The sequence below is a fragment of the Klebsiella sp. LY genome (assembly GCF_004010915.1).
In the GTDB taxonomy this organism is placed as follows: domain Bacteria; phylum Pseudomonadota; class Gammaproteobacteria; order Enterobacterales; family Enterobacteriaceae; genus Klebsiella; species Klebsiella quasipneumoniae.
The window spans coordinates 4,839,905-4,952,663 of record NZ_CP022444.1 but is presented as its reverse complement, the minus strand read 5'-3'; the positions used below and the strand labels follow the sequence as shown (position 1 = coordinate 4,952,663).

108 protein-coding genes and 5 pseudogenes (2 of these 113 cut by a window edge) are annotated in these 112,759 nt (G+C 60.1%); 48 read left to right on the top strand and 65 right to left on the bottom strand.

Features of this window, described 5'->3' with window-relative positions:
- On the top strand, positions 1-351 hold the final stretch of the coding sequence (locus CE636_RS27325; protein WP_017898707.1) for a MalY/PatB family protein. It extends 822 nt beyond the left edge of the window; the window shows 351 of its 1,173 coding nt (coding positions 823-1,173); its start codon lies off the left edge, out of view; its stop codon occupies positions 349-351.
- A gap of 13 nt (positions 352-364) precedes the next feature.
- Here CE636_RS27325 and CE636_RS27320 read toward each other — a convergent pair whose 3' ends face one another.
- Positions 365-1,393, bottom strand: coding sequence for a CorA family divalent cation transporter (locus tag CE636_RS27320; RefSeq protein WP_017898708.1), 1,029 nt, complete (start codon positions 1,391-1,393; stop codon positions 365-367).
- Between the two features lie 308 nt (positions 1,394-1,701).
- Between CE636_RS27320 and ydfZ the strand changes: the two genes are divergently transcribed.
- A complete protein-coding gene (gene ydfZ / locus CE636_RS27315) occupies positions 1,702-1,905 on the top strand; it encodes a putative selenium delivery protein YdfZ (RefSeq protein ID WP_017898709.1) in 204 nt (67 codons plus the stop codon).
- Between the two features lie 70 nt (positions 1,906-1,975).
- Here the strand turns inward: ydfZ and CE636_RS27310 are convergent, their stop codons facing one another.
- Positions 1,976-2,455: a hypothetical protein gene (locus tag CE636_RS27310; protein WP_075201775.1), complete on the bottom strand. Its 480-nt coding sequence runs from the start codon at positions 2,453-2,455 to the stop codon at positions 1,976-1,978.
- Positions 2,456-2,694: 239 nt separating this feature from the next.
- Here CE636_RS27310 and CE636_RS27305 point away from each other — a divergent pair, with 239 nt between their 5' ends.
- The 4 genes from CE636_RS27305 to CE636_RS27290 all read left to right on the top strand — a co-directional run bounded on the left by CE636_RS27305 (position 2,695) and on the right by CE636_RS27290 (position 5,231).
- Positions 2,695-3,048, top strand: coding sequence for a DUF1304 domain-containing protein (locus tag CE636_RS27305; RefSeq protein ID WP_017898710.1), 354 nt, complete (start codon positions 2,695-2,697; stop codon positions 3,046-3,048).
- A gap of 103 nt (positions 3,049-3,151) precedes the next feature.
- Entirely contained in the window at positions 3,152-4,363 is a 1,212-nt protein-coding gene (gene yedE, locus CE636_RS27300) for a selenium metabolism membrane protein YedE/FdhT (RefSeq protein WP_004204094.1), read from the top strand.
- Entirely contained in the window at positions 4,360-4,593 is a 234-nt protein-coding gene (gene yedF / locus CE636_RS27295; RefSeq protein ID WP_004204092.1) for a sulfurtransferase-like selenium metabolism protein YedF, read from the top strand. The genes yedE and yedF overlap by 4 nt, the downstream gene beginning before the upstream one ends.
- A 245-nt stretch (positions 4,594-4,838) precedes the next feature.
- Positions 4,839-5,231, top strand: coding sequence for a DUF1398 domain-containing protein (locus CE636_RS27290; protein WP_017898711.1), 393 nt, complete (start codon positions 4,839-4,841; stop codon positions 5,229-5,231).
- A 39-nt stretch (positions 5,232-5,270) separates the two neighbouring features.
- Here CE636_RS27290 and CE636_RS27285 read toward each other — a convergent pair whose 3' ends face one another.
- The gene (locus CE636_RS27285; protein WP_002903230.1) at positions 5,271-5,429 is read right to left on the bottom strand and encodes a YqaE/Pmp3 family membrane protein; all 159 of its coding nucleotides are present in this window, start codon (positions 5,427-5,429) and stop codon (positions 5,271-5,273) included.
- A gap of 282 nt (positions 5,430-5,711) precedes the next feature.
- On the opposite strand from CE636_RS27285, the gene gap reads away from it, so the two are divergent.
- Positions 5,712-6,710, top strand: a complete 999-nt coding sequence (gene gap, locus CE636_RS27280; protein WP_016160929.1) for a type I glyceraldehyde-3-phosphate dehydrogenase — start codon at positions 5,712-5,714, stop codon at positions 6,708-6,710.
- Positions 6,711-6,758: 48 nt separating this feature from the next.
- Here the strand turns inward: gap and aldA are convergent, their stop codons facing one another.
- Positions 6,759-8,198, bottom strand: coding sequence for an aldehyde dehydrogenase (gene aldA / locus CE636_RS27275; protein WP_004204088.1), 1,440 nt, complete (start codon positions 8,196-8,198; stop codon positions 6,759-6,761).
- On the opposite strand from aldA, the gene CE636_RS29090 reads away from it, so the two are divergent.
- Positions 8,197-8,334, top strand: a complete 138-nt coding sequence (locus CE636_RS29090) for a hypothetical protein (RefSeq protein ID WP_032425978.1) — start codon at positions 8,197-8,199, stop codon at positions 8,332-8,334. The genes aldA and CE636_RS29090 overlap by 2 nt on opposite strands.
- Before the next feature lie 61 nt (positions 8,335-8,395).
- Here CE636_RS29090 and CE636_RS27270 read toward each other — a convergent pair whose 3' ends face one another.
- Positions 8,396-9,196 (bottom strand): YdcF family protein, encoded by an 801-nt coding sequence (locus CE636_RS27270; protein WP_004204086.1) that lies wholly within the window; start codon positions 9,194-9,196, stop codon positions 8,396-8,398.
- Positions 9,197-9,577: 381 nt separating this feature from the next.
- Between CE636_RS27270 and CE636_RS27265 the strand changes: the two genes are divergently transcribed.
- Positions 9,578-10,903 carry an MFS transporter gene (locus CE636_RS27265; protein WP_004204084.1) on the top strand — a complete coding sequence of 442 codons (1,326 nt, stop codon included), beginning with the start codon at positions 9,578-9,580 and terminating at the stop codon, positions 10,901-10,903.
- Positions 10,904-11,122: 219 nt separating this feature from the next.
- Here the strand turns inward: CE636_RS27265 and CE636_RS27260 are convergent, their stop codons facing one another.
- Genes CE636_RS27260 through CE636_RS27235 form a run of 6 tightly spaced genes read right to left on the bottom strand, consistent with a single transcriptional unit; the run spans position 11,123 to position 18,634 of the window.
- The gene (locus tag CE636_RS27260) at positions 11,123-12,553 is read right to left on the bottom strand and encodes an amino acid permease (RefSeq protein WP_017898712.1); all 1,431 of its coding nucleotides are present in this window, start codon (positions 12,551-12,553) and stop codon (positions 11,123-11,125) included.
- Between the two features lie 9 nt (positions 12,554-12,562).
- Entirely contained in the window at positions 12,563-13,558 is a 996-nt protein-coding gene (gene astE, locus CE636_RS27255) for a succinylglutamate desuccinylase (protein WP_017898713.1), read from the bottom strand.
- 10 nt (positions 13,559-13,568) lie between these two features.
- Complete coding sequence (gene astB, locus CE636_RS27250) at positions 13,569-14,909, bottom strand: N-succinylarginine dihydrolase (RefSeq protein ID WP_017898714.1); 1,341 nt, start codon at positions 14,907-14,909, stop codon at positions 13,569-13,571.
- A 21-nt stretch (positions 14,910-14,930) separates the two neighbouring features.
- Positions 14,931-16,397, bottom strand: a complete 1,467-nt coding sequence (gene astD, locus CE636_RS27245) for a succinylglutamate-semialdehyde dehydrogenase (RefSeq protein WP_017898715.1) — start codon at positions 16,395-16,397, stop codon at positions 14,931-14,933.
- Entirely contained in the window at positions 16,388-17,410 is a 1,023-nt protein-coding gene (astA, locus tag CE636_RS27240; protein WP_017898716.1) for an arginine N-succinyltransferase, read from the bottom strand. Before astA ends, astD begins: the two co-directional genes overlap by 10 nt.
- Positions 17,411-17,428: 18 nt before the next feature.
- A complete protein-coding gene (locus CE636_RS27235) occupies positions 17,429-18,634 on the bottom strand; it encodes a bifunctional succinylornithine transaminase/acetylornithine transaminase (RefSeq protein ID WP_004204075.1) in 1,206 nt (401 codons plus the stop codon).
- 169 nt (positions 18,635-18,803) lie between these two features.
- Between CE636_RS27235 and CE636_RS29085 the strand changes: the two are divergent.
- Both CE636_RS29085 and CE636_RS27230 read left to right on the top strand, forming a co-directional pair.
- A pseudogene (locus CE636_RS29085) lies at positions 18,804-18,950 on the top strand (hypothetical protein).
- A 212-nt stretch (positions 18,951-19,162) separates the two neighbouring features.
- Positions 19,163-20,437: a Glu/Leu/Phe/Val family dehydrogenase gene (locus CE636_RS27230; protein ID WP_004204074.1), complete on the top strand. Its 1,275-nt coding sequence runs from the start codon at positions 19,163-19,165 to the stop codon at positions 20,435-20,437.
- Between the two features lie 63 nt (positions 20,438-20,500).
- On the opposite strand, the gene CE636_RS27225 is transcribed toward CE636_RS27230, so the two are convergent.
- Genes CE636_RS27225 through CE636_RS27195 form a run of 7 tightly spaced genes read right to left on the bottom strand, consistent with a single transcriptional unit; the run spans position 20,501 to position 27,983 of the window.
- Entirely contained in the window at positions 20,501-21,154 is a 654-nt protein-coding gene (locus tag CE636_RS27225; RefSeq protein ID WP_017898717.1) for an HAD family hydrolase, read from the bottom strand.
- On the bottom strand, positions 21,135-21,920 hold the full coding sequence (locus CE636_RS27220) for an AfsA-related hotdog domain-containing protein (RefSeq protein WP_004204071.1): 786 nt from the start codon (positions 21,918-21,920) through the stop codon (positions 21,135-21,137). The genes CE636_RS27225 and CE636_RS27220 overlap by 20 nt, the downstream gene beginning before the upstream one ends.
- 13 nt (positions 21,921-21,933) lie before the next feature.
- Positions 21,934-23,139 (bottom strand): acetyl-CoA C-acyltransferase, encoded by a 1,206-nt coding sequence (locus CE636_RS27215; RefSeq protein ID WP_017898718.1) that lies wholly within the window; start codon positions 23,137-23,139, stop codon positions 21,934-21,936.
- Between the two features lie 2 nt (positions 23,140-23,141).
- Positions 23,142-24,626, bottom strand: a complete 1,485-nt coding sequence (locus CE636_RS27210) for an FAD-dependent oxidoreductase (protein ID WP_017898719.1) — start codon at positions 24,624-24,626, stop codon at positions 23,142-23,144.
- A gap of 60 nt (positions 24,627-24,686) precedes the next feature.
- On the bottom strand, positions 24,687-25,751 hold the full coding sequence (locus CE636_RS27205) for an aldo/keto reductase (protein WP_017898720.1): 1,065 nt from the start codon (positions 25,749-25,751) through the stop codon (positions 24,687-24,689).
- On the bottom strand, positions 25,748-26,935 hold the full coding sequence (locus CE636_RS27200; RefSeq protein WP_017898721.1) for an MFS transporter: 1,188 nt from the start codon (positions 26,933-26,935) through the stop codon (positions 25,748-25,750). The genes CE636_RS27205 and CE636_RS27200 overlap by 4 nt, the downstream gene beginning before the upstream one ends.
- 49 nt (positions 26,936-26,984) lie before the next feature.
- Entirely contained in the window at positions 26,985-27,983 is a 999-nt protein-coding gene (locus tag CE636_RS27195; protein ID WP_017898722.1) for an aldo/keto reductase, read from the bottom strand.
- A 100-nt stretch (positions 27,984-28,083) separates the two neighbouring features.
- Here CE636_RS27195 and CE636_RS27190 point away from each other — a divergent pair, with 100 nt between their 5' ends.
- From CE636_RS27190 to CE636_RS27165, 6 genes are all read left to right on the top strand, one after another.
- On the top strand, positions 28,084-28,998 hold the full coding sequence (locus CE636_RS27190) for a LysR family transcriptional regulator (RefSeq protein WP_017898723.1): 915 nt from the start codon (positions 28,084-28,086) through the stop codon (positions 28,996-28,998).
- Between the two features lie 135 nt (positions 28,999-29,133).
- Positions 29,134-29,565, top strand: a complete 432-nt coding sequence (locus CE636_RS27185; RefSeq protein ID WP_004204063.1) for a MarR family winged helix-turn-helix transcriptional regulator — start codon at positions 29,134-29,136, stop codon at positions 29,563-29,565.
- Positions 29,565-31,217, top strand: coding sequence for an MFS transporter (locus CE636_RS27180; protein WP_017898724.1), 1,653 nt, complete (start codon positions 29,565-29,567; stop codon positions 31,215-31,217). The genes CE636_RS27185 and CE636_RS27180 overlap by 1 nt, the downstream gene beginning before the upstream one ends.
- A gap of 28 nt (positions 31,218-31,245) precedes the next feature.
- Positions 31,246-32,331 carry an HlyD family secretion protein gene (locus CE636_RS27175; protein WP_004204059.1) on the top strand — a complete coding sequence of 362 codons (1,086 nt, stop codon included), beginning with the start codon at positions 31,246-31,248 and terminating at the stop codon, positions 32,329-32,331.
- Positions 32,328-33,698, top strand: coding sequence for an efflux transporter outer membrane subunit (locus CE636_RS27170; protein WP_004204058.1), 1,371 nt, complete (start codon positions 32,328-32,330; stop codon positions 33,696-33,698). The genes CE636_RS27175 and CE636_RS27170 overlap by 4 nt, the downstream gene beginning before the upstream one ends.
- A 105-nt stretch (positions 33,699-33,803) precedes the next feature.
- Entirely contained in the window at positions 33,804-34,463 is a 660-nt protein-coding gene (locus CE636_RS27165) for an O-methyltransferase (RefSeq protein ID WP_017898725.1), read from the top strand.
- 133 nt (positions 34,464-34,596) lie between these two features.
- On the opposite strand, the gene CE636_RS27160 is transcribed toward CE636_RS27165, so the two are convergent.
- Complete coding sequence (locus CE636_RS27160; protein WP_017898726.1) at positions 34,597-35,472, bottom strand: hypothetical protein; 876 nt, start codon at positions 35,470-35,472, stop codon at positions 34,597-34,599.
- Positions 35,473-35,627: 155 nt separating this feature from the next.
- Positions 35,628-39,530, bottom strand: coding sequence for an ATP-dependent RNA helicase HrpA (gene hrpA / locus CE636_RS27155; protein WP_017898727.1), 3,903 nt, complete (start codon positions 39,528-39,530; stop codon positions 35,628-35,630).
- Positions 39,531-39,733: 203 nt separating this feature from the next.
- Here hrpA and azoR point away from each other — a divergent pair, with 203 nt between their 5' ends.
- The gene (azoR, locus tag CE636_RS27150; RefSeq protein ID WP_002902889.1) at positions 39,734-40,339 is read left to right on the top strand and encodes an FMN-dependent NADH-azoreductase; all 606 of its coding nucleotides are present in this window, start codon (positions 39,734-39,736) and stop codon (positions 40,337-40,339) included.
- Positions 40,340-40,342: 3 nt separating this feature from the next.
- On the opposite strand, the gene CE636_RS27145 is transcribed toward azoR, so the two are convergent.
- The 14 genes from CE636_RS27145 to paaA form a co-directional block, all read right to left on the bottom strand.
- Positions 40,343-40,786, bottom strand: a complete 444-nt coding sequence (locus CE636_RS27145) for a GFA family protein (RefSeq protein ID WP_025999094.1) — start codon at positions 40,784-40,786, stop codon at positions 40,343-40,345.
- Positions 40,787-40,795: 9 nt separating this feature from the next.
- A complete protein-coding gene (paaY, locus tag CE636_RS27140; RefSeq protein ID WP_004204049.1) occupies positions 40,796-41,392 on the bottom strand; it encodes a phenylacetic acid degradation protein PaaY in 597 nt (198 codons plus the stop codon).
- Positions 41,393-41,401: 9 nt separating this feature from the next.
- Positions 41,402-42,328, bottom strand: coding sequence for a phenylacetic acid degradation operon negative regulatory protein PaaX (gene paaX / locus CE636_RS27135; protein ID WP_025999095.1), 927 nt, complete (start codon positions 42,326-42,328; stop codon positions 41,402-41,404).
- Between the two features lie 129 nt (positions 42,329-42,457).
- Positions 42,458-43,774, bottom strand: a complete 1,317-nt coding sequence (paaK, locus tag CE636_RS27130; RefSeq protein WP_004204046.1) for a phenylacetate--CoA ligase PaaK — start codon at positions 43,772-43,774, stop codon at positions 42,458-42,460.
- A gap of 26 nt (positions 43,775-43,800) precedes the next feature.
- Positions 43,801-45,006, bottom strand: coding sequence for a 3-oxoadipyl-CoA thiolase (gene pcaF / locus CE636_RS27125; RefSeq protein WP_017898728.1), 1,206 nt, complete (start codon positions 45,004-45,006; stop codon positions 43,801-43,803).
- Complete coding sequence (gene paaI / locus CE636_RS27120) at positions 45,006-45,428, bottom strand: hydroxyphenylacetyl-CoA thioesterase PaaI (RefSeq protein WP_004204043.1); 423 nt, start codon at positions 45,426-45,428, stop codon at positions 45,006-45,008. The genes pcaF and paaI overlap by 1 nt, the downstream gene beginning before the upstream one ends.
- Positions 45,418-46,842: a 3-hydroxyacyl-CoA dehydrogenase gene (locus CE636_RS27115; protein ID WP_017898729.1), complete on the bottom strand. Its 1,425-nt coding sequence runs from the start codon at positions 46,840-46,842 to the stop codon at positions 45,418-45,420. Before CE636_RS27115 ends, paaI begins: the two co-directional genes overlap by 11 nt.
- Positions 46,843-47,631, bottom strand: a complete 789-nt coding sequence (paaG, locus tag CE636_RS27110) for a 2-(1,2-epoxy-1,2-dihydrophenyl)acetyl-CoA isomerase PaaG (protein ID WP_004204040.1) — start codon at positions 47,629-47,631, stop codon at positions 46,843-46,845. It lies immediately after the preceding gene.
- Between the two features lie 2 nt (positions 47,632-47,633).
- Complete coding sequence (paaF, locus tag CE636_RS27105) at positions 47,634-48,401, bottom strand: 2,3-dehydroadipyl-CoA hydratase PaaF (protein WP_017898730.1); 768 nt, start codon at positions 48,399-48,401, stop codon at positions 47,634-47,636.
- Complete coding sequence (gene paaE / locus CE636_RS27100) at positions 48,398-49,468, bottom strand: 1,2-phenylacetyl-CoA epoxidase subunit PaaE (protein ID WP_017898731.1); 1,071 nt, start codon at positions 49,466-49,468, stop codon at positions 48,398-48,400. Before paaE ends, paaF begins: the two co-directional genes overlap by 4 nt.
- Positions 49,469-49,475: 7 nt before the next feature.
- Positions 49,476-49,973 carry a 1,2-phenylacetyl-CoA epoxidase subunit PaaD gene (gene paaD / locus CE636_RS27095; protein WP_004204037.1) on the bottom strand — a complete coding sequence of 166 codons (498 nt, stop codon included), beginning with the start codon at positions 49,971-49,973 and terminating at the stop codon, positions 49,476-49,478.
- An 11-nt stretch (positions 49,974-49,984) separates the two neighbouring features.
- Positions 49,985-50,740, bottom strand: coding sequence for a 1,2-phenylacetyl-CoA epoxidase subunit PaaC (paaC, locus tag CE636_RS27090; protein ID WP_017898732.1), 756 nt, complete (start codon positions 50,738-50,740; stop codon positions 49,985-49,987).
- A gap of 7 nt (positions 50,741-50,747) precedes the next feature.
- Positions 50,748-51,035 carry a 1,2-phenylacetyl-CoA epoxidase subunit PaaB gene (gene paaB, locus CE636_RS27085; RefSeq protein WP_004224492.1) on the bottom strand — a complete coding sequence of 96 codons (288 nt, stop codon included), beginning with the start codon at positions 51,033-51,035 and terminating at the stop codon, positions 50,748-50,750.
- An 11-nt stretch (positions 51,036-51,046) separates the two neighbouring features.
- Positions 51,047-51,976: a 1,2-phenylacetyl-CoA epoxidase subunit PaaA gene (gene paaA / locus CE636_RS27080; protein ID WP_017898733.1), complete on the bottom strand. Its 930-nt coding sequence runs from the start codon at positions 51,974-51,976 to the stop codon at positions 51,047-51,049.
- Positions 51,977-52,262: 286 nt separating this feature from the next.
- Between paaA and paaZ the strand changes: the two genes are divergently transcribed.
- Entirely contained in the window at positions 52,263-54,308 is a 2,046-nt protein-coding gene (gene paaZ / locus CE636_RS27075) for a phenylacetic acid degradation bifunctional protein PaaZ (RefSeq protein WP_017898734.1), read from the top strand.
- 591 nt (positions 54,309-54,899) lie between these two features.
- On the top strand, positions 54,900-57,167 hold the full coding sequence (gene tynA, locus CE636_RS27070; protein ID WP_017898735.1) for a primary-amine oxidase: 2,268 nt from the start codon (positions 54,900-54,902) through the stop codon (positions 57,165-57,167).
- A gap of 2 nt (positions 57,168-57,169) precedes the next feature.
- Here the strand turns inward: tynA and CE636_RS27065 are convergent, their stop codons facing one another.
- The 7 genes from CE636_RS27065 to CE636_RS27035 all read right to left on the bottom strand — a co-directional run bounded on the left by CE636_RS27065 (position 57,170) and on the right by CE636_RS27035 (position 63,653).
- Positions 57,170-58,153 carry a zinc-dependent alcohol dehydrogenase family protein gene (locus CE636_RS27065; protein WP_025999096.1) on the bottom strand — a complete coding sequence of 328 codons (984 nt, stop codon included), beginning with the start codon at positions 58,151-58,153 and terminating at the stop codon, positions 57,170-57,172.
- Positions 58,154-58,175: 22 nt separating this feature from the next.
- Positions 58,176-58,994, bottom strand: coding sequence for a phytanoyl-CoA dioxygenase family protein (locus CE636_RS27060; protein ID WP_017898737.1), 819 nt, complete (start codon positions 58,992-58,994; stop codon positions 58,176-58,178).
- A 24-nt stretch (positions 58,995-59,018) separates the two neighbouring features.
- Positions 59,019-60,188 carry an acetylornithine deacetylase gene (gene argE, locus CE636_RS27055; protein ID WP_025999097.1) on the bottom strand — a complete coding sequence of 390 codons (1,170 nt, stop codon included), beginning with the start codon at positions 60,186-60,188 and terminating at the stop codon, positions 59,019-59,021.
- Positions 60,181-60,855, bottom strand: a complete 675-nt coding sequence (locus tag CE636_RS27050) for a DUF1028 domain-containing protein (RefSeq protein WP_017898739.1) — start codon at positions 60,853-60,855, stop codon at positions 60,181-60,183. The genes argE and CE636_RS27050 overlap by 8 nt, the downstream gene beginning before the upstream one ends.
- Complete coding sequence (locus CE636_RS27045; RefSeq protein WP_004190423.1) at positions 60,852-61,286, bottom strand: RidA family protein; 435 nt, start codon at positions 61,284-61,286, stop codon at positions 60,852-60,854. The genes CE636_RS27050 and CE636_RS27045 overlap by 4 nt, the downstream gene beginning before the upstream one ends.
- A gap of 26 nt (positions 61,287-61,312) precedes the next feature.
- The gene (locus tag CE636_RS27040; RefSeq protein ID WP_004204027.1) at positions 61,313-62,569 is read right to left on the bottom strand and encodes a flavin-containing monooxygenase; all 1,257 of its coding nucleotides are present in this window, start codon (positions 62,567-62,569) and stop codon (positions 61,313-61,315) included.
- Positions 62,570-62,738: 169 nt separating this feature from the next.
- The gene (locus CE636_RS27035; protein WP_004204026.1) at positions 62,739-63,653 is read right to left on the bottom strand and encodes a LysR substrate-binding domain-containing protein; all 915 of its coding nucleotides are present in this window, start codon (positions 63,651-63,653) and stop codon (positions 62,739-62,741) included.
- Positions 63,654-64,141: 488 nt separating this feature from the next.
- Here CE636_RS27035 and CE636_RS27030 point away from each other — a divergent pair, with 488 nt between their 5' ends.
- Genes CE636_RS27030 through CE636_RS27015 form a run of 4 tightly spaced genes read left to right on the top strand, consistent with a single transcriptional unit; the run spans position 64,142 to position 68,152 of the window.
- The gene (locus tag CE636_RS27030) at positions 64,142-65,662 is read left to right on the top strand and encodes an amino acid ABC transporter permease/ATP-binding protein (RefSeq protein WP_004204025.1); all 1,521 of its coding nucleotides are present in this window, start codon (positions 64,142-64,144) and stop codon (positions 65,660-65,662) included.
- Positions 65,663-65,688: 26 nt separating this feature from the next.
- Positions 65,689-66,561: a phytanoyl-CoA dioxygenase family protein gene (locus CE636_RS27025; protein WP_017898740.1), complete on the top strand. Its 873-nt coding sequence runs from the start codon at positions 65,689-65,691 to the stop codon at positions 66,559-66,561.
- Between the two features lie 23 nt (positions 66,562-66,584).
- Positions 66,585-67,415, top strand: coding sequence for an ABC transporter substrate-binding protein (locus CE636_RS27020; RefSeq protein WP_017898741.1), 831 nt, complete (start codon positions 66,585-66,587; stop codon positions 67,413-67,415).
- 5 nt (positions 67,416-67,420) lie between these two features.
- The gene (locus CE636_RS27015) at positions 67,421-68,152 is read left to right on the top strand and encodes a class II aldolase and adducin N-terminal domain-containing protein (RefSeq protein ID WP_017898742.1); all 732 of its coding nucleotides are present in this window, start codon (positions 67,421-67,423) and stop codon (positions 68,150-68,152) included.
- A gap of 17 nt (positions 68,153-68,169) precedes the next feature.
- Here the strand turns inward: CE636_RS27015 and CE636_RS27010 are convergent, their stop codons facing one another.
- Together CE636_RS27010 and CE636_RS27005 are read right to left on the bottom strand one after the other, a co-directional pair.
- A complete protein-coding gene (locus CE636_RS27010) occupies positions 68,170-69,060 on the bottom strand; it encodes an oxidoreductase (RefSeq protein WP_017898743.1) in 891 nt (296 codons plus the stop codon).
- Between the two features lie 124 nt (positions 69,061-69,184).
- The gene (locus tag CE636_RS27005) at positions 69,185-70,684 is read right to left on the bottom strand and encodes an aldehyde dehydrogenase family protein (RefSeq protein WP_004204020.1); all 1,500 of its coding nucleotides are present in this window, start codon (positions 70,682-70,684) and stop codon (positions 69,185-69,187) included.
- A gap of 235 nt (positions 70,685-70,919) precedes the next feature.
- Between CE636_RS27005 and feaR the strand changes: the two genes are divergently transcribed.
- The gene (feaR, locus tag CE636_RS27000; protein ID WP_017898744.1) at positions 70,920-71,822 is read left to right on the top strand and encodes a transcriptional regulator FeaR; all 903 of its coding nucleotides are present in this window, start codon (positions 70,920-70,922) and stop codon (positions 71,820-71,822) included.
- Here the strand turns inward: feaR and CE636_RS26995 are convergent, their stop codons facing one another.
- From CE636_RS26995 to CE636_RS26985, 3 genes are read right to left on the bottom strand one after another with little or no spacing between them, the layout of a single operon-like run.
- Positions 71,823-72,146, bottom strand: a complete 324-nt coding sequence (locus CE636_RS26995; RefSeq protein ID WP_004204018.1) for a YdbL family protein — start codon at positions 72,144-72,146, stop codon at positions 71,823-71,825. It abuts the gene before it with no gap.
- Between the two features lie 7 nt (positions 72,147-72,153).
- Positions 72,154-72,339 carry a YnbE family lipoprotein gene (locus CE636_RS26990; protein WP_004204017.1) on the bottom strand — a complete coding sequence of 62 codons (186 nt, stop codon included), beginning with the start codon at positions 72,337-72,339 and terminating at the stop codon, positions 72,154-72,156.
- On the bottom strand, positions 72,336-74,948 hold the full coding sequence (locus tag CE636_RS26985) for a YdbH family protein (protein ID WP_017898745.1): 2,613 nt from the start codon (positions 74,946-74,948) through the stop codon (positions 72,336-72,338). Before CE636_RS26985 ends, CE636_RS26990 begins: the two co-directional genes overlap by 4 nt.
- Before the next feature lie 206 nt (positions 74,949-75,154).
- Between CE636_RS26985 and CE636_RS26975 the strand changes: the two genes are divergently transcribed.
- The 3 genes from CE636_RS26975 (at position 75,155) to hslJ (ending at position 77,356) form a co-directional block, all read left to right on the top strand.
- Positions 75,155-75,655, top strand: coding sequence for a DedA family protein (locus tag CE636_RS26975; RefSeq protein WP_004204015.1), 501 nt, complete (start codon positions 75,155-75,157; stop codon positions 75,653-75,655).
- 147 nt (positions 75,656-75,802) lie between these two features.
- The gene (locus CE636_RS26970) at positions 75,803-76,792 is read left to right on the top strand and encodes a 2-hydroxyacid dehydrogenase (RefSeq protein ID WP_004204014.1); all 990 of its coding nucleotides are present in this window, start codon (positions 75,803-75,805) and stop codon (positions 76,790-76,792) included.
- 123 nt (positions 76,793-76,915) lie between these two features.
- Positions 76,916-77,356, top strand: coding sequence for a heat shock protein HslJ (hslJ, locus tag CE636_RS26965; RefSeq protein WP_004204013.1), 441 nt, complete (start codon positions 76,916-76,918; stop codon positions 77,354-77,356).
- Positions 77,357-77,387: 31 nt separating this feature from the next.
- Here the strand turns inward: hslJ and CE636_RS26960 are convergent, their stop codons facing one another.
- A complete protein-coding gene (locus CE636_RS26960; protein WP_004140155.1) occupies positions 77,388-77,651 on the bottom strand; it encodes a DUF333 domain-containing protein in 264 nt (87 codons plus the stop codon).
- A gap of 361 nt (positions 77,652-78,012) precedes the next feature.
- Here CE636_RS26960 and nifJ point away from each other — a divergent pair, with 361 nt between their 5' ends.
- From nifJ to CE636_RS29475, 5 genes and pseudogenes are all read left to right on the top strand, one after another.
- The gene (gene nifJ, locus CE636_RS26950; protein WP_017898746.1) at positions 78,013-81,540 is read left to right on the top strand and encodes a pyruvate:ferredoxin (flavodoxin) oxidoreductase; all 3,528 of its coding nucleotides are present in this window, start codon (positions 78,013-78,015) and stop codon (positions 81,538-81,540) included.
- A 357-nt stretch (positions 81,541-81,897) separates the two neighbouring features.
- Positions 81,898-83,022 (top strand): porin OmpK37, encoded by a 1,125-nt coding sequence (ompK37, locus tag CE636_RS26945; RefSeq protein WP_017898747.1) that lies wholly within the window; start codon positions 81,898-81,900, stop codon positions 83,020-83,022.
- A 142-nt stretch (positions 83,023-83,164) separates the two neighbouring features.
- The gene (locus tag CE636_RS26940; RefSeq protein ID WP_004203998.1) at positions 83,165-83,377 is read left to right on the top strand and encodes a KTSC domain-containing protein; all 213 of its coding nucleotides are present in this window, start codon (positions 83,165-83,167) and stop codon (positions 83,375-83,377) included.
- Positions 83,378-83,458: 81 nt separating this feature from the next.
- The gene (gene uspF, locus CE636_RS26935) at positions 83,459-83,893 is read left to right on the top strand and encodes a universal stress protein UspF (RefSeq protein ID WP_017898748.1); all 435 of its coding nucleotides are present in this window, start codon (positions 83,459-83,461) and stop codon (positions 83,891-83,893) included.
- Between the two features lie 338 nt (positions 83,894-84,231).
- Positions 84,232-84,399, top strand: a pseudogene (locus CE636_RS29475) (SOS response-associated peptidase); the annotation flags it as partial.
- A 291-nt stretch (positions 84,400-84,690) separates the two neighbouring features.
- Here the strand turns inward: CE636_RS29475 and CE636_RS26925 are convergent.
- The 3 genes and pseudogenes from CE636_RS26925 to CE636_RS26920 all read right to left on the bottom strand — a co-directional run bounded on the left by CE636_RS26925 (position 84,691) and on the right by CE636_RS26920 (position 85,766).
- Positions 84,691-84,951, bottom strand: a complete 261-nt coding sequence (locus CE636_RS26925) for a bacteriocin immunity protein (protein WP_004203992.1) — start codon at positions 84,949-84,951, stop codon at positions 84,691-84,693.
- A gap of 205 nt (positions 84,952-85,156) precedes the next feature.
- A pseudogene (locus CE636_RS29715) lies at positions 85,157-85,273 on the bottom strand (hypothetical protein); the annotation flags it as partial.
- A 172-nt stretch (positions 85,274-85,445) separates the two neighbouring features.
- The gene (locus CE636_RS26920; RefSeq protein WP_071600372.1) at positions 85,446-85,766 is read right to left on the bottom strand and encodes a TonB family protein; all 321 of its coding nucleotides are present in this window, start codon (positions 85,764-85,766) and stop codon (positions 85,446-85,448) included.
- Between the two features lie 446 nt (positions 85,767-86,212).
- On the opposite strand from CE636_RS26920, the pseudogene CE636_RS26915 reads away from it, so the two are divergent.
- Together CE636_RS26915 and ttcA are read left to right on the top strand one after the other, a co-directional pair.
- Positions 86,213-86,647: pseudogene (locus CE636_RS26915) on the top strand (tyrosine-type recombinase/integrase); the annotation flags it as partial.
- Between the two features lie 48 nt (positions 86,648-86,695).
- Positions 86,696-87,631 carry a tRNA 2-thiocytidine(32) synthetase TtcA gene (gene ttcA, locus CE636_RS26910; RefSeq protein ID WP_017898750.1) on the top strand — a complete coding sequence of 312 codons (936 nt, stop codon included), beginning with the start codon at positions 86,696-86,698 and terminating at the stop codon, positions 87,629-87,631.
- 45 nt (positions 87,632-87,676) lie between these two features.
- Here the strand turns inward: ttcA and dbpA are convergent, their stop codons facing one another.
- From dbpA to zntB, 3 genes are all read right to left on the bottom strand, one after another.
- A complete protein-coding gene (gene dbpA / locus CE636_RS26905) occupies positions 87,677-89,050 on the bottom strand; it encodes an ATP-dependent RNA helicase DbpA (RefSeq protein WP_017898751.1) in 1,374 nt (457 codons plus the stop codon).
- Between the two features lie 14 nt (positions 89,051-89,064).
- Positions 89,065-89,241 (bottom strand): hypothetical protein, encoded by a 177-nt coding sequence (locus CE636_RS29595; protein WP_369707506.1) that lies wholly within the window; start codon positions 89,239-89,241, stop codon positions 89,065-89,067.
- A gap of 335 nt (positions 89,242-89,576) precedes the next feature.
- The gene (zntB, locus tag CE636_RS26895; protein ID WP_004203984.1) at positions 89,577-90,560 is read right to left on the bottom strand and encodes a zinc transporter ZntB; all 984 of its coding nucleotides are present in this window, start codon (positions 90,558-90,560) and stop codon (positions 89,577-89,579) included.
- Positions 90,561-90,838: 278 nt separating this feature from the next.
- Between zntB and CE636_RS26890 the strand changes: the two genes are divergently transcribed.
- From CE636_RS26890 to CE636_RS26880, 3 genes are all read left to right on the top strand, one after another.
- Positions 90,839-91,582, top strand: a complete 744-nt coding sequence (locus tag CE636_RS26890; RefSeq protein WP_004203983.1) for a DeoR/GlpR family DNA-binding transcription regulator — start codon at positions 90,839-90,841, stop codon at positions 91,580-91,582.
- Positions 91,545-92,663 carry an oxidoreductase gene (locus CE636_RS26885; RefSeq protein WP_025999100.1) on the top strand — a complete coding sequence of 373 codons (1,119 nt, stop codon included), beginning with the start codon at positions 91,545-91,547 and terminating at the stop codon, positions 92,661-92,663. The genes CE636_RS26890 and CE636_RS26885 overlap by 38 nt, the downstream gene beginning before the upstream one ends.
- A gap of 236 nt (positions 92,664-92,899) precedes the next feature.
- Positions 92,900-93,094, top strand: a complete 195-nt coding sequence (locus tag CE636_RS26880) for a hypothetical protein (protein ID WP_004203980.1) — start codon at positions 92,900-92,902, stop codon at positions 93,092-93,094.
- A gap of 112 nt (positions 93,095-93,206) precedes the next feature.
- Here CE636_RS26880 and CE636_RS26875 read toward each other — a convergent pair whose 3' ends face one another.
- Positions 93,207-93,956 (bottom strand): hypothetical protein, encoded by a 750-nt coding sequence (locus tag CE636_RS26875; RefSeq protein WP_017898753.1) that lies wholly within the window; start codon positions 93,954-93,956, stop codon positions 93,207-93,209.
- A gap of 250 nt (positions 93,957-94,206) precedes the next feature.
- Complete coding sequence (locus CE636_RS26870; protein WP_017898754.1) at positions 94,207-95,580, bottom strand: amino acid permease; 1,374 nt, start codon at positions 95,578-95,580, stop codon at positions 94,207-94,209.
- Positions 95,581-95,914: 334 nt separating this feature from the next.
- On the opposite strand from CE636_RS26870, the gene CE636_RS26865 reads away from it, so the two are divergent.
- From CE636_RS26865 to CE636_RS26855, 3 genes are all read left to right on the top strand, one after another.
- A complete protein-coding gene (locus CE636_RS26865; RefSeq protein ID WP_002902405.1) occupies positions 95,915-96,394 on the top strand; it encodes an Lrp/AsnC family transcriptional regulator in 480 nt (159 codons plus the stop codon).
- A 251-nt stretch (positions 96,395-96,645) separates the two neighbouring features.
- Entirely contained in the window at positions 96,646-97,260 is a 615-nt protein-coding gene (locus CE636_RS26860; RefSeq protein ID WP_004176405.1) for a YitT family protein, read from the top strand.
- Positions 97,261-97,298: 38 nt separating this feature from the next.
- The gene (locus CE636_RS26855; protein ID WP_017898755.1) at positions 97,299-98,498 is read left to right on the top strand and encodes an amino acid aminotransferase; all 1,200 of its coding nucleotides are present in this window, start codon (positions 97,299-97,301) and stop codon (positions 98,496-98,498) included.
- Between the two features lie 28 nt (positions 98,499-98,526).
- Here the strand turns inward: CE636_RS26855 and CE636_RS26850 are convergent, their stop codons facing one another.
- Genes CE636_RS26850 through CE636_RS26840 form a run of 3 tightly spaced genes read right to left on the bottom strand, consistent with a single transcriptional unit; the run spans position 98,527 to position 101,013 of the window.
- A complete protein-coding gene (locus tag CE636_RS26850) occupies positions 98,527-99,195 on the bottom strand; it encodes a methionine ABC transporter permease (RefSeq protein WP_004203975.1) in 669 nt (222 codons plus the stop codon).
- Positions 99,188-100,201, bottom strand: coding sequence for a methionine ABC transporter ATP-binding protein (locus tag CE636_RS26845; RefSeq protein WP_004203973.1), 1,014 nt, complete (start codon positions 100,199-100,201; stop codon positions 99,188-99,190). The genes CE636_RS26850 and CE636_RS26845 overlap by 8 nt, the downstream gene beginning before the upstream one ends.
- An 8-nt stretch (positions 100,202-100,209) precedes the next feature.
- Positions 100,210-101,013 (bottom strand): MetQ/NlpA family ABC transporter substrate-binding protein, encoded by an 804-nt coding sequence (locus CE636_RS26840; RefSeq protein WP_017898757.1) that lies wholly within the window; start codon positions 101,011-101,013, stop codon positions 100,210-100,212.
- A gap of 220 nt (positions 101,014-101,233) precedes the next feature.
- On the opposite strand from CE636_RS26840, the gene CE636_RS26835 reads away from it, so the two are divergent.
- Entirely contained in the window at positions 101,234-102,409 is a 1,176-nt protein-coding gene (locus tag CE636_RS26835) for an aminotransferase class I/II-fold pyridoxal phosphate-dependent enzyme (protein WP_017898758.1), read from the top strand.
- A 19-nt stretch (positions 102,410-102,428) separates the two neighbouring features.
- On the opposite strand, the gene CE636_RS26830 is transcribed toward CE636_RS26835, so the two are convergent.
- The 3 genes from CE636_RS26830 to CE636_RS26820 form a co-directional block, all read right to left on the bottom strand.
- Positions 102,429-102,788, bottom strand: coding sequence for a hypothetical protein (locus tag CE636_RS26830; protein WP_017898759.1), 360 nt, complete (start codon positions 102,786-102,788; stop codon positions 102,429-102,431).
- Between the two features lie 206 nt (positions 102,789-102,994).
- Positions 102,995-103,906, bottom strand: coding sequence for an NmrA/HSCARG family protein (locus CE636_RS26825; protein ID WP_017898760.1), 912 nt, complete (start codon positions 103,904-103,906; stop codon positions 102,995-102,997).
- Entirely contained in the window at positions 103,906-104,769 is an 864-nt protein-coding gene (locus CE636_RS26820) for an MBL fold metallo-hydrolase (RefSeq protein WP_164852377.1), read from the bottom strand. The genes CE636_RS26825 and CE636_RS26820 overlap by 1 nt, the downstream gene beginning before the upstream one ends.
- An 87-nt stretch (positions 104,770-104,856) precedes the next feature.
- Here CE636_RS26820 and CE636_RS26815 point away from each other — a divergent pair, with 87 nt between their 5' ends.
- Positions 104,857-105,780, top strand: coding sequence for a LysR family transcriptional regulator (locus tag CE636_RS26815; RefSeq protein WP_017898762.1), 924 nt, complete (start codon positions 104,857-104,859; stop codon positions 105,778-105,780).
- Positions 105,781-105,801: 21 nt separating this feature from the next.
- Here CE636_RS26815 and CE636_RS26810 read toward each other — a convergent pair whose 3' ends face one another.
- The gene (locus tag CE636_RS26810; RefSeq protein ID WP_017898763.1) at positions 105,802-106,707 is read right to left on the bottom strand and encodes a LysR family transcriptional regulator; all 906 of its coding nucleotides are present in this window, start codon (positions 106,705-106,707) and stop codon (positions 105,802-105,804) included.
- Positions 106,708-106,845: 138 nt separating this feature from the next.
- Between CE636_RS26810 and CE636_RS26805 the strand changes: the two genes are divergently transcribed.
- Together CE636_RS26805 and CE636_RS26800 are read left to right on the top strand one after the other, a co-directional pair.
- Positions 106,846-107,775 carry an aromatic alcohol reductase gene (locus CE636_RS26805; RefSeq protein ID WP_017898764.1) on the top strand — a complete coding sequence of 310 codons (930 nt, stop codon included), beginning with the start codon at positions 106,846-106,848 and terminating at the stop codon, positions 107,773-107,775.
- A 25-nt stretch (positions 107,776-107,800) separates the two neighbouring features.
- On the top strand, positions 107,801-108,007 hold the full coding sequence (locus CE636_RS26800) for a DUF1471 domain-containing protein (protein WP_017898765.1): 207 nt from the start codon (positions 107,801-107,803) through the stop codon (positions 108,005-108,007).
- Positions 108,008-108,057: 50 nt separating this feature from the next.
- Here CE636_RS26800 and CE636_RS26795 read toward each other — a convergent pair whose 3' ends face one another.
- Positions 108,058-108,936: an AraC family transcriptional regulator gene (locus CE636_RS26795; RefSeq protein ID WP_017898766.1), complete on the bottom strand. Its 879-nt coding sequence runs from the start codon at positions 108,934-108,936 to the stop codon at positions 108,058-108,060.
- A 159-nt stretch (positions 108,937-109,095) separates the two neighbouring features.
- On the opposite strand from CE636_RS26795, the gene CE636_RS26790 reads away from it, so the two are divergent.
- The gene (locus CE636_RS26790) at positions 109,096-109,851 is read left to right on the top strand and encodes an SDR family NAD(P)-dependent oxidoreductase (RefSeq protein WP_017898767.1); all 756 of its coding nucleotides are present in this window, start codon (positions 109,096-109,098) and stop codon (positions 109,849-109,851) included.
- Between the two features lie 4 nt (positions 109,852-109,855).
- On the opposite strand, the gene CE636_RS26785 is transcribed toward CE636_RS26790, so the two are convergent.
- Entirely contained in the window at positions 109,856-110,449 is a 594-nt protein-coding gene (locus tag CE636_RS26785; protein ID WP_004203957.1) for a TetR/AcrR family transcriptional regulator, read from the bottom strand.
- A 73-nt stretch (positions 110,450-110,522) separates the two neighbouring features.
- On the opposite strand from CE636_RS26785, the gene bdcA reads away from it, so the two are divergent.
- Positions 110,523-111,245: an SDR family oxidoreductase gene (gene bdcA / locus CE636_RS26780; RefSeq protein WP_017898768.1), complete on the top strand. Its 723-nt coding sequence runs from the start codon at positions 110,523-110,525 to the stop codon at positions 111,243-111,245.
- Between the two features lie 493 nt (positions 111,246-111,738).
- Positions 111,739-112,305, top strand: coding sequence for a DJ-1/PfpI family protein (locus CE636_RS26770; RefSeq protein WP_032446983.1), 567 nt, complete (start codon positions 111,739-111,741; stop codon positions 112,303-112,305).
- A gap of 141 nt (positions 112,306-112,446) precedes the next feature.
- On the opposite strand, the pseudogene CE636_RS26765 reads toward CE636_RS26770, so the two are convergent.
- Positions 112,447-112,759 (bottom strand): annotated as a pseudogene (locus CE636_RS26765) (SDR family NAD(P)-dependent oxidoreductase) (its annotated part continues 311 nt past the right edge of the window); the annotation flags it as partial.

Genomic DNA, 112,759 nt, shown 5'->3' with positions numbered 1-112,759 from the left:
CTGGCTCATATCGCCGCCTACCGCGACGGGGCGCCCTGGCTCGACGCCCTGCGCGACTACCTGCAGGAGAACCTGCGCTATGTGGCTGATACGCTCAATCGCGCCTTCCCTGCGCTGCGCTGGCAGCCGCCAGAGGCCACCTACCTGGCGTGGATCGACCTGCGCCCCCTCAACATTGACGACCGCGCACTGCAGCAGGCGCTGATCGCCGGGCAGAAGGTGGCGATTATGCCGGGATATACCTATGGTCCTGAAGGCAATGGCTTTCTGCGCCTCAACGTCGGCTGTCCACGCGAGAAGCTGGAGCGCGGTGTCACAGGGCTGATAGCCGCCCTGCGCAGCCTCAGTTGACGCGCGGCACTGACTACAGATCGTCACGCCGGCGGAACGCCAGGTAGCCGGCGCCGAGGGTAAAGATGCCGACAATCACCACCAGCAGGATAAACCCGTGGTGATTGCTCGCCAGCGGGATCCCGCCGACGTTCATGCCGAAGAAACCGGCCACAATATTAATCGGTAGCGCGAGGACCGTGATCACCGTCAGGGTGTAGAGGGTGCGGTTGCTCTGCTCCAGCTGGCGGGCGCCGATCTCCTCCTGCAGCAGGCTGATGCGCTCGATCAGGCCGGACAGGTCATTCAGCACCACGCTAAACTCTTCGGTGAACTGACGAAATGACTGCACCACCGCGCGATCCATCCACGCTGGCGGCCGGTTAAGCAGCCGGAACATTGCCGCCGGTTCCGGCGCCAGCAGCCGTTGAAAACGCAGCAGCATCCGCCGCAGCCGCGCCAGATCGGCCCGATTACGCTGCACGTGATTGCTCAGGAGTCGCTCTTCAATCAGGTCGACGTGGCGGCTGGCCTGGCGCACCACCTGCTCCAGCACCTCCTCCTGCTCCTCCAGCAAAAAGGCCAGCAGTTCAGCGGAGGTATGCACCTTAAGCGTATGCAGACGCGGCAGCATCCATTCGATAAACCGCAATGGTTTGAAACGCGCTGTCACCACCAGCTTCGGGCTACAGTAGAGCCACAGCGTGGCGGTTTCCGCGCTGGTGTCTTGCGGACGAAACAGCACGTCGTTAAGCACGGCGAACAGATTTTCCCCTTGCCGTTCAATACGGGTGGTATGCGAGCCGCTGCGGATCTCCTCAAAGAAAAAGTCCGCCACGGGAAAGTGACTGATTAGCCATTTTTCGGCGGTGGCGTGATTGAGATTAAGATGCAGCCAGATAAAGGCCTTATCGTCAGCCAGCGCCTGATAGCTGGCACATACCTCACCAGAGGCAATAGGCTGTGGGGGGTGATCTTCGTGAAACAGATAGCCATACACCAGGCCGGACACTTCCATATCAAAATCGGGCTTTAACATCTTCGCGGTGACGTCTTGACTCATGGCTCCCTCAGGACAGGCACTGGCACCGTTGATGCCCAGATAGCGCCATATTTCGCTATTTTTCGCGGACTGGCAAGGTTAATAATCCTGCCGCAAAACCGTCATCTGACGGACATATTTCGGGCAGCATGCCTGAGTCATACCCGGCGTGCTGACCAAGCGCATCGCGCGACGATCTGGCCTTCTCGCTGTGCTTTTATCGTCACTATTAAAATAATTTTGATATTCCTCAAAACTTTTTTAGGCGGGAAGCGGTATTAATTTGGCCGCTTAATCATTGCTTACCCTGGTTTATTGAGGAGGAGACCATGAAAACCTATGACCGTAATCGTAACGCTATTGCTACCGGCAGTATGGTCATGATCGCTGGTAACGGTACGACGGGCGTGATTAAAGCGATCCATGGCGAGGGGAAAACCGCCGAGCAGCTGCGTCGGGCGGACTGCGTGGAAATCGACGGCTGCGAGGAACGCTTCTGCCCGTTAGATCTGATCCGTCTCGGTTTCCATTAATCCCTGCCGTCAAGGCACCATGAGCAGGCCACCCAGCGTGGCCTCTTCTTTTTCAGGCTGATCCAGGCGCTTAGCGAAAGCTCCACTGAATACTCATCACGAAGATCGCCGGTATAATAATCCCGCCCTCGACGCCGAAGTAATCGGTAAAGTTGTATTGCAGACCATGATAAATATAGGGCGAAAAACCGACGCCGGTGATTTTTTTGGCGGTGCGGTAGGTGCCTGAGTCGCCGCAGTGGCTGAAAGCGTCAAAGAAAAATTCTCCGGTATAGGCATACACCCCTTTCAGCAGCCAGCCGGTGTCGTTTTTCAGCCAGTCGCGGCGCACGCCGAGGGTCAGACAGCGATCGTCGAAGCTGTTTTTCATGGTGCCGACCAGCGCGCTGTATTTTGAATCCGCTGAAAACTTGCGCTCCACCGAGAAAAAGTTGTTGTTGAAATGCTCGTTATATTGTCCGTGGTTACCGGTCATGTGATAAACATAGGAGCCGGTATTCATCGAATAAAGATTGAATTCCCCGGCCTGCGCCGACGGCATGGCAACCAGCAATAGCCCGGATAACAAAATCCATAATTTATTTAACATTCAGTAACCTACGCCACACCTGTAAAAAAAGAACCCGGCATACTATCACCGCGAAGCTAAACCAAAGGGCAATCAGATACACCGACGCTTTTCGCGGCAGGCAAACATGATGCTATAAGCACTATAGCAGTCGCCCTCTCGCCTGGTGAGCGCCAGCGGCTATACTGCTGACACATTCATCTTATTGATTAAGGACTGCTGTGTTAGCCACTCTCCTCGTTGCGCTGGTCGCTATTATTCATCTCGCCATCCTGGTGCTGGAGATGTTTTTCTGGGAAGCGCCCGCCGGGCGCCGGGCCTTTAACCTCAGCGCCGATTTCGCCCGGGAAAGCCGGGTGCTGGCGGCCAACCAGGGGTTGTATAACGGTTTCCTGGCCGCCGGCCTGGCATGGGGGCTGTGGCTGGGGGCATCGGGCGTGCAGGTGGTGATCTTTTTCCTCGCCTGCGTGCTGGCCGCCGGGATATTCGGCGCGCTGACCGCCAGCCGCAAAATTCTCTATATTCAGGCGCTGCCCGCGCTGCTGGCGCTGCTTGCGGTGCTGGCGCAGGCGTAGGGTCTTGATCCAAAACAGAGAAAGCAGGCGCTAAGGCGGATACTATGTGCCCCCTTCGGTCGGTCATCGACCGTTAATACCTTCTGAGTTCAGAGGCATTTTTATGACATGGCAATCCTTCAAACAGGCCTGGCTTATCCGGTTCTGGTCTCCCGTCCCGGCGGTCATCGCCGCGGGCATTCTCTCAACCTACTATTTTGGCATCACCGGCACCTTCTGGGCGGTGACCGGCGAATTTACCCGCTGGGGTGGCCAGCTGCTGCAGCTGCTGGGGGTCCACAGCGAACAGTGGGGCTATTATCAGCTGATCCATCTCGACGGGACGCCGCTGACCCGCATCGACGGCAGGATGATCATCGGCATGTTCGGCGGCTGCCTGGCCGCGGCATTGTGGGCCAATAACGTCAAACTGCGCTTGCCACGCAGCCGGATCCGCATAGTGCAGGCCGTGGCCGGGGGCATCATCGCCGGGTTCGGCGCGCGGCTTGCGATGGGCTGCAACCTGGCGGCGTTTTTCACCGGCATTCCGCAGTTCTCCCTGCACGCCTGGCTGTTTGCCATCGCCACCGCCATCGGCTCCTGGTTTGGCGCTCGCTTCACCCTGCTGCCTCTATTTCGCATCCCGGTAAAAATGCAAAAGGTATCCGCCGCTTCGCCGTTAACCCAAAAACCGCTGCAGGCACGCCGCCGTTTCCGCCTGGGCATGGTGGTCTTTTTCGCCATGATCGGCTGGGGCCTGCTCACCGCCGCAGACCACCCTGCGCTCGGCCTGGCGATGCTGTTCGGCATCGGCTTCGGTCTGCTTATCGAGCGGGCGCAGATCTGCTTTACCTCCGCCTTTCGCGATATGTGGATCACCGGCCGGACGGTGATGGCGAAGGCGATAATCTTCGGCATGGCGGCGAGCGCCATCGGCATCTTCAGCTATGTGCAACTGGGGATGGCACCGAAAATCATGTGGGCCGGTCCCAACGCGGCGATCGGCGGGCTACTGTTCGGCTTTGGCATCGTGCTGGCCGGCGGCTGTGAGACCGGCTGGATGTACCGGGCGGTGGAAGGCCAGGTTCACTACTGGTGGGTGGGGCTGGGCAACGTCATCGGCTCCACGCTGCTCGCCTGGTGCTGGGACGATATCGCCGCCCCGCTCGCCACCCACTGGCAAAAGGTCAACCTGCTGAACGCTTTTGGTCCCTTCGGCGGACTGCTGGCGACCTATCTGCTGCTGCTGATCGCCCTGCTGCTGGTGATCGCCTGGGAGAGACATTTTTTCCGCCGCCAGTCGGCAGCGGTCCGGACCGTGAAGGAGAGTGCATGAAAAACATCATCCCTGATTATCGCCTGGACATGGTCGGCGAGCCCTGCCCCTATCCGGCGGTCGCCACCCTGGAGGCGATGCCCTCCCTGCAAAAAGGCGAGATCCTCGAAGTGATAAGCGACTGTCCGCAGTCGATCAATAACATTCCGCTCGATGCCAGGAACCATGGCTATACGGTGCTGGATATTCAGCAGGATGGCCCGACCATTCGCTATCTGATCCAGAAGTAATCCCGTTTTCCCGCCGGCGACCTTCATCGCCGGCATGGATTTCCCCGTCTCGCCATGTCCTCACCATCAGATGGGCCGTGCAGGCAAACGATTGCAATAGATTGTAACACTTGAAACGGTGTTCCAGTTATCAAATAACCATTAATATAACGCGGCTATATTATTAAAATACGAATAAGTAACTTCGTGAATGGTTTCTGCCGCTACCGGCCAAAGCCGCACACAGCAATACAATAAGGATAGAAATGGAACTGCTGGCCAGGCTGGGTTATTTTTTTAAGCAAGTGCGTGCAGATGCCGATTTTGCCACCTTCGCCAATGAACTACGTCGGCACCAGGTCTCGTGTTACATCTACTTTGTCTCCACCGGCAATATGAATTTCGTGATGGCAAACGACAAGGTGATCACGATAAAAAGCGCCCGCAGCCTGCTGCGCGTGCGCAGCGCCCCCAACCAGCAGCTGACCTCGGCTGCGGTCATCCGCCATTTTGCCGGCGCCATCAACTTTGAACAATACTGTAAGGATCTCGCCAGCGCCGGGGTGTTTAAGTGGAGCGTCGACCTGGACGAGGAGACTCGCCACTACTGGTCGAAGGATAACAGGCTGCTGTATAAAGAGAGCCTGATTCCCCCCTGAGCGGGTCCCGGGGGGAAGTCTGGTTTGCGGGGCCAGCCCTTAATCGCGGGTCTGCACCCAAAAGGCGTGGATCAGGCCTGGAATATAGCCCAGCAGGGTCAAAATAATGTTGAGAATAAACGCCCAGCCGAAACCTTTCCCCAGCAGAACCCCCAGCGGCGGCAGAATGATAGTAAAAACGATTCTCCAGAATCCCATAAGTTCTCCCTTCATCTAATGTCAACATTTTACTAAGCTATTCAATAGTTAAGCATAGACGCTTTTCACCGCTTCGCCAGCAGGCTGCGCCCTCATCTCCGGTAACAAAAATTATTTCCTGCCGTCACGGATAAAAAAGTCCGCCAAAACATCCACTTTTTTGCCTCATGCTGTGGGCCTGACAGCGAACCGCACAGATTGTCAGTTGACCTGGCTGCCAGTCAGGACTAAGCCTGGAGAAGTTTTATCACATCGAGTCGTTTTACCAACCGGAGAATATCCATGAGTAAACTTGGGATTAATGGTTTTGGTCGTATCGGACGTCTGGTGTTACGCCGTTTATTAGAAGTCGACAGCAGCCTCGAGGTGGTGGCCATCAACGACCTCACCTCGCCAAAAGTGCTGGCCTACCTGTTAAAGCATGATTCAAACTACGGCCCCTTCCCGTGGAGCGTCGACTTCACGGAAGATGCGCTGATCGTCAACGGCAAGACCATCACCGTGTATGCCGAAAAAGAGGCGCAGCATATTCCGTGGCAGGCGGCGGGCGCGGAAGTGATTGTGGAGTGTACCGGGTTCTACACCTCGGCAGAGAAATCGCAGGCCCATCTTCAGGCCGGCGCACGCAAGGTACTGATTTCGGCCCCCGCCGGCGAGATGAAAACCATCGTCTATAACGTCAACGATGACACCCTGACGCCGGATGACACCATCATCTCCGTCGCCTCCTGCACCACCAACTGCCTGGCGCCAATGGCCAAAGTGCTGCAGGATGCCTTCGGCATCACCGTAGGCACCATGACCACCATCCACGCCTATACCGGCACCCAGTCGCTGGTGGACGGACCGCGCGGTAAAGATTTGCGCGCCTCCAGGGCGGCGGCGGAAAACGTCATCCCGCACACCACCGGCGCGGCCAAAGCTATCGGCCTGGTGATCCCCGCCCTGAGCGGCAAGCTGAAAGGCCATGCCCAGCGCGTACCGACCAAAACCGGCTCAGTGACAGAGCTGGTGTCGGTGCTGGAGAAAAAGGTGACTGCGGATGAGGTTAATCAAGCGATGAAGCAGGCGGCTGAGGGCAATGAATCCTTTGGCTATACCGAAGAAGAGATTGTCTCTTCCGATATCATCGGCAGCCATTTCGGTTCAATCTACGATGCCACCCAGCTGGAGATTGTGGAGGCCGGCGGCGTACAGCTGGTGAAAACCGTCGCCTGGTACGACAACGAATACGGTTTTGTCACCCAGCTGATCCGCGTGCTGGAGAAATTTGCCCGCTAAGTGAACGGCGGACAGCCTGCGCTGCCCGCCGATTCTGCATTGAGCGTCTCAGGCCTGCAGATAGACCACCTGGGTCTGCAGGTACTCATTCAGGCCATGGCGGCCATCTGCGCCGCCGATCCCTGATTTACGCCAGCCGGCGTGGAATCCCTGCATCGCCTCAAAGTTCTCGCGGTTGATATAGGTTTCGCCGAACTTCAGCCCCTTAATCGCCTTCATCGCCACGTTGAGATCGCGGGTGTAGATTGAGGAGGTGAGGCCATAATCGCTGTCATTGGCCATCGCCAGCGCTTCATCGAGAGTTGAAAACGCCACCACCGGCAGCACCGGACCGAAGGTTTCCTCATGGATAATATCCATCTCCTGACGCACATCCAGCAGCAGGGTCGGCGGATAAAAATAGCCTTTCCCCTCCAGCGGCTGACCGCCCAGCGCTACCCGCGCCCCCTGCGCCACCGCCTTCGCCACTTTGCGCGCCACCTGATCCCGCGCGGCAGCGTTGATCAGCGGCCCCATCGCGATGTCATCCCGCGCCGCCGGGTCGCCAAACTGCACGGCCTTCATCGCCTCGCCGAGGCGGTTGACGAAGCGGTCGTAAATCCCCTGCTGAACATAGACCCGCTCGACGCAGTTGCACACCTGCCCGGTGTTGATCACCCGCGAGTCCACCACCGCCTTCACCGCCAGCTCCACATCCGCATCGTCCATGACGATGGCCGGCGCTTTGCCGCCAAGCTCAAGGCACACTTTGGTGATATTTTTCGCCGCGGCGGCCATGATTTTCTCCCCCGCCGCCACGCTGCCGGTCATGCTGACCATCGCCACCTTCGGATTGCCGGCCAGCTCCTGGCCGACGGTTTCCCCACGGCCGAGCACCAGGTTAAAGACCCCTTTCGGCAGCCCAACCTGGTGGACGATCTCGGCGAAAGCAATAGCGTTATTGGGCGTGAATTCGCTGGGCTTAATGACGATGGTATTTCCGGTGATCAGCGCCGGCGCCAGCTTGCGGGCGATAAGAAAAAACGGGAAGTTCCACGGCAGGATCCCGGTGGTCACCCCCAGCGCGCGTTTGAAGACAAGGATATTTTCCCCGGGACGGTCGCTCTGCACGATCTCCCCTTCATAACGCCGCGCCCATTCGGCCATGTAGTCGAGATAGTCGGCGGTGAACGCCACCTCCACCGCCGCCAGCTGCTGGATCTTGCCGCCTTCAGCGACGATCAGCCCGGCGATGTCATCGGCACGCTGACGGATGCCGGCGGCAATTTTGCGCAGCCAGCCCGCGCGCTCAATGGCCGGCAGCGCCTCCCAGGCCGGCTGGGCGCGCTCCGCCGCGTCAATCGCCAGCCGCGCCTCTTCCGCGGTCCCGTCCGGGATCCGCGACAGCAGCGCTTCGGTCGCCGGGTTAAGCACGTCGATCCAGCCGTCGCCGTGACCGGAAACGAACTGGCCATCAATATACATCTGGTGTTGAACGGGTGCTGTCATGGCTGCTCCTGTGGTGCATTTGTATTTAACAAGTGATTTTTTTGTTAAATATCGGGCGGATAAGCCGTGGCTTCGCAGCACGTTGGCGCAGTTTTGTGAGCTGATTCATAAAACCGGGCCAAAAATACCCGGTTGAGGTTACATTTCAATAACACAAATTGCCCGTTTGCGATAAATCTGCCGCAAACGGGCATTTATCAGCCGAGGATGCGGGCCTGCAGCGCCCCGGCGAGCCGGTCATCCTCCCGCAGCTGTCGCCAGGCGTCGAGGATCTCCGGCGGGAAAGTCACGTGGCTGATAAAGTCTTTCCCCCGTGGACCGTACCCTTCAGGGGAATCCTGCAGACGCGGCAGTTCGCCGAGCAGCAGCGCCAGGTAGCGGGTCACCGGCCACAGCCCCGCCCCGCCGCCCACGAACCCCAGCTGGCCGTCGGTCTGTTGCAGCACCGGCGTGCAGCCGGGAAAGCTCAGCCACTGCGGCGGCGTCGTCGCCCCCTGCCAGACGCGGGCGAAGGTGGCCATCGTCCGCCGCTGCATGGTGGGGTCCTGAATGACGATCCCGCGACGATGGGGGATCCCCCGACTCTCCAGCATTGTGCGAGTAAAGCGCGCGTTTTCGCCGCAGTTGGTCGACCGATCCTCCACCACCAGCCGCGGGCGAGGAATGTGCCAGAAGTCATGCGCAATATCCGCCAGAATATGCGCTTCCGGACGCCCCTCCACCGCGAGCGAACGGTAGCGCGGATCTTCGCGCACCGCCTCATACAGAAAACCGGTAGAGTGCCCTACGCCGCCGCTGATCAGCAGCGGAACCTCCTGCTCCACCGCCAGTCGGCAGGCGGCGTCGATGGTAGGGATCACGGCGTTGCCAGCCAGCACCACCACATCCACCGCCGGCGGCGCGGTCAGCGTCGCCAGATCGTTTTGCGCCAGCCAGCCGCCGGTCAGGTTTGCCGCCGCCAGCGTCGTCGCCGACAGCGGGGGAAAGTGTTCTGCCATTCTGATCTCCTTAATCACCTCTCAGCCGCGCAGAGAGAATAGTCTGGCCATCATAAACGCCGCCTGCCGGGGCGCAAAGCGACGCTGATTTGTAACTATTTTGAAATAACAAGAAACATCTAAAAACACGCAGGTTGCACCTGAATAACTGACCATGAAAATAACAAAAAACAGCAAAAACAGGTGGAAAATAAAAATTTACCTCGCGGTTACACCAGATAAAAGCGCGTTTTCTTGCCCGCATTGCCGAGGGATAACTTGCCAATTGTAACCATCAACTCTAAGTTGCTTAACAATTACACAACCTTTTTCACATCAGGTTGCACCCTGCACGCACAGAGTGACACCTGACCTTTTACCGTGGCGGGAGAACGTTTCGTAATGAGCAATCCAGCAAGCAACACTGCATCCATTCTGCAGAAAAACAAGAAGGTACTGATCGCGAGCCTGACCGGCAGCGCCATCGAATGGTTCGATTATTTTCTCTATGGCACCGCCGCCGCGCTGGTGTTTAACAAAATCTTCTTTCCGATGGTCGACCCGGTCATTGGTCTGATCCTCTCCTGGCTCTCCTTTTCGCTCACCTTTTTTATCCGCCCCATCGGCGGAGTCATTTTCGCCCATATCGGCGATCGCATCGGTCGCAAGAAGACGCTGGTGCTCACCCTGTCGCTGATGGGCAGCGCCACGGTGGCCATTGGCCTGCTGCCCACCTACGAGATGGTGGGCCTGTGGGCGCCGGCCCTGCTGATTACCCTGCGCATTATTCAGGGCATGGGTATCGGCGGCGAATGGGGCGGCGCGCTGCTGCTGGCCTACGAATACGCCCCGGAAAAGCGGAAAGGCTTTTTCGGCAGTATTCCCCAGGCCGGCGTGACCATCGGCATGCTGATGGCAACCTTCATCGTCTCGCTGATGACCCTGTTCGATGAGGCGCAGTTTCTCGCCTGGGGCTGGCGCATTCCGTTCCTGCTCAGCTCCGTCCTCGTTTTCCTCGGCCTGTGGATCCGCAAAGACATCGACGAAACGCCCGCCTTTAAGCAGGTGAAACAGTCTGGCCAGGTGGCGAAGGCTCCGCTGCGCGAGACGCTCAAACACCACTGGCGGGAAGTGCTGATCGCCGCGGGTCTGAAAGTGGTGGAGACCGCCCCCTTCTATATCTTCTCCACCTTTGTGGTCAGCTACGCCACCACCACCCTGAGCTATCAGAAGTCGCAGGCGCTGGAATCCGTCACCCTGGGCGCGCTGGTGGCCACCGTGATGATCCCGCTGATGGGGCTGCTGTCCGACAAGGTGGGCCGGCAAAAAATGTACACCCTGAGCGTGGTGCTGCTGGGGCTGTTTATCGTCCCGTGGTTCCTGCTGCTCGACACCGGCACCAGCTGGGGCATTATGCTGGCGACGATCGTTGCCTTCGGCATCCTGTGGGCGCCGGTGACCGCGGTGCTGGGCACCCTGTGCTCAGAGATATTCAGCGCCAATGTGCGCTATACCGGGATCACCCTCGGCTACCAGCTGGGCGCCGCGCTGGCCGGGGGCACCGCGCCGCTTATCGCCACCGGTCTGCTGGCGAAATACGATGGTGACTGGCGACCGGTGGCCGTCTACCTGGGCGTGACGGTGGCGATTTCGCTGCTGGCGATATTCTGCGCCAGCCGGATGAAATCCGTCCCTGGCGCGGCGCGCTCCCGGGCGGAAAGCGCCTAACCGCAGCCGGTCCGGGCTACCTCGGCGCCGACCATCCTGCCCGGGTGCTGCGCTTGCGCGGGCCTACAGGGGGATCACGCCGCGGGGGAAACCGCTCATCCCAGGCTCAGTAAGACAGTAGGCCCGGTAAGGCGCCAGCCGCCACCGGGCAGACGAACGGGAACAACGGCTAAGACGCCCTGGCCACACCCCTTAGCCGGCCGCCAGGGCCGGCGGGTGTCAGGCGCTCTGATTGTCCAGCTGAAGCTGCCCTTCGCGCCGCTGCTTCAGCTTCCAGAAGGCCCACAGCGCGATAAACCACAGCGGAGAAGCCAGCAGCGCCAGCAGCGTGTCCGGGTCAAAGATCATGATGAAGATGGCGAAGGCGAAAAACAGCAGGCTCACCCAGCTCATCGCCACGCCAAAGGGCATCTTAAAGATCGAACCGGCATGCAGGTCCGGACGCTGACGGCGATAAACCAGATAGGCCGCGAGGATCATCCCCCAGCTGAACACCACCATAATCGCCGCCAGGGTCGAGACGATGGTGAACAGGGTCATCACATTCGGCACCAGGAACAGCAGCAGCGTACCGATCAGCATGCAGAAGCAGGAGAACAGCAGGCTGCGCACCGGAATGCGGGTGCTGCGCGACAGAATGCGGAACTGCCAGTGCGCATGCTTCTCCACCGACAGGCCGTACAGCATGCGGGTGCTGGAGAAGACCCCGCTGTTGGCCGAGGACATCGCCGAGGTCAGCGCCACGAAGTTAATCACCGCCGCCGCCGCGGGCAGCCCGGCTTTGGCAAACAGCGTTACGAAGGGGCTGGTCTCCGCCGACACCCCCGGCCAGGAGGCGACAGCGATGATCACCACCATCGACAGCAGATAGAAGATGATAATCCGCAGCGGCAGCGCATTGATCGCCTTGGGCAAAATGCGCTGCGGATCGCGGGTCTCCGCCGTCATCGTCCCCAGCAGTTCGATACCGGTAAAGGAGAAGATCGCTATCTGGAAGCCGGCGAAAAAGCCGGTGATACCGTGAGGCATAAAGGCAGTCGGGTCGGTGAGATGGCTCAGGGAAGCCGTCACGCCGTCCGGAGAGGTCCAGCCGGTGGCAATCATCCAGCCGCCGGTGACGATCAGGGCGATAATGGTGATCACCTTGATCAGGGCGAACCAGAACTCCGCCTCGCCAAACATCTTCACCGACAGCAGGTTGAGCAGGAACAGGATAGCCAGCATGCTGAGGGCCGGCATCCACGCCGACAGCTCGGGGAACCAGTACTGCATATAGCTCCCGCACACCACCACGTCGGCGATGCAGGTCACCACCCAGCTCAGCCAGTAGGTCCAGCCGAGATAAAAGCTGGCCTGCGGTCCGAGATACTCGCCGACAAAGTCGGCAAACGAGCGGTAGTCATGGCGAGTGAGCAGCAGCTCCCCCATCGCCCGCATCACCATATAGGTAAAGAACCCGACCAGTACATAGATAACCAGGATCGAGGTGCCGGCGACGGCGATGTTGCGCCCCGCCCCCATAAACAGCCCGGTGCCGATGGCGCCGCCGAGGGCAATCATCTGGATATGGCGGGCGCCAAGCCCGCGCTTAAGCTGTGACGCGCCTTCACCTCCGGCGGCAGATGGCGCCTGATGTTGATGTTCAGTCATGGTGTTTCCTCAGGCTGGTTGCGGGAGGTGAAGCGCCGCGGCGCGGAGCAGCAGCCCGGCGCGCTGGCCGGTAGCGACCCCGGCATTGGGAAAGAGGATATAGGGGGCACGGGCCTGCACCACCCACCGTTTCTCTGCCTGGCGGGCGATCTCATACCCTGCCGGGAGCGCGGTGAAGTTCTCGACGTTGGCCGCCAGATTGAGCGTAAATTCCCCTTCGCGCTTGATGATGCTCTCCTCGACCAGGAAGTAATCCACCGGCGCTTTATCGCGCGCCGGCAGCGGCGCGTCAGAAATCCAGGCCCGGATCGCCGCGTCGGCGGCGGCGAACAGGCTAAGATCGTTGGCGCCGAACGGCATCACTTTTCCCAGCTCAAGGGTGGCGCTTTGCGCGGCGAACTTTTCGCAGGTGAAGTGGGTGAAGGTCCCGCCCGCTTCGGTATGGCGCACGATGGCGTCCATCCCGCTGGCCTGCAGCAGCTGATAGAAGCCGGGCGAAAAATCCTCCTCGTGGGCCGGGAGCAGCGCAAACTGGCGATACAGCGACCCGCGAATGGCAGTATGCATATCGAGATGACTACGGCTGACCGGCCCCGCCGCATCGGCGGCGCGATAGAAGGCCTGCACCGCCTGCTCGAGAGCAAAAGCCCGCCGCGACTCATTGCCCGGGGTGACCGCCAGATGGCGGCCGCCGAACAGGCGATTGAGGTCGTTGTGCAGATAGCGACGCGCGGCGCGGATCGCCGGCAGGTTACCAAAAACGATCAGCAGCGCCTGGTTGAGCGGCTGCCGCCCCTGGCTCAGATCGTGAGTCAGCTGCAGCAGCAGCTCGGTCGGCGCGGTCTCATTGCCATGGACGCCAGCGGAGAGGATCGTCGCCTGACGCCACGGCGTGGCCGGCAGCAACTGCAGGATGCCCTCGCCCAGCCAGCGGGCCTCGATGTCCGCCGGAAAGGTCCACGCCTGCAGGCGGCAGTGCAGTAAATCGTTAACCAGATGCTCCATCTGCCGCTCCTTAACGCTGAAAATCATAGACAGCGCCCAGACGCAGGATCTGCGTCAGCTCATCCAGCGCCTGATAAACCTCGCGCAGCAGCTGCGGGTCTGCCAGATCGCGGGCGTGCAGCCGGTCACGGTAATGTTTTTCCACCCACGCCGTCAGCTGCTGGTAACGTTCGTCGTTCATCAGGCTGTGGGCGTTGACCGCCTTACGTTCAGACTCGTTGAGCACCACCCGCAGCCGCAGGCAGGCCGGGCCGCCGCCGTTGCGCATGCTTTCCCGCAGGTCAAAAACCGCCACTTCATCGATCGGCGACGCGCTGTCGGCCGCGAGATCGCTCAGGTAACGCCAGACGTTTTCCCGCTGGCGGCACTCCTCTGGCACCACAATCAGCATCTTGCCGTCGGGTTTGCTCAGCAGCTGGCTGTTGAACAGATAGGAGGCCACCGCGTCATCGAGCGACACCCGCTCGTCCGGCACTTCCACGCTTGTAAACGGAATATCGAGACTGTCGCTTTTTGCCCGCAGCGTCGCCAATACTGTCGACTGATCGACAAACGCCTGCTGATGGTGGAACAGCACATGGCGATTGCTGACCGCGATAACGTCGTTATGAAACACGCCGCGATCGATAGCCTGCGGCGCCTGCTGGGCAAACACCGTGTAGCGCGGATCCAGCTGATGCAGGCGAGCCACTGCTTCGCTGGCCTCGAGGGTCTGCCGCGCCGGATACTTCATCGGGGCGATCCCGCCGCTGGCGCGTCGACCGTAGACAAACAGCTGCACCCCCTGCCGGTCATACTCCCGACAGAAGCGGTTATGGTTGGCCGCACCTTCGTCGCCGAGGTCGCCATGCTGCGGCAGCGCCGCGTGGTGGGCGAAGTAGCGCGGATCGGCGAAGGTGGCGCGCAGGATCGCCGAGGTGGTGGGCGCCTCCTGCATGCGGTGCAGCTTATTGTTCAGGTTGGCGACGGTGAAATGAACTTTGCCATCGGCGCTATCCGCCGACGGCGAAACGGTCGCCGCGTTAGCAGTCCACATCGACGAGGCGGAGCTGAAGGCGGAGAGCAGCTGCGGCGCCGCCTGGGCCGCCTGGCGGATGACCTGCTCATCGCTGCCCTCGAATCCCAGGTCGCGCAGCAGACGCAGGTTCGGCCGCGGCTGCGGCGGCAGAATCCCCTGCACGAATCCGCGATCGGCAAGGGCTTTCATTTTATACAGCCCCTGCAGCGCCGCCTTTTTAGGGTTAGAGAGACCATCGCGGTTATTTTGCGAGGCTTCATTGCCGACGGAGAGTCCGGCATAGTGGTGCGTCGGGCCGACCAGGCCATCAAAGTTAGCTTCAAAACCAGACATATGTCCTCACAGGATCCGTTATCAGAATGGCAGGCCCGGCGATACGTTCGCCGGAAGCGTCAGCGTGTCGCTGACCAGAGAGGCCATCGGCCAGGCACAGTAATCGGCGGCGTACCACGCTGCCGCGCGGTGGTTTCCGGAGGCGCCCACCCCGCCAAACGGCGCTTTACTGGAAGCGCCGGTCAGCGGCTTGTTCCAGTTGACGATCCCGGCGCGCGCCTCGTCCGCCAGCTGGTCAAACTGCGCCGCATCGCTGGAGATCAACCCCACGGCCAGGCCATAGCGGGTCTGGTTGGCGAGGCGAATCGCCTCCGGGAAGTCGTCGTAACGGATAACCGTCAGCAGCGGGCCAAAGTACTCTTCATCCGGCACCTCGATACCGGTGACGTCGACGATCCCCGGGGTCAGCACCGTGGAGTGCGGATCCGGCTGGCGCAGGCGCAGCAGCACCTTGCCGCCAAGCGCCTCCAGTTTCTGCTGCGCCGCCAGCATGTTCTGCGCCGCCTCAAGGGAAATCACCCCACCCATAAACGGCGCCGGCTGGTCATCCCATTTCCCGGCGCGGATCTGCGCGCTGACCTCCACCAGCCGCCGCAGCAGCGCATCCCCCTGCTCGCCGCGCTGAACAATCAGCCGGCGCGCGCAGGTGCAGCGCTGTCCGGCGGAGATAAACGCCGACTGGATAATCACATGCAGCGCCGCATCGACATCGGCCACATCAGCCACGATCAGCGCGTTGTTGCCGCCCATTTCGAGGGCCAGCATCTTCTCCGGCTGGCCGCCGAAGTAGCGATGGAAGTGGAAACCCGCCGCTGCGCTGCCGGTGAACAGCACGCCGTCGATATCGCGGTTTTCCAGCAGCGCCTGGCCGGTGGCTTTCCCGCCCTGCAGCAGGTTAATCACCCCGTCGGGGACGCCCGCCTGCTGCCACAGCTGGACCGTCAGTTCCGCAGTGGCCGGCGTCAGCTCGCTGGGTTTAAATACGATAGTATTCCCGGCGATCAGCGCCGGAATGATATGCCCGTTGGGCAGGTGGCCCGGGAAGTTGTAAGGGCCGAAGACCGCCATCACGCCGTGCGGCTTGTGGCGCAGCAGCGCTTTACCGTCCGGCAGCGTCGACTCATGAAAGCCCGTCCGCTGGTGATAGGCCTCGATGGAGATGGCGGCTTTGCCGATCATCGCCTGCACTTCGGTGCGGGTCTCCCACAGCGGCTTGCTGGTCTCCCGGGAAATCAGGGTCGCCAGCGCCTCTTTATGCGTCTCCAGCAGCGCGGCGAAACGCTGTACGACGTCAATACGCTCGGCCAGCGGGCGGTGCGACCAGGGATAAAACGCGGCGCGCGCCGCGGCGCAGGCCGCCTGGACGTCGTCGCCCCCCGCGCTGGCCGCCTGCCACAGCAGAGACTGATCCTCCGGGGCCAGTTTACTCATCGTTGCGCCGCTGCCCGGCTGCCACTGCCCGGCTATGAACTGTGCTTTTACCGCCATGATCTGTTTTCCTCTGGGTTCAGGGTTACCGTATAAACGCGGTCGGTTTCAGTGACCTGCAGCGCATCCAGCGCGGCGGCGTCCAGTGAGACCTGCTCTTCGTGGGCCACCAGCAGCGCCCGAAAATTGTCGAACTGACCGTTGGCGACGAGCGTCGGCACCGACAGCGTGCCCGCCAACTGCTGAGCCGGCAGGCACTGGCAGTCGCGCACGGCGCGGATCTGATCGGTCTCCGCCTCCAGCACCGGACCGGCATCGAAAATATCCACCGAGCCGCGCCAGCTGAACCCCTCTTTCTCGAGGATCGCCCGCGCGGGGGCGGTGTTGGGGTGCACCTGGCCGATAACCTGACGGGCATTCTCCGGCAGCAGCGAGATATAGATCGGGTACGCCGGCATCAGCTCGGCAATAAAGGTTTTCATGCCGGTGCCGGTCAGCCGGTCGGCATCGGCGAACGGGATCTCGAAGAAGTGATGGCCCAGCGCATCCCAGAACGGCGACTGCCCTTGCTCATCGCTGCAGCCGCGCAGTTCGGCAAACAGGTGCGGCGAAAACCACTCGCGGAAGGCGGCGATAAACAAAAACCGCGCTTTGGAGAGCAGCAGACCGTTGCGGTTGCGCTGATACTCAGGGTCGAGAAACAGCGTACACAGCTCGCTGTGGCCGGTGTGGTCATAGCTCAGATTGAGCAGCTCCTGGGGCTTATAGACCCCCAGCGCTTTCGAGGCGCGGACCGTTTTCTGAATGCGAAAATTGTAAAACGGCTCGTCCAGGCCTACCGCCACCTCAATGGCGCTGACCCCCACCACCCGCGACAGCGCAGTGTCTTCCAGCACAAACAGAAAGCCTTGCTGGCCGCGCGGCAGCGCGCCGGCGAAAGTGTCAATGCTGCGGCGGATCCGGGCGGCCAGGCGCCCGGCATCATGGGGTAAGGAGGTCATGCCGACCCCCGCCCGCGCGGCAAGGCGGACGATGTCGTCAAGATCGTTTTCCCGTACGGGACGAAATAGCATCACAGGCCGTCCTCCCGGTTAGCGGGTTAAGCGGGCAACGGCGCGATCGAGGCGCACGAAGGCTTCCGCAATATCTGCCAGCGGGATATTGAGCGCCGGCGCGAAGCGCAGCACGTCCGGACCGGCAATCAGGGCGATCACACCCTCTTCCGCCGCCAGGTTGGTCAGGGTTTTGGCCTTCCCGCGCAGCGGTCCCGCCAGCTCGGCGCCGATCAGCAGACCGGCGCCGCGCACGGCGCTAAACGCATCGTAACGGGCAGAGAGGGCATTCAGCTGGTCGACGATCAGCGCATGGCGCTCGCCAACGCCCGCCAGCAGCGGCGCATCCAGATGGGCCAGCACGGCGTTGGCGACGGTCGCCGCCAGCGGGTTGCCGCCGAAGGTGGTGCCATGGGTGCCTGGCTGGAAGACCTGCGCCCAGGCCTCTTTCGCCAGCATCGCGCCGATCGGGAAGCCGCCCCCCAGCCCTTTGGCGCTGGTGAGGATGTCCGGGACGACGTTGTAATGCTGGTAGGCGTAGAGATGGCCGGTACGCCCGGCGCCGGTCTGTACCTCATCAAATATCAGGGTGGCATGATGGCGATCGCAAAGGGCGCGCAGCGCCTGGAGGAACGCCGGGTCCGCCGGGATCACCCCGCCTTCGCCGATAATCGGCTCGACAATCACCGCGCAGGTGCGCGAGGAGATCGCCGCAGTCACCGCCTCGATATCGTTATAGGGCAGATGGGTAATGCCCTGCGGCAGCGGCGCATAATCGCTGGAATATTTCGGCTGGCCGCCGACGGAGACGGTGAACAGCGTCCGGCCATGGAAGGCGTGGTTGAAGGCGATGATTTCGCTTTTTTCACCGCCGAACTTATCGTGGGCATATTTCCGCGCCAGCTTAAGGGCCGCCTCGTTCGCTTCGGCGCCGGAGTTGCAGAAGAACACCTTGTCGGCAAAGGTGGACTGCACGAGGGTTTTCGCCAGCTGCAGCACCGGTTCGTTGGTATAGCCATTGCCGATATGCCACAGTTTCGCCAGTTGCCCCTGCAGGGCCTCCGCCAGCGCCGGGTGAGCATGGCCCAGGGCGTTCACTGCGATGCCGCCCGCCATATCAATATACTCTTTCCCCTGCTGGTCCCAGACGCGGGAGCCCGCCGCCCTCACCGGAATAAACGGCGCGGGGGCAAAACAGGGAACCAGGTAAGCGTCAAAATCTTCGCGAGTCATGCTGCCTGACATAATTTATCTCCGGAACGTAAGGCGACGGAAAACGCTCCCGTCGCGTTGGACAATCGACATTAACCCTGACCCTCGGCTTATTTTGGGCACGAGCGCGCCCGCTGCGATGGTAAAAATATTCACCACAGAAAAGTTAAGCCCTATTCTTTGTGCGGGTAATTGTTAATTCATGGTTAATGCCATGTTGTTGTGTGGGCTAATGCTGGCCTGTGAACAATAAGATTGTCAATACGGGGAAACGCAATTTATTCACTTTTTGAAGATCATCAAGATAATGAAAAACATAGAAAAAATATTTTCCTATTCACTTAAGTGAATAAAAAGTGAATTAAAATGCACAGCTTGCGGGTGGTTCTTGTGCGTAGTTATTCACTTAAAAAATAAAAAATCTAACAAAAATTTAAAAATCGGAATTGCCGTCAAATACCGCTTTATAAAATTGGTGATACCATTCATTGCACAGAGTTTACTGCTGTAGCTATTCCACGGTTTTACACGACATAAATAACACTGAGAAACAGGACTCTTATGGAAAAGTTATCTTACGCATCTGAAAGTAGTACATCTCCATGGACCACCTACCTGCGCCAGATCGACCGTGTCGCGCCTTATCTCGGCGATCTTGCCTACTGGGTGGAAACCCTGCGCCATCCGAAGCGTGCGCTGATCGTCGACATCCCTGTGCAGATGGACGACGGCACCATTCGCCACTTCGAGGGCTATCGCGTTCAGCACAATCTTTCGCGTGGACCGGGTAAAGGTGGTGTTCGCTACCATCCGGATGTCGATCTTAACGAAGTCATGGCACTTTCTGCCTGGATGACCATTAAGTGCGCCGCGGTCAATATTCCTTACGGCGGAGCCAAAGGCGGCATCCGCGTCGACCCCTTCTCGCTGTCGGAAGGTGAACTGGAACGCCTGACTCGCCGCTACACCAGCGAAATCGGCATTATCATCGGGCCGCAGAAAGATATTCCGGCGCCGGACGTTGGCACCAACGGCAAAGTGATGGCGTGGATGATGGACACCTACTCCATGAACCATGGCACCACCATCACCGGCGTGGTCACCGGCAAACCGATCCACCTCGGCGGCTCCCTCGGTCGTGAAAAAGCCACCGGACGCGGCGTGTTCGTCACCGGCCGGGAAGTGGCCCGTCGTGCCGGCATCGAAATTGAAGGCGCTAAAGTGGCGCTGCAGGGCTTTGGTAACGTCGGTAGCGAAGCGGCGCGCCTGTTCGCCGGCGTCGGCGCCCGTATCGTGGTTATTCAGGATCACACCGCCACCCTGTACAACGAAGGCGGAATTGATATGGCCGCCCTCACCGCCTGGCAGGCGGAGAAAAAGCAGATCGCGGGTTTCCCGGGCGCCCAGGAGATTGATAAAGAGGCTTTCTGGACCACCCCAATGGACATCCTGATCCCGGCGGCGCTGGAAGGGCAAATCACCCGCGAGCGCGCTGAGAAGCTGACCTGCAAACTGGTGCTGGAAGGGGCCAACGGCCCAACCTATCCGGAAGCGGACGATGTGCTGGCCGAGCGCGGGGTGATCGTGGTGCCGGACGTTATCTGTAACGCCGGCGGGGTGACCGTCAGCTACTTTGAGTGGGTGCAGGACATGGCCAGCTTCTTCTGGAGCGAAGAGGAGATCAACGCCAAGATGGACCGCATCATGACCGACGCCATCATTCACGTCTGCGATAAAGCGGCCGAGAAAGAATGTACGCTGCGTACCGCCGCCTATATCGTAGCCTGCGAGCGCATCCTGATGGCGCGTAAAGACCGCGGCATCTACCCGGGCTGATCCCCGTCAGAAAGTGCACCAGGGGTGGCATTGCGCCGCCCCTTTTTTTTTGCCGTCGCGCCGTCAGCCGACGGTGGACCACAGCACTGGCCATCCCCGACGCTGCGCCTCCGCCAGCAGACCCGGACAGGGATTCACCGCGCAGGGGTGACCAACCACGGTGAGCAGCGGCAGATCCGAGATATGATCGCCAAAGGCGTAGCACGCCGCCAGCGGCTGGCCCTGTTTCTGCGCATAGCACTGGGCATGCGTCGCCTTGTGTTCGCCGATGGCGGTCCGCCAGAGCTCGCCGGTATAGCGGTCATCCACCACCACCGGCTCCGAGCACAGGGCATGTTCCACCCCCAGCGCCGCCATCGCCGGCCAGAGAATGTCGGTCATCGACCCGGAGACAAACACCACGTCATCCCCCCGCGCCTGATGCTGCCTGAGGCGCGCCACCACCTCGTGGTGAAAACCATATCCGCCTTCGCGATACAGACGCTCGGCGACCGCCCGCACCCGGGGGCGCGACTCGTGGCGAAACAGCGAGTAATAGTAGCGGTTGATCGCTTCCCGCGGTTGACCCGCTTCGCTAAGCGCCTGAAGCTGGCGGACAATCGCCGCGGCCGTCAAACCGCACTGCAGCGGATATTCCTCGGCATAGCGGTGCAGAAACAGGAACATACTTTTGCCGGTAATCAGCGTTTCATCCACATCAAAAAAGGCGATGCTCATCCCCGTCCCCCTGCTCAATACTGACCAGATAATGTTGATGGCACTGCGCCGCCTGCTCGCACTCTTTGCGAGTGATGTAGTTAAGGTCATAGACGCTGAAGCTAAAGCCAACTTCCGCTTTGCGGGTGCCGGTCTGGTCAAACCCCACCGAGCATTCGCAGGTGAAGCGGCCATGGGCTGAACTTTTGCGTGATACTACGTTGAGGACGATGGTCACCGGCAGCGGAAAAACAAAGCAGGAAAAGGCCACCTGCAGCGAGCTCAGGGTAAAGTACTTCTCCGCCATTGCCACGCCGGCCTCCGCCAGCAGGAATTTTTCCGAGGTGGCGATGATGGTCTGCCGCGCCGCCTCGATCAGCACCATCCCCTGAATATGTTGCCCGGTCTGGTGGTCGCAGAGTAACTCCGAGGCATCCTGCAGGATCAGGCGCGCGCAATAGTTATCCTCATCGCGTTTTTCCGGCGAGGTGATGAGGATATTCGCTTTTTTACGTTTATGTACCAGCCGCTGATGATCGCGGTTGTTTTGATAATAGAGATCCTGCAGATTGACGATCTGGCGGATTTTATCCGGATAGTGCTGACGAATAATGCAGATGGTGCGGGAGATGTCGTCGAGCTGTACCCCCTGACCAATAACGATTTTATCGACGCCGGCCAGCTCGCCGCTCCAGACAAATCGCTCAAACTCATTAACCGTCAGCACATTCTCATGCCGCCGGGCAAAATCGGTAAATTTCTCACCCACCACAATTAATTTTTCCATGGCGCTTGTCTCCTCAGATCGTTTTCACCAGTAACGCAATCCCCATCCCGCCGCCGATGCACAGCGACGCCAGGCCGGTCGGTTGATTCTCCCGGCGTAGCGCGTGCACCAGACTGACCACGATCCGCGTCCCGGAACTGCCCAGCGGGTGACCGAGGGCGATCGCGCCGCCGTGGACGTTCAGGCGGGAAGCAATCTCCTCCTCCGTCATCTGATGCTCTCTGGCCAGTCCCCTGACCACCCCCAATACCTGCGCGGCAAAGGCTTCGTTAATCTCCAGCCGGGCCATATCGCTGAGCTGAAAACCACCGCGGCGCAGGGCGCACGCTATCGCCGGCAGTGGGCCGAGCCCCATCATGGACGGATCGACGCCGCCTTCGCCAAAGGAGACGATCTCCGCCAGCGGCTGCAGGCCATAGCGGGCAACGGCGCGCGCCGAAGCGAGGATCACCGACGCGGCGCCATCGTTCAGCCCGGAGGCGTTGCCCGCCGTGACGCTGCCGTCAGCGCGAAAAGCCGGTTTCAGCGCCGCCAGCTGCCCGGCGCTAAGATCATGGCGGATCGGCTCATCTTCGCGGACCGTGCTGACGCCCCGCTTCGCGCTTACCGTCACCGGCACAATCTCATCGGCAAAATAGCCGGCACGGCTGGCGACGGAGGCTTTTTGATGGCTCTCCAGCGCATACCGGTCCTGCGCCGCGCGCGAGATCTGCTCCTGCGCGGCGATGGCCTCCGCCGTTTCCCCCATCGGGATCTGCAGCAGCGGATCGGTTAACCCGTCGCGCTGGATCACATCCTCACTGCTGAATGCGCCGAATTTCATCCCGCCCCTTATCTCTCCCTGCAGCAAAAACGGCGCCTGACTCATATTTTCCATTCCGCCGGCGACCACCAGGTCGGCATAACCGCTCTGGATATGGATCGCCCCTTCGGTCATGCTTTTCATGCCGCTACCGCAGATCATATTCAGGGTGTAAGCCGGCGTTTGCACCGGGATCCCTGCCCGCAGCGCAACCTGACGCGCCGGTCCCATTCCCTGCCCGGCGGCGAGGACGCAGCCGCAGATCACCTCATCGATCCACGCCGGGTCAATGCCGGCCTGCTGCAGGTTGTGCCTGACGGTGAGCGCTGCCAGCTCCACCGCGGAGACCGTTTTCAGGGCACCAAGAAAGCGCCCCACCGGCGTACGGCAGGCCGCGACGATATAGACTTTGTTCATGATTATTCCATTACGTAGAGCGAGGAAAGATACTGCCGCGTCCCGGCTTCGCTGCCGGTAAAGCCCACATAGCCATCGGGATTAACCACCGCGTAGTCATCGGGACCGATCTGTAGCGCCTCAAGAAACGCCTTGTCCGCCGGTTCGAGGGAGCAGAACATAAACCAGCCGGCCTGCTTCAGGCGGGACAAAGGAGGACAGGCGGCGCGGGCGGAAAAGATCACCACCTTACCGCTGGCGAAGGCGTCATAGCTGTTGCGAAACGTCGCCTGCGGGGAGGCAAAAACGTACCAGGGAACATGGTGCCCTGCCAGGCCGTCCGTCTCCTGCGCCTGCGTCGCGGTGAAACCGGCGTACTGCAGCGGCAGCTGGTGACGATAGTAGTGACGGTTGCAAAACTCCGGAAAGTAGACCCCATCGATATGATTTCTCGGCACCAGACCGGCGATCAGGCCAGTATCATGGTCGGTGGAGCGCAGCACACCGCTCACCGCGGCGAAGCGCTGGGTGCGATAGGACGCCGGCAGTCGGTCAGTGGCCACGCCGTGCAGACAGAAAGCCAGCTTCCAGGCGAGGTTCACCGCATCCTGGACGCCGGTGTTCATCCCCTGCCCGCCAATGGGACTGAACAGGTGGAAGGCATCTCCCGCCAGCATAATATGGTGCTGCAGATTGTCATCGGCGATGCGGTTATAGAAATTGGCGCTGGAGGACCAGGTGAGCCTCTGCGCCGGCGGCACCTGAGGGCAGTAGCGCGCCAGCGCGGCGTTAATCTCCTGCAGGTCCGGCACCGGACGCGGCGACGGCAAGCGCCCGGCTTTTTTAATCACAATCCTGACCTGATTGTCCGGCATGGGCAGGAAAATCAGAAAGCCTTGCTCATCAATATGGTAGGAGGTCCCCGGGAGCGCCGCCGCGGGGTCGAACTGCACATCCGCCATCACAAAATGCAGCGGATAGTCATGACCGCTAAAGCCGATCCCGGCCAGCTCCCGGACGGTGCTGGCCGCGCCGTCGGCGCCGATAATATAGTCATAAGCGGCGGAACAGGCCCGACGGGCATCGTCGAGCAGGGAGACGTGATAGCGCTCCCCCTCCCGGCGCCAGGAGACCAGCTGGTGCCCGCGTCTCACCTGCCGCCCGGCGGCGGCTAATGCCGTTTCGAGGATCTTCTCCGTCCGCGGCTGCGGGATACTGACATGGAAGGGATAGCAGGTGGCGAGTCGGCGGTTATCAATATGCAGAAATTTGCGGTTTTTATAGTAAGCGTAGACTGACTGCACCTGTTTTCCCTGGGCGATCAGTTCCCCGGCAAGGCCTAAGCCGTGGAAGGCTTTAATGGTCGCCGGACTGACGCTCAGCGCTTTGGACCAGGTGGTGCTGTGGGTATTTTTATCAATGATATCAAAATCAATTCCATACTTATTCAGATAGCAGCCAATGATTAACCCTACCGGGCCGGCGCCAACAATGAGTACTTTTTTCACGATCGAGCCTCTCTGTATGCCCCATGTGGGGCATACGCGTGTTGCCTGGGTGCAGGGTGATTAGGGATAGATATCATCGGCCAGACGACGATCGCCGGCGACATTGCAGATATGCCAGTAGGGGTATGGTTTCTCTTTCTCGCTCACGCTGTTGAGGATCGCCGTCTCCTCGTCGCTCAGCGTCCAGTTCAGCGCCGCCAGGTTATCCTCCAGTTGGGCCAGTTTGGTCGCGCCGATCACCAGCGAAGCGATCCCAGGACGGGTACGCAGCCAGTTGAGCGCCACCTGCGCGACGCTGGCGTTGCGCTGGCGGGCAATCTCCTGCATCACCTCCAGGGTCTGCCAGGCCTGCTCGCGGTTGGCGATCGGCGCGGATTCGAACGGCGTGGCGTTCGCCAGGCGACTACCTTCGGGAAACGCCTGATTGCGCGGGTATTTGCCGGTGAGAAAGCCCCCGGCCAGCGGGCTCCAGACGGTGATGCCGACGTTCTGATCGACGCTGAGGGGGATAATCTCATGCTCCAGTTCACGCGCGGCGATATTGTAATAGCCCTGATAGACGCAGAATTTCTCCAGCCCAAGGCGCTCCGAGATCCCCAGCGCCTTCGCCAGCTGCCAGGCCGCGTAGTTGGAGACCCCGATATAGCGAATTTTCCCGGCGCGGATCAGGGTATCCAGCGTGCGCAGGGTATCCTCCAGTGCGGTGCGCGGATCGAACCCGTGAAGGTGATAGATATCGATATAATCGGTCTTCAGCCGCTGCAGGCTGGCCTCGACGGCATTGATGATATGGTAGCGCGACGCCCCCAGCGCATTCGGGCTGGGGTCGGTTTGCCAGCGCCCTTTCGTGCCGATAATCACCTGCTGGCGTTTTCCCTTCAGCGCGTTGCCGAGCAGCTCTTCGCCCTGGCCGTTCTTATAACAGTCCGCGGTATCAAAAAAGTTAATCCCGGCGTCCAGCGCTTTGTACACCAGATCGTAGGCCGTCTGCTCAGGCACCACGCCGAATTCCGACCAGTTGCGCCCCGGCGCGCCGAGAAAGGCCCCTTTCTCGCCAAACGTCATGGCGCCGAAACAGAGCTCCGAAACCGACAGCCCGGTGGAACCTAAATACCGATACTTCATGCTTGACTTCCTTTTAAAGGTGACAACGTCACACTAGCGATAACCAATCCGCTGGCGGTCAGGCAAGCACCGGCCAGAGGAATGTGAGATAGAGAGACGCCAGAGGCGAGCAGCAGCCCGCCAAACCAGGCGCCGCCGGCATTGCCGAGGTTAAAGGCGGCGATATTGCACGAGGAGACCATGCTTTTACCGCTCTCACTGCTGTCCAGCGCCTGCATCTGCAGCGGCGGAATGGTGGAGAACATCGCCGCCCCCAGCAAAAACACCGCCGCGCAGGCACCAGGCAGCGTCTGAATAGCCAACGGGAAAAGGCACAGGACGACGCTCAGCAAAGCGAGAGTCAGCAGCAGCGCCCGGCGGACGCCGCCGTCGGTCAGTCGGCCGCCAAGATGATTCCCGGCGACCATCCCAACGCCGAACAGCATCAGCACCGGCGGAATAAGGTGTTCGCTCATCCCGGTGACGGTTTTCAGCATCGGCGCGATGTAGGTGAAGGCGGCGAAGACGCCGGAGAACCCGAGGGCAGTGATCAGCAGGCTGCGCAGCACCGCGGGATGGCGGAGCACCTTTAGCTCATCACGGATCCGGCTCTGGGCCGACGGTTGCGCCTGACGGCCAGGCACCAGGGCAATGACTGCCAGGGCGGAGAGAACGCCGATCAGCGTGACCATATAGAAGGTATAGCGCCAGCCAAGGTACTGCCCCACCCAGGCGCCGAGCGGCACGCCCAGAATATTGGCCAGGGTGGCGCCGAGAAACACGGCGGAGACCGCCGAAGCTCGTTTATCTACCGGCGCCAGCTCCGCGGCATAGACTGAGCTTATTCCGAAAAACGAAGCGTGAGCGAAAGCGGTTATTACCCTGGCAATAATTAGCATGGTCATATTACCGGCGATCGCGCAGCCTAAATTTCCAATGGAAAATAAGATCATCAAAAATAACAGCGCCGGTTTTTTGCGATAACGGCTTAATAGCGGCGTAAGCAGCGGCGCGCCAATCACCACCCCACAGGCATAAGCGGTAATAGACCAGGCGGCAAGGGTAATGGATATATGAAAATCATGGGCCACATCGAGTAATAAACCCATAATCACAAATTCGGTGGTGCCAATACCAAATGAACCCACGGAAAGCGCATACACCGCCGCAGGCAATCCCGCCGGACGGGAAACAGCAATAGTCATAAGTTACCTTATCTCCCGCCAGAACGGCGGGAGGAACGTATTCAGGAGATTATTTATCGATTAAATTAAAGTCGCCCTGGTTATAGCGTAAGCCGGCGACGTTTTCGGCAGCGAAAATATGATCGATGGTGAGAATATCTTCAGGCGAGAGCATAATATCGGCCGCAGCGGCATTATCGCGCAGGTGATTGATTTTTCGTGCCCCGGGGATCGGCACGATATCTTCGCCTTTGCTCATCACCCAGGCGAGAGCCATCTGCGCCAGGGTGGCATCGTAGCGGCCGGCGACCTGCTGCAGATGGTCGAGCAACTGCTGGTTTTTGCGCATGGTTTCGGCCTGGAAGCGTGGCAGATTGCGACGAAAATCATCGGCAGCGAAGAGGCTGGGGTCGGTGATTTTGCCTGTCAGGAAGCCGCGCCCCAGCGGGCTGTAAGGGACAAAGCCCACCCCCAGCTCGCGGCAGGCCTTGAGGATGCCGCCCTCCGGCTCACGGGTCCACAGCGAGTATTCCGTCTGCACCGCGGTAATCGGATGCACCTTGCAGGCCCGGCGCAGCGTCTGGGCTGACACTTCCGACAGCCCGATGTGGCGAATTTTACCCTCTTTAACCAGGTCGGCCATGGTGCCCACCACCTCTTCCACCGGCACCGCGGGATCGACGCGGTGCTGATAGAGCAGATCGATGGTCTCGATATTCAGCCGCTTCAGCGACCCTTCCACCGCCTCACGAATATGTTCCGGACGGCTGTCGACGCCGGCCATCCGCTCCAGCCCCTGGCCGGTCGGCAGAATACGAAAGCCAAATTTGGTGGCAATCTGCACCTTATCGCGGATGCCTTTAATCGCTTTCCCGACAAGGACTTCATTGTCAAATGGCCCATACACTTCGGCGGAATCGAGGAAGGTCACGCCCATGTCCACTGCGGCATGGATGGTATTTATCGCCTGCGACTCCTCAGCGCCGCCATAGGCAAAACTCATTCCCATACACCCGAGACCCAATGCGGAAACCTGGAACTTCTCTTTTCCGAGATAACGTGTTTTCACCTTATTTTCCTTACGTGCTGAATGTTATTAAATATATACTTCCCTTTTACATTGATAACAATTAATCTATTCCGAACGCGGTGTTAGCTGGAAATTAACAATGAAAACGTTGCCTGATTTGCAACAAATTGAAATATTAATACTCATAGTGAAACATGGTAGTTTTCGACAAGCTGCCAGAGCATTAAATCTTTCACCGCCGGCCCTCACCAGCGCTATTAATCATCTGGAAGAAAAATTAGGCGTGCGCCTGCTCAATCGCTCGACGCGCAGTTTGTCTTTAACCGCCGTGGGTGAGGAATTTCTTAATAATATGACGCCGGTGGTTAATGATTATCGCCGGGTAGTCGACAGTCTGAATTATCACCGTCTGACCCCGGAAGGGGTGGTGAAAGTCAATTTACCGCGCATTGTTCTCGACCTTTTCTTTCAGCGCTATTTTATTGCTTTTAAAACCGCCTATCCTGACGTGACGCTGGAGCTGTTTACCACCGATCGGAAAGTGAATATTATCGAGTCCGGTTTTGACGCTGGCATTCGTTATTCCCGGGATGTGCCCAAAGATATGATTGCCATCCCCTTTGGCGAGAAACTGTCGCTGATCCCGGTAGCCAGCCCGGACTATCTCCGCCAGGCCGGAGCGCCCGACACCCCGCAGTCGCTGATCAATTTTCGCTGTATCAACCGATGTTTTCCCAGCGGCGAAAAGTATCGGTGGGAGTTTATCAGCCCCGACGGCGAGCCAGGCGAAGTCGCAGTCAAAGGCGATCTGGTCGTCGATTCCGATACGGCGATGATCCAGGCGGCGGAGAGCGGACTGGGGATCGCCTTTGTCTATCAGTCGCTGGTCTCCGCGCAACTGAACGCCGGCAGCCTGATCCGATTATTGCCCAGCTACCGCTACCCGGCGGATCATTTCTGCGTCTACTATCCGAGTCGCAAACATATTCCCGCGCCCCTGCGCGCTTTTATCACCTGGGTGATGGCGCAGAATAAGAGCATCCTCCATGAGTAAATGGCCTGAGGGGGTATCCTCCTGTTCGCTACAATAAACGCACACACCGTTAACCCTTATTTATCCTTTCCCTTGAATTTCGTCGGTCGTCAGGCATAAACTCGTTAGAGCTCTAACGATTTTGGCAGACGACCTATGGACCATCGACAGCTAAACTTCTCCCATCTTTTATATCTGACCGCCCATCACTGGCGGCTGGCGGTTAATCGTCGGCTGAAAAACCTCGGCCTCAGCCAGGCCAGCTGGGTAGCGGTCGCCGCTATCGCCCGCCATCACCAGCCGCTGTCGCAAAGCGAACTGGCGCAGGAGCTGGGAGTGGAGAGCGCGACCATTGTGCCGCTGATCAACCGCCTGGTGACCCTCGGCCTGGTGGAGCGCGTCACCACCGACCGCGATAAACGCAAGCGGCTGCTGGTGGTCACCGACCAGGGGCAGGCCCTCTTCGAGCAGGTCAAAACGGTGGCGGACGATCTGCGTGAAGAGATCCTGACGGCGATTACTCCGCAGGAGCGGGAACAAACTCAGCGGGTGCTGGAAAAGCTGTTGCGCGAAGTGGAGAAGAAATAATGCCCCGTCGTCAGAGTAACCCTTACGCCCCCCATGACTGGGCGCCGCATGAAAAACCGGCCCTGCTCGGCTCGCCATCGACGCCGCTGCACAGCCCGGCGAAGCGCCTGGCCTACGGGGTGGTCGGGCTGCTGGTGTGCCTCACCGGCGCGCTGGGCAACGCGGTAGTCACCGCCAATCTGCAGCTGCTGCAGGGCACCTTCGCCGCCTGGTCGACGGAGATCGCCTGGCTGCCGGCGGTGTATGTCATGACCAACGTCTCCATCAACCTGCTGCTGGTGAAATTTCGTCAACAGTTCGGGCTGCGCGCCTTTACCGAAGGCTTTCTGGTGCTCTATGTGCTGGTCACCTTCTTCCACCTGTTCGTCAACGATCTCAGCTCGGCGATGATGGTCCGCGCCGCCCACGGCATGGTGGCCGCGGCGCTCAGCTCGCTGGGGATCTACTATCAGGTGCAGGCCTGGCCCGCACGCCACCGCCTTAAAGGGCTGACCATCGGTATCACTGGCTCGTCGCTGGCCATTCCGCTGGCGCGCCTCTTTTCCACCGAGCTGCTGCAGACCGACGAATGGCGCGGGCTCTACTTCTTTGAACTGGGGCTGGCGCTGGTGTCGCTGGCCTGCGTCATCGCGCTGAAGCTGCCGCCGAGCGATCGTAAAAAGGTGTTCGAGAAGAAGGATTTTATCACCTTCTTCCTGCTGGCCCCCGGCATGGCGCTGGTGTGCGCGGTGCTGTCGCTGGGGCGGCTCGAGTGGTGGTTCGAAGCGCCGTGGATCGGCTGGTCGCTGGCGGCGGCGGTGGTGCTGATCGTCGCTGCCATCGCCTTCGAGCATAACCGCAGCAATCCCCTGCTCAATACCAAATGGCTCTCCAGCGGCAGTATCCTGCGCCTCGGTCTGATTATGCTGCTGATCCGCATCGTGCTGGCGGAGCAGAATACCGGGGTGATCGGCTGGCTGCAGTACGTTGGCCTGCAAAACGAACAGATGACCAACCTTGCGTGGTCAATTTTCGCCGGCATTCTGTGCGGGATCATTGCCAGCTGCCTGACGCTTAACCCGCAGAAGCTCTACTGGCCGACCGCCACCGCCCTGGCGCTGATCATGGTGGCCTCGCTGCTCGACAGTCAGTCCAACGCCCTCACCCGCCCGGAACAACTGATGTTCAGCCAGTTTTTGCTTGGCTTCGGCAGCGCCTTCTTTCTGGCGCCGGCGATGCTCGCCGGTATTGGCGGGGTGTTCGCCGATCCGCGCAACCTGGTCAGCTTCTCGGTGCTGTTCGGCATGAGCCAGAACATCGGCGGCCTGCTGGGATCGGCGATCCTCGGTACTTTCCAGACCTGGCGGGAGAAATTTCACTCCAGTCAGCTGGCGGATCAGATCACCACCCTCAACCCGCTGATCGTCGAGCGTCTGCAGCAGTACAGCCAGATGTACCAGAGCCAGATCGGCGACAGCACGCTGCTTAACGTCCAGGCCACGACGCTCCTGCAAAACGCCGCGACGCTGCAGGCCAATATTCTCGCCTGGAATGATACCTATCTGCTGACGGCGGCGATCTCCGCCGGGACGTTAGTGTGGGTTTTCTGGCGCTTAATTCGCTTACGACTAACCGCCCGTATCGCATTAAAACGCGCCACTGGCAGCAAATAATTATCATCATTTCATCTCTGGAGTCGTTATGAGTCAGCAGGATGCGGCCAAACAACAGGCCAATACCCGAAACAACATTCGCGTGGTCTCCATTTTTACCGCCGCGGCGATAGGCCTCGTCGGCGTACTGGTGATCCTCTATGCCTGGCAGCTACCGCCGTTCACCCGGCATAGCCAGTTTACCGACAACGCCTACGTGCGCGGGCAGACCACCTTTATCAGCCCACAGGTCAACGGCTACATCACTGCCGTCAACGTCAAGGATTTCGCCATCGTTCAGCCGGGCGAGGTACTGTTCCAGATAGACGATCGCATCTATAAGCAGCGGGTGCACCAGGCCCAGGCCACCCTGGCGATGAAGGAGGCGGCGCTGCGCAACAACCTGCAGCAGCGCAAAAGCGCCGAGGCGACGATCGCCAAAAACGAAGCCGCGCTGCAAAACGCCCGCGCGCAGAATCTGAAAATCCAGGCCGATTTAAAAAGGGTGCAGGAACTGACCGCCGATGGCTCGCTGTCGATCCGCGAGCGTGATTCCGCCCGCGCCAGCGCCGCCCAGGGGGCAGCGGATATTGAACAGGCGAAAGCGGCGCTGGAGATGTCGCGCCAGGATCTCGAATCGACCATCGTCAATCGCGATTCGCTGGAGGCCGACGTGGCCAGCGCCAAAGCCGCCCTCGAACTGGCGCAGATTGACCTGCAGAATACGCAGATCATCGCCCCCACCGGCGGCCAGCTGGGGCAGATTTCGGTGCGTCTTGGCGCTTACGTCAGCGCCGGAACCCATCTGACTTCGCTGGTCCCGCCGCAGCACTGGGTGATCGCCAACCTGAAAGAGACCCAGCTGGCCGATGTGCGTATCGGCCAGCCGGTTACCTTCACCGTTGACGCGCTCAACGGCGAGACCTTCCACGGCAAGGTGCAGAGTATCTCCCCGGCGACCGGGGTGGAGTTCAGCGCTATTTCGCCGGACAACGCTACCGGCAACTTCGTCAAGATCGCCCAGCGCATCCCGGTGCGCATCACGGTTAACGAGGGGCAGCGCAACAGCGAGCGCCTGCGCCCCGGCATGTCGGTGCAGGTGACCATTGATACCCGCGCGGAGAAGCAGCCATGATCCGCCCGGTCACCCTTGTCATCGTCCTGGCGCTGGTCGGCTGTCAGTCCGCCGATGTCCAGCGCGCGCAGCCGACCCTGACCATCCCTGCCGCCTGGCGGGCCGACGTTGGCCCTGCCAGCCCGGTGGAAGGCGTATGGTGGCGCAATTTTCATGACAGTGCGCTGAATCAGTATGTCGACCGGGCGCTGCGCTATAACAGCGATGTGCTGATCGCCCGCGAGCGGGTCAATGAGTATCAGGCGCGGGCGTATGCCGCCGACAGCAGCCTTTTTCCCTCGCTGGATGCCAGCCTGACCGGCACCCGCGCCCGCGCGCAGTCCGCCGCCACCGGCCTGCCGATCCACAGCACGCTGTACAAAGGCGGCCTGACCGCCAGCTATGATGTCGATATCTGGGGCGCGAACCGCAGCGCGGCCAGCGCCGCCGGGGCCAGCCTCGAGGCGCAGAAAGCCGCTGCCGCCGCGGCCAATTTGAGCGTCGCCGCCTCGGTGGCCGTGGGCTACGTGACGCTGCTGTCGCTGGATGAGCAGCTGCGGGTCACGCAGCAGACGCTCCAATCACGGGAAGACGCCTGGCGGCTGGCCAAACGTCAGTTTGAAACCGGGTATACCTCGCGCCTTGAGCTGATGCAGGCGGATTCGGAGCTGCGCTCAACGCGGGCGCAGATCCCGCCGCTGCAGCACCAGATTGCGCAGCAGGAAAACGCCCTCAGCGTGCTGCTGGGGGATAACCCCGGCGCGGTAAAACGCGGCGAATTCGCCGGGCTCACCCCGCTGCGTCTGCCCTCGCAGTTGCCGTCCACCCTACTCAACCGCCGCCCGGATATCGTACAGGCCCAGCGTCAGCTGGTAGCCGCCGATGCCACCCTGGCCTCGTCGCAGGCGCAGCTGCTGCCGTCTATCAACCTGACCGCCACCGGCAGCCTGCAGGACCGGACGCTGCCGGATCTGCTCGACGATCCGCTGCGACTGTGGAGCATTGGCGGTAGCATCCTGGCGCCGCTGCTTAACCGCCAGGCGTTAAACGCCCAGGTGGATGTCTCCATGGCCCAGCGCAACCAGGCGCTGTACAGCTATGAGAAAACGGTGCGCGGCGCGTTCAAAGAGGTCAATGACAGCCTTGACGCCATTAGCCGCTACGGCGAACAGTTGACCGAGCTGCAGGGACAGGTGGCGGTAGCGGAGGAAACATTGCGCATTGCGCAGAATCGCTACCGTAACGGCTACTCTTCGTATCTGGATGTGCTTGATGCCCAGCGAACGCTGTTCTCCACCCAGCTTAGCGTGGTCCAGGTGAAGAATAACCTGCTGCTGGCGCAGATCGATCTGTACCGGGCGCTGGGAGGCGGCTGGATGAACGCGTGAAAGCCTGCGCGCGTCGGTCCGCCACCGTCCGGAGCGCGGAAGCCAGTATTCAGGCCGGGATAGCGTTGCGCCACCCGTCCACTACTACCACCAGGGAGTTAATCTATGCAACAACAGTGGTCTGCTGTCGATAATTACATGATTTCTTCGCTTATTCCTGATGATGACGTGCTGAGACAGGTTCTGGAAAACAACAAACGCGCCGGGCTACCTGAACATGATGTTGCGGCCAATCAGGGGCAATTTCTGGCGCTGTTGGTGCGCATGACCCAGGCGCGGCGGATCCTTGAAATTGGCACGCTCGGCGCCTATAGCGCCATCTGGATGGCGCGTGCGCTGCCCGCCGACGGAAAGCTGATTACCCTCGAGGCCGACCCGACGCATGCGGGGGTGGCGCGCCAGAATATCCGCCTCGCCGGGCTAAACGAGCGCATTGAGCTTATTGAAGGACCCGCGCTGAACACGCTGGAAAATTTGGCGAACACGCCGCCATTCGACCTGATCTTTATTGATGCCGATAAACCTAATAATCCTCACTATCTGGAGTGGGCGCTGCACTATTCCCGCCCCGGGACGCTGATCGTGGGCGATAACGTGGTGCGCGATGGCGAGGTGATTAATGGGCAAAGCGATGACGCGCGTGTGCAGGGCGTGCGTCGGTTTATCGAGATGATCGGCGATAACCCGCGGCTCACCGCCACCGCGCTGCAGACGGTGGGCATTAAGGGATGGGATGGCTTTACGCTGGCGCTGGTGAATGGCTGAGATCCGGGCGGCCTGATGCCCTCACCCCGGCCCTCTCCCCCAGAGAGAGGGAGAAACCCCGCTCTCCTGCCCGGCAGCACCAGCCTGCATGAACCTATGCTGCCGGGCCAGCGGGGCTTTCTGCCGCGGAGGATCATCGAGGATAATAGGTATACTGGTAGTGCAGAGACTGATCTTTCATTGCCCCTGCAGCAGGCTGCTCGCCATACTCCGCAGTACAGTTCCCCTCGGGATCCCACCCTAAACAACGGGCCTGGCGTGGTCCATTATACGTTGAGGTCGTTTCCCGGGATATCCAGCGCCCTTTTTCATCCCAACGCAGCGTCGAGGTGGAGTCCGAGTCAGCCATGCGGCTAAGGCGCCCATCCGTATAGCGGTAATCGACAGCAAGCATGACCATCATACCGCCGTTGACCGTTTTACGGACCAGGCGGTGCCGGTCGTCATACTGATAGGTGGTCGTATGCAGGACTTTGGGCGGTTGCTGCGTCGCGGACACATTTTCGGCGCGCACAATCCGCCCGAGAGAATCGGTATAAAACTGTTCGCGCATCACCATCTTGCTGATATTTCCCGTCGCGCTCCGGGTCTGCCGGATATATTCCCGCATCCATCCTTTATCATTTCGCCAGCGAACATTATCTCTGACGATCGTTGAGCCATGTGCTGTGTTAAGGGTTTTTGCCCGCTCATAGCTTGCCAGCCGGCGGCATCGCGCGAAACGAAGGGCGCCATATTCGTTATTCTGGCTGCCGACGATTTGCACGCTCTGCACTTCGCCGTTCAGCGGCGGAAGGGAGGTCAAAATAAAAAAGTTCGCATCGTTGAACGCCCGCTGTGTTTCATCGCAGGAGGAAGCGTCAACGAAGGGTTTACACGCGGGCATCACAAGGATAGCCAGCGCCAGCATGAGGAATTTGTCCATATCAAGAAGGGTAAAAATAGACTCCGTGTTCTGGTTTTCCTGCGAAACAAGGCTAAAAATACGCGAAGACAGCCGATGACCCAAGCCGGCAGGTCGATTTTCAGATTCCGTTCATTTTTCATTCGGCGGGGAAGCATCAGGGCGGGGAGATAACCGGGTACGGCGTACGGCTTCGCGACCGCTCCCGGGTTTCCCCTGCCCGGCAAGCACTGCGCCGCCGGGCAGGGAAAAGGGTGGGATTACGGCGTCACCTGCTCCATCGCCTGCAGGACACGTTTGTCCGAGATGGGGTACGGGGTCCCCAGCTGCTGGGCGAAGAAGCTCACCCGCAGCTCCTCGATCATCCAGCGGATCTCCCGGACATCGTCGTCCTCACGGCGGTTCGGCGGTAGCTTATTCAGCCACTGCTGCCACGCCTGCTGCACGCTCTCAATTTTCAGCATCTGCGCGCGGTCGCGGTGCGGATCGATAGCCATCTTCTCCAGGCGCTTTTCAATCGCCTGTAGGTAGCGCAGCGTATCGCCAAGACGACGGAAGCCGTTGCCGGTGACAAAGCCGCGGTAAACCAGCCCCGCCATCTGCGCTTTGATGTCCGACAGCCCCAGCGCCATGGTCATATCCACCCGGCCTTTCAGCCGTTTGTTGATATTGAACACCGCAGTGAGGATCTGCTCGACCTGTTTGGCGATCTCCACCACCGTCTCGTTGAGCTCGGCGCGAACTTTATCGTGCAGCTGGTTGAAGCCCTCTTCCGTCCATACCGGACCGCCCGCCTCGTCGATAAGCTTATCAACGCCGCAGGAGATGCAGTCGTCAATCAGATCCAGCACTTTGCCGTACGGGTTGAAATAGAGCCCGAGCTTGGCTTTGTTCGGCAGTTTCTCGTGCAGATACTTAATGGGCGACGGAATGTTAAGCAGCAGCAGGCGACGCAGACCGCGCCACATGGCCTGCTGCTGTTCCTGTGGATTATCAAACAGCTTGATGGCCACGCTGTCGCGCTCGTCCACCAGCGCCGGCCAGGCTTTCACCTTATAGTTGCCGCGCTTCTGTTCATAGCTTTCCGCCAGGGTGCCAAAGCTCCAGATATGCAGCCCGCTCTGCTCGATGCCATCATCAGCGACCGCCGACAGCGTCTCCTGAACTTTGCCCTTCAGCGCCTCTTTCAGCGCCTGCAGCGAGCGCCCTTCCTGCAGCTTCTTGTTTTTATCATCCACCACCCGGAAAGTGATTTTCAGGTGATCGGGCACCTGATCCCACTGCCAGGCTTCGCGGTCGATGGTCACGCCGGTCATCTTACGCAGCTCGCGCTCCAGGGAATCGAGCAACGGCAGCTCAAGCGGCGTCGCCCGGCCAAGAAACGCTTCCGCATAGTTGGGAGCCGGGACAAAATTGCGCCGCACCGGCTTCGGCAGCGATTTTATCAGCGCGATAATCAGCTCGCGACGCAGGCCGGGGATCTGCCATTCAAACCCGGCCTCCTCCACCTGGTTCAGCAGCGGCAGCGGAATATGCACCGTCACGCCGTCGGCGTCGGCGCCCGGCTCAAACTGATAGCTAAGCCGCAGCTTAAGGTTGCCCTGATGCCAGAAGTTCGGATAGTCCAGCTTGCTAACCTGCTCCGCCCCTTCCTTAATCAGCATGCTCTTCTCAAAGTTGAGCAGATCCGGCGTCTCTTTGCTGGCCTGCTTCCACCAGCTGTCGAAGTGGCGGGCGGAGATGACGTCGTGGCTGATGCGCTGGTCGTAGAATTCGAACAGGGTCTCGTCGTCCACCAGAATGTCGCGGCGGCGCGACTTATGCTCCAGCTCTTCGATTTCCGCCCGCAGCTTCAGGTTCTCCCGGAAGAAGGCGTGGCGCGTTTGCCAGTCGCCCTCCACCAGCGCGTGGCGGATAAACAGCTCGCGGCACAGCGCCGGATCGATCTGGCTGTAGTTGACCTTACGCGCGCCCACGATCGGCAGGCCGTAGACGGTGACCTTTTCCGTCGCCATCACCGCGCCCTGCGCCCGCTCCCAGTGCGGCTCGCTATATGAGCGTTTGATCAGGTGCTGCGCTACCGGCTCCACCCACTCCGGCTCAATGCGGGCGGCAATGCGGCCCCACAGCCGGCTGGTCTCCACCAGTTCCGCCACCATCGTCCACTTCGGCGGCTTTTTAAACAGACCGGACCCCGGGAAAATGGAAAAGCGGGCGTTGCGCGCCCCGGTAAACTCCTGTTTATCGGCATCCTTCATGCCGATGTGCGACAGCAGACCGGTCAGCAGCGCGGTATGGATCTCGCGATATTCCGCTGGCTCGCTGTTGATCGGCAGGCCAAGCTCCTTCACCACCTGGCGCAGCTGGGTATAGATATCCTGCCACTCGCGCACGCGCAGATAGTTCAGAAAATCGACCCGGCACTGACGGCGGAACTGATTCGACGACAGGGCTTTCTGCTGTTCGCCGAGATAGTTCCACAGGTTCACAAAGGCAAGGAAGTCAGACTCTTTATCGTGAAAGCGGCGGTGTTTTTCGTCAGAGGCCTGCTGTTTGTCCATCGGCCGCTCGCGCGGATCCTGAATCGACAGCGCGGAGGTGATGATCATCGCTTCTCGCACGCAGCCGTGCTTCTGCGCCTCCAGCACCATCCGCGCCAGACGCGGGTCTACCGGCAACTGGCTAAGCTGACGGCCCATCGGGGTCAGCTTGTAGGCGGTGGCCTGCTCATCGGTGGTGATGGCGCCCAGCTCTTCCAGCAGGCGCACGCCGTCCTGAATGTTGCGCTTATCCGGCGCTTCAACGAACGGGAAGGCGGCGATATCGCCTAAGCCCAGGGCGGTCATCTGCAGGATGACCGACGCCAGGTTGGTGCGCAGAATTTCCGGATCGGTAAATTCCGGGCGCGACAGGAAATCGTCTTCTGAATAAAGACGAATACAGATCCCTTCCGAGACGCGACCGCAGCGGCCTTTTCGCTGGTTGGCGGACGCCTGGGAAACTGGCTCGATCGGCAGGCGCTGCACCTTGGTGCGGTAGCTGTAGCGGCTGATACGGGCGGTACCGGGATCGATAACGTACTTAATGCCCGGTACGGTCAGCGAGGTTTCCGCCACGTTGGTCGCCAGCACGATGCGTCGTCCACTGTGCGGCTGGAAGACGCGGTTCTGCTCGCTGTTGGACAAGCGAGCGTACAGCGGCAGCACTTCGGTATGGCGCAGATCCAGCTTATTCAGCGCATCGGCGGTATCGCGAATCTCCCGCTCGCCGCTCATAAAGATCAGAATATCGCCGGGCCCTTCGCGCCCGAGCTCATCGACGGCATCAAAGATCGCCTGCAGCTGATCGCGCTCGGTATCGTCCGCCTCTTCCACTATCGGCCGATAGCGCACTTCCACCGGGTAAGTCCGCCCGGAGACTTCGATAATCGGCGCATTATTGAAATGCTTTGAGAAACGTTCCGGGTCGATGGTCGCCGAGGTGATGATAATTTTCAGGTCAGGACGGCGCGGCAGCAGCTCTTTCAAATAGCCGAGCAGGAAGTCAATGTTCAGGCTGCGCTCGTGCGCTTCATCGATAATGATGGTGTCGTACTGCATCAGCAGGCGATCCTGCTGGATCTCCGCCAGCAGAATACCGTCGGTCATCAGCTTGACCATGGTGTTGTCGCTGACGTGATCGCTAAAGCGGACCTTATAGCCGATACAGCCGCCCGGCTCCGTTTGCAGCTCCTCGGCGATACGGTTGGCCACGGTTCGCGCGGCCAGACGGCGCGGCTGGGTATGGCCGATTAGCCCTTTCAGCCCGCGGCCCAGCTCCATGCAGATTTTTGGCAGCTGGGTGGTTTTACCCGAACCGGTCTCCCCGGCGACAATCACCACCTGGTGATCGCGTACCGCCTCGAGAATTTCTTGTTTTTTCTGGCTAACCGGCAGATTTTCCGGATAGGTGATGGCCGGACGCGCCGCTTCGCGCAGCAGGACTTTACCGGCTGCCTGGCTTATCTCCTGCGCCATCTCCTGAAGGATGGCCTGTTGCGATTCAGGATTTTTAACCTTCTTCACGCCGTGCAGACGGCGGGCAAAGCGCGTTTTGTCGCGCAGCATCAGGCCGTCGAGCTGTTGATAAAGCTGGGGGAAGGTGATTTTTTGTTGTTCTGTCATAGCGTTATCGGGCAGAGCTCTGCCGGGAAAATCTCTTTTGAAGTATTGCCTTAGAGTACCACATCTGCGCCACTCATGCCTTGTTCAAAAAATCTGAACATAGGATTCGATATATTGCGCTATCTCTGTGGCGCGATTGTGAATACAGTGTCATCAAGCACCAGGGCACTGACCCGTCAATCACATTAAAAAAGGAAACACCCATGAGCAAAGTATTAGTTCTGAAATCCAGTATTCTGGCAGGGTACTCACAATCTGGTCAGCTTTCCGACTATTTTGTTGAACAATGGCAGGAAAAACACCCGGGCGACGAGATCACCGTGCGTGACCTGGCCGCTAATCCGATCCCGGTTCTGGATGGTGAACTGGTTGGCGCCCTGCGTCCGAGCGACGCGCCGCTGACTCCGCGTCAGCAGGAAGCGCTGGCCCTTTCCGACGAGCTGATCGCTGAACTGAAAGGCAACGATGTGATTGTTATCGCTGCGCCGATGTACAACTTCAACATCCCGACGCAGTTGAAAAACTATTTCGACCTGGTGGCTCGCGCCGGCGTGACCTTCCGCTACACCGAAAAAGGGCCGGAAGGTCTGGTGACCGGTAAACGCGCGGTCGTTGTGACCAGCCGCGGCGGTATCCATAAAGATACCCCGACCGACCTGGTCACCCCGTACCTGTCCACCTTCCTCGGCTTCATCGGCATCACCGACGTGAACTTCGTGTTCGCCGAAGGTATCGCTTACGGCCCGGAAGTCGCGGCCAAAGCGCAGTCTGACGCGAAAGCGGCCATCGACAGCGTGGTTGCAGCCTAATAGTTAACTCCTCTCGCTTCCTGCGGGAGGAGATTTTTGCTTTTTCTCGTAGCGCAAATACCCCACCACGCCTCCGCCGCCATCTTTTGGATGATTCACGCCGTCGTTGACTTCCACGCAAGGAAAATCGAAAGGTGAAACGCCGTCAATGCAGGCCACATTCACCCCATACTGCTGTGGGTTTGATCGCCGTTGATGAAAGGTGTAGATCCCGCATACCGAGCAGAAAAAGTGCACGGCTTCCCCTGTATTAAAGCGATACTCTGTGAGCTTATCCCTGCCGCGTACCACATCGATTCCTGAACGCGGCGAAGAGACCGCGACCGCCCCACGCATTCGACAATATGAACAGTTACAGCGCCGAACGGTGTTGAAGCCGTCGCTGAGCTCAACGGTAAAGGCCACCGCACCGCAGTGACAGTGAGCGGATAATTTCTCTGCCATTATATTTACCCCTCAGGTGGAGGATTTTGGCCGCAGGTTTTCATCAAACTCCAGCCGCTTACGCCCGTCCTCCACTTCCCGTAATGGCTCAACCTGGTGGAGCGTCTGCTTACAGCGTTCCACCAGCACCTGGTATTCACGGGTACCGTGCTTTTTCCACGCCAGCTCCTGTTCGCTCAGGACGCGAATCGCTTTTGCCGGGCTGCCGATAATCAGATGGTTGGCGGGCATCTCGGCGTTGGCTTTGACGAAGGCCGAGGCGCCGACAATGCTGTTTTCGCCGATAGTCGCCCCGTCGATAATCACCGCGCTCATGCCCACCAGCGCGTTGCGGCCAATTACGCAGCCGTGCAGAATAGCGCCGTGGCCGATATGGCCCTCCTCTTCCACCACCGTATCCTGGCCTGGGAAGCCGTGCATCACGCAGTTGTCCTGTATATTGGCCCCGTCTTTGACCACGATGCGGCCAAAATCGCCGCGCAGGCTGGCGTTGGGCCCAACATAGACCCCTTTGCCGAGGATCACGTCGCCAATCAACACCGCGGTCGGGTGGACGTAACTCTCCTCCGGCACCACCGGGGTCAGTCCATCAATCTGATAAATCGGCATGCAACCTCCTTATGCGCCCGGCAAACCGCCAAAGCGCTGATAATAGAGCGGGCCCGGCGCGGGAAGCTCGCCGACCGAGCTTTCACCTTTCTCGCTGACGAACGCCAGCGCGCCGGGACTCACCCGTTGGTAAATATTGATACACAGCTGGCGGGCGGTTTGCCCCGCCCAGTGCGCCGGCAGCAGCTCTTCCGGCAGCAGCGGATCTTTGAGCACCACCCGGCGATAGAAATGAATCAGCAGGAGCTGGATCTGAAAGCTGCGCTCCGGCGTTAACTCCGCGGGGTCGCAGTCACGGAGCAGCGGCAGTATCGGCCGGAATAGCGAGATGAACGATTCATACATCTCGTTTTGTTCGGTGAGATGCCAGCACTCCTCTACCCGGCTGCGCAGCGCCGCCCGGGAGAGCGCCAGCGGCGAGTGGGCTTCAAAGCAGATGACGTTTTCGGCGACGCCTGCTTCGTGGAGCAGCGACTGGACATCCGCCAGCTTTTGCGACGGCGAGGCTAACAGGCTCGGCGCCAGCGCGCCAAATCCCTGCCACAGCAGCTGCTTTTTGACGTCGGCCAGCACATTTTTTTCCAGGCCTTCCGAGAGCAGCAGCAGCCAGGTACCATCCCATTCCGGGGCGTTCGCTCGATAAATTTTATGTTCCGCACGACGGGTCAGGCGCAGCCCTTTGTCGCTCAGACGATAGAAGCTGCGGCGGCCGATACGGACGACATCAAGCCACTCTTCTTTATTGAGGCGAAACAGCGCGGTGCGGACGAAGCGCTCGCCGAAGCCTAATCCTTCCAGCAGCGCCGCGACGCTGCCCAGCCACACTTCCCCACCGCGTTGTAATAAGGCGTCGCCATACAGCGAGGCGATCAATGACGTGCCGCTGATCGGCGTCGCCGTCACGGCTTGTTGAATAAAGGCGTCGAGTTTACTCATCTGATTCATGCTGTTGTTATATTTTTCCTTTATGAATCATAGCACAGGAATTTCCCCGGCTGAGGGCGTAAAGGCCTCAGCCGGGCTAACCGCGTAGCCCCGGTCAGCGCAGCGCCACCGGGGAGAGGTTTAACCGCTGACCACCGCTTTACGCAGATCAAATACCCGACAGGCTTTGCCTTCAGAGCGCGGAATGCTGCCGCAGTTGACGATAGTGATATCGGTGGAGATCCCGACCATCGACTTGATGCGGTGGCGCAACTGGTGACAAATCTGGCAGCGCTGCTCGTGACTCAGCGCCAGCCCGCTCTCTTTCAGCTCCACGCGCACCGCCAGCGAATCAAGATGGCCGCGGCGATTGACCTCCAGCTGGTAGTGCGGCGCCAGATGTTCAAACTTAAGGATCTCCTCTTCCAGCTGCGACGGGAAGACGTTAACCCCGCGGATGATCAGCATATCGTCGCTGCGTCCGCTGATGCGGTCCATACGGCGCATGGTGCGGGCGGTGCCCGGCAGCAGGCGCGTCAGATCGCGGGTACGATAGCGGATCACCGGCAGCGCCTCTTTGGTCAACGTGGTGAACAGCAGTTCGCCGTGTTCGCCATCGGCCAGCGGCGTGCCGTCGTCCGGGTTAACGATTTCCGGGAAGAAGTGGTCTTCCCAGATGGTCGGGCCGTCAACAGTCTCCAGACACTCCATCGCCACCCCCGGGCCCATCACCTCCGACAGACCGTATATGTCCAGGGCGGTGATCCCCAGCCGGCGCTCGATCTCCGCGCGCATCGCCAGGGTCCACGGCTCGGCGCCAAAGACGCCGACGCGTAATGAACAGCCGCGGGCATCGCCGTCCATCTGGCGCTCCAGCTCTTCAATCAGATTCAGACAGTAGGACGGCGTCACCATGATCATATCCGGCTTGAAATCACGGATCAGCTGCGCCTGTTTTTCGGTCTGTCCGCCGGACATCGGGATCACCGTCGCGCCTAAGCGTTCCGCGCCGTAGTGCGCGCCAAGGCCGCCGGTGAACAGGCCATAGCCGTAGGCGACGTGAATTTTATCTTTCGCCGTGCCGCCGGCGGCGCGCAGCGAACGGGCGACGATATTGGCCCAGTTATCAATATCGTTCTGCGTGTAGCCCACCACCGTCGGTTTGCCGGTGGTCCCGGAAGAGGCGTGAATGCGCACCACCTGCTCCATCGGCACCGCGAAGGTATCGAAGGGATAGTTGTCGCGCAGATCCTGTTTGGTGGTGCACGGGAATTTGGTCAGGTCGCTCAGTTCGCGAAAGTCGTCAGGGTGCACGCCGGCGGCGTCGAATTTGCGACGATACATCGGCACATTGTTATACGCATGATTCAGGGTCCACTTCAGCCGTTGGGTTTGCAGGGCCTGCAGCTCATCACGCGAGGCGGTTTCAATCGGATCTAATTTTGTAGTAGTTATCATTGTAGGGTACTCGCAGGTAAATTAGCTCACACTCGCTCGAGGATCATGGCGATGCCCTGACCCACGCCAATACACATCGTACACAACGCATAGCGCCCGCCGCGGCGCTGCAGCTCAAGGCTGGCGCTCAGCGCCAGACGCGCGCCGCTCATGCCCAGCGGATGGCCTAACGCGATGGCGCCGCCGTTGGGATTCACATGCGCCGCATCGTCAGGCACGCCAAGCTGTCTGAGCACGCCCAGGGCCTGGGCGGCGAAGGCCTCATTCAGCTCAATCAGATCCATATCGTGGATATTGAGTCCCGCCCGCTCCAGCACTTTACGCACCGCCGGTACCGGCCCCAGCCCCATCAGCCGCGGTTCGACCCCTGCCGTCGCCATCGCCACGATACGCGCGCGCGGCGTGAGCCCCTGGATAGCGGCCTGCTGTTCGCTGGCGACGATCAGCGCCGCGGCGCCATCGTTGACGCCGGAAGCATTGCCCGCGGTAATGACGCCGCCCTGGCGGAACGGCGCTTTCAGTTGCGCCAGCTGCTCAAGCGTGGTTTCCGGGCGCGGATGCTCGTCCTCGCGCACGTCGCTGACCGCCCCTTTCCGTCCGACAATCTGCACCGGCACGATCTCCTGCGCCAGAATGCCATCGCGCTGGGCCTGCGCCGTGCGCTGCTGGCTGCGCCAGGCGAAAGCATCCTGATCGGCGCGGCTAATATTTAACAATTCAGCTACATTCTCGGCCGTTTCCGGCATGCTGTCAGTTCCGAAGTGTTGCGCCATGAGCGGGTTCACAAAACGCCAGCCAATGGTGGTGTCAAACAGCTCCGCCTGACGCTGATACGGCGCGCTGGCCTTCCCCATCACAAACGGCGCGCGCGACATCGACTCCACGCCGCCGGCAATCAGCAGATCGGCATCGCCGGCTTTGATCGCTCTGGCGGCAAAGCCGATCGCATCCAGACCAGACCCACATAGACGGTTAATCGTGGTGCCCGGTACGGTATGCGGGAAACCGGCCAACAGCGTCGCCATATGCGCCACATTGCGGTTATCTTCACCCGCCTGATTCGCGCAGCCGTAAATCACGTCATCGATCGCGGTCGGGTCAAGCCTGGGGTTGCGGCTCAGCAGCGCCCGCAGCGGGATCGCCGCCAGGTCGTCGGCGCGCACGCTGGCCAGCGCGCCGCCGTAGCGGCCAATCGGCGTGCGGATCCCGTCACAAATAAAGGCCTCGCGCATTAGACTTCTCCTGTGATTGTGCCGCCGATGCGGTGCGATTTGCCGCGAAACAGGGCCACAATTTTTTGCTGTTGATTAACAATTTCAATGTCGTAGACCCCGGTCAGCTTGCCCTGCTGTTTGACTCGGGCGGTGGCGACCAGCCGGTCCCCGGCAAACGCCGGGCGAAGGAAATCAATGCTGGCCGCCGAAGCCACCGCCGCCAGCCCCTGGCTGTTACAGGCGTAGGCGAAAGCGGTATCGGCAAGGGTAAATAGCTGACCGCCGTGACAGGTTTGATGGCCGTTAAGCATGTCCGGCGAGACGGTCATGGTCATCTGCGCAAAACCATCGTCCATTTCGATAAGTTCGATCCCCATCTTTCTGGCGCAGGTATCTTTTTCGTACATCACGCGAGCGTTGCGCCACGGATCATTGCTCATGGTGCTTCTCCATTAGCGCCTTCTGGCGCAACAGGGAACCGGGGCGATAGCGCTCCTCGCCATAATGGTGGTGCAGGTTCTCCAGCAGGCGCAGCACACGGCGCCAGCCGAGGCTTTCCCCCCACGCCAGCGGGCCCTGCGGGTAGTTGACGCCAAGACGCATGGCGGTATCGATATCCTGCGCGCTGGCCACCCCTTTCTGCAGTGCGTCCAGCGCTTCGTTAACCAGCATCGCCACCGTGCGCCACACCAGCAGGCCGGGATAATCGGCGATGCGCAGCACTTTCTTGCCCTGCTGCTGGAAATAGTGCACCGCTTTGTCCGTCGCCGCCGGCGCGTTGGTCGCCGCGGCGGCCAGCACCACCGTATCGCTGGCGCACAGGTCATACACCACCACCGGACGACGATGCTTAACGCTCAGCGCCAGGGCGGTTTCGCCTTCGGTCTCCAGCAACAAAAGCTCGTCCAGCTCGGTGACACTGTCACTTACCGTCATCACGGATTGCGCGCCAGTGGCGACCGGCGGCAGCGTCACCTCCGGCTGCGTCTCCGCAGGCCAGCGATAGACGCCGTGACCGCTCTTTTTCCCCAATCGCCCGGCCTGCGCCAGCTCCTGCTGCAGGAGCGATGGCAGGTAACGCCGGTCCTGCCAGAAGGCGTTAAATACCGAGCAGGTCACGGCGAAGTTGACGTCCTGGCCAATCAGGTCCGTCAGCGCCAGGGGCCCCATCGGGAAGCCGCCGCCGTCACGCAAAGCGGCATCGATAACTTCCGGGGCGGCCACCTGCTCCTCCAGCGCCCGCCAGGCTTCAGCATAGAACGGACGCGCCACGCGGTTAACGATAAAGCCGGGCGTCGAGCGGCAGCGAACCGGCCGTTTCCCCCAGCCGCTCACGCACTGGCACAGCTGCTCCACCACTTCCGCAGACGTCGCCAGGCCGCTGACAACCTCCACCAGCTGCATCACCGGCGCCGGATTAAAAAAGTGCAGCCCGGCCACCCGCTCCGGGTTTTTGACCCCGGCGGCGATGGCGGTAATCGAAATCGACGAAGTGTTGCTGGTCAGCAATGTTGACGGCGAGCAGATCGCCGCCAGCTGCGCGAACAGCGCCGCTTTCACCTCCAGCCGTTCAGAGGCCGCTTCGATCACTAAATCTGCGTCGGCCAGCGCGGCTAAATCGTGGGCCGGATGCAGCCGCGCCAGCAGCGCATCAGCTTGCTCAGGGACCAGTTTGCCGCGCGCAACGCGCGACGCCAGACGCCCGGCGATGCCCTCAATCGCCTGGCCTACAGCCTTAGGGTTAATATCAAAAATACGCACCGGATGTCCTGCGGCAGCAGCCACTTCGGCGATGCCGGCCCCCATGGTGCCGCTGCCGATCACCGCCACGTTGGCTAAGGATGTCGTCATCATCTATTTCCCGCTGAACTGTGGTGGCCGTTTGGCCAGAAACGCGCTGACCCCTTCGCGGTAATCATCGCTGCGCCCGGCGAGGCGCTGATAATCGCGCTCCAGATCCAGCTGCGCGTCGAGACTGTTGGTTTCCGCCGCCAGCAGCGCCTTTTTAATCAGCCCAAGACCAAACGTCGGCTGGGCCGCCAGATGGCGCGCCAGCTGCAGACTGGTATCCGCCAGTTCGGCATCGTCCACCAGTTGCCAGATAATCCCCCACTGCGCGGCCTGTTCCGCGCTGAGGCTGTCGCCCAGCAGCGCCAGCCCCATCGCGCGCGCGCGGCCAGCCACCCGCGGCAGGAACCAGCTGCCGCCGCAGTCCGGCACCAGCCCGAGCTTGCTGAACGCCATCACAAACTTGGCCGAACGCGCGGCCAGCACGATATCGCAGCCCAGCGCCAGGGTGGCGCCTGCGCCAGCGGCTACGCCGTTGACCGCGCAGATAACCGGTTTCGGCAGCGCCGCCAGACGGCGCACTAACGGGTTGTAAAAGCGTTCCACCGACAGGCCGAGATCCGGCGGCGGCCCACTGGGGTCGACGTTGCGGTCATTCAGATCCTGGCCGGCGCAAAATCCGCGGCCGGCGCCGGTGATCAGCAGGCAACGCACGCCGTCGTCGCGCTCGGCCTGCTTCAGACATTCCGCCAGCTGCTGATGCATCCGATCGTTAAAACTGTTGAGGCGGTCCGGGCGATTGAGAGTGATGGTCATGACGCCCTGTTCCACTGCGCTGAGAATGAAAGCTTCCACGATTAGCGTCCTTTAAAGTCCGGGTTACGTTTTTGTAAGAAGGCGTCGATGCCTTCGCGGCGGTCTTCGGTGGCGCTCAGCAGGCTGAACAGCTGGCGCTCCTGCTGGAGACCGGCCTGCAGGCTCACTTCCTGCGACAGGCGCAGCGACTGTTTCGCCGCCCGCAGCGCCAGCGGCGCATGGCGGGCGATGGTGGTCGCCAGTTGCAGGGCATACTCATCGGTTAACGCCGCCGGATGGACATCGCTCACCAGCCCGGCCTGCTGCGCCTGACGGGCGTCAATACTCTCGCCGCTCAGCACCATCCGGCTGGCCAGCGCCTTGCCAACGCTGCGGATCAGCCGCTGGGTGCCGCCAGCGCCCGGCATTATGCCGAGGGTAATTTCCGGCAGGCCAAAGCGGGCGTTGTCCCCGGCGACAATCAGATCGCACAGCAGGGCCAGCTCGCAGCCGGCGCCGAGGGCGTAGCCGTTGACCGAGGCGATCAGCGGTTTGGGGAAGGCATCGATACGCGCCCACAGCCGCGGGCGGATATCGTCCAGGGTCGCCGGGAGATCTTTCTCCGCCATCTCATTCAGGTCGGCCCCGGCGGCAAAGAAGCGCGGGTTACCGCTGATGACGCAGACGCTGACGCGGTTATCAGCGGCCGCGACCTCCAGCGCCTCGGCAATCTGGGTTAATAAGGCATTGTTCAGTGCATTGCGGGCCTGCGGACGGTTGAGCGTCAGCTGCAGCACCCGGCCATGGCGGTGGATCAGCAGCTCGCTCATGCCATCCCCCGCGCGTCAAAGTCGACAACTACGTCGCCGCTGGTGGGCAGCGCCTGGCAGCTCAGTACATAACCCGCCGCCAGCTCATCCGCTTCGAGGCTATAGTTGGCGGCCATCGCCACTTCGCCGCGCAGCACTTTGCATTTACAGGTGGCGCACACCCCGCCCTTGCAGGCAAACGGCAGGTCTGCCCCCTGACGCAATGCGGCATCCAGGATGCTGTCGTCTTCGGCGCTGAGGGCGATCAGCCGATCGCGCCCGTCCTGGCGGATGGTGACCGTGCGTCCCTCCGCCTGCACCCCGGCGGCGCGCTTAACGCTGCCGCCCGGCGTATTGAAGCGTTCGAGATGAATCGATTTCTCCGCTACGCCAAGTTCACGTAACGTTGCTTCCGCCTCGTCCATCATCGTCGCCGGACCGCAGATAAAGGCCTCGTCGAAACGGCTGAAATCCAGCAGATGGTCAGCGAGCTGGCGCAGTTTGTCGCCGTCAATGCGCCCCTGTAAAAGATCGCTGTCCATCGACTCCTGGCTGAACAGATGTATCACCTGCAGGCGCTGCGGATAGCGGTCTTTTAAATCGGCTAGCGCCTGGCGGAACATCATGCTGTGGCTGCTGCGGTTACCGTAGATCAGCGTGAAGCGACTGTACGGCTCGGTGGCCAGGGTGGCGCTAACGATCGCCATCATCGGCGTGATCCCGGAGCCGGCGGCAATCGCCAGATAGTCGCCCTGCCGCTCGGCCTGCGGCTGATAGCCGAAATGTCCCTGCGGCACCATCACCTCCAGCTCCATCCCCTGCTGGATATCGTGCTGGGCGTAGCGCGAGAAGCGTCCGCCGTCGATGGCTTTGATCGCGACGCTGATCTCTCCCGGCGTGCGGCTGCGGCAGATGGAGTAACAGCGGCGCAGCTCTTCACCGCCCAGACGGGCTTTTAGCGTCAGATGCTGGCCCGGGCGAAAACAGTATTCCGCCTGCAGGGCTTGCGGGATCGCAAAAGTGATGGTCACCGCATCGCGGGTTTCCGGCTCGACTCTCGCCACCTTAAGCGAATGGAACGTCGTCATGGCAACCTCAAATACATTTAAAGTAATCAAAAGGTTCCCGGCAGCTGTCGCAGCGATAGAGCGCTTTGCAGGCCGTGGAACCGAATTCGCTAAGCAGCGAGGTATGGGTGCTGCCGCAGCGTGGACAACTCACCTCGGCGGGCATATCCGCATGGCAGGCGTGCCCCTGGGGCGGGCTGATGCCGTACTGGCGCAGGCGCTCGCGGGCATCCTGACTCATCCAGTCGGTGGTCCACGGCGGATCCAGCTGCAGGACGATGTGGACCGGCAGATAACCATGCTCGCTCATCACTGCGCGGATCTCCCCCAGCAGATGCTCCGTCGCCGGACAGCCCGAATAAGTCGGGGTAAAGCCAATCACCCAGCCGTCGCCGTGGCGCGCGACGCTGCGCACCATGCCGAGATCGGTGATGGTCAGCACCGGTACTTCCGGGTCCGGGATCGCGCTTAACAATCCCCAGATAGCACGCACCTCGGCGGGAGCGATGTCATCTAAACGTTGCATCTTCTCCTCCCTTACCACTGCAGGCCGGGATGCGAACGCTGCAGATATTGCATCTCCGCCAGTAGCGGGCCGAGATGTTCACTGTGCAGCCCCTGTTTGCCGCCGCTGCGGAAGGCCGCTTCCTGCGGGATCGATAAGCCTGAGTCAAGCAGCGCGGTATGCACGGTGCTTTGCCATTCGGCCTGAAGCTCGCGCGGATCAACCGCAATGCCCTGCCCGACCAGGCTGAGCTCCAGGTCATCGGCAAGGAACAGTTCGCCGGTGAAGCGCCACAGATTGTCGACCGCCTGCTGCATTTTGCGCTGGGATACCTCGGTACCGTTGCCAAGACGCTCCAGCCAGCCACGGCTGAAGCGCTGGTGGTAACGCACTTCTTTCAGCCCTTTAGCGGCAATTGCCGCCAGCTGCGCATCGCGGCTGTTCACCAGCCGGCTGTACAGGGCGACGTGCCAGACGTCGATAAAGAACTGGCGGGCGATGGTGTCGGCAAAATTGCCGTTGGGCTGCTCCACCAGCAGCAGGTTGCTGAACTGGCGCTCATCGCGGCCGAAGGCCAGGGTATCTTCGTCGCCGCAGCCGTTAAGCTCGGCGGCATAGCTTAAAAAGTTGCGCGCCTGGCCGAGCAGGTCGAGGCCGATGTTGGCCAGCGCAAGATCGATCTCCAGCTCCGGGGCATGGCCGCACCAGGCGCCTAAACGCTGGGCCAGCACCAGACCATTGTCGCCAAGCCGCAGGGCATAGGTGGCGATGGGATTCGGGTTATTCATCGCCGCCTCACATATGTTCCATGCCGTCCGGCACGGTATAGAAAGTCGGATGGCGGTAGACTTTGCTTTCCGCCGGGTCGAAGAATTCGCCGCGCTCTTCCGGCTGCGAGGCAACGATTTCGCTGGCCTTCACCACCCAAATTGAGCAGCCTTCGCTGCGGCGGGTGTAGGCGTCGCGGGCGTTTTCCAGCGCCATTTGATCGTCGGCGGCATGCAGGCTGCCGACGTGACGATGGGAAAGCCCCTGTTTGCTGCGAACGAACACTTCATATAACGGCCAGTAAACTTTGCTCATGTTGTCTCTCCTTATGCCGCGCTGCGGGCCTGCTGTTTTTGCGCATGGGCCAGCGCGGCTTCGCGCACCCATTCGCCCTCTTCCCAGGCCTTACGCTTGGCGGCCAACCGCTCGTGATTGCAAATGCCACGGCCGCTAATCACCTCGTTAAATTCCTGCCAGTCGATTTCGCCGAAGCGGTAGTGCCCGCTGGCTGCATCAAACTGCAAATCCGGGTCCGGGACGGTCATGCCGAGGATCTCCACCTGCGGCACGGTGTTGTCGACGAAGCGTTGACGCAGCTCGTCGTTGGAGTGCAGTTTGATTTTCCACGCCATGCTGCGGGCGCTGTTTGGCGAGTTGTCGTCGTTGGGGCCAAACATCATCAGCGCTGGCCACCAGAAGCGGTTAATGGCGTCCTGCAGCATTTGCCGCTGCGCGTCATTGCCCTGCGCCAGCGCCATGCAGGCTTCGAATCCCTGGCGCTGGTGAAAGCTCTCTTCTTTGCAGATTTTGACCATCGCCCGGGCATAGGGCCCGTAGGAGGTCCGGCACAGCGCCACCTGGTTGACGATAGCCGCGCCATCCACCAGCCAGCCGATCACGCCGATATCCGCCCAGCTCAGCGTCGGGTAGTTAAAAATGGAGGAGTATTTCATCTGCCCGTCGAGCATCTTCTGATACAGGTCTTCCCGCGCGCAGCCAAGGGTTTCCGCGGCGCTATAGAGATACAGCCCGTGTCCAGCCTCATCCTGTACCTTAGCCAACAGGATCGCTTTGCGGCGCAGCGTCGGCGCGCGGGTGATCCAGTTGCCTTCCGGCAGCATGCCGACGATCTCCGAGTGCGCGTGCTGGCCTATCTGCCGAATCAAGGTCTTACGGTAGGCATCCGGCATCCAGTCCTGCGGTTCGATGGCCGTTTCCTGCGCGATGCGCTGGTCAAAGCGTTGTTCTTCTGTCACGTCATCACCTTTATGATTCCGATATTCACAACAAAAACATTAATGTGAATCACTTTGTTTATTGAAGGTTACATATTGGTTAAATAAAACCACAAATTTTGTTTGCTCTTTTTGTGATAATCTCCGCAAAACCTTTTGTAAACCACAATAAATACAGTAAGTTAAGCATAAGGCGTAACGCCATCGCGATCACAATGTTAATAATTTATTAAATACTGGCTTGCATTTTATGATTCATAAAAGAACTATTTATAGATATCACACGTAACACATTTGGAGATTTGCGATGCAGCAGTTAGCCAGCTACTTATCCGGCGCCTGGCAGACCGGCCGGGGCCGCGCCCGTACTATTCATCACGCCATCACCGGCACGGCGCTGTGGGAGGTGACCAGTGAAGGTCTGGATATGGCGCAGGCGCGCCGCTTCGCGATTGAGCGCGGCGGTAAGGCGCTGCAAGCCATGACCTTTATTGAACGCAGCGCGATGTTAAAAGCGGTGGCGAAACACTTGCTGGAGCAGAAAGACCAGTTCTACGCCATCTCGGCGCAAACCGGCGCCACCCGCGCCGACAGTTGGGTGGATATTGAAGGCGGTATCGGTACCCTTTTCACCTATGCCGGGCTGGGCAGTCGCGAACTGCCGGACGATATCCTGTGGCCGGAAGACGAGCTGATCCCGCTCTCAAAACAGGGCGGTTTTGCCGCCCGTCACGTGCTGACCTCAAAATCAGGCGTCGCCGTCCATATCAACGCCTTCAACTTTCCCTGCTGGGGAATGCTGGAAAAACTGGCCCCCACGTGGCTGGCCGGTATGCCAGCTATCATTAAACCGGCAACCGCTACCGCCCAGCTCACCCAGGCAATGGTGAAAGCGATTGTCGACAGCGGCCTGGTGCCGGAGGGCGCCATCAGCCTGATTTGCGGCGGCGCGGGCGATCTGCTCGACCACCTCGATAGCCAGGACGTGGTGACCTTTACCGGCTCTGCCGCCACCGGCCAGCAGCTGCGGTCGCACCCCAACCTGGTGGCTAAATCGATTCCCTTTACCATGGAAGCGGATTCGCTCAACTGCTGTGTGTTAGGCGAAGACGTCACGCAGGAGCAACCGGAGTTCGCGCTGTTTATCCGGGAAGTGGTCCGCGAGATGACGGCGAAAGCTGGACAAAAATGTACCGCTATCCGCCGCATCATCGTCCCGCTGGCGCAGATCAATGCGGTTAGCGATGCGCTGATCGCCCGCCTGCATAAAGTGACCGTCGGCGACCCGGCGCAGGAAGGGATTAAGATGGGGGCGCTGGTTAATCACGAGCAGCGTCGGGACGTACAGGAGAGCGTCAATGAACTGATTGCCGCCGGCTGCGAAGCGCTGCTTGGCGGACAGGCAGACCTCAGCGCGGCCGGAGCCTTTTTCCCGCCGACGCTGCTCTACTGCGCGCAGCCGGATGAAACCCCGGCGGTTCACGCCATTGAAGCCTTTGGCCCGGTGGCGACCCTGATGCCCTACCAGGACCGCCAGCATGCGCTGACGCTGGCACGCGCCGGCGGCGGCAGCCTGGCGGGGACGCTGGTTACCGCCAGCGGCGAACTGGCGCGCGAGTTTATCCTCGGCGCCGCCCGCGCGCATGGTCGTATTCAGATCCTGAACGAAGCATCCTCCGCAGAATCAACCGGCCACGGTTCGCCGCTGCCGCAGCTGGTGCATGGCGGCCCCGGCCGCGCAGGCGGCGGAGAGGAGCTCGGCGGACTGCGTTCGGTGAAACACTATATGCAGCGCACCGCCGTCCAGGGCAGCCCAACGATGCTGGCGACCATCGGCCAGCAGTGGGTACGCGGCGCCCAGGTGAGCGAAGATCGCATTCACCCGTTTCGCAAATATTTCGAAGAGATCCAGCCCGGCGACAGTTTGCTGACCCCGCGCCGTACCCTGACCGAAGCGGATATCGTTAACTTCGCCTGCCTGAGCGGCGACCATTTCTACGCCCACATGGACAAAATCGCCGCCGCCGAGTCGATTTTCGGCGAGCGGGTGGTTCACGGTTATTTCCTGATCTCCGCGGCGGCCGGTCTGTTCGTCGATGCCGGCGTCGGGCCAGTTATCGCCAACTACGGGATGGAAAACCTGCGCTTTATTGAACCGGTCAAGCCGGGAGACACCATCCAGGTGCGTCTGACCTGTAAGCGGAAAACGGTCAAGCGGCAGCGCAGCGCTGAGGAGAAAGCCACCGGCGTGGTGGAATGGGCGGTGGAGATTTTCAACCAGCACCAGCAGGCGGTGGCGCTGTATTCCATTCTGACCCTGGTGGCGCGCCAGCAGGGGGATTTCCCGGCGTAATGGCGGAAAATAGACCGCTGGCGCTGGCGCTCTGTTGGCCGGTCCTTGAGCTATGGTTTGCAACGGTTTCGCCCCGGGAAAACGTTTGTTCTGTGTGATTTATCTCAAGGCGCAGGGGGCGAAAACAGCTACCGGACAGTTCCTTCTCCCTCCGGTAGAGGGTCAGGGTGAGGGGAAGTACTGAAGTGTGGTTCTTTATGTTATCTGTGGCTTCAGCGCACATTGCGCTCCCGGTTAATTTTTCTTCATTCTGTTTTCCGTGGCGCAGGGAGCGCACAGGGGGCGGCCAGTCGCCGCCGCCCCCTGTACCCCCGGGCTCCGGCCAGCACCGGCAGTTTCAGCGGCCCCAGCGCTAGCGCCAGCGCCAGCAGTGATTTGGGACTGTAGGCCGGGTAAGGCGCAGCCGCCACCCGGCAAAAAATCGGCGCTCGTGCTCAATGCCTCTGCGGAGGCATTTTTTACGTCCCTCTGGCAAAACTGACAAATAACCTGGCAAGAGCAAACAAACGCTACGGCGCCGCGGGCTGGTAGCTTAAGGGTGACAAAGCCGACATTCGCAGCGGCATAAGACAACAATAAGATGAGGTCACAATGGCAAACGGCTTGAAATTTTCCCCGCGTAAAACCGCACTGGCTCTCGCTGTCGCGGTGGTTTGCGCCTGGCAATCACCGGTCTTCGCTCACGGTAGCGAAGCCCACATGGTACCGCTGGATAAAACGCTGGAGGCGTTCGGCGCTGACGTGCAGTGGGATGACTATGCGCAAATGTTTACCCTGATAAAAGACGGCGCTTACGTCAAAGTGAAGCCCGGCGCCAAAACCGCAATCGTCAACGGTAAGCCCCTTGATCTGCCGGTGCCGGTAGTGATGAAGGAAGGTAAAGCCTGGGTCTCCGATACCTTTATCAACGACGTGTTCCAGTCCGGTCTCGATCAGACCTTCCAGGTGGAAAAGCGCCCTCACCCGTTAAACTCGCTCTCGGCGGCGGAAATCAGCGAAGCGGTGACCATTGTCAAAGCCGCGCCGGAGTTCCAGCCCAATACCCGCTTTACCGAAATTTCCCTGCACGAGCCGGATAAAGCCGCGGTATGGGCCTTTGCCCTGCAGGGCACGCCGGTGGATGCGCCACGCACTGCCGATGTGGTGATGCTGGATGGCAAACAGGTGATGGAGGCGGTGGCCGATCTGCAAAACAAAAAAATCCTCTCATGGACTCCGATCAAAGGGGCCCACGGCATGGTGCTGCTCGATGATTTCGCCAGCGTGCAGAACATCATCAACGCCAGCAGCGAATTCGCGGCGGTGCTGAAAAAACACGGTATTACCAATCCTGGCAAGGTGGTCACCACCCCGCTCACCGTCGGCTACTTCGATGGCAAAGATGGCCTGCAGCAGGATGCGCGTCTGCTGAAGGTGGTCAGCTATCTCGATACCGGCGACGGCAACTACTGGGCGCACCCGATTGAAAACCTGGTGGCGGTGGTCGACCTGGAAGCAAAGAAAATCATCAAAATCGAGGAAGGCCCGGTGATTCCGGTGCCGATGGAACCGCGTCCGTATGATGGCCGCGACCGCAACGCCCCGGTGGTGAAACCGCTGGATATTACTGAACCGGAAGGCAAAAACTATACCATTACCGGGGATACCATTCACTGGCGGAACTGGGATTTCCATCTGCGTCTTAACTCGCGCGTCGGACCAATCCTCTCGACGGTGACCTACAACGATAACGGCAAAAAACGCCAGGTGATGTATGAAGGTTCCCTCGGCGGGATGATCGTCCCCTACGGCGACCCGGACGTCGGCTGGTATTTCAAAGCCTATCTGGACTCCGGCGATTACGGCATGGGCACCCTGACCTCGCCGATTGTACGCGGCAAAGACGCGCCGTCGAATGCGGTGCTGCTGGATGAAACCATCGCCGACTACACCGGCGCGCCGACCACCATCCCGCACGCCGTCGCCATATTCGAGCGCTACGCCGGGCCGGAATATAAGCACCTGGAGATGGGCAAGCCCAACGTCAGTACCGAGCGCCGGGAGCTGGTGGTGCGCTGGATCAGCACCGTCGGCAACTACGACTATATCTTTGACTGGGTGTTCCACGACAACGGCACCATCGGCATCGATGCGGGCGCCACCGGGATTGAGGCGGTGAAAGGCGTGCTGGCGAAAACCATGCACGACCCGAGCGCCAAAGAAGATACCCGCTACGGAACGCTGATCGACCATAATATTGTCGGCACCACCCACCAGCATATCTATAACTTCCGCCTCGACCTCGACGTGGACGGCGAAAACAACACCCTGGTGGCGATGGACCCGGAGGTGAAGCCCAACACCGCCGGCGGCCCGCGCACCAGCACCATGCAGGTGAATCAGTACACGATTGACAGCGAACAGAAAGCGGCGCAGAAATTCGACCCGGGTACGATTCGCCTGCTGAGCAACACCAGCAAAGAGAACCGCATGGGTAACCCAGTCTCTTACCAGATCATCCCTTACGCTGGCGGCACCCATCCGGCGGCGACCGGCGCTAAGTTCGCCCCCGACGAGTGGATCTACCATCGTCTGAGCTTTATGGATAAACAGCTGTGGGTGACGCGCTACCACCCGAGCGAACGCTATCCGGAAGGCAAATACCCCAACCGCTCCGCTCACGATACCGGGTTAGGCCAGTATGCCAAGGACGATGAGTCGCTGACGCACCAGGATGACGTGGTGTGGATCACCACCGGCACCACCCACGTGGCGCGCGCTGAAGAGTGGCCGATCATGCCAACCGAATGGGCGCACGCCCTACTGAAGCCATGGAACTTCTTTGACGAAACGCCGACCCTCGGCGAGAAGAAACAGTAATCTTAACCCACGGTGAAATCGAGCAGGATTTTACCGCCTCTTCCCGGCTGGCCGGCGGCGGCAATCGCCTCGCGCCAGTCGTTCACCGCCACCCGCTGGGCCGGCGGTTGCGTAGTCGTCGGTAGCCGCTGCCAGATCTCATCGAACGCCGCCCGCCATGCCGCCACGCTGAGGCCAGGCAGCGCCTCCCGCAGATGAAACTTGCGCACCGCCGCGCTGGCGCGCGTCTGGATCAACGGCCGCCCGGATAATAAGCCGTAGGAGACCAGGGTCGACGACGCGGGCAGCACCGACAACAGCGTGTTCCCCAGCTCCCCGCCCACCGCGTCAAACACCAGATCGCTGTGCTGGCTGACCTTCTCCACCAGCGCCCGGTCGGCGTCGAGAATCGGATAGATCCCGGCCTGCTCCAGACGCGCCCGATGCTGCGGCGAGCGAATAATCCCGCTTACCGAACGGGCGCCCATGGCCAGCGCCCACTGCCCCAGCAGGCTGGCGCAGGAGGAGGCGGCGGCGGTCAGCACGATCTGTTTCCCGGCAACCGGCCAGCGACTGAGCATCAGCATCGCAGTCAGCGGATTGATATACCCGCGGGCGGCCAGCAGATCGTCCACCGCCGGGGGAACCGGCACCAGCCAGGTCTCATCGAGATCGATAAACCGTTGCCAGGTGCCGCCCCCGCGCAGGGGCAGCACCCGCTGGCCCGCGGTCAGCCGGCTGCCGAATGGCGCGGCGACCACCTCGCCAAGGCCTTCGTAGCCGGGGACGGCCGGCAGTCGGGTACGGTGGCGATAGGCGCCGGTGATGGGGATCAGATCTGAAGGATTCACCGGGGCATAGCGCATCCTGACCCGCACCCGTCCACCGGCCAGCGGCGCCAGCGGGGCGCGTTTCAGCGTTAGCACCGCGGCCGGCGGCCCGTAGCGGTCATAAACAATGGCGTCGTTGAACATCGACTGGCTCCAGACAACGAAAGACGGGATCATAGCAGATCCCGTCCGAAGCCGCTTACGCTGGTGGCCAGACCTGGGGGAACAGTGGAGAATCCAGCGGGTCGCCGTCCCGCAGGGCCAGCTCGGGGAACGGCGGCGACGTTACGCCGCCGCGGTCGGCAAAGGCGGCGTCATCCCCCACCCAGCGGGCGGAGAAGACCCGTCGCGCCCGCGCTCCGGGGTTGCCGCGGGCGCCATGGACGGTGCGAAAATGGAAGGCCACCGCATCCCCCGGCTCCAGCGCCCAGCTGACGATATCGTACTCGTCCTCATGGGCGTCGATATCCGGCAGCGCGCTGAACCGGGTGTGCTCGTAGAGCCTGGTGCCATTGAAGCGGGTGGGACTGTACTCCGCCTCCCAGCGATGCGACCCGCGAATGCAGCGCAGCGAGGTGGCCTCTGCTACCGGGTCCAGCGGGATCCAGAAGCTGACGTTCTGTCGGCCGGAGACGCAATAGTAAGGCTGGTCATGATGCCAGGGGGTGACCGTGCTGCCCCCGGCGGGTTTGACCAGCGTATGCTCATGGAAAAATTTCGCCGTCTGCGACTGCATCAGCGCCGCGGCGATTTCGGCGGCGGCCGACTGAAAGACAAACTCGCTAAACGCCGGGATCCGCGCCCAGTTGCAGTAATCCTGAAAAAAAGGCGGCGAACCATCTTTGGGGATCACCGTGCGCGCATGACCATATTCGCTGGGGCTGGTCATCAGCGCCGTGACCCCCTCGGCGAGGCGCTCAACCCAGGGGGTAAAAACGCCCTTCAGTAATACCACGCCATCCGCCTGCCAGCGGTCGACTGTCGCTTGATCGATATGGTGAGAGTGTTGGTTGTGCATCGCTTGGGTTCCTGTGTGGGTGGATCAGGTAAGCGGTTCTGCGGGCTCGGCGCGCATCCACGCGCAAAGCTGGCCCAGCATCGCCATGCAGCGTTCGGTCTGGTCGATGCTGATGTACTCATCGGCCTTATGGCCCTGGGCCATGCTGCCCGGCCCGCAGACCAGGGTCGCAACGCCCATCTCGTCGAACAGTCCCCCTTCGGTGCCGAACGCCACGGTGGAAAACCGATCGCTGCCGCACCACTGCGCCAGCCAGCGGGCGAAGTCGGACTGTGGATCGCTGAGCAGCGGCGGGTAGTGGCTCAACAGCTGAAACTGGATGTCGCTTCCGCCGCCGACCCGGCGCATCTCCGGCAGCAGCCGGCGGCGGGCGTAGGCCGCCAGCGCTTCGGTAACCGCTTCGGGACGCATCCCCGGCAGGTAGCGGATTTCAAAATCAAAGCGACAGGACTGCGGAACGATGTTCAGCGCGGCGCCGCCCTGAATGGTGCCCACCTGCAGGGTGCTGAAAGGCGGCGAAAAGCGGCTGTCCTGCTGCCGGGCCAGACGTGCGCCCAGCCGATCCAGGCGGTTGATCAGCCTGGCCGCGTAGCGGATGGCGTTCACCCCCTGCGGGGCATAGGCCGAATGGCAGGCCTGGCCCTCAATGCAGCAGCGCATGGCCAGTTTGCCTTTATGACCGAACACCGGCTGCATCTCCGTCGGCTCGCCGATGAGGCACAGCGCCGGTTTCTCCGGCGAGGCCTGCAGAAAATCCACCAGGCTGCGCACGCCGAGGCAGCCGACCTCTTCGTCATAGGAGAAGGCCAGATGCAGCGGCATCCGCAGCGGCGCCGCCAGAAAGTCATCCACCGCCGCCAGCACGCAGGCGAGAAAGCCCTTCATATCGGCGCTGCCGCGGCCGTAGTAGCGGCCATCGCGCTCGGTCAGGCTGAACGGCGGCACGCTCCAGTCCTGCCCGTCCACCGGGACCACGTCGGTATGGCCCGAGAGCATCACCCCGCCGCCGCCGGACGGCCCCAGCTGGGCGTAGAGATTGGCCTTTCCCCCCGACGGGTCATAAAAGCGGCGGGACGCCACGCCGCGGGCGGCGAGAAAATCGGCGATCCAGTCGATCATCGCCATGTTTGAATGGCGGCTGGTGGTATCAAAGGCCAGCAGCGCGGCAAGGATCGCTCCCGGCGTGTTATTCATCGCCAGGCACGCCATAGGCCGGCGCCTCGCGCGGGTCGAGCGCCCGGGTAATATAGGCCTCCATTTGCGGCTCCCACGCCAGCCACAGCTGCTCAAGGGCCGCCAGCGGATCCGCTTCCGCCCAGTCAATGCGCAGGTCGACCACCGGCCACGGGTAATCGTCCACCACCTTCACCGCCGCCGAGTGGACCGGCCCGGCCTCGCCCCCGGCGACGATCCCGGCGCGCAGTCCGGCCAGCAGCCGGCTGGTCAGCTCACCGGTGGCGGCCTCAAAGGCGCCCACCATCGCAGCGATCACCCCCTCACTGGCCAGCATGTTGCCCGCCGCCACGCAGTTATCCCCCGCCAGGGCGCCGCCGATCCCAAGAGTGAATTCCCCGCTGAACACCGCCGTGTCGCCGTCGGCGTCAATCGCCGCGACCTGGCGATATTCGCGGAAGCGATCCTCCGCCAGCGCCTGCTTCAGGGCCTGCTCAACGCTGGCCCCCGCTTCGAGCGCGCTGAGGATCTGCGGCCCCAGCGACGGCAGGGTAATGTTCTGGCTGGAAACCGCCCCCACGCCGGGCAGCAGCCACGGACAGCGCGACCCGACGGCCATGCTCGATGAACTAATGGCGATGCCCAACTGACCCGTTTCCGGGCAACGGGCGGTAAGGGAAAGGGTCATTCTGCCGCCTCCCCCTGCCAGTCGTCAGGGATCACCGCCGTGACGTCAATCTCCATCAGCCACTGCGGCTGCGCCAGGGCCGACACCACCACCCCGGTGGAGATGGGAAAGACCCCTTTCAACCATTTTCCCACCTCCTGATAGACCGGCTCGCGATAGCGGGGGTCGATCAGATAAGTGGTGGTCTTGACGATATGCGAGAGGTCGCTGCCGGCCTCTTTCAGCAGCTGCTCGACATTCTTCATCGCCTGTTCCGCCTGGGCTCGCGGGTCGCCGAGGCCGATCAGGTTGCCGGCAAAATCGGTGCCGACCTGGCCGCGAACGTAGACGGTATTCCCGGCCCGCACCGCCTGGCACAGATCGTTGTTCAGCGCCTGGTTCGGGTAGGTCTCTTTGGTGTTAAACATGCGAATACGGGTATGGGTTGGCATCAAAGCACTCCTTCAGGAAACGGTTATCAGGACGGCTGGTAACGCTGATACTGGCGCTGAATGGCGATCTGGTCGGCAATATATTTGGCATCGTGCCAGACGCCCCAGATAAAGGTGGACCCGCGCCGCGACAGCCACGGCAGGCCGAGAAAATAGACCCCCGGCTCCGTCGACACGCCGCGGTGATGCTGCGGCCGCTGCGCGTCATCGAAGGCGTTGACCTTCAGCCAGCGATAGTCGGTGGTATATCCGGTCGCCCAGATGATGGCGCCGATCCCGGCCTCGGCCAGGTCGAGGCTAAGCAGCGGGTCGCTGACGCAGGCCGGATCGGGCAGAAACTCACGGGCGGAGGGCTCTTCAGGCAGATCCGAACCGTTGCGCGCTACCCAGTCGTCGGCGGCGTCGAGCAGCGCAAGATAAGAGGCATCGCCGCGGCGGATATTCTCCGCCAGGTCGGGGTGGAACAACGCCCTGGCGCCGTCAAAGCCGCGGGTCTGCCCCACCAGGGTGACCCCCTGATGCGCCAGTTGGCGAAAATCGACGGTATGGCCGCCGCGCGCGCCGCTCACCGCGATAGTGACATGCTCTTTCCCCGGCGCATTGGCCGCGGCGTCCCACATTCCCAGCACCCCGAGCCACCAGCAAAAATCGCGCTGGCGATAGCGACGCGGCGGCCGGTCGTGCGCCCCCACCGACAGCCACACCGCGCGTCCGGCACGCTGCAGCTCATCGGCAATCTGGACGCCGGAGGATCCGGCCCCCACTACCAGCACGCCGCCCTCCGGCAGCTGCTGCGGATTAAAATAGTGCGCCGAGTGGAGCTGCTGAATAGCCGGACTCTGCGGGGCGATCGCCGGGATCGCCGGGCGCTGAAAGGGTCCGGTGGCCGCTACGATCCGCTGCGCCTCAATCACCCCCTGGGAGGTGTCGACACGAAAGCCCGGTCGCCCGGCGAGGCGTTCGGCGCTGTACACCTCCACCCCGGTACGGATCGGCGCGTTGAAGCTGCGGGCATAGGCGGCAAAATAGTCCGCAACCTGCTCTTTGCCGACAAAGCTATCCGGCGGGCAGTCCGGGAACACCATCCCCGGAAACCGATCGTGCCAGGCCGGGCCGTTGGCCACCAGCGAATCCCAGCGCCCGCTGCGCCAGGCCTGGGCAATACCCTGTTTCTCCAGCACCAGGTGGGGAATATCCAGCCGGGTCAGATGCTCGCTCATGGCGACGCCCGCCTGCCCCGCGCCGACCACCAGGGTATCGATCTCGGTTATCTGTTCAGTCATTTCTCTATCCTTCAAGCACAGTTGCCGACGAGGTCGCCGGAATTGACGGCTTTCAGGTTATTTAACTGTGACGAATTGGTAAAATATTATAAAACGATCGACTGAATAGAATTTTACGAGGCTGATTGACGACAAAAAAATAACGCCTGCCGGATCGACAGGCGTTATTTCAGCCGTGAGAGGGGGTTAATTCGATACTGCGGCAATAATCCATAAACAGTTGCGTTGGCCGCGTCGGCTCATTATTAGCGAGATGCGCCATAATTAAGGTTGAGGCGGGCATATCGTCGGCAATATCCCGCTGCACCACCCTTTCACCATCGTAGGTCATATCGCAGCAGGGCCGGGTGACCAGCACCGAAAAACCGAGTCCCTGACCGACCATACAGCGCACCATTTCGATAGAGGGTGAGCTGTAAGCTACTTCCGGGTGATAGCCTTTTTCCTTAAAGATGGAGATGAAATAATTTTTGCTCGGGACCGCATCAAGGAGGATCATCGGCTCGCGGCTCAGCTCCTGCAGCGTCACCTGCGCCTTTTGCGCCAGCGGATGCGCGGCGGGCAGCAGCGCGTAGGGTTTATGCGGGGCGTTAAGCCGTTCTTTATTGATCGAGTGGCCAAGCTCCAGATCGTAGACCAGCGCCAGGTCAAAGCGGCCGCGGTGCAGGCCATGCATCAGCTCATGCTGTTCGCCGTCATACAGATGCAGCGTAATTTCCGGATAGCATTTCTTAAATCCAGCCACCAGCTTCGGCATATACAGCGGAGCTACCGATTCAAAGCAACCGATGGAGATCATGCCAGAAACCAGCTCTTTATCCGCCCGCGAATTCTGCTCAAATTCCCACGACAGGCGCAGCAGCTCCTTCGCTTTATCGTAGATCCGCCGACCGCTGGAGGTGAGCGAGACGCCCTGCGCGTGGTGGCGAATAAACAGCTGCTGGTCGAAGGTGCTCTCCAGATTCTTAATGGCAATGGAAATCGACGGCTGCGCAATGTGCAGCTGGCGGGAGGCCTCGGCGATACTCTCCGTCTCCACCACGGTGACGAAATATTTGAGCTGCTTCAGGGTAAATCGGTTCATAGCATCACCATTGATAAAATATGGTCCGGCGCACGCAGGAAATAGTTTTCCTCTAAGTCCCAAGCAATCCGCGTGCCACCCGCGAAAAATGGCGGCGCATTGCCCGCCAGGGGGCGATATTATTTATTCTCCTCCCGCGCCGGCACGGTTTATTTCCGCTTTTGCACCATCATGCAACACGCTGCACATTGAGCAGGCAGCGGTCGCCCCAGTTTCGCGCAAAATAACCTGTCTGCATAAAATATCGTTATTCAATTGCAGCTATTGTTTTTAAATTGTTTACGAAAAGTATCCCGATAATCACTTTAAATTCCATATCGTTAATAACGCTGTATAGTTTTTTTAAACTTAAAGGCCAAAAATTTACTAATTGCCTCTGAAAGCATCCTGCCAGCATAGTGTATTCGCACGATGAACACCGGCGGCTCCCCATTAATGCACAGCCGAGCCGCTTTCATTTAGGTTAATTATGACGAGTGAAATAGCCCATGACGTTTAACTGGAACTACATGTTAAGCCTGCTCAGCGATGCCGATTTTTGGTGGGCCACCTGGACTGTCATTAAATTAAGTCTGCTGACCTGGGGCTGCAGTATTGTGCTCGGATTTATTCTGGCGCTGGCTAAACAGTCGCCGCGCGGCTGGTTATCCACCCCTGCCCGGCTGTATATCTGGTTATTTCGCAGTATGCCGCTGCTGGTCCTGCTGATTTTTGTCTACAACATGCCGCAGGCGCTGCCCTCCTTCGCGCCGGTGCTGAACGATCCCTTCTGGGCCGGCCTGCTGGCGATGGTCCTCAGCGAAGCGGCCTATATTGCCGAGATCCATCGCGGCGGGCTGCTCTCCATCCCCCGCGGGCAGAGTGAAGCCGCGCGGGCCCTGGGTTTACGCTACGCCGGGATCCAGTGGCGGGTGATCATTCCCCAGGCGCTGCGCGTCGCCCTGCCGGCGCTGGCCAATGAGTATATCGCCATCGTGAAGCTCAGTTCGCTGGTGTCGGTGATCTCCCTGACCGAAATATTGATGGTCGGCCAGCAGCTCTACTCGCAGAACTTTCTGGTCATGGAGACCATGACCGCCGTGGCGTTTTATTACATCTTTATCGTCACGGTGTTCGATTTTCTGCTGAAACGGCTGGAGAACTACCTCGATGTCACCCGACGCGACACCGCCCGGCCGGTGGATGCCGAGATGCAGCAGTTGGCGACCGCCCGGCGCCCGGCGATGGCGCGCAGCGTCTCCCAGGGCCAGGAGCCGGCGCTGCAGGCCTCTAAGCTGCATAAGGCCTACAACAATGTCGAAGTGCTGGGGGCGGTGAGCCTGCAGATCCAGCCCGGCGAAGTGGTCTCGGTTATCGGCCCGTCGGGCTCGGGGAAAACCACCCTCATTCGCCTGCTAAACGGTCTTGAGCAGATCGATAACGGCGAAATTCAGATTAACGGCCAGCCCTTTATTCATCTCGACCGTCAGGGGCAGCATAAGCCGCGCTTTATGGAGAATGCCGAACACCGTCTGAATATCGGCATGGTGTTCCAGAGCTTTAACCTGTTCCCGCATCTGACCGTGTTCGGCAATCTGCTGCTGGCTCCGCGCTATCACCATCTGGCGAGCGACGCGGAGCTGCGCCAGCACGCCTGCGAGCTGCTGCACAAGGTGGGCATGCTGGAACACGCCTGGAAGTATCCGCACCAGCTCTCCGGCGGTCAACAGCAGCGGGTGGCGATCGCCCGCGCCCTGATGATGCGTCCGCAGATCATGCTGTTCGATGAGCCCACCTCGGCGCTGGATCCGGAAAAAGTGAATGAGGTGCTGCAGGTTATCGAATCCCTGGCCCACGAAGGCATCACGATGGTCATCGTCACCCACGAGATGAACTTCGCCTTCAAAGTGTCTGACCGGATCGTGTTTATGGAGAAAGGCCGGGTGGTGTGCGATGACACGCCGCAGGCGATGCGCAGCGGGCAACACCCGCGGGTCGAGGCCTTTCTGAAAGATGTTTCTCTGGCTTAACTATCGGGACGTGAAGAGGAAAAACTATGATTGCGCAGTGGCAAATTGAGCAGTTTCATCAGCAGGGTTATCTGGTGGTCGAAGGGGTGCTTTCCGCCGCCGACATCGCCACGCTGCAGAGCGATTTCGACGGCTGGGTCGAGGAGAGCCGCCGTCACGCGACGGCGTGGGGAGAAACCCTTGACGGGCGGCCGCGTTTCGATATCGAACGCGACCATGCTCCCGACCATCCGTCGCTGCGCCGGGTCGCCTCCCCGACGGAGATCTCCGAGGCCTATCGCCATACTGCGCTGAATTCGCGGATGGCAACCATCGCCGCGCAGCTGATCGGCGGCAACGGCACCCGTTTTCACCACAGCAAAATTAACTCCAAGCTGCCGCACACCGCCACCGAGGTGAAATGGCATCAGGATTTCCTCTTCACCCCGCACAGCAATGACGACATTATCACCGCCCTGCTGATGGTCAGCGAGGTGACGCCGGAGAATGGCCCGCTCAATGTGGTGCCGGGCAGCCATCAGGGGCCGCTGTGGTCCCACTGGCAGGAGGGTCGCTTCACCGGGGCGGTGGATGACGAGGTGGTGACGGCTCACTGCCAGCAGCCGCAGGCCTGTTTTGGCCCGGCGGGCTCAGTCTGCTTTATGCATACCCGCCTGCTGCACGCCTCCAGCCCCAACGAAACCGCCCTGCCGCGCACCCTGTTCATTAGCGTCTACGCCGCCGAGGATGCGCTGCCCTTCGGCGAAAACCCGCTGCCGAGCCGCCATGCCGGCCAGCTGGTGGCCGGGGAAGAGAGCGGTCTGGTGCGCAGCACCAATAACCAGCTTCGCCTGCCGCAGAAGCCGCGCGGCGCTTCGTTTTTTGTTCAGCAGGCCGGTGCCGATCGCGCCAGCATGTAATTCGCCCACACTCCGGAGGTTTTATGACACGCTTTTTCGCACCACGCCCGCTGGCTCTGCTGCTCTGCGCAGCGGGGGCTCTGACATCCCTGAACGCGCTGGCCTTCCAGCAAAGCGGCAAGATCACCGCCGGTTCGGACATGACCTTTTTCCCTTACGAGTACATGGAGAACAACAAGCCGGCGGGGTTTGATATTGAACTGCTCGACGGTCTGGCGAAGAGCATGGGCCGCGAGGCGGTGAATATCGACACCCGCTTCCCCAACCTGATCCCCGGACTGCAGGGCGGGCGCTTCGATATCACCAACTCGTCGATGTACATTACCGCCGAGCGCCTGAAGGTGATCGACATGGTGCCGTACCTGAAAAGCGGGGAAGCGATCCTCTCCCGCAAAGGGGGCGACTACCAGCCTAAGACGCCGGAAGACTTCTGCGGGCATAAAATCGGCTCGATGGGCGCCACCTCGTGGCTGGCGCAGTTGCAGAAGCTTTCCGCCGACTACTGCGTGAAGAAAGGGCTGAAGCCAATTGCGCTGAGCGTCTATACCACCGACCCGCAGACCACCCAGGCGCTGCTGTCGCGCGCAGTGGATGCGCAGATCACCGACGCCGCCGTGGCGCGCGGGGTGGTGGAAAAGCTGGGCGACCGGGTGGCGATCTCCTCTGACACCCTGATCTATCCGGTGCTGAACGGCTTTGGCGTTAAAAAAGGCAACACGGAGGTGAAAACCGCCCTCGAACAGGCGCTGAAAAAATACAGCGCGACGCCAGAATATGCCGCCTTGCTGAAGAAATATCACTTCCAGGCGCCGACGGCAGAGGATCTGCAGACCCTGATGCCGAAAGCGGAGTAATGCCCATGCGCGATTCCGATGAAGAGCAGATCCGCATCGACCTGGCGGCCACCTTTCGCATCATTGCCCATCTCGGCATGCATGAGGCGGTGGCCAACCATTTCAGCGCCGCGCTCTCCGCTGACGGGAAAACGTTTTTACTCAACCCGAAGTGGAAACACTTTTCGCGCATCCGCGCCAGCGATCTGCTGGTGCTGCACGCCGATGATGAACGTTGCGCCGCGCGACCTGACGTCGATGCCACCGCGTGGGCCATTCACGGGCAGATCCATCAGCGACTGCCCGACGTGCGGGTGGTGCTGCATCTGCACCCGGTGTACACCACCAGCCTCGCCTGTCTGGCGACGCCGCAGATCCTGCCCATTGACCAGAACACGGCCCGCTATTTTAAGCGGGTCGCCGTCGATACCCTGTACGGCGGGATGGCGGACACCGCGGCAGAAGGCGCCCGGCTGGCGGGGCTGCTGACGGATAAACGCCGTCTGCTAATGGGCAACCATGGGGTGCTGGTGACCGCCCCGACTATCGGCGAAGCGTTCGACGATATCTGGACCCTGGAGCGCGCCTGTCAGATCCTGATCACCGCCTGGTCAACCGGCCAGCCGCTGAAGGTGCTGTCGGACGCGGTGGCGGAAAAAACCGCCCAGGACTGGGAGAAAATTGCCGATTTCTCCCGGCAGCACTTCGCCGAGATGAAGCAGTTGATGATCGACCTCGATCCCTCCCTGGTGGATTAACCCCGCGCCAGCCCGGGTCAGCCCGGGCCGTCGCTGGCCGCCGCCAGCAGCGGCACGATGATATCGCTGAGCGGCGTCGGTATGCCGTGTTGACGCCCGCGACGCTGTACCACCCCGTTACGAATATCCCACTCCAGCGGTCGGCCATGCAGGCGATCGATCAGAATAGAGGTGCTTAAGTCGGCAGGCGCCCGATGAAAGCCGGCGATGATCTCCTCCGGCACGCTGTCGCTCAGGACGGCCCCTTCCGCCCGCGCCACCTGCAGGCATTCGCGCAGATAGGCCAGTCCGAGGGCGGTGATCTCCTCCCGGGCGAACATCCCGGCGCGTCGTCCGGTCAGCACCATCAGTCCGGCGACGGCGTTCTGCAGCAGTTTACGCCAGGCGACGCTGGTAAAATCCGCCGCCAGCTCCACCGCGCAGTGGGTTCCCGCCAGCGCCTGCTGCACCCGCTCCGCCCCCGGCACATCCGGCAGCGTCAGTCGCGGCGCGGCGCGCAGCCAGACCGAAGCATCGGCGTCGCGCTGCGCCGGAAACCAGACCACCGACGGCAGCACCGTCGCGCCGCCGGTCAAAGGGGCAAACTGCTGGCGCTGCTCGACGCCGTTTTGCAGCACGCACACCACGGTGTCTGGCGAACACAGGGCCGCCAGCCACGGGGCGATGGCCTCCGTTTGGGTGGCCTTCACCGCGACAAACACCAGGTCGAAGGGGGCGGCTATCGCCGTCGGGTCGGTGAGCACCGGGCCGGGCACCACGATCTTACCCTCATCAGTGCGCAGCACCAGCGACGAATGGGCAGTGCGCCCGCAGACCACCGGCGCCCTCCTCACCGCAAACAGGGCGGCGGCGATCGTGGTGCCGATGGCGCCGGGACCAATTAGTGCAACTTCAGGAAATGCAGTCATGCCGAAGACCTCCTCATCATTCTCCGCCCTGCGCGGGCAAAGATTGCCCTCCACAGTAGCGAGAAAGAGCGGAGGTCGGCAAGCGGGACGTCGGGAAAAGCGATGCGCCTTCCCCGACGGAGGGCTAGTAACGCACGCAGACGGATTTGGTTTCGCACCAGCCGTCGAGCCAGTCCGGGCCGAAATCGCGACCGGTGCCGGACTGCTTCATGCCGCCGAACGGCAGGTTGGCGTCAATCAGGGTATGACTGTTGACCCATACCGTCCCGGCCTGCAGGCGGTCGGTATAATTGAGAGCCTGGGTCAGGTCGCGGGTCCAGACGCTGGCGGTCAGGCCAAAATCGCTGTCATTGGCCAGGCGCAGCGCCTCCTCGCCGTCGGCCACCCGCACCAGGTTCACCACCGGGCCAAACACCTCCTCGCGGGTAAGGCGCAGCCCGGCGTCCGGGTTGACCACCAGCGTCGGCGGAATATAGTACCCCCCGGCATCCGGCCCGGCGCTGCCGCTGATTAGCTCCGCCTTCTGCTGTCGGGCCTCTTCAAGGTAGGCCGCCACCTTGTCGCAGTGGGCCCGGGAGACCACCGGGTTGATCTGCGCCGTCTCCAGCATCCCCGGCCCTACCTGCAGCGATTTCACCGCCTGCTCGAAGCCGCTGACCAGGTTGTCAAACAGCGGCGCTTCAATGTAGATCCGCGAGCTGGCGGCGCAGACCTGCCCCTGGTTAAGGAAGCTGCCGGTCATCAGCCCCTCAATGACCCACTGGGGATCGGCGTCTTTAAGCACAATCGCCGGGTTCTTGCCGCCCAGCTCCAGCGTCACGCGGGTCAGGCGGTCGGCGGCCACCCGCGCAATCTGTTTCCCGGTGGCCGTCGAGCCGGTAAAGCTCACCTTCGCCACCTGCGGATGGGCGGTCAGCGCCGCGCCGCAGCCGGCGCCGCTGCCGGTGACCACGTTGAACACCCCGTCAGGAATGCCCGCCTGGGTCGCCAGCTCCGCCACCCGCAGCAGGGTCAGCGGGGTGGTTTCTGAGGGTTTAATGACGATCGAACAACCCGCCGCCAGCGCCGGCATCACCTTCCACATACCGATCATCAGCGGGAAATTCCACGGAACGATGCCCGCCACTACCCCCACCGGCTCTTTTTTGGTCCACGCCTGATAACGCGCCCCTTGCGGGAACGGGATCGAGACGTCCAGCGTCCGGCCGCTGATTTTGGTGGTCAGCCCGGCGGTGTAGCGCATCCAGTTCAGGGTGCAGCCGACCTCGAAGGCGCGGGAGATGGCGATGGATTTACCCTGCTCGAGGGTTTCCAGCTGCGCCAGCTCCTCGCCGTGCTGCTCCACCAGATCGGCAAAGCGCAGCAGGATGCGCTCGCGGTCGGCCGGGGTGCGCCCGGCCCAGCGGCGGTCGACGAAGGCACGCCAGGCGGACATCACCGCCCGGTCAACATCCGCCGGGCTGGCGTCGGCGGTGGTGGCGATCGCCTGCCCGGTGGCCGGATCCCAGACGGTTAACCGGTTTTCGCTCTGCGCGGCGCAGGGGGCGCCGTCGATATACAGGCCATGCTGACGGTCTAAAAACTGCTGGACGCTGGCAAGCAGCGCTATCTGAGAGGTGGACATACACTTTCCTTATTCTTCGCGGATAGTGCTTTCAGTCTATGTCCGGTTGGCGGCGGGCGCTTTTTTCTCTGTGACATTCGTTTGCGCCGCTGTGACAGTCGCCGCAATTCCGTCGCCTGCCCTGACAGAAATGTGCCGCAGGTAATAGTTCTTTCATATACCCGCCATCGCGCCCTTGCCTGAGGCGGCATAAATGCAACAATGCAGAAACATTATTATTACAGGAGAAGGGCGAATGATGACCACGGCTGAGGGGGGGCTGGCGTACCAGCGCTGGCTGGCGACGATCAATCAGGTCTGCGGCCATTTCGCCGCCCGGCCGCTGGAGGGCCGCTTTCACGGCGAGATTGACGCCCGCTACGCCGGCAGCCTCAAGGTCAGCACGGTCACCGCCGCCGGCGTCAATCTCTACCGCACGCGCAATGAGATAAAACGCGATAACGACGCCTGGTTCTATACCGTGTTTCAGCTCGCCGGCGAAGCGGTGATCGAACAGGACGATCGCCAGGTGACCCTGGCGGCGGGGGATATCACGTTGATCGATGCCGCCCGCCCATGCTCTATCGTCTGGCAGCAGACCTCGCGTCAGGCTTCGCTGCTGCTGCCGCGCCAGCGGGTGGCGCCGACGGGCGAGATAGTTACCGCCTGCCGGCTGGATAAGTCTCTGCCGATGGTACAGCTCAGCCAGCGACTGCTGCTGGAGAGTATGGGCGGCGCGGCGCTCTCCGCCAGCGAAAGTGAAGCGGCGCTGGAGGCGATCGCCTGCCTGTTGCGCCCGGTGCTGCGCCAGCGTGAGCCGACCCCGTCCCGGCGGGACAAGCAGTTTCAGAAGATAATAGCGTTAATCGACGCATCCATTCAGTCGGAGCATCTGCGGCCGGAGTGGCTGGCCAGCGAGATGGGAATGTCGGTGCGCAGCCTCTATCGGCTGTTTGCCGACAAAGGGCTGGTGGTGGCGCAGTATATTAAGAACCGGCGGCTGGATCTGTGCGCCCGGGCGTTACAGGACGTCCACGATGACGAAAAGCTGGCGGGGATCGGCTACCGCTGGGGCTTCAACGACCATAGCCATTTCTCCACCGCCTTTAAGCAGCGCTTTGGCGTCTCGCCGGGCGAATACCGCAAGCGCTGCCGCTAATTATTTGCGCAGCCACTGGCCGTTTAGCCCCTGAACGTACTCGCCGGGTTGAGCGCGGGCAACCAGCTTCTGTCCGGCCATTTTCGCTACCTCATCCACCGGCAGATTGTTGTCATCCGCCAGCTGCTGGTAGCTTTCACTGCGCGCGGCGTTGATCTGTTTCACCAGCGCCAGCGTCTCTTTATCCTGACGCAGCGGCGCCAGATAGCCGTTCAGCGTCTCCCCCACCCGCCCCTGCTGGCGCGCTTCGCTCAGGGTTAACGCCAGCGCGGGCGCGCTGAGCAGAGTCAGCGCCAGCGCCGCGGTTAACAGTCGTTTTCTCATCGTCGCCTCAGAACAAATCGCTGCGGGATTTCAGCAGGTTTTCCACATCCTTATCGACCTTGATATGGATCTCATGCTCAATTTTGACATTCATATTGATGGTGATGGGCTCTTTCGACGCCGCAATTTCGATACGCGGCGTACAGCCGGCGAGCAGCATCGACGCCACTATGGCCAGTAACAGCTTCTTCATTTAAGTTCCTTACATGTCTTACCGTCCGTACAGTGCCGCACGGGCAGCGTGGCATTCTGCTCAAGCCACGCCTGTAAATTGTCGCCAAAGCGTAAACTGCGCCACAGATCGAAAATATTCTCCTCATGAGCGTAGTTTAAATGCACGGTACTGCTTTTCCCGTCCACCCGGCTGGTGCCGTTGATGGCGGCTTTAAGCGTCAGCACGCCCAGATTGTTCAGGTTAATCTGCGTCGATGAACGGGAGATCTCCATATAGCGCAGCCAGTTGATCGCCGCCCCGGCGGAGACGTTGTCCGCCACCAGCGCATCGGCGGTGTCTTTATCCAGCCGCAGGGTCATCGGTCCGTCATTGCGCAGCCAGCCGTCGTGGATAATCCATTGATTGTTCTCCAGCCACAGCGGCAGCGCGCCGCTCACCGCCCCGGACATGGCGAACTGCTTCACCTTGACCGCGCTGGTCAGTTCGCTGCTGGAGATGTGCTGCAGACGGATCAGCGCCGGGTCGCGCTGCGGCATGCGCAGCTGCAGCAGGGTCAGCTTGCCGCCTAACAGGTCGACGCTGACGTCGCTAAGCTGCAGTGGATTGGCCTCGCTCCACGGCCAGGTGCCCTGCAGGTCCGCCGTCAGGTTGCGCGCGGTGACCTGGTTGACGATTTCGCCAATGCGCAGGGAGACCGGACGGCGGGTGCCCAGCTGCCAGTGGCCGTCGCTGAAGCGGAACGGCAGAACGAAGTCGACGCCGTTGATCTGGTTATCCGGCATCCAGGCGCTGCCGCCCTTCAGGACGCCATGGCCGCCTGCCTCAAATCCCTGCCCGGCTGCCGCCGAGAAGGCCACCTGCGCATAGAGACTGCCTTCGCGCAGGTTCATCTTCCAGTCCGGCGGCACCAACGGCTGGAATACCGTCAGCGACTGTTTTGGCCACCACGCCTGGCCGCGCAGCCGTTCGCCATCCCAGCGACCGGTCAACCGCACCGGGCCAATGGTATCGGCGTGCAGCGCGCCGGTGAACTGGAACCACGTCGGGTCCCGGCCGTCGAGGGCGAATTTCAGCGTCGATGCCGGAAGATAGCTGCCGCCGGTGAAGGTAGTTTTTGCCGCATCCAGCGACAGCGCGCCGGTCAGCCGCGGATGCTCAGCATCGCGCAGCCAGCGGATCGGCTGCTCGAGGGTCAGACGCGGCGTGCTGACCCGCATCGTGCCGTACTCGAGCTTGTCGAAGCCAGTGGAGAGGCTGCTCAGCGTAATGGCATTGTCCCGCCACTCACCGCTGCCCTTCACATCCCAGCGCGCCTGCATAGGCGTGAAATGCCCCTCGCCCCAGTAGCGCCACTGCCAGCGGCCGCTGTCGGGCAGAAAATCGTTCGCCAGACCGTCCAGATGCAACGTAAAGTCGCCCATCTGCTGCTCATGGGCGCGGAGGATCGCCTGCAGGCGGCCATCGACGCCCTGCTGCGTGACCTTTACCCCGGCCAGCGGCCAGCGAATTTCGTCAATGTTCAGCGCGTCGATCACCCGCCCGCGCGACCGCAGCAGCGCCCCGGGGTGAAACGCCAGCTGCGGGCTGACCAGCGACCCGCTGAGCTGGGCCGGCAGCGCGGCGTAAAAGATCATCTCCCCCAGCTTGGCCTCGCCGGTGAGTCGCAGCGGCAGGTCGCTGTTATCCATGCTCAGCTTGCCCGGGCCGATATTCAGCACCGCGTTGCCTTTTCCGGCATGCCCCTCGGTGAGAACATTCAAGCGACCGCTGACGATCATCTGTTCCGTGCCCTGCTGCCAGTTACCCACCGACAGCGCCACGCGGCCGCTCAGCGGATACGCCTCGTAGCGGGTGCGCCAGCGGCCGTCGCTGATGGTGATCCGCTCCGGAGTGATCTCCCACGGCAGGTCGAGAATGGGCTCCACCTCGCCGCGTGGGGTGACCAGCAGCTGGCCGCGATTATGCTGCCACGTCAGCTCGGCTTCGAAGGTGCCCTGCATCTGGCCATCGACCGGCAGGCCATCCGGCACCAGCGGCAGATGGAAGGTCCCCACCAGCTTCACCGGCGGCTGATCGTCAGCCAGCCGGGCGCTGAACTGGCTGACGGTAAGCGCCTGGCCGCGCAAGCGCGCCTGCAGGCTCAAATCGTTACCGGCAAAGCCGATATCCTGCTGCGCAGGGGTCAGTGACATCACCAGCCGCCCCTGCCATTTTTCCCACGGCGACAGCCGCAGGTTATCAATAGTTAACCAGCTGTAGGGCAGCATCGATTGCCATTCGGCAAGGGTGCGCGGCGATCCGGGCGTGGGATCGCTGGCCGGCAGTTTGCTCAGGCAGGCGCTGTTGATGTCAAGTTGGCCAATATGCAGCCGCCAGCGGCTGGGGCGCGAGAGACGGGCATCGGTCACCCTGGCGAGTTCACACTCGCCCACCAGATAGCGCAGATCGGGGATCAGCAGGGCGGAACGCGTAAGACGCGGGCTCTCCTGCATAGCGATATGAGTGCCCACGGGCAGCCAGATGCCCGCCAGCGTCGGCACCCAGTGGGTCAGCGTCAACAGCAGGGTTAGCGGCAGTAACACCAGCGCTAACACCAGCGCGATGGCGGCTTTATATTTACCCTTCATGGGCAGTTAATATCCTGATTCAACATAAGTAAAAGCCGAAAGGCGCCCATTGTGACACGTTCGACCAGTGAGTGAAAGTTTGCGACCTGTTAAAGCATAGTTGCCAGCCGGTATCGCGGCGCGGCGATCGGCCGTCACCATTTAACTTTTGTTTAAGCACCCCCTGCCACACTCCAGAAAGATAGGTATTGCTTGCGGGAGAGACGGTGTCGTTAATTATCTCGCTCATTGAGAGCGCACAGGGCCACTATCCATTGGTATTACTGATGGTTTTCTTGCTCACTTTCACTAAATCCTGCGCGCTGGTGTCGCTGGCCATCCCGGGCACCTCCGGCCTGCTGCTGCTGGGGACATTCGCTTCCGCCAGCCTCGGTCATTTCCTGCTAATGTGGTCCAGCGCCAGCCTCGGCGCCATCGGCGGATTCTGGCTCTCGTGGTGGTTGGGCGTTCGCTATCGTCACCGCCTCACGCAGTTACGCTGGCTGACCGCCGAGCGGCTGGCCCGCAGCCGACTCTTTTTTCAGCGCCGAGGGCTGTGGGCGGTCTTTTTCAGCCGCTTTCTCTCTCCCCTGCGCGCCACCCTGCCCCTGGTCAGCGGCGCCAGCGGCCTGCCGCTGTGGTCGTTTCAGCTGGCTAACGTCAGCTCCGGTCTGCTGTGGCCGTTTCTGCTGCTCTCCCCCGGCGCGTTAAGCCTGAGTTTGTGGTAAAAAAACTTTGTCTTTCAAAGAGATTCCTCAAATCCGCGATATGCTCTAGAATTAGGATAAGCCCCTGCCATTTAAACTATTTTTTAATAATTGTACAATTATTTTAAATATGCTACCGTGACGTTATAATCACTGGAGAAAAGTCTTATGAAAATCGCGGTTTACAGTACGAAGCAGTACGATAAAAAGTACCTGCAGCACGTGAATGATACCTACGGCTTTGAACTGGAATTCTTCGACTTCCTGCTGACAGAGAAAACCGCCAAAACCGCCAACGGTTGCGAAGCGGTGTGTATCTTCGTCAATGACGACGGCAGCCGTCCGGTGCTGGAGGAACTGAAGGCCCACGGCGTGAAGTATATCGCCCTGCGCTGCGCCGGGTTTAACAACGTCGACCTCGAGGCGGCGAAAGAGCTTGGCCTGCGCGTCGTGCGCGTCCCGGCCTACTCGCCGGAAGCGGTGGCTGAGCATGCGATCGGCATGATGATGTCGCTTAACCGCCGCATCCACCGCGCCTACCAGCGTACCCGTGATGCTAATTTCTCCCTGGAAGGCCTCACCGGTTTCACCATGTATGGTAAAACCGCCGGGGTGATCGGCACCGGGAAAATTGGCGTGGCGATGCTGCGGATCCTCAAAGGTTTTGGCATGCGTCTGCTGGCGTTCGACCCGTACCCAAGCGCCGCCGCGCTGGAGTTGGGGGTGGAATATGTCGACCTCGCCACGCTGTACAAGGAGTCGGACGTGATCTCCCTGCACTGCCCGCTGACCGACGAAAACTACCATCTGCTCAATCGCGGGGCCTTCGATCAGATGAAGGACGGAGTGATGGTGATTAACACCAGCCGCGGCGCGCTGATCGACTCCCAGGCGGCCATCGATGCCCTGAAGCACCAAAAAATTGGCGCGCTGGGGCTGGACGTTTATGAGAACGAACGCGATCTGTTCTTCGAGGACAAATCCAACGACGTGATCCAGGATGACGTCTTCCGTCGCCTCTCCGCCTGCCACAACGTGCTGTTCACCGGCCATCAGGCGTTCCTCACCGCCGAGGCGCTGATCAGCATTTCGGAGACCACCCTGGGCAATCTGCAGCAGGTCGCCAACGGTGAAACCTGCCCAAACGCTATCGTCTGATTCCTTTCCCTTTTGTGCTCCTCTCCCCGGGGGGAGCACATTCAGATAATCCCCACAGATCCCCGCTGCGATACCGTTACACTGGCTTTGTTTTATTAGTAATGTGAATGTTTTGGAGTGACAATGAACAAATTTGCGGCATTACTGGCGGCAGGGTTGCTGCTGTCCGGCTGTGTCTATAACAGTAAGGTGTCCACCGGCGCGGAACAGCTACAGCATCATCGTTTCGTGCTGACCAGCGTCAACGGCCAGGCGGTAAACGCTGGCGACCGGCCGCTGGAGCTGAGCTTCGGCGAGAAGATGGCTATCACCGGCAATATGTATGTTTCGGGCAATATGTGCAACGGCTTCAGCGGGGAAGGTAAGGTGTCGGACGGCGAGCTGAAGGTCAAATCGCTGGCGATGACCCGGATGCTGTGCCACGATGCCCAGCTTAATACCCTTGATGCGACCATTGGTAAGATGCTGCGCGAGGGCGCGCAGGTCGATCTGACGGAAAACCAGTTGACGCTGGCGACCGCCGACCAGACGCTGGTCTATAAGCTCGCCGACCTGATGCACTAGTCGGCGTTTTGAGCCCGCTGCGGGGCTGCCATTAATAGCCGCAGCTTCCGCCCGCCAGCGCCTGCTCGCTGCAGCGTTTACCGTTCGGCAGCGCGCACATGCCAATCGCTGAACCATCGAGCTGACGAGCCACCGATAACGAGCCGCCTATCATGGCGCAGTTGGCCTGACCGGCGTCGCTCATCGCCGCCCGCATTCCTGGCGTGACGTGCGCCGCCGTGGCCTGCTGAACGGGTTCACTACTGCACGCCGACAGCAACAGCGCCGCACACCCCACTAACATCGCAGCTCGCATTTTCTCTCCCCTCGGAAACGTCTTAAAAAGCAAACCCAAGAATAATAGGCAGCGTGGCGCGCGGCGTCGAGAGGTGAAGTACGTATTTATGCGCCTCATTAACATTTTCTAGCAAATTTCTGCGTAAAGGTTGATCTGCACAGGGATAGTCACCGGGCGATGGCTCGCCTTCATGTCCAGAAAAGCTACTTTCTCCGCGAACCGCGCAAAATATTGCTCTGGTCACCGGTAGCCGTCGTATTGAGGACACAAATGCAAAAATGGCGGCGCCAACGGTTTGCTAAACTAGCTCTTATATAATTACAGGGCGCGTCGCGGTTTCACGCGTCCATTCTTTTGCGCAATGTAAGGGTGTCTTCATATGATTACGATTGATGGTAATGGCGCGGTCGCTTCCGTCGCGTTTCGCACCAGTGAAGTTATCGCCATCTACCCGATCACGCCCAGTTCAACGATGGCGGAACAGGCTGACGCCTGGGCCGGCAATGGGCTGAAAAACGTCTGGGGCGATGTGCCCCGCGTGGTCGAAATGCAGTCGGAGGCAGGCGCCATTGGCGCCGTACATGGCGCGCTGCAGACTGGCGCCCTCTCCACGTCCTTTACCTCATCGCAGGGCCTGCTGCTGATGATCCCCACGCTGTACAAACTGGCCGGCCAGCTGATGCCGTTTGTCCTGCACGTCGCCGCCCGCACCGTCGCCACCCACGCGCTGTCGATCTTCGGCGACCATTCCGATGTGATGGCCGTGCGTCAGACCGGGTGCGCCATGCTGTGCGCCAGCAGCGTTCAGGAAGCGCAGGATTTCGCGCTGATATCGCATATCGCCACGCTGCAAAGCCGGGTGCCGTTTATTCATTTCTTTGATGGTTTCCGCACTTCGCACGAAATCAACAAAATCGCCCCGCTGGCGGATGACACGATTCGCGCCCTGCTGCCGCAGGAGAAAATCGCTGAGCATCGCCAGCGCGCGCTCAATCCGGAACACCCGGTGATCCGCGGAACCTCCGCCAACCCTGACACCTACTTCCAGTCGCGGGAGGCCACCAACCCGTGGTACGACGCGGTTTATGATCATGTCGAGAAAGCGATGGATGACTTCGCCGCCGCCACCGGCCGCCAGTACAAACCGTTTGAGTTTTACGGCCATCCGCAGGCGGAACGCGTGATCGTCATTATGGGCTCGGCCATCGGCACCTGCGAAGAGGTGGTCGATGAACTGCTGAGCCGCGGCGAGAAAGTCGGCGTCCTGAAAGTGCGCCTCTATCGCCCATTCTCCGCCGCCCACCTGCTGGCAGCGCTGCCGGAGAGCGCCCGGGCGGTGGCGGTGCTGGATCGCACCAAAGAACCTGGCGCGCACGCGGAGCCACTGTATCTCGACGTGATGACCGCCCTGGCGGAAGCCTTTAACCGCGGCGAGCGCGAGACGCTGCCGCGGACCATCGGCGGCCGCTACGGTCTCTCTTCCAAGGAGTTCGGTCCGGAATGCGTGCTGGCGATATTCCATGAGCTGCAGGCCGCCCAGCCGAAGCCGCGCTTTACCGTCGGCATCTATGACGACGTGACCAACCTGTCGCTGCCGCTGGGCGAAAATACTCTGCCATCAGAGGCCAAGCTCGAAGCGCTGTTCTACGGCCTCGGCAGCGACGGCAGCGTGTCGGCCACCAAAAATAATATCAAAATCATCGGCAATTCCACCCCGTGGTTCTCCCAGGGGTACTTTGTCTATGACTCGAAGAAGGCGGGCGGCCTGACCGTCTCCCATCTGCGGGTCAGCGAAAAGCCGATTCGTTCTTCGTATCTGATTTCGCAGGCCGATTTCGTTGGCTGCCACCAGCTGCAGTTTATCGATAAATACCAGATGGCCGAGCGGCTGAAGCCCGGCGGCATTTTCCTGCTCAACACGCCGTACAGCGCCGATGAAGTCTGGTCCCGCCTGCCGCAGGAAGTGCAGGCCACCCTGAATCAGAAAAAAGCGCGTTTTTACGTGGTCAACGCGGCGAAGATCGCCCGCGAATGTAGCCTCGGGGCGCGCATTAATACCGTGATGCAGATGGCGTTCTTCCATCTGACTCACATCCTGCCTGGCGACAGCGCGCTGGCGGAACTGCAGGCGGCCATCGCCAAAAGCTACAGCAGCAAAGGCCAGGAGCTGGTGGAACGCAACTGGCAGGCGCTGGCCCTGGCCCGCGAATCGCTGGCGGAAGTGCCGCTGCAGCCGGTGAATGCCAACAGTCCGAACCGCCCGCCGGTGGTCTCCGACGCCGCGCCGGATTTCGTCAAAACGGTCACCGCCGCGATGCTGGCCGGTCTCGGCGATGCGCTGCCGGTCTCCGCCCTGCCGCCGGACGGCACCTGGCCCATGGGCACCACGCGCTGGGAGAAACGCAACATCGCCGAAGAGATCCCCATCTGGAAGGAAGCGCTATGTACCCAGTGCAACCACTGCGTCGCCGCCTGCCCGCACTCGGCGATCCGCGCCAAAGTGGTCGCACCGGAAGAGATGGAGAACGCCCCTGCCAGTCTGCACTCGCTGGACGTCAAGTCCCGCGATATGCGCGGGCAGAAATACGTACTGCAGGTCGCCCCGGAAGACTGCACCGGCTGCAACCTGTGCGTGGAAGTGTGCCCGGCAAAAGATCGCCAGAATCCGGAGATCAAGGCCATCAATATGATGTCCCGCCTGGAGCATGTGGAAGAGGAGAAAGTGAATTACGATTACTTCCTCAACCTGCCGGAAATCGACCGCAGCAAACTGGAGCGTATTGATATCCGCACTTCGCAGCTGATCAGCCCGCTGTTTGAATACTCCGGCGCCTGCTCCGGCTGTGGCGAAACGCCGTATATCAAACTGCTGACCCAGTTGTATGGCGACCGGATGCTGATTGCCAATGCCACCGGCTGCTCATCCATTTACGGCGGCAACCTGCCCTCGACCCCGTACACGACCGACGCCAACGGCCGCGGCCCGGCGTGGGCCAACTCGCTGTTTGAGGATAACGCTGAATTCGGGCTCGGCTTCCGCTTAACCGTCGATCAACATCGTCAGCGCGTGATGCGCCTGCTGAGCGAATTCGCCGACCAGCTGCCGGCAGAGCTGAACGCGGCGCTGCATGCCGAGGCGACGCCGGAAGCGCGCCGTGAACAGGTGGCGGCCCTGCGCCAGGCGCTGACCGGCGTGCAAGGCGCTGAAGAGCTGCTGACCGATGCCGACGCGCTGGTGGAGAAATCCGTCTGGCTGATCGGCGGCGACGGCTGGGCCTACGATATCGGCTTCGGCGGCCTGGATCATGTGCTGAGCCTGACGGAAAACGTCAACATTCTGGTGCTGGATACCCAGTGTTACTCCAACACCGGCGGCCAGGCGTCAAAAGCCACCCCGCTGGGGGCGGTCACTAAGTTTGGCGAGCACGGTAAACGCAAGGCACGCAAAGATCTTGGCGTCAGCATGATGATGTATGGTCATGTCTATGTGGCGCAGATTTCGCTGGGCGCGCAGCTGAACCAGACGGTGAAAGCGATTCAGGAAGCGGAAGCCTATCCGGGGCCGTCGCTGATCATCGCCTACAGTCCTTGCGAAGAGCATGGCTACGATCTGGCGCTCAGCCACGATCAAATGCGTCAGCTGACCGCCACCGGCTTCTGGCCGCTCTACCGCTTCGACCCACGTCGGGCGGAAGAAGGCAAGATCCCGCTGGCGCTCGACTCTCGCCCACCGTCAGACGCCCTGGCTGAGACGCTGCTCAATGAGCAACGCTTCCGTCGCCTGAACGCCCAGCAGCCGGAAGTGGCGGAGCAGCTGTGGAAAGATGCTGCCGCCGACCTGCAGAAGCGCTACGACTTCCTCGCCCAGCTGGCTGGCAAAGCGGAGAAATCACCGAGCGAGAGCTAAGGTTATTTTCCATCCCGCAGCCATAAAAAAAGCCCGAACATGAAGTTCGGGCTTGTCGTTTTACCGATAACAAAATCATTCCGCAGAATGCGACGGCAAATAAAAATGCTTGGCATGACAATAAAGGCATATAACGCTCGAATAATACGCGATCAAACTGAATATGTATAATTTTTATTTTGTATATTAGTTGAAGATGTATTCATCATAATTATCACCATTACTTCAGTATTATTTTATTTAGATTTTACTTATATCGTAACAATTGAGTCTTACCATATCTCAGACCGCTCCTTTAGCATGAGTTCACTTCCTTCCCGGAAGCTAAAACATAAAAACAGTTAAAGGAATTTCTTCATGAAAAGAGAAGTACTGGCCCTCGTTATTCCGGCTTTATTAGCCGCTGGCGCCGCGCATGCGGCGGAAATTTATAATAAAGACGGAAATAAATTAGATGTCTATGGCAAGGTAGACGGTCTGCACTATTTCTCCAGCGACTCGAAAAAAGACGGCGACCAAACTTACGTTCGCTTTGGCTTTAAAGGCGAAACCCAGATCAACGATATGCTCACCGGTTACGGCCAGTGGGAATACAACGTTCAGGCCAACAATACCGAAAGCGCCGGCGATCAGGCGTGGACCCGTCTGGCCTTCGCCGGTATCAAAGTGGGCGATTACGGTTCCTTCGACTACGGTCGTAACTACGGCGTGCTGTACGACGTCGAAGGCTGGACCGATATGCTGCCGGAGTTCGGCGGCGACTCTTACACCTATGCGGATAACTTTATGGCAGGCCGCGCCAACGGCGTCGCGACCTACCGTAACAGCGACTTCTTCGGTCTGGTAGACGGTCTGAACTTCGCCCTGCAGTATCAGGGTAAAAACGAAGGCCAGAACGCCCAGGACATCAACGTCGGCACCAACAACCGCAGCAGCGACAGCGATGTTCGCTTTGACAACGGCGACGGTTTCGGTCTCTCTACCTCCTATAACTTCGGCATGGGCATCAGCGCGGCAGCGGCCTACACCTCATCTGACCGTACCAACGACCAGATGACCCAGACCAACGCCCGTGGCGATAAAGCTGAAGCCTGGACCGCTGGCCTGAAGTACGACGCCAACAATATCTACCTGGCGACCATGTACTCTGAAACCCGCAACATGACCCCTTACGGCAACGACGGCGTGGCCAACAAAACGCAAAACTTCGAAGTCACCGCTCAGTATCAGTTCGACTTTGGTCTGCGTCCGGCTATCTCCTATCTGCAGTCCAAAGGCAAAGATCTCTATAATACCGGCAGCTACGCCGATAAAGATCTGGTCAAATATATGGACGTCGGCGCCACCTATTACTTCAACCGTAATATGTCCACCTACGTTGATTACAAAATCAATCTGCTGGATGACAACGACAGCTTCTACAAAGACAACGGTATCTCTACCGACAACATCGTCGCGTTGGGCCTGGTTTACCAGTTCTGATGCGCCAGCCCGCCGGTTCCGGCGGGCTTTCTCTCTCTGCATCGCAGCAGCTAAAACAAAACAATATATCCCACCGCTTAAAATAAGCGTCCGTTTAGTGATATAGTCGTGCTCAGTCAGTGCCTGCCCGAGGACGTCCATCATGCATCATCACCCGGTTAAATCTTCCCGAATTATCTCTGTCGCCTATGATGACGCCTCCGCCACGCTGGAAATTTGTTTTTATCACCAGCCGCCGTTGCAATATACCGGCGTTCCACCGCGTATTTTTCGTGACTTTTTACAGGTGGTGTCAAAAGGTCGGTTTTATGACGGCGTGATAAAGGGAAAATTTCCCGAACACAAGTCACGTTAATGTCAAAGTGTGACTGCGGTCATGATACAAAACGTGTCATAATGCCGTACAATATGAGGGGATACTTAAACAGGAGGTTTTATGAGCAGAATGATTCTTGTCCCCATCGATATCTCTGATAAAGAATTTACTGAACGCATTATCAGTCACGTTGAATCGGAAGCGCGGATTGACGACGCTGAGGTCCATTTCCTCTCCGTTATCCCTTCCCTGCCTTATTATGCCTCACTGGGAATGGCCTATACCGCCGAACTGCCTGGTATGGATGAGCTGCGTGAAGGAACGGAAACTCAGCTTAAAGAACTCGCGAAACAGTTCTCTATCCCGGAAGATCGGAAACATTTTCACGTTGCCGAAGGATCGCCAAAAGATAAGATCCTGGCCCTCGCCAAGTCGCTACCCGCCGACCTGGTGATCATCGCTTCGCACCGGCCGGATATCACCACCTATCTGCTGGGCTCCAACGCCGCCGCGGTGGTCCGCCACGCCGAGTGCTCGGTGCTGGTCGTCCGCTAGCGCCACAGCCCGCCGCCCGGCGGGCTGTTTATTTTTACTTCTGCTCCACCAGCTTGCCTGCCCGCAGCGGAAAGTGCCGGAAAGATGCTGACATTCCGCCCCTGAATCCGTACCATACACGCCACGGTTGTCTGTCAGACCTCATTAATTGCTACGCGCCAGCGCCACGTTGTCCAGCGGCTGGCACAACGCGTGCTCTTCTGATGCCACACTATGAATTGAGCCACTATTACATGCTGCAAAATCAAGAAATCAGTAAAAATGTACAACACCAATAAGTTGTGCCCCCTCCAACCAACTGAATTTATTTTATATTTACATACAGCCAGCCCCCACAGCGCCGACCGCTGGTCCTGGCACCTGAATCCACCTGGGAATGGATGAGGCAGGCTATTCGAGGAAAAGAGGTGAATGAGATAATTGCAGATGGTGCGGTACCTGCTGATCATTTCACATGGCACCCCGTTTTCCGAGCGGTGGACAACGTTAGGAATCAGGGGGCGTAATTGATTGAGGCTATTAAAATCCAATAACCTGATAATACCCGCACCCTGCTGAAAGCAGACCTTGGTGTTCTGATTGCCTTTTGCATCGGGAATGCCCTCAAAGCGCATAAGTTAAGGAAGTTGCTCAGGCTCCGACGGCATCTTTAGGGCTGGTTGATAAAAAATCAAAATTGTGAACTACTTTCACCGATAATAAATTCAACGTAATAAAAAACCGCCGGCGCGAGTTTCAATCAGAAGTCATCTATTATCACGTTAAGATAGGTAAGATAACGCAACTGTACGGATCAGCTACTCTTTGAAACCAGGCTTGCCATTCCTGGCCCGCCATTCTTTCACTTCCTTAACAACCCTTTCCGGACTATCCTCTCGGCCCTTTGGAGGATAGAAAATTACATCAGAACCATCAGGGTGTTCAGTGATACGTTCAAACTCTAAAACATTTTGCACATCTTCATCTTCGGTTGTATTATCCGGATTAAATATCTTTTTCACAAAAGCTAAAAACTCAGATTCGGTGTAATCAGAAATGCTTTTTTTATTGTCCATCATTTACCACCATTGCTTAGTGAACTTCGACATGGCTTTTTGTGCATCATAACTCGCCAGTTCTCAATACCATACACATCACCGGTATTTTAATAGCTTTTGCGTGTTCTAATTCATGTTTAAGCCTTCCCCCGACATGCTCATTTTACGAATGAACGACCATGTTTCTAACTTGATACCCCCTAAGCTAGCTTGTCAAACCGCTCAGTTAGCTCAGTGGTATCAGAAACCGCCTTCCTGAAAGCTCTCCGAATGAATGAAAGTTCGAAAACTCACAGCCACGAAATTTTTCAGCAATCACACTGGGAACAGGAGAGCCTAACTCGTCTCCAGTTTTTTTTCAGCCAACCATGACTAACCTGCTCCCCTTAACCAGTGATTTTGCCAGGTAAATCTCTAGAGCTTGCCAACATAACATCACTTGGCTCGACTCCCATTGCAAGAGCATCAGGCTGCTAGATCTCTCAGTACAGAAAATCCAGGTAGGCTAGCAGTATTTACGGTTGAGATGGACGAAATCTTATTGTTCCACGCGCAATGCCTGGCTTTCCGGGCTCATACTTGCATTTTCTCATTGCTGATCTTGTTTCTCTAAAAAAGAGCTCAGCACCAGTTGTCTCAACAGAAGTTACTTCCCCTTTTTCATTTACTGAGGCAGCGTAATTTACAGTGCCACTAATCCGATTAGCCATGGCAGAAACTGGATAATAAGGATTAGGGCAACTTATCCGCACAGGCACCACTTCTTCTTTATTTCCTGCAGCAAGTGCCAAGTTTGATATAAGAACAGCGCAAACCAGAAGTAATGTTTTTTTCATAACCGATACCAATTGTTGTTTTCCTTATGTCTATAGATCCCTAATACGCCTTTTTCATGCAACGCCGGAGGATGCGGCTCCACTTCTTCATCCCCGCTGGTATGGAGGGGATTATATATCACAGCCGGGTTAGCTGCGCGCTTTGCGTTCTGCGGGGGATTGAGGCATCGCCATTCTTCCGCAGGGCTACTCCTTCCCTATAACGCTTCCATTCACCTATATTCCATTAAAAAATGAGGAGTTTCGACTTATCATTTAGGGTCAAGTAAAGTAAACACCTCTCTTACAGCCAGATTTCCAATCTTATGTGAGCCCCAAAACCCGGCACTGATTGCCGGGTATTTTATTGCTTCCCAGGTGCTTTTACGGTTTCTCACGCCCGGCACATCTCCGGCGAGTTACCTCTCACCAGCGCCTCAGCAAAAGGCCTCGGTATGGCATTAGCAGCAGGAAACCGGACGATACAATTGCTCGGCGCTGCCCTGGACGCGCTGAAAGCGCAGCATGAACTGACAGCTGGACATCCGGTATCCACTATCACGTTTCACCACAGGGAATACGGCTCAAGCGAGGAACAGAATTTGCGATTTGTTTTCATGCCGCGGAGACGGAAAGGCGAGCAAAAACCCTGCTACTCGCACAGCAGCATAGGCAGTAGATGGGAAGCTGCAGTAAAACGCGCTGGCATTCGCCGCAGGAATCCGTACCATACGCGGCATACTTTTGCCTGCTGGCTCCTGACGGCTGGCGCAAACCCGTCTTTTATAGCCAATCAGATGGGGCATGAAAACGCGCAAATGGTGTACGACGTTTATAGTACATGGATAGAAGAGATGAACGGCGACCAGGTTTCTATGTTGAATTCCCGGCTTGGGCTTTAACACATTTTGCCCCCTATATGCCCCTTTTAGATTTTGAGAATGTTAATAATGCTAGAAAATCAAGAACTTACAAAGAAAGAGAAATACAACATCGATAAGCTGCAGAAACGTCTGCGCCGCAACGTCGGTGAGGCGATCGCCGACTTCAATATGATTGAAGAGGGCGACCGCATTATGGTTTGTCTGTCAGGCGGCAAGGACAGCTATACCATGCTGGAGATCCTGCGTAACCTGCAGAAAAGCGCGCCCATCTCCTTCTCGCTGGTGGCGGTGAATCTCGACCAGAAACAGCCTGGGTTCCCGGAGCATATTCTGCCGGCGTATCTTGAGCAGCTGGGCGTTGAATATAAGATTGTTGAAGAGAACACCTACGGCATCGTCAAAGAGAAGATCCCGGAAGGGAAAACCACCTGCTCGCTGTGCTCTCGCCTGCGTCGCGGCATTCTCTACCGTACCGCCACCGAACTTGGCGCCACCAAGATTGCCCTCGGCCATCATCGAGACGACATCCTGCAGACGCTGTTCCTGAATATGTTCTACGGCGGCAAAATGAAAGGAATGCCGCCGAAGCTGATGAGCGACGACGGCAAACACATCGTCATCCGCCCGCTGGCCTACTGCCGCGAAAAGGACATCGAGCGCTTCTCCCAGGCCAAGGGCTTCCCGATCATTCCTTGCAACCTGTGCGGTTCGCAGCCTAACCTGCAGCGCCAGGTGATCGCCGATATGCTTCGCGACTGGGATAAGCGTTATCCGGGACGCATTGAAACCATGTTTAGCGCAATGCAGAACGTGGTGCCTTCGCACTTGAGCGACGTTAATCTGTTTGATTTTAAAGGCATCACCCACGGCTCCGAGGTGGTGGACGGCGGCGATTTAGCGTTTGACAGGGAAGAGATTCCCCTGCAGCCCGCCGGCTGGCAGCCGGAGGAAGAGGACGCCCGGTTGGATGAGCTGCGTCTGAACGTAGTGGAAGTGAAGTAACCCGCAAGCGTCTCAGGCCGCCGCCTGAGACGCGCTATTCTGCCCTTACTTCAGCAGTCGTACGCGGCAGGCTTTGCCTTTGATCTTGCCGTTTCGTAACTGCTTATACGCCTTCTGCGCCATATTCTGGCGGATCGCCACATAGACGTGTGCCGGGTGGACGTTAATTTTGCCGATATCGGCGCCATCAAATCCCATATCACCGGTCAACGCCCCCAGCACATCCCCCGGGCGCATTTTCGCCTTTTTTCCACCGTCGATGCACAGCGTCGCCATCTCCGCCGTCAGCGGCGTGATAGCGTTGCCCGTCGGCGCCGGCAGCCAGTTGAGGGATAACTGCAGCATGTCGGCCAGAATGGTGGCGCGCTGCGCCTCTTCCGGCGCGCAGAAGCTGATAGCCAGACCTTGTTCGCCGGCGCGGGCGGTACGGCCGATGCGGTGCACATGCACTTCCGGATCCCAGGCCAGCTCGAAGTTCACCACCAGCGCGAGAGATTTGATGTCCAGGCCGCGGGCAGCGACATCGGTCGCCACCAGAACCCGGACGCTGCCGTTCGCGAAGCGCACCAGCGTTTGATCGCGGTCGCGCTGCTCGAGGTCACCGTGCAGCGATAATGCGCTCTGCCCGGCGGCGTTGAGCGCATCGCAGACCGCCTGGCAATCGCGCTTGGTATTGCAGAACACCACGCAGGACGCCGGCTGATGCTGGCTGAGCAGACGCTGGAGCAGCGCAATCTTGCCGTGGCGGGAAACTTCAAAGAACTGCTGTTCGATAGCCGGTAACGCATCGACGCTGTCAATCTCAATCGTTTCCGGATGACGCTGCACCCGGCCGCTGATCGCCGCGATTGCCGCAGGCCAGGTGGCGGAAAACAGCAGCGTCTGCCGGTCAGCCGGCGCGAAGCGGATCACCTCGTCGATGGCGTCGCTGAAGCCCATATCGAGCATGCGGTCCGCTTCATCCATCACCAGGGTCTGCAGCGCGTCGAGAGAGACCGTCCCCTTCTGCAGATGATCGAGCAGACGGCCCGGAGTGGCGACGATAATATGCGGGGCGTGCTGCAGTGAATCGCGCTGGGCGCCAAACGGCTGCCCGCCGCAGAGCATCAAAATCTTGATGTTCGGCAGGCAGCGCGCCAGACGGCGCAGCTCGCCGGCAACCTGATCGGCCAGTTCGCGGGTCGGACACAGCACCAGCGACTGGGTCTCAAAGCGCGACGGATCGATATGCTGCAGCAGACCCAGCCCGAAGGCGGCCGTTTTTCCGCTGCCGGTTTTTGCCTGCACGCGCACATCTTTCCCCGCGAGGATCGCCGGCAGGGCGGCGGCCTGAACCGGCGTCATCGACAGATAACCCAGCTCGTTAAGGTTGGCTAATTGGGCGGCAGGTAAAACAGTCAGGGTAGAAAAAGCGGTCACAATGTATTCTCGTATTAAAGGACAGACGATCTGCAGGCGCGTATCCTCGCAGATCTCCGCGCCTGATGCGACAATTTAATCGGCTCTTCATCAGGCGGCGGATCGGGCTGCGGCTGCGGACGCGGTCGTGGATCGGGTAAAGGAACCGGATCGTTCGGCTCGGGCGAGATGGGGATAGACTGGGCTGTCAGCCCTGAAGCGTAATGCATAGTGGCCTCCCGGAAAGTGATACGGGCGTACCCGCAGGCGTAAACGGCCTGAAGACCGTCGGGTGTCTTAGTAAGCGTAGAAGCTGGTCAGGAGAGCGCAAAAAAAAAGCCGACTCAACAAAGTCGGCGTCGTACGAATCAATTGTGCTATGCAGTAATTCAAAAAAGGAAGTAAGACAATATGGAGCGCAACGCCCATCGCTTGACGTTGCATTCACCTGCGAGAGAGATATTGCCCTGAATGGGTAGAGGGTTTATTGATTTCGCTCAAACATTGCCGGGTTTTCCCGGCATCGTCGCTGCTAAAAGGCGATTCTTTACAACCATTTACTGCGATGTAACCACCATGCAACACCACCGATGACAACGACTAACATCAGGCAGAAGAGGCTAAACCCCAGATGCCAGCTGTTACCAGGGATCCCGCCGAGGTTGACGCCGAACAGGCCAGTTAAAAAGGTGCTGGGCAGAAACACCATCGCCATCAAGGACATCGTATAGGTCCGCCGCGCCAGCGACTCCTGCATAATCTGGGCGATCTCATCGCTCATGATCGCCGTGCGGGCGATGCAGCTGTCGATCTCATCCAGCCCGCGCCCCAGCCGCTCGGCGATATCCTGCATCCGCCGCCGCTGATCGTCGCTCATCCACGGCAGGCGCTCGCTGGCCAGCCGGGCGTAAACATCGCGCTGCGGCGCCATATATCGGCGCATCACGATCAGCTGTTTACGCAGCAGGGCAAGGAAACCGCGCGGCGGCACCTGCTGATCGAGCAGGTCGTCTTCGAGGTCGATTATTCGGTCGTGCAGTTGTTCAATAAACTCACTGGCATGATCGGTCAGCGCGTCGCAGACTTCCACCAGCCAGCTGCCGCAGTCCGTCGGCCCATTGCCCTCCTTCAGGTCGCCCAGCACATCGTCGAGCGCCAGCACTTTGCGCTGACGAGTGGAGACGATCAGCCGCTCATCCATATAGAGACGCATCGCCACCAGCTGGTCTGGGCGTTCATCGGTGCTGCCGTTGATGCAGCGCAGGGTGATCAGCGCCCCGTCGCCGATCCGCGTTACCCGCGGTCGGGTGCTCTCGCCTGCCAGGGCATCGCGCACGTTATTGGGCAGTAGCGGGGTGGCCGCCAGCCAGTCGGCGCTGTCGCTATGGGTATAGTTGAGATGCAGCCAGCAGGGCTTCTCTTTGTCGATAATATCGTTATCGGCGAGCGGCTTCACGCCCCCCTGCCCGTCGAGCACCCACGCGAAGATCGCGTCCGGTATCTGCAACTCCGAGCCTTTAATCGCGTCCACTCAACCTCCGTTAATCCATGCCTGTCACATTGCACGCACTCTGTATAAGGTACGCGAAAGCGCGCTTTTTCGCTGTTTATTGCCCGGTGAAAGGGGCTAATCGCTTCATTAAAAAGCGCTTTCCCCAGGGCCGCGCCCACCTTCCTCATTTAACGTTAAAGTGTAGTGAAATCAAGTTCTTCAGGTTTTGCACGCCTCAGTGCGACTTTTTGCGGTTTATTTTGCGACTTTATGCTGTATTATGCCGCTTATTGCGTCAACTTGCGGAGTCTCTCGTCATGCATAAGCTCGCCCGACAAAAACACATCCTCGACCGGCTGAGTGAAACCGGTCAGCTGAGCATCAGCGAACTGGTTGATGCGCTGCAGGTGTCGGCCGATACCATACGCCGGGATCTCAGCGAGCTGGAAAACCAGGGCGTACTGCAGAAAAGCCACGGCGGCGCCATCGCGCTTAACGTCCCGGCGATGACGCGCCAGGGAAGAAACGCCCTGCTCCCCGGAACCAAGCAGCGTCTCGGCCAGCAGGTCGCCGCGCGCATCCCCTCCGGCTCGACGCTGTTTCTCGACGCCGGGAGTACCCTGCTGGCCGTCGCTACCCAGCTGAAAGGCCCCATGACCGTGATCACCGCTTCGCTGGATATCGCCCAGCTGTTTAGTGACCGCGCCGATATCCAGCTCATCCTGCTTGGCGGCCAGTGGGACAGTGAGCAGCGGCTGTTCGCCGGCAGCGCCACGCTGTCGCTGGTGTCGCGCTACCGCGCCGATATCGCGATTCTCGGCGCCTGCGCGTTGCATGCCGAGCTTGGACTGAGCGCCAGCCAGGAGGCCGATGCCGACGTAAAACGCGCCATGCTCGCCGCCAGCGCGGAACACTGGCTGGTGGCGGACCATACCAAAGTCAACCATTGCGAACCCTGGCTGGTGGCCGGTCTCAGCGACATACACCATCTTTTCCTCGATCGTCCCTGGCCTGAGCTGGGGGATGACCCTGCCCTCTCTGTACATATTGCTGACGCTTAACAACGCGGAGAACCTGATGAGTAACAACACGATAAATATCGCCCTGATTGGCTATGGCTTCGTCGGTAAGACCTTCCACGCGCCGCTTATCCGTTCGGTGCCGGGCCTGAACCTGGCCTTCGTCGCCTCGCGTGATGAAGAAAAAGTCAAACGCGACCTGCCGGACGTCACGGTGATCGCCTCCCCGGAAGCGGCGGTCCAGCATCCGGATGTCGATCTGGTGGTCATCGCCTCCCCCAACGCCACGCACGCGCCGCTGGCCCGCCTGGCGCTGAACGCCGGCAAGCATGTGGTGGTGGACAAACCCTTTACCCTTGATATGCAGGAGGCCCGGGAGCTGATCGCCCTGGCGCAGGAGAAACAGCGCCTGCTCTCCGTCTTCCATAACCGCCGCTGGGACAGCGACTATCTCGGGATCCGTCAGGTTATTGAGCAGGGCGCCATCGGCACGGTGAAACATTTTGAGTCCCATTTCGACCGTTTCCGCCCGGAAGTCCGCGTCCGCTGGCGCGAGCAGAACGTTCCCGGCAGCGGCTTATGGTTCGATTTGGGCCCGCACCTGATCGATCAGGCGCTGCAGCTGTTTGGTCTGCCGCAGTCGGTACAGGGCAACATTGCCACCCTGCGCGACGGCGCGGAGATCAACGACTGGGCGCATGTGGTGTTAAACTACCCGGCGCATAAAGCGATCCTCCACTGCAGCATGCTGGTTGCGGGGGGCTCCTCGCGCTTTACCGTGCATGGCGATAAAGGCAGCGTTGTCAAAGCGCGGGCCGACCAGCAGGAGAGCCAGCTGCTGGCGGGTGTGGTACCGGGGAGCGCCGGCTGGGGTCAGGATGATGACAAGCTGGTGATCTATGACGCCTCGCTGCAGGCCCAAACTCAGCCTACCCCGTCGGGCGATCAGCGCCAGTACTATATGCAGATCCGCGACGCGCTGAAGGGCCAGATCGCCAATCCGGTGCCGCCGGTTGAAGCGCTGGCGGTAATGGCCGTTCTGGAAGCGGCGGTGCGTTCCGCGAAAAGCGGCGTGGCGCAAACCCTCGACCTGACCGCCGACGAGCGCAACGCGCTGCGCTAAGCCTGTCGCTACTCCGGTTATCTGCGCGGCCCGCAGGTAACCGGGTCACCGCCCTGACTCCAGAAATAATCACTGCCTGTCAGCAGATTATCCTTTCTTTATCCTGCCTTTTTGCGTAAAGCACCGCTGGAAATTTCAGCCAATTGGGAGGAGGATAGAGAACAGATCGATCGTGATGAGAAAAAGGTTGCTGACGCTGTGGACGCGGTGACCGCAATACCGGACAGGAGAAGCTCATGTACTACACGTTAGGAGATACCACTCTCCATTTTTATCGCTATCAGTGCAAATTTTACGTCGCCCACTGGGAAGGAGGGAACGTGATGGACGAAAAATTTAAACCGTTTATCGAGCAGATCACTGAGAAGACCGGGCTGGACGCAAAGCGCGTCGAGACCGCCGCGCGCGATTATTTTACTAACGTGGATTAACAGGCAGCCTGTTGCTGTATACCAAAGGCCAGGCCGACGCGCCTGCCGTTGATGTTTCCCCTTCCGCCGCCAGGGCCCTCGTTGTCGCTGGCGGCTTTTCTTCCTGCCGGCGCTAAACGGTGGTCAGTTTTGCAAGGATCGCGGCGAAGGTGTCGCTGACGTTATCGCCGGCGAGCATTTTTTTGCGCAAGGTGATACTTCTGCCTGTCGACGGGATGAGCAGCCGGACTTTCGCATCATGACTGCCGCGCTCAGCGAGAACTACCTCGCGCAAAGGAATAATGTAGGTGTCGGCATAGAGACCCGGCGTAAATATCATCGACTCGCCGCTGACGCCAATCACCACCCGATTCTGCAGACGATAGCCGTTGCACAACGCCAGAATACCGGCGGCAATAAATACGCCGCCAATACCCATGCCAATCATTAAGATAATTATCCCGGCGATGAGCGCCAGCGCTCCCTGCGGATAAAAAGCGGATGCATTAAAGGTTAATAGCTGGTGATTATCGTCGCGGCTCATCGCCCCGGTTGTTGACCGCCACGGGGTAAAACCGGCGTTAATCCGCGTTTGAAAGCTGAACAGGCTGCCGACCAGAAAGATCATGCTGATGGGTATCATCACGATACCGCCAATAAAGGCCAGCACAATGGCCAGATAAGGATAGCGGCCAGACAGCATAATGCTGAGCGCCTGAACCACCACGGCGATAAACAGGGCAAGAACCAGCCAGGACCACATGCTGTCCACCCGACTATGGAAATTCAGTTGTCCTTCATCGAGTAATAAATTACGCGCGACAAAACAGATAATAATATTGACGAACAGGCCAATCCAGGCCAGCTTGTGCACATGCTTCATACCCTACTCCATTATGTATTTTACCATTCCATTTCCAGGCATTATAAAATAAAGACTTAATGCCGGCTGGATAGTAGCAAAGCGGTACACAAGATCAATAAAAAGCGCGCGGTCACCTCACATTCTCATTTATATTCAGCGTGATATTGTTAGTTATCATTTATCGTAATTATATAAACCATCCTATATATTGGCGCTATATGTTTTCAGCGCAATAATATCGCCCTGCCGCCTGGCAGGGCGTCGCAGATTAACGCTCCTCCAGCGCCGGCTCCGGCGCGCTTTTCCTGCGCAGCAGATAGCCTGCGGCAAGGATCAGCAGCCATACCGGGATCAGGCAGACGGAGATGCGGATGTCCGGGGTCAGATACATCACCCCGAGGATCCCGGCGAGAAACAGCAGACACAGCCAGTTTGTCAGGGGATAGCCGAAACTCTGGAAAGCCGTTACCTTCCCGGCCCGCTGCATGGCGCGGCGGAACTTAAGATGAGTGATGCAGATCATCGCCCAGTTGATGACCAGGGCGGCCACCACCAGGGCCATCAGCAGGGCAAAGGCTTTCCCGGGCATCACATAGTTAATCACCACGCAAAGCGCCGTGGCGACGGCGGATACCGCCAGGGCGGTCAATGGGATCCCGCGGTGGTTCACTCGCAGCAGCGCACGCGGGGCGTTGCCCTGCTGAGCCAGGCCGAACAGCATCCGGCTGTTGCAGTAGACGCAGCTGTTGTAGACCGACAGCGCGGCGGTGAGCACCACCAGATTGAGGGCGTTGGCCACAATATTGCTGTCAATGGCGTGAAAGATCAGCACAAAAGGGCTTCCCCCTTCCACGACGTTCCGCCACGGGTAGAGTGACAGCAGGACCGCCAGCGACCCCACGTAAAACAGCAAAATCCGGTAGATCACCTGGTTGGTGGCTTTGGGAATGGTTTTATGCGGCTCATCGGCTTCCGCCGCGGTGATCCCCACCAGCTCAAGCCCGCCGAAGGAGAACATGATCACCGCCATGGCCATCACCAAGCCCATGATACCGTTAGGGAAAAATCCCCCGTCCTGCCACAGGTTGGCCACCGTCGCCGCCGGGCCGCCGTGACCGCTAAATAACAGATAGCAGCCAAAGGCGATCATGCTGATGATGGCGGCCACTTTGACAATCGAGAACCAGAACTCCAGCTCGCCATACACTTTGACGTGCGTCAGGTTGATGGCGTTGATCGCCACGAAGAAGATCGCCGCCGACAGCCAGGTGGGTACCTCCGGCCACCAGTACTGAATATAGATCCCCACCGCCGTCAGCTCCGCCATGCTTACCAGCACGTACAACACCCAGTAATTCCAGCCTGACATAAACCCGGCGAAGGGCCCCCAGTAGCGGTTGGCGAAATGGCTGAACGAACCCGCCACCGGCTCCTCTACCACCATTTCGCCAAGCTGACGCATGATAAAGAAGGCGATAACCCCGGCGATGGCGTACCCCAGCAGGACCGAAGGGCCTGCCATACGGATCGTTTGCGCAATACCTAAAAACAGTCCAGTGCCGACCGCCCCCCCGAGGGCGATCAACTGGATGTGGCGGTTTTTTAACCCGCGTTTTAACTGATGCTCTTGCTGCGTTGTCATCTCTGACCTGCCCCTGTCTGTAAAAAGTCACTTTCGCCGGTAGCAACTTTCAGGCCAGCGGATCGCCGCGCAGCGGCAGACAAAAAGTAATTCATTGAATTATATTGAATTATTGTTTTCGCATCAGTTCCGGTAGCTGCTCATCGCGGCGCTGACCTGGCGCATCACACGCGAAAAATGGCCAGATTACGCACAGATCATGAGAAAAAGAGCGACTTAATGCATGAACCTGACCCGTTTTGGTGCATCCGCTTTGCCGCCGTCCGCCCAGGCTTCACGCCAGGCAAAAAACTGTTAGGCTGTTAGCCACTTTTACGTTCCGCTAGTGGCCACTATGTACAACATCGACGACTATGATCTGAAAATTCTTACCCTGCTGCAGGCCAATGGCCGTTTGACCAATCAGGAGCTTAGCGAGCTTATCGGCTTGTCCGCTTCCCAGTGTTCGCGCCGCCGTATCGCCCTTGAACAGGCGCAGCTTATCCTCGGCTATCATGCACGTCTGGCGCCGGATGCCGCCGGGCAGGAGATGCTTGGCCTGATTGAGGTACGCCTGCTGAATCACACCCCGCAATGCGTGGAGAGCTTTCATCAGATGCTCAGTGAAGTGGACGCCATTCTGGACGCCTGGAAAACCACCGGCGACGCCGATTATCTGCTGCGGGTAACGGTCCCGGACCTGCCCGGTCTGAGCCATTTGATCAGCCATATTCTGGCGCAAAACAAAGGGGTGGCCCATCTGAAAACTGCCGTTGTGCTCAACCGCCTGAAAGAGAACGGCCAGCTGATGCCGGGCACGACCCCGCTGCGCTGAACCGGGGCACAGTGCCCTGCGCTGGTGCAGACGCGGGGCCAGACAATGCGCAACAAGCGGCAAATTCGCACAATTCACGCATTAGGAAACCATAAAACGCACGACCCGTGCAATTTTCTCTTCCTGTCAGAACAACAGGTTAGGCTAAACCACGGCTATTTTTTCCACAAACGATCGCCCGGGCACTCTCCGCTGGTGCGATTTTTGCAAACAAGAGCTTATCCTTGTTAACGAAAAGATAGTGCTTATTTATGGATAACGTCCTTTCCCCTGAAAAACTGACTCACACCTGGCTGGAGGATGCCCTGGCGCTGCTGTTCGGCACGCTAATGATCTCCTTTGGTATTATCCTGTTTCGTCAGGCCGGTGCCCTGACCGGCGGGACGGCAGGCATGGCCTTTCTGATCCACTACGCCACCCACCTGCCGTTCGGCGTGGTTTTCTTCGCCATTAATCTGCCCTTCTACTGGCTCTCCGTCCGGCGGATGGGCGCCGCCTTCACGCTGAAAACCTTCTGCGCGGTCGGACTGGTGTCGCTGTTCTCCGACCTGCACGGCTACTTTATCCATGTCGATCGCCTGAACCCCTATTACGCCACCCTCTTCGGCAACATCATGGTCGGTATCGGCTTTGTGGTGCTGTTCCGCCATAAAGCGAGCCTCGGCGGCGTCAATATTCTGGCCCTCTATCTGCAGGATAAAAGCGGCATCCGCGCCGGTAAATTCCAGATGGTGGTGGACGCCTGCATCGTCACCGCCTCGCTGTGGGTGGTTAGCCTGCCGATGCTGCTGGTCTCTGTCCTCGGCGCCGTGATTTTGAATTCGATTATCGCCATGAACCACCGCCCCGGACGCTATGCGGTGTAATGGATTCACCTTTAACGGTCATTTCAGGAGTAACCACTGTGTTCCAGAACGTCGACGCCTACGCGGGCGATCCTATCCTGTCGCTGATGGAAGCCTTTCAACAGGATCCCCGGGCAGACAAAGTTAACCTCAGCATCGGGCTGTACTATAACGAGCAGGCCATCATTCCTCAGCTGGAGGCGGTCCGCCAGGCCGCTGACCGGCTGCAGAGCCAGTTGCAAAAGGCCAGCCTCTATCTGCCGATGGAGGGACTGGCGCCCTATCGCCGCGCGGTCCAGACGCTGCTGTTTGGCGAACATCATCCGGCGTTGCGTGCCGGACGCATCGCCACCATCCAGACGCTGGGCGGCTCCGGCGCGCTGAAGGTGGGCGCGGATTTTCTCAAGCGCTACTTCCCCGACTCCGCGGTCTGGGTCAGCGATCCGACCTGGGAGAACCATGTGGCCATCTTTGCCGGGGCGGGCTTCGAGGTGCATACCTATCCCTGGTTCGACAGCGCCACTCGCGGGGTCAATTTCCCCGCCATGCTTGCCGCCCTCCAGCAGCTCCCGCCGCGCAGCATCGTGCTGCTCCATCCTTGCTGCCATAATCCGACGGGGGCCGATCTCACCCCCGAGCAGTGGGATCGGGTGATTGAGGTGTTGATCGCCCGGGAGCTGATCCCGTTCCTCGATATTGCCTACCAGGGCTTTGGCCGTGGGCTGGATGAAGATGCCTATGCCATCCGCGCCATCGCCAGCGCCGGGCTGACGGCGCTGGTCAGCAACTCGTTCTCGAAGATTTTTTCGCTGTACGGCGAGCGTGTCGGCGGCCTGTCTGTGGTCTGTGACAATGCCGATGCCGCCGGGCGCGTGCTGGGCCAGTTGAAAGCCACCGTGCGCCGCAACTACTCCAGCCCGCCGGGGTTTGGCGCCCAGGTGGTGTCGCAGGTGCTCAACGATCCCGAGCTGAATGCCCTGTGGCAGGAAGAAGTGGAGGCCATGCGCACCCGCATCAGCGCCATGCGCGTCGCGCTGGTGAAATCCCTGCAGACAGCCCTGCCGGCGGAGGATTTTTCCTATCTGCTGACCCAGCGCGGCATGTTCAGTTACACCGGCTTTAGCGCCGATCAGGTAGACATTCTGCGCGAAGAGCACGGCATCTATCTGATCGCCAGCGGTCGGGTCTGTGTGGCCGGGCTCAACCGCGGCAATATTGCGCGGGTAGCCAGCGCCTTCGCCGCGGTCTGCGCACGCTAGCCGGGGCAACCCCGGCGCGGATTAGCGGTTATTCGCGACGCAGCCGGCGAGCCAGGCGGGTACCCAGCGTCTGAATAAGCTGGACAATAACAATCAGCACCAGGGCGGTGGTGAGGGTGGCAAAGGCGTCGAAGCGCTGATAGCCGTAGGTGATCGCCAGATCGCCGATCCCGCCGCCGCCCACCGTTCCCGCCATGGCGGTCGCGCCAAGCAGACCGATGGTCGCGGTGGTAAGGGCCAGAATCAGCGACGCCGCCGCCTCCGGCAGCATAAAGTGCCAGACGGTCTGCAGAGGGGTAGCGCCCATGGCGTCTGCGGCCTCAAGGATCCCCTCATCCACCTCCAGCAGCGAGCTCTCCACCAGCCGGGCAATATAGGGGGCGACAAAAACGATCAGCGGCACGATGGCCCCCGCGGTGCCGATAGTCGTGCCCACCAGCAGCCTGGTGAAGGGCAGGATCACAATCAGCAAAATGATAAACGGCAGCGAGCGCAGCACGTTAATCAGCGGATTCAGCGCCTGATGCACCACCGGGTTGGCCACGATGCCGCCGGGACGGCAAACCACCAGCACAATTCCCAGCGGGACGCCGATCAGCGCGCCAAAGCCCAGTGAGATGGCGACCATAATCAGGGTATCATGCAGCGCCAGCAGAAACTGCTCGCCGGTAATGGCGGTATCAATCAGATCAAACATGGGTGATTTTCACTCCTGCGTCGGCCAGATGGGTGATAGCGCGTTCGGTTTCGTCAGGCTCGCCGAGGAGTTGCACAATCATAAATCCCAGTATCCGGCCCTGAACTTCGGACATGCTGGCAAACAGGATATTCACCTCGACAGCATACTCGCGGATCAGGTGGTTAATGATCGGCTGCCGGGCCGTCGCGCCGATAAATTCGAGGCGTAAAGCCCGGGCGCCGTTATCGCGCTGCAGGAGCGACGCCACCCGCTGCGGCAGGCGATCGTGCACCACCGACTGCACGAAACTGGCGGTGACCGGATGCTGCGGCTGGGCAAAGAGATCGAACACCGTCCCCTGCTCAACAATGCGCCCGGCCTGCATCACCGCCACCTTGTGACAGATTTTCTGGATCACTGACATTTCATGAGTAATCAGCACAATGGTGATGCCATAGCGGCGATTAATCTCCTGCAGCAGCAGTAAGATCTGTACCGTGGTGTGGGGGTCGAGCGCCGAGGTGGCTTCATCACACAGCAGCACCGACGGGTTGGTGGCCAACGCCCGGGCGATACCGACCCGCTGCTTTTGCCCTCCCGACAGCTCATTAGGGTAGCTGTGCATTTTGTCGCTCAGGTCGACAAACGCCAGCAGCTCCGCAACCCGCGCCTGGATAAAGGCCTTGTCGCGGCCCTGCAAAATAAGCGGGATAGCGATGTTATGAAATACCGTTTTCGAATTCAACAGATTAAAATTCTGAAAGATCATGCCGATATCTTTTTTGATCGCCTGCAGTCGCTGGCCGCTGCAGTCCTGTAGCGGCTCACCATTCAACACCACCTCGCCCTCGCCCGGCGTTTCCAGCCGATTAATCAGCCGCAATAAGGTGCTTTTTCCTGCGCCGCTGTAGCCAATAATGCCGAAAATATCGCCCCGGTCGATACTGAGATTAATATCCTGCAGGGCCAGAACCGGATGCCCTTTTCTGGAAAAGGTTTTACTGACATGGCGAAATTCTATCATTGCGTTATTCATTTTAAATAATCAGGCAGCAGGTAACCATCATACTGCGGATGGCTGAGAATATATTTTTTGAAATCGGCAGAGTGATAGCCGTCGATAATATCTTTGGCAAACTGCGCCTTCTGATTTTTACCGGCAACGGTTACGACGTTAATAAAATGGCTGGTGGCGGCCTCCAGCTTTAATGCTGAGGTGAGCGCCATGCCGCTGGAGACGGCGAAATTGCCCTGAATCAGGCCATAGTCGACGTCCGGCAGCGCGCGAACCTGCTGGGCATTGTCCATCTCCTTAAGCACGATTTTATAGGGGTTAGCAACGATATTGCGCTGGGAAAAGGTGGCGGGATCGCTGTCCGGTTTAATCTTCACCCAGCCCAGACTTTCCAGCACCAGCACCGCGCGATATTCGTTCGACGGCTGGTTTGGCACCGACACCACCGTGCCGGCTACCGGGGTGCCCAGGGTGGTCAGTTTACCGCCATACAGGCCCATCGGCGGTGTGGGTACCTGCACAATGCCCACGTTATCGGTCCCCAGCCGCTCATTGATCGCTTTCAGGTATACCGGATGCTGCATAATATTCGCTTCGATATCGCCGCGGGCTACCGCGTCATTGACCTGAATACCGTCGCTAAAATCTTTATATTCGATTTTATACCCTTTACTCAATAAATAGGGGGCGACCCCTTTTTCAAATTGCTCTTTATACGGCCCGGGATTGAAGCCGATACGAATAATTTGATCTGCGGTGGCGTAAAAAGAGGTAGCGGATAACAGGGCGAGCGTCATCCCGAGCGCAACTGACTTGTTCATAAGGTATTTTCCTGGAAGGTTGGCGATATTGAGCGATTAAATCACAGCCGCAAAAGGGTTGTAAGCCAGAACGCCGGATTTCCTTTTGCTTATTCCTCATAACCTTTTGCTATCCCGACATATCCTAAAAATAATCATCCTTTGCAGATATTGTTATTTAGCCAGGCGCCATAAATCCCTTAAAGATGGCAGATTATTGATGACGTAAACCGGGAAAATTATGCCTGATTTTGCTGCTTCACCGCTGGTGGACGCCCTAGAAGAGAATCTGTTCAGCCTGCTGGAAAACCTGGCCGCGGAGGTCAACACCGACATGCTGCCGTTGATCGACCTCTCCAGCGGCAGTCCGGATCAACCCACCCCGCCGGAAGTGATTGACGCGCTGCAGAGCGCCATTCATCGTCGTGAAAACCATGGCTACCCCTCATTCTGGGGCAAGCCGCAGGTCCGCGAAGCGATCGCCCATTTTTATCGTCGCCAGTATGATGTGGAATTCGATCCGCACAGCGAAGTCGCGGTATTTCAGGGCTCGCATATCGGTATTGGCGGCATCCCGCGGGCGCTGCTCCGTCCCGGGCAATACCTCATCTCCACCGATCCCTGCTATCCCATTTATCGCTCAGCGGCGCTGCAGTCCCAGGCGACGTTTTATGGCCTGCCGCTCAGGGCTGAGAACCATTTCCTGCCGGATTTTAACGACCTCCCCCGGGAGGTGGCTGCCAAGGCCGGGCTGGTGGTGCTTAACTATCCGCATAACCCCACCGGCGCCCTCGCCACGCCGGCGCTGTTCGCCAGCGCCCTGCAGTTTGCCCACCGTCACCAGGTGCCGATCCTGCACGATTTTGCCTATGCGGCCATCGGCAGCGCGGCCAGTGACGCGCCGCTGAGCCTTTTCTCTCAGCCCGGCGCGAAGGCGTGGGGAGTGGAAACCTACACCTTCTCCAAGACCTTTAATATGGCCGGCTGGCGCTTCGGCTTCGCGGTCGGCAACGCCTCGATTATTCGGGCATTTAAAAAGCTGCACACCCACAGCTACAGCACGGTGTTTGGCGCGATTCAGGATGCGGCGATCGCCGCGCTCAGCTTGCCGGCAGAACGGATTGCGCAGCTGACGGAGGCGTATCATCAGCGCCGGGAGTGGGTTCTGCGTCGACTGGCCGCGCTGCGCTGGCCGGTTCGTACCGCACAAGGCACGTTCTTCCTCTGGCTGAGCGTGCCGCCCGGGTACCGTTCACAAGAGTTTGCCCGCCTGCTGCTGCAGGAGGCGCATATTCTGGTGGCGCCAGGCACTGGTTTTGGCGAAGGGGGCGAAGGGTTTATCCGCATCAGTCTGACGGCTGGGGACGACGCGCTGAGCAACGCGCTGGACCGTCTCGCCCGGCTGGCGCTGTTTTAGCGCCCGCCTCGCAGAGTCGTTACACCTTCAGGTAGCTCGCCATGCGTTGAATACGCGCGGCGGAATAGTCATAGCAGGCGCTGGCGGGTTTACCCAGTACGCGATATTTGGCGCCATTGTAAAAGGCGGTCTTATTCTCCTCTTCCAGAAAGCGCCGGGAGACGGTGTCGCTGAAAATACGGTCGCCATCCGACTGCGGTTGATAGCGGCTATATTTGACGCTCTCCCACGCCACGCCGATCGGCTTATGATCATAGCCGGTCATACAGAACAGCCGGTTGGAGGCCAGCAGATCGGCCTCGATGGTTTTAAATTCCGCCGCCGTAGCGGCGCAGGTCATGCTTAACAGGCAGGCCGAAGCCCATCGGTAAATTGTCATTATTCAGGCGATCCCAGAGTGTTTCCTCCATTGTAAGCGGCTGAAAATTCTGGATGTTCGCTTTTACCTATCGTTGTGCGTGAAAACCGCTTAAAATTTTACAATCGTACTCCTCGTGAGTTGTCTTAACGACCTGTAGGCCCTCCCTGCGCAGGTCGTCACGCCGGGCCAAACACCGAGACGCCGGCGCAGAGGAGGTATCGCCTTTAACGATTAAACGCCCAGCTGGCCCCGCTGGTCAGCGCCCGCTCGAAGGCGGGACGGCCGGGGCCCGCCAGCCAGCCGGCGAAGGTGTGCAGCTGCGGATGCAGCTGGCGCATGGCGTCGAGGTCGGCGTGCCCGGCCAGCCGCCCGTCGTCCACCAGCCCGGTCAGCTTGTGCAGAAAAGGGCTGGCGGCCAGCACCTCATCGGAAAATCGCGAATAGGGGATCGGCCGTCCCGCCGCCGCGGAGAATAACGCCTCCAGTTGACGGCCTGTCACGCTGTCGCTGGCGATCTCGAACGTCTTGCCGGCAAACCGCGCTGGCGCGGCAAAAACTGCCGCGACTAGATGGCCGATATCCTCCACCGCCAGCACCTGCATCCTCCCCTCTGGCAGCATAAAAAAGTGAAAATGACCTTCATCAAGGCCAAAACCGGGCATCACCAACAGCTCCATAAAGGTGGCGGGACGCACGATGGTCGCCGCCAGCGGCAGGCGGCGGATATGCCGTTCAATTTCCGCTTTGGTGTCATAATGCGCTACGCCGGTGGGCGTCTCCCCCGCCGCGCTGCCGGAGCTGTACACCAGATGCTTCACCCCGCACTCGACGGCGAGGTCGGCGATGGTTATCCCGTAGCGTACCTCCTGCTCATCGGTCACCGTCCCTCCCGGCGAACTGGGCTGGACGCTGAAGACGCCGTCGACCCCGGCCATCGCCGCCCGCATTGTCGCCCGGTCTTCAAAGGTGCCCACGACCAGCTCGGCTCCCCGCGCCGCCAGCGCGACGGCCCCGGCGGAGAAAGGATCCCTGACCAGCGCTCGTACCCGCCAGCCGCGGTGCAGCAGCGCCCCCGCCACCGAGCCGCCCTGCTGGCCGGTGGCGCCAAAAACCAATACGCTCTGGCCATTATTCATCACCGTTCCCCCTCGTCTGCAGATCGTTGTCCGGCGTCTCGCCAGCGATTCTCCCCTGGCCTGTCTTCCTCCAGCCAGCCGCAGGAGGATCCGGGGAAATGGCCGGTGAACCATTGGGCATGATGGCTTGCGCACCATGCCATCATCTCCCGTCGCGAGCGTTCCGCCTGCCGGGGATCGCCGCAGAACGCCGAGTTCCAGTGCGGATGGGTAAACTGGCGCGGGGAATGAAGAAGATCGCCGGAGAAACAGGCGTAATCATCTCCGGCGGCGAGGATCAGCGCGGCATGGTCCGGACTGTGGCCGGGGGTGGGCACAAAGGCGATCCGCCCGCCGACCCGCGGCCGGGCCGCCACATCGAGGGTTTCCAGCAGGCCGGCTTCGATCACCGGCAGCAGGCTGTCGAGCCACAGCGCCCGGTAGCGTTCGCTGTTTTTCACCCGCGTCAGCTCTTTTGCCGAGCACAGGTAGCGGGCGTTGGGGAACAGCGGCACCCAGCGATCGTCCTGCCAGACGGTATTCCATCCGACATGGTCGGTATGCAGGTGGGTCAGTAGCACCAGGGTCACGTCCTCCGGGTTCACTCCCGCGGCGCGGAGATTCTCCAGATACGGCGTGTTAAGTTGATGATAGAGCGGATTGCCGCCGCGCTCCCGACCGTTGCCGGTGGCGGTATCGATAACAATCAGATCGTGGGGAGTCTGTACCACCCAGCTGTGGATCGACAGCGCGATTGGCTGATTATCGGCGTCCGCCTCCGTCGCAGGGAACGCTGCGGGATAGAGCGCCGCCGGCTGCAGGCTAATCTCGCGCTCCGGAACTTTGAATATCAGGCTGTCGCCTGTCTGGTAAGCTTGCATCACTCCCTCCGCGCGCATTGCGCTGGTTGATTTATCGGGGTGATATTCACTATGCTGCCGGGATAACCCACATTCAAATTGATTATTATAATGAAGAAAATCATTGAAAATGATTTTAGTCGTATCGATCTGAATCTGTTGACGGTCTTGATGGTGCTGTACCGCGAAGCCAGCGTCACCCGCACCGCAGAGGCGCTGCATCTTGGCCAGCCGGCCATCAGCGGGGCACTGAAACGGCTGCGCGAGATGTTTGACGATCCACTGTTCGTGCGCAGCGCCAGAGGCATGCTGCCGACGCCGCGGGCGCAAGCGCTGATGACCGAGCTGCAGCCGCTGATGGAACACCTGCATTCGGCAATGTTTGGCGCCGGGGAGTTTTCCCCCGCCAGCGCCCAGCAGCTTTTCCGCGTCGGCCTCAGCGACTGGAGCGAACACTGGCTGATGCCCCAGCTGTTACCCGGACTGATGCAGGAGGCGCCCGGGGTGTCGCTCCAGACACTAGCCGCCGACCCCTTCCAGGTACGCCAGCTGTTGGAGGAGGATCGCATTGATGTCGCGCTATCCCTCAACAAACAGAGCCGCGGGGAGATCGTCAGTGAACCGGTGATGAGCATGGGGGTGACCACTCTCTGGTCGCCACAGCAGATCCCCTGCCGCGGGCCGTTGTCGGTGAGCGACTTTGTCGCCTGGGAACATGTGATGGTGGCCTATCGCGAAACCGGCCACGGGGAAATAGACCGCCAGCTCGCCAGTCAGGGACTCGCGCGGCGCGTGCGCTTTGCTACGCAGAATTTCTCCACCTTTCCCCTGCTGCTGACCACCCTGCCGCTCTTCGCCACCGTCCCCCAGGGGCTGGCGCAGCGCTGGCAGGAGCAGTATGCCCTGCGCGGGGACGCCCCGCCGGTGGCCTACCCGGAATTTACCCTGTGTATACTGCGTCACAAACGCCGGGCGCAGGATCCGGCGCTGAACTGGCTGATAGCGAGGATAAAACAGGCCATGCGCGGACCATAGCGGGAGCGAATGCCACCGACATCAGGCCTCGCTGAGCGGGGGTTGCAGAACGCGTCTGCCCCAGTCATAAAACGCGCGTACCGCCGGCGGCAGATAGCGGTTTTGCGGATAGACCAGCGACAGGGGAAGATCAGAAGCGGCCTGCTCCAGACAGGCGACCAGCGCGCCGCTCTGCAGATAAGGTTGCGCCAGATAGCTGGCGATGCGGATCAGGCCCAGCCCCTGAACGCCGGCCTGGATATAGGCATCGGTATCGTCGACCACCAGCGTCTCCTGCATGCGGATCGCGCAATCGCCGTCATCGAGGGAGAAAAGCCAGTCGATGGTCCGCCCGGTACGGTGGTTCAGGTAGCCCACCGCCCGGTGCTGGTGCAGTTCGTCGATGCTCTGCGGCCGGCCGTGGGCCGCGAGCCAGGCCGGCGAGGCGAGGACCATCCAGCGGTAGCGGGCCAGAGGACGCGCCACCAGGGTGGTGGAATCTTCGATTTGTCCGCTACGGATCACGCAGTCGAATCCCTCCTGGATAATATCTTCCACGTTGTCGCTTGAGCAGAGGATCAACTCCAGGTCAGGATACTGCTGCAGAAACTCGCCGATCCTTGGCAATACGCAGTGCCGGGCAAGAGATTGCGGCATCCCCACCTTGAACCGCCCGGCGGGCTGGGCCGAGCGGCCGGGAAAGGAGGCTTCCATCGCCGCCATCTCGGCCAGCAGCCGTTTACACTCCGCGTAATACCGGCGTCCCTCGGCCGTCACGCTGAGCTTGCGGGTGGTGCGCTGAAGAAGCTGCGCCCCCAGCCAGGCTTCCAGCTCCTTCACTACCCGCGACACCGTTGAGCGCGGCTGCCCCAGCACCTCCGCCGCCCGGGCGAAGCTGTGGGCATCCACAACCGCAACATACAACTGCATGGCATCCAGTCTGTCCATTTCGTTCTCCACTGGCGGTTATTATCCCATTAAGACGAACAGTCTAACCCGAAATCCTGTTCTTATCTAATGATGCCCACCCCCCTACACTGAGCCTGTATCCAGTCAATACAAGGCTTAACTGAGTAAGGAGTTAAAATGAAATCTGATAATCTTAACCACGAGGAAAAGGCATTGGTGCTGGGAGCGGGACAACTGGGCGCCGCCGTACTGGATGCGCTGGTACCTGCGGTGATCCAGCGCCATGGCGCGGTCTCGGTTATCGTCTCGCCGGCGGCCTGGGATGAAGCCGGCCAGCTGCGGTCGGCAAACCACCGGGCGCTGGCCGACGCCGGGGCCACCTTTCTCGCCGTCGACATTGCCGGTAGCGACATGGAGACGCTGGCTGGTCAGTTTAGCGGATTCACCACCGTGATTAACTGCATGGGGTTTGTCGCCGGTCCGGGGACGCAGCTAAAAATTACCCGCGCGGTGCTGGCCGCCGGAGTGCCCCGCTATTTTCCCTGGCAGTTTGGCGTCAATTACGATGTGGTCGGCAAAGGCAGCGGCCAGCCGGTGTGGGACGAGCAGTATGATGTCCGGACCCTGCTGCGCGCGCAGCAGGCCACGGAGTGGGTCATTGTCTCCACCGGCATGTTTACCAGCTTTCTCTTCGAGCCAGACTTCGATGTGGTGAATTTATCCACCCGAACCCTTCACGCCCTTGGCGGCTGGGACACCCAGGTGACCGTCACCTCGCCGGCGGATATCGGCCGCCTGACCACCGCGATTTATCTGCATCAGCCGCGGATCGTCAACGAGGTGGTGTTTGTTGCCGGCGAAACGACCTCTTACCGCCAGCTGGCGGAAACTGTGGAACGCGTGACGCAGCAGACGTTCAGCAAAGCCGTTCACACCCTGCCCACCCTGCTGGACCAGCTGCGGACGGACCCGGATAACGCCATGCTGCGCTATCGCGCTGCCTTCGCCCGGGGGGATGGCGTGTGGTGGCCGATGGGCGACACCTGGAATGCCCGCCACGCGCTACCGACCCAGGACATTGCCGGCTGGCTGCAGGCCGCGCGCTGATTTTCTCTCACAGGACAGAATGACGATGAACAAGTTGCTTCCACTGATCGTATTGAGTTGTCTGCTGCCGCTGGCGGTCAACGCCAGAACCATCACCGCCACCGGCGATACCCTGGACAACGCGGAGAGCAAAATTCGCCAGCAGGCCGCCCGCGAGGGCGCAACCGCCTATCGGATCATTGAGGCGCGAATGGGCAACAAAGTGCATATTACGGCGACACTCGACAACTGAACCACCGCTACCCGGCTCAGGGAGGAGCCGCCGCCATCCCGCGCGCCAGGTCAGGCGCTCATTTTTTCCCGTCGGCGATCGCGGCCCGGCGGCGCACCGTACAGGCGAGCATATTCCCGGGTGAACTGGGACACGCTGATATAGCCCACCTCGCCGGCCGCCTGGGCAATGCTCATCCCTTCCGCCAGCATCAGGCGGCGGGCGTGGATCAGGCGCAACTGCTTCTGAAACTGAAGGGGCGACAAGGTGGTCATGGCGCGGAAATGACGGTGAAAGACAGAGACGCTCATCCCGGCGGCGTCGGCCAGCGCGTCGACGCTGACTGGCTGCATAAAATCCCGGCGCAGCATCGCCACCGCCCGGCGGATCCGCGCCGAATGGCTGTCTACAGCGCCCAGTGCCCGGATGGCTGGCCCGTGAACGCTCTGCAACAGCCAGTAATGTAGCTCCCGCCGCAGCCCTTCGCCTAACACCGCCAGCGCCCCCGGTTGATCAAACAGCCTTGCCAGCCGATAAGCGGCGTCCGTCACGTCAGCATTCATCGGTTCGATACCGACGCGGGGCGCCTCATCCGGACCAGATGGCCCGGCCTCCTGCAGCTCGCGCAGGATAGCCAGGTCCAGCTCCAGCACCAGCGCGTAATAGGGAAAGCGCTGACTGGCCTCGGTGATCTGGCTGGTGGTGGGAACATCCGCGGCGATCACCATCGCCTCCCCCGGACCGTAGTCAAAGCTTGCCAGGCCGGTGGTCACGCTTTTGCGCCCCTGCAGCAGCATAGCCACTAACGGCCTGGCGATGGCCGCCTGCAGATCGCCGGGGTGCAGGGCCCGCACCAGGGTGAGGCCGGAAACCGGGGTGACCGCCACCCCGCTGCTATCGACATGAGCATCGGCATACCGGCGGCAGAGAGCGAAGAGTTCGTCGCGCATAAGATCCTTTCAGGCAAATTTTAAAGCCTGAGTATGCGCTATTTCCCGCCAGAGGGGAGTGTATGGAGAGGAATGGGCAAAAAATAACAAGGATTGGGCAACCCGGTCTGGTAGGCCCCCCCCTATTGTAAGGACTCCACATACCAGAGAGGATCGAACATGACTAAGATTGCACTTATCACCGGCGCCAACCGCGGCCTTGGCCGTCAGACCGCACTGGATATCGCCCGCCAGGGCGGGGACGTCATCGTCACCTACCGCGGCAATATTGAACAGGCGGAAGCGGTGGTGGCCGACATTCACGCTCGCGGCCGCAAGGCCATCGCCCTGCCGCTGGATATGGCGCAGACCACCCGCTTTCCGGCCTTCGCCGACAGCCTGAGCGCTGCGCTGGCCAGCGTCTGGGGACGGAACACCTTCGATCATCTGATCAATAACGCGGGACACGGCGAATTTGCCCCGCTGGCCGAAACGCGCGAGGCGCAGTTCGACGGGCTGTTTAACGTCCACGTCAAGGGGGTGTTTTTCCTCGTTCAAACCCTGCTGCCGCTGCTGGCTGACGGTGGACGGATCGTTAACTTCTCTTCCGGACTGACTCGCGTCTCATATCCTGGCTTCTCCGCCTACGCTGCGGCCAAAGCGGCCGTGGAGATGCTGAGCGTGTACATGGCCCGCGAGCTGGGCGGGCGCGGCATCACCGTCAATACCATCGCCCCCGGGGCTATCGCCACTGATTTTGGCGGCGGGCTGGTGCGGGACGACGCGAGTGTTAACGCGCAGTTTGCCGCGATGACGGCGCTGGGACGGGTGGGCGTTCCCGAGGATATTGGGCCGATGATCGCCAGCCTGCTGCGTGACGATAACCGCTGGGTAACCGCCCAGCGGATCGAAGTCTCGGGCGGACAGACTATCTGACCACTCAGGCCGGCAGGATACGCTCCAGCGCCACGCCTGCCAGCCGCACGGTCTCCAGAAGACGCGGGAGGCTATCCCCCTCCCGCGCTTTCGCCGACAGACCAAGCATCAGCGTATCCATATAGTCAGTCACCCGCAGCGCATCCTGCGGGTGATGGCGGGCGATATACTGCTGGATTTTGGCCCTCGCCGCAGCATGCCATTCGCCTGCCGCCACCCGAGCGTCGGCATCCTGACAATGTCCCCCCTCCAGCACCAGGCAGCCGGCGGCGGCCGGATCGGCTACATATCGTCGAGCCGCCTCCTGCAGCACGGCGATGAGCGACGCCGCCACCGGCTGGTCGTCCTGCAACAGCGTCTCTATGGGGATGGCCCCGGTCTGGCTGTAGCGCTGCAGGACGCGGGTATACAGGCCGAGCTTGCTGCCGAAAGCGGCATAAAAGCTTGGGGGGTTGATGCCGAAAGCCTGGGTCAGATCGGCCACGCTCACCGCGTCGTAGCCTCGCGCGTGAAAGAGGCGCTGAGCCGTTTCAATAGCCTGTTCCGCATTGAACTGACGGGGGCGCCCCGGGGTACGCCCTTGTTTTGTAGTGGTCACTATATTAATCCTTGACAGCCTGTTTTGCCGCAGCATATTGTAATCATCACTACAATATCATGAGGTGCGGGATATGACAGCGTTTCACAACAAATCAGTGCTGGTTTTAGGTGGAAGTCGGGGAATTGGCGCGGCGATCGTCAGGCGCTTTGTCGCCGACGGCGCGTCGGTCAGGTTCAGCTATTCCGGTTCGCCGGAGGCGGCCGAGCGGCTGGCGGCGGAGACCGGCAGCACGGCGGTGCAGGCGGACAGCGCCGATCGCGATGCGGTGATAAGCCTGGTCCGAGACAGCGGCCCGCTGGACGTGTTAGTGGTCAATGCCGGGATCGCCATTTTTGGCGATGCCCTGGAGCAGGACAGCGATGCCATCGATCGCCTGTTCCGCATCAATATTCATGCCCCCTACCATGCCTCCGTGGAAGCAGCGCGCCGGATGCCGGAAGGCGGGCGCATTATTGTCATCGGTTCGGTCAATGGCGATCATGGCGATCGCATGCCGGTGCCGGGAATGGCGGCCTATGCGCTCAGCAAGTCAGCCCTGCAGGGGCTGGCGCGCGGTCTGGCACGGGATTTTGGCCCGCGCGGCATCACGGTCAACGTCGTCCAGCCCGGCCCAATTGATACCGATGCCAACCCGGAGAACGGCCCGATGAAAGAGCTGATGCACAGCTTTATGGCCATTAAGCGCCATGGCCGACCGGAAGAGGTGGCGGGCATGGTAGCCTGGCTGGCCGGTCCGGAGGCGTCGTTTGTCACAGGCGCCATGCACACCATCGACGGAGCGTTTGGCGCCTGATGACCCACGGCGGCGGCGCGCGCTTTGCCACGCCGCTGTCCTGACGTCATGGCCACTGGATTCATCAGGCCAGGCTGTCGATCGCCATAAAATACGATCTTCGGTGAGGATCAGTCTCGCCTCCGGGGGACTGGTGCGCTTTGCGGATCCGTCCCCCGGAGGCGAGACTTAGATAACAAACCTCTCGCGCCACCGCGCCGCTGGGTGCCTCAAGGCTCAGAATTAAAACCCCTTTTCCATGCCATCCCACAGCTGCTGCGGCACGATATTGCCGCGGCGCTCGCCGTTTTTCCTGCAGCGTGGTGTGCCCCTGAACAGGACGCTTTTCTGTGGTAACAGACATTAGCGTTGGCGAAAAAGTTGCCGTTACCAAAAAAACATGAACCCGGTTACAAGATGCGCATGCCACCGTCTTCAGCATCCTGAGGAGGTCGCATTCTGCGGATCGCCAGGCTATATCTATGACACCTTTCTCCCACAACGAGTAAAAATAATGAGCAAGAAGATCCTGATGCTGGTCGGCGATTACGCCGAAGATTACGAAACGATGGTCCCTTTTCAGGCTCTGCAGATGATTGGCCACCAGGTCGATGCGGTCTGTCCGGATAAAGCCACCGGCGACTATGTGATGACGGCGATCCATGATTTTGACGGAGCCCAAACCTACAGCGAAAAGCCGGGGCACCGCTTCACCCTGAACGCCGATTTTGCCGCGGTGAAGGCCGAGGATTACGACGCGCTAGTGATCCCCGGCGGCCGGGCGCCGGAGTATCTGCGTCTGAACGAGCAGGTGATTAAACTGGTACAGGCGTTCGACGCCGCGCGTAAACCTATCGCCGCTGTCTGCCACGGGCCACAGCTGCTGGCCGCCGCCGGTATTCTGCAGGGGCGGACCTGCAGCGCCTATCCGGCCTGCGCCCCGGAGGTGCGTCTGAGCGGCGGGCATTATGCCGATATCGGTATCGATCAGGCGCATGTTGACGGCAATCTGGTCACTGCTCCCGCCTGGCCGGCCCACCCGCAGTGGCTGGCGAAATTCGCCGCCCTGCTGGCGGAGTAACGCATTTTCTCTGACCAGACAAATGGACTATCGCCGCGCTGGTGCTCTCTTGCTTACCGGCCGGCGGTTTTCGAGCGGCCGTTTCCGCTACAGTCAAACCTGACCAGCTCAGCGATACGCTGGCCGGGTTATCTCCTCGACTCAGATGCGCATTCCCCCGGAAACTTCAATGCGCTGAGCATTAACCCAGCGATGATCATCGGATAACAGCGAGGCGATCATCGGCCCGATATCTTCTGGCACCCCCGGTCGGCCAAGCGCCGTCATGTTCGCCACCGCCTGAGCGACCTGCGGGTTATCCCGCACCACCCCGCCGCTGAAATCCGTGGCGATGGCGCCCGGCGCTACGCAGTTTACCGTGATCCCGCGGCCGCCCAGCTCAAACGCCATATAACGGGTCAGGGTTTCCACCGCAGACTTCATGATCGCATAGGGCGCCCGGTTCGCCATCACG

Excerpts from the sequence above, each read along its gene's own strand:
- CE636_RS27320 (WP_017898708.1), bottom strand. The coding sequence starts at position 1,393 with ATGAGTCAAGACGTCACCGCGAAGATGTTAAAGCCCGATTTTGATATG.
- ydfZ (WP_017898709.1), top strand. The coding sequence starts at position 1,702 with ATGAAAACCTATGACCGTAATCGTAACGCTATTGCTACCGGCAGTATG.
- yedE (WP_004204094.1), top strand. The coding sequence starts at position 3,152 with ATGACATGGCAATCCTTCAAACAGGCCTGGCTTATCCGGTTCTGGTCT.
- yedF (WP_004204092.1), top strand. The coding sequence starts at position 4,360 with ATGAAAAACATCATCCCTGATTATCGCCTGGACATGGTCGGCGAGCCC.
- CE636_RS27290 (WP_017898711.1), top strand. The coding sequence starts at position 4,839 with ATGGAACTGCTGGCCAGGCTGGGTTATTTTTTTAAGCAAGTGCGTGCA.
- CE636_RS27285 (WP_002903230.1), bottom strand. The coding sequence starts at position 5,429 with ATGGGATTCTGGAGAATCGTTTTTACTATCATTCTGCCGCCGCTGGGG.
- gap (WP_016160929.1), top strand. The coding sequence starts at position 5,712 with ATGAGTAAACTTGGGATTAATGGTTTTGGTCGTATCGGACGTCTGGTG.
- CE636_RS29090 (WP_032425978.1), top strand. The coding sequence starts at position 8,197 with ATGGCTGCTCCTGTGGTGCATTTGTATTTAACAAGTGATTTTTTTGTT.
- aldA (WP_004204088.1), bottom strand. The coding sequence starts at position 8,198 with ATGACAGCACCCGTTCAACACCAGATGTATATTGATGGCCAGTTCGTT.
- CE636_RS27270 (WP_004204086.1), bottom strand. The coding sequence starts at position 9,196 with ATGGCAGAACACTTTCCCCCGCTGTCGGCGACGACGCTGGCGGCGGCA.
- CE636_RS27265 (WP_004204084.1), top strand. The coding sequence starts at position 9,578 with ATGAGCAATCCAGCAAGCAACACTGCATCCATTCTGCAGAAAAACAAG.
- CE636_RS27260 (WP_017898712.1), bottom strand. The coding sequence starts at position 12,553 with ATGACTGAACATCAACATCAGGCGCCATCTGCCGCCGGAGGTGAAGGC.
- astE (WP_017898713.1), bottom strand. The coding sequence starts at position 13,558 with ATGGAGCATCTGGTTAACGATTTACTGCACTGCCGCCTGCAGGCGTGG.
- astB (WP_017898714.1), bottom strand. The coding sequence starts at position 14,909 with ATGTCTGGTTTTGAAGCTAACTTTGATGGCCTGGTCGGCCCGACGCAC.
- astD (WP_017898715.1), bottom strand. The coding sequence starts at position 16,397 with ATGGCGGTAAAAGCACAGTTCATAGCCGGGCAGTGGCAGCCGGGCAGC.
- astA (WP_017898716.1), bottom strand. The coding sequence starts at position 17,410 with ATGCTATTTCGTCCCGTACGGGAAAACGATCTTGACGACATCGTCCGC.
- CE636_RS27235 (WP_004204075.1), bottom strand. The coding sequence starts at position 18,634 with ATGTCAGGCAGCATGACTCGCGAAGATTTTGACGCTTACCTGGTTCCC.
- CE636_RS27230 (WP_004204074.1), top strand. The coding sequence starts at position 19,163 with ATGGAAAAGTTATCTTACGCATCTGAAAGTAGTACATCTCCATGGACC.
- CE636_RS27225 (WP_017898717.1), bottom strand. The coding sequence starts at position 21,154 with ATGAGCATCGCCTTTTTTGATGTGGATGAAACGCTGATTACCGGCAAA.
- CE636_RS27220 (WP_004204071.1), bottom strand. The coding sequence starts at position 21,920 with ATGGAAAAATTAATTGTGGTGGGTGAGAAATTTACCGATTTTGCCCGG.
- CE636_RS27215 (WP_017898718.1), bottom strand. The coding sequence starts at position 23,139 with ATGAACAAAGTCTATATCGTCGCGGCCTGCCGTACGCCGGTGGGGCGC.
- CE636_RS27205 (WP_017898720.1), bottom strand. The coding sequence starts at position 25,751 with ATGAAGTATCGGTATTTAGGTTCCACCGGGCTGTCGGTTTCGGAGCTC.
- CE636_RS27200 (WP_017898721.1), bottom strand. The coding sequence starts at position 26,935 with ATGACTATTGCTGTTTCCCGTCCGGCGGGATTGCCTGCGGCGGTGTAT.
- CE636_RS27190 (WP_017898723.1), top strand. The coding sequence starts at position 28,084 with ATGAAAACGTTGCCTGATTTGCAACAAATTGAAATATTAATACTCATA.
- CE636_RS27185 (WP_004204063.1), top strand. The coding sequence starts at position 29,134 with ATGGACCATCGACAGCTAAACTTCTCCCATCTTTTATATCTGACCGCC.
- CE636_RS27180 (WP_017898724.1), top strand. The coding sequence starts at position 29,565 with ATGCCCCGTCGTCAGAGTAACCCTTACGCCCCCCATGACTGGGCGCCG.
- CE636_RS27175 (WP_004204059.1), top strand. The coding sequence starts at position 31,246 with ATGAGTCAGCAGGATGCGGCCAAACAACAGGCCAATACCCGAAACAAC.
- CE636_RS27170 (WP_004204058.1), top strand. The coding sequence starts at position 32,328 with ATGATCCGCCCGGTCACCCTTGTCATCGTCCTGGCGCTGGTCGGCTGT.
- CE636_RS27165 (WP_017898725.1), top strand. The coding sequence starts at position 33,804 with ATGCAACAACAGTGGTCTGCTGTCGATAATTACATGATTTCTTCGCTT.
- hrpA (WP_017898727.1), bottom strand. The coding sequence starts at position 39,530 with ATGACAGAACAACAAAAAATCACCTTCCCCCAGCTTTATCAACAGCTC.
- azoR (WP_002902889.1), top strand. The coding sequence starts at position 39,734 with ATGAGCAAAGTATTAGTTCTGAAATCCAGTATTCTGGCAGGGTACTCA.
- paaY (WP_004204049.1), bottom strand. The coding sequence starts at position 41,392 with ATGCCGATTTATCAGATTGATGGACTGACCCCGGTGGTGCCGGAGGAG.
- paaX (WP_025999095.1), bottom strand. The coding sequence starts at position 42,328 with ATGAGTAAACTCGACGCCTTTATTCAACAAGCCGTGACGGCGACGCCG.
- paaK (WP_004204046.1), bottom strand. The coding sequence starts at position 43,774 with ATGATAACTACTACAAAATTAGATCCGATTGAAACCGCCTCGCGTGAT.
- pcaF (WP_017898728.1), bottom strand. The coding sequence starts at position 45,006 with ATGCGCGAGGCCTTTATTTGTGACGGGATCCGCACGCCGATTGGCCGC.
- paaI (WP_004204043.1), bottom strand. The coding sequence starts at position 45,428 with ATGAGCAATGATCCGTGGCGCAACGCTCGCGTGATGTACGAAAAAGAT.
- CE636_RS27115 (WP_017898729.1), bottom strand. The coding sequence starts at position 46,842 with ATGATGACGACATCCTTAGCCAACGTGGCGGTGATCGGCAGCGGCACC.
- paaF (WP_017898730.1), bottom strand. The coding sequence starts at position 48,401 with ATGAGCGAGCTGCTGATCCACCGCCATGGCCGGGTGCTGCAGCTGACG.
- paaE (WP_017898731.1), bottom strand. The coding sequence starts at position 49,468 with ATGACGACGTTCCATTCGCTTAAGGTGGCGAGAGTCGAGCCGGAAACC.
- paaD (WP_004204037.1), bottom strand. The coding sequence starts at position 49,973 with ATGCAACGTTTAGATGACATCGCTCCCGCCGAGGTGCGTGCTATCTGG.
- paaC (WP_017898732.1), bottom strand. The coding sequence starts at position 50,740 with ATGAATAACCCGAATCCCATCGCCACCTATGCCCTGCGGCTTGGCGAC.
- paaB (WP_004224492.1), bottom strand. The coding sequence starts at position 51,035 with ATGAGCAAAGTTTACTGGCCGTTATATGAAGTGTTCGTTCGCAGCAAA.
- paaZ (WP_017898734.1), top strand. The coding sequence starts at position 52,263 with ATGCAGCAGTTAGCCAGCTACTTATCCGGCGCCTGGCAGACCGGCCGG.
- tynA (WP_017898735.1), top strand. The coding sequence starts at position 54,900 with ATGGCAAACGGCTTGAAATTTTCCCCGCGTAAAACCGCACTGGCTCTC.
- CE636_RS27065 (WP_025999096.1), bottom strand. The coding sequence starts at position 58,153 with ATGATCCCGTCTTTCGTTGTCTGGAGCCAGTCGATGTTCAACGACGCC.
- CE636_RS27060 (WP_017898737.1), bottom strand. The coding sequence starts at position 58,994 with ATGCACAACCAACACTCTCACCATATCGATCAAGCGACAGTCGACCGC.
- argE (WP_025999097.1), bottom strand. The coding sequence starts at position 60,188 with ATGAATAACACGCCGGGAGCGATCCTTGCCGCGCTGCTGGCCTTTGAT.
- CE636_RS27050 (WP_017898739.1), bottom strand. The coding sequence starts at position 60,855 with ATGACCCTTTCCCTTACCGCCCGTTGCCCGGAAACGGGTCAGTTGGGC.
- CE636_RS27045 (WP_004190423.1), bottom strand. The coding sequence starts at position 61,286 with ATGCCAACCCATACCCGTATTCGCATGTTTAACACCAAAGAGACCTAC.
- CE636_RS27040 (WP_004204027.1), bottom strand. The coding sequence starts at position 62,569 with ATGACTGAACAGATAACCGAGATCGATACCCTGGTGGTCGGCGCGGGG.
- CE636_RS27035 (WP_004204026.1), bottom strand. The coding sequence starts at position 63,653 with ATGAACCGATTTACCCTGAAGCAGCTCAAATATTTCGTCACCGTGGTG.
- CE636_RS27030 (WP_004204025.1), top strand. The coding sequence starts at position 64,142 with ATGACGTTTAACTGGAACTACATGTTAAGCCTGCTCAGCGATGCCGAT.
- CE636_RS27025 (WP_017898740.1), top strand. The coding sequence starts at position 65,689 with ATGATTGCGCAGTGGCAAATTGAGCAGTTTCATCAGCAGGGTTATCTG.
- CE636_RS27020 (WP_017898741.1), top strand. The coding sequence starts at position 66,585 with ATGACACGCTTTTTCGCACCACGCCCGCTGGCTCTGCTGCTCTGCGCA.
- CE636_RS27015 (WP_017898742.1), top strand. The coding sequence starts at position 67,421 with ATGCGCGATTCCGATGAAGAGCAGATCCGCATCGACCTGGCGGCCACC.
- CE636_RS27010 (WP_017898743.1), bottom strand. The coding sequence starts at position 69,060 with ATGACTGCATTTCCTGAAGTTGCACTAATTGGTCCCGGCGCCATCGGC.
- CE636_RS27005 (WP_004204020.1), bottom strand. The coding sequence starts at position 70,684 with ATGTCCACCTCTCAGATAGCGCTGCTTGCCAGCGTCCAGCAGTTTTTA.
- feaR (WP_017898744.1), top strand. The coding sequence starts at position 70,920 with ATGATGACCACGGCTGAGGGGGGGCTGGCGTACCAGCGCTGGCTGGCG.
- CE636_RS26995 (WP_004204018.1), bottom strand. The coding sequence starts at position 72,146 with ATGAGAAAACGACTGTTAACCGCGGCGCTGGCGCTGACTCTGCTCAGC.
- CE636_RS26990 (WP_004204017.1), bottom strand. The coding sequence starts at position 72,339 with ATGAAGAAGCTGTTACTGGCCATAGTGGCGTCGATGCTGCTCGCCGGC.
- CE636_RS26985 (WP_017898745.1), bottom strand. The coding sequence starts at position 74,948 with ATGAAGGGTAAATATAAAGCCGCCATCGCGCTGGTGTTAGCGCTGGTG.
- CE636_RS26970 (WP_004204014.1), top strand. The coding sequence starts at position 75,803 with ATGAAAATCGCGGTTTACAGTACGAAGCAGTACGATAAAAAGTACCTG.
- hslJ (WP_004204013.1), top strand. The coding sequence starts at position 76,916 with ATGAACAAATTTGCGGCATTACTGGCGGCAGGGTTGCTGCTGTCCGGC.
- CE636_RS26960 (WP_004140155.1), bottom strand. The coding sequence starts at position 77,651 with ATGCGAGCTGCGATGTTAGTGGGGTGTGCGGCGCTGTTGCTGTCGGCG.
- nifJ (WP_017898746.1), top strand. The coding sequence starts at position 78,013 with ATGATTACGATTGATGGTAATGGCGCGGTCGCTTCCGTCGCGTTTCGC.
- ompK37 (WP_017898747.1), top strand. The coding sequence starts at position 81,898 with ATGAAAAGAGAAGTACTGGCCCTCGTTATTCCGGCTTTATTAGCCGCT.
- CE636_RS26940 (WP_004203998.1), top strand. The coding sequence starts at position 83,165 with ATGCATCATCACCCGGTTAAATCTTCCCGAATTATCTCTGTCGCCTAT.
- uspF (WP_017898748.1), top strand. The coding sequence starts at position 83,459 with ATGAGCAGAATGATTCTTGTCCCCATCGATATCTCTGATAAAGAATTT.
- CE636_RS26925 (WP_004203992.1), bottom strand. The coding sequence starts at position 84,951 with ATGATGGACAATAAAAAAAGCATTTCTGATTACACCGAATCTGAGTTT.
- CE636_RS26920 (WP_071600372.1), bottom strand. The coding sequence starts at position 85,766 with ATGAAAAAAACATTACTTCTGGTTTGCGCTGTTCTTATATCAAACTTG.
- ttcA (WP_017898750.1), top strand. The coding sequence starts at position 86,696 with ATGCTAGAAAATCAAGAACTTACAAAGAAAGAGAAATACAACATCGAT.
- CE636_RS26890 (WP_004203983.1), top strand. The coding sequence starts at position 90,839 with ATGCATAAGCTCGCCCGACAAAAACACATCCTCGACCGGCTGAGTGAA.
- CE636_RS26885 (WP_025999100.1), top strand. The coding sequence starts at position 91,545 with ATGACCCTGCCCTCTCTGTACATATTGCTGACGCTTAACAACGCGGAG.
- CE636_RS26880 (WP_004203980.1), top strand. The coding sequence starts at position 92,900 with ATGTACTACACGTTAGGAGATACCACTCTCCATTTTTATCGCTATCAG.
- CE636_RS26875 (WP_017898753.1), bottom strand. The coding sequence starts at position 93,956 with ATGAAGCATGTGCACAAGCTGGCCTGGATTGGCCTGTTCGTCAATATT.
- CE636_RS26870 (WP_017898754.1), bottom strand. The coding sequence starts at position 95,580 with ATGACAACGCAGCAAGAGCATCAGTTAAAACGCGGGTTAAAAAACCGC.
- CE636_RS26865 (WP_002902405.1), top strand. The coding sequence starts at position 95,915 with ATGTACAACATCGACGACTATGATCTGAAAATTCTTACCCTGCTGCAG.
- CE636_RS26860 (WP_004176405.1), top strand. The coding sequence starts at position 96,646 with ATGGATAACGTCCTTTCCCCTGAAAAACTGACTCACACCTGGCTGGAG.
- CE636_RS26850 (WP_004203975.1), bottom strand. The coding sequence starts at position 99,195 with ATGTTTGATCTGATTGATACCGCCATTACCGGCGAGCAGTTTCTGCTG.
- CE636_RS26845 (WP_004203973.1), bottom strand. The coding sequence starts at position 100,201 with ATGATAGAATTTCGCCATGTCAGTAAAACCTTTTCCAGAAAAGGGCAT.
- CE636_RS26840 (WP_017898757.1), bottom strand. The coding sequence starts at position 101,013 with ATGAACAAGTCAGTTGCGCTCGGGATGACGCTCGCCCTGTTATCCGCT.
- CE636_RS26835 (WP_017898758.1), top strand. The coding sequence starts at position 101,234 with ATGCCTGATTTTGCTGCTTCACCGCTGGTGGACGCCCTAGAAGAGAAT.
- CE636_RS26830 (WP_017898759.1), bottom strand. The coding sequence starts at position 102,788 with ATGACAATTTACCGATGGGCTTCGGCCTGCCTGTTAAGCATGACCTGC.
- CE636_RS26825 (WP_017898760.1), bottom strand. The coding sequence starts at position 103,906 with ATGAATAATGGCCAGAGCGTATTGGTTTTTGGCGCCACCGGCCAGCAG.
- CE636_RS26815 (WP_017898762.1), top strand. The coding sequence starts at position 104,857 with ATGAAGAAAATCATTGAAAATGATTTTAGTCGTATCGATCTGAATCTG.
- CE636_RS26810 (WP_017898763.1), bottom strand. The coding sequence starts at position 106,707 with ATGGACAGACTGGATGCCATGCAGTTGTATGTTGCGGTTGTGGATGCC.
- CE636_RS26805 (WP_017898764.1), top strand. The coding sequence starts at position 106,846 with ATGAAATCTGATAATCTTAACCACGAGGAAAAGGCATTGGTGCTGGGA.
- CE636_RS26800 (WP_017898765.1), top strand. The coding sequence starts at position 107,801 with ATGAACAAGTTGCTTCCACTGATCGTATTGAGTTGTCTGCTGCCGCTG.
- CE636_RS26795 (WP_017898766.1), bottom strand. The coding sequence starts at position 108,936 with ATGCGCGACGAACTCTTCGCTCTCTGCCGCCGGTATGCCGATGCTCAT.
- CE636_RS26790 (WP_017898767.1), top strand. The coding sequence starts at position 109,096 with ATGACTAAGATTGCACTTATCACCGGCGCCAACCGCGGCCTTGGCCGT.
- bdcA (WP_017898768.1), top strand. The coding sequence starts at position 110,523 with ATGACAGCGTTTCACAACAAATCAGTGCTGGTTTTAGGTGGAAGTCGG.
- CE636_RS26770 (WP_032446983.1), top strand. The coding sequence starts at position 111,739 with ATGAGCAAGAAGATCCTGATGCTGGTCGGCGATTACGCCGAAGATTAC.